Here is a 115,343-nt window from a genome sequence, read left to right on the forward strand (position 1 = left end):
GGGAGAAAGAGTAACCAAGTTTCCTAATCGAACGCCAACCAAAGAAGAAATCAAAATTTTTGCGCCTTTGCTTGATTGGGAAATCGCTGTTTGCCAACCTGAACTAATTTTGACACTGGGGAATATTGGGTTGCAACGACTTTTAGGACCAAAGCCAACAATCACTGCAGTGCACGGAACGGTCATTCAGTCGCCCATTCAAACATTTGATGAGCAATCCCAAAACTATCATTGGACGCAGAAAACCTATCAAATCATTCCACTCTTCCATCCAGCGGCTGTCTTTTATAATTATCGTTTAAAAGAAGTCGTGAAAGAAGATTGGCAAGTGGTTCAAAAACAACTGCAACTGCTTAAGAAAGTTTAAAATGAGAAAAATAGAAGGATGGTTGTTTTTTCGAAGAGAGAATGCTACCCTAGAAGTATCAATAAATAGACAGATTATTTAATCGCTGGGTTGAATAATTGAAGGATTCTGATTTTTGCGTAAGCCTTGAAGCAAAAAGAATGAGTCCTTTTTTTGTTAGAAGGAGATTTGGGTATGGAGCAAACACAGCAAAACCATTTTACTGCGTTGTTTTATAAAAATGTTCTGTTAGGAATTTTAAGTATGGCGGCGCAATCAATTTTTATTTTGGCGGACACATTTTTCATTGCAAATGGGATTGGCACCGAGGCGTTGGCGGGGCTTAACATTGTCTTACCACTCGTTAATATTATTAATGGATTAGGTTGGATGTTTGGCGTTGGCGGCGCTACGTTGTTTTCGACCACGGTTGCGCAAAAAGAAATCAAAAAAGCCAATCAGTATTTTAGTTTAACGATTGGGTTAGTTTTCGTTATAGGGAGTCTCTTTACTTTAGTGAGCTTGATTTTTTCCGATCAAATTATTCGGGGACTTCAGGGGACCGGTGTCTTGTTTGGTTTGGCAAAGGAATATTATATGATTTACCTTAGCTGTTCATTATTATTTATTTTAAACAATTGCCTGATTACTTTTTTAAGAAATGACCATAATCCTCGTTTGGCAACGATTGCTTTTGTCAGTGGGGGAATTGTCAATATTATTTTGGATTATGTCTTTATTTATCAATTTGGGTGGGGCATGGCAGGCGCGGCCATTGCAACGGTGATGTCACCGTTAACAAGCTTAATCCTGATTACGTTGCATAAGTGGTCGCCGCAACGAGTTTTACGTTTTGAAAAGTTTAAAGTGAAATTTCAGGATGTTCGAGAAATTATGTCGATTGGTTTTTCTTCCTTTTTAAATGAATTTTCTTCGGCCTTTGTCATGTTTTTATTTAATATTGTTTTGTTAAACTTAGTTGGTCATGTGGCGATTTCAGCTTATGCGATTGTTGCCAATCTCAATATTATTGTGATTGCCATTTTTACAGGGATTGGGCAAGGGGCGCAACCATTACTCAGCCGATACTATGGTTTAGGGGAAACGAAGGTGTTGCGTAAATTTGTTAAACTTAGCTTTATTACGTATTTGGTTGCCGGCTTCCTGTTCTTTTTAATCAGTCAAGTGTTTACGGGACAAATTATTGAGGTCTTTAATAGCGAAGGGAACGACCAGTTGGCGCAAATTGCTAGGACAGCCATCCGCTTATATGCGATTTCTTTCTTGTTTACAGGATTGAATTTTATGGGGATTTATTACTTTTCGGCAGTTCGTAAACCGAAAATGGCGCTAATGATTTCCTCTTTGCGTGGGTTCTTTTTAATTGTGCCAGTTTTATTTATTTTGGTGAAATTACTAGGATTAACCGGTGTTTGGTTAGCCATGCCAGTAGTTGAATTTGTTACGTTTGGACTAATGCTTGTGGGCTACCTTGCATATCGAAACTATTTGAAAAAAAGAGAAGCAGTAACCTGATGTTGGTTACTGCTTCTTTTTTGCTTAGTTTACATAGTTTTCAGTTAAAGTCATGAATTGTTCCACATCTTTTAGTACTTGATCAATGCCAGCTTGCCAGAAATCAGGTTTTGTTAAGTCAACATTTAAATGTTTTTTCGCTAATTCTTCGCTTGTCATCGAAGCAGTGTCTCTTAATAACGCAATGTATTGGTCTTCAAACGAGCTGCCTTGTTGATTGGCATACGCATAGATACCCATGCTGAATAGATAGCCAAAAGTATATGGGAAATTATAGAAAGGCACATCATCAATAAAGAAGTGCAATTTGCTCGCCCAGAAATGAGGATGATAACTGCCAAGACTATCTTTGTAGCTTTCTTTTTGCGCCGCTAACATTAATTCAGTAATATCTTCTTCCGCTACTAAACCTTTTTGGCGCGCTTGATAAAAATTATTTTCAAAGATAAAACGCGCATGAATGTTCATAAACATGGCAATGGCATTTTGCATTTTTGTGTCTAAAAGGTTAATCTTTTCAACGTCTGATTTGGCCTCTTTTAAGGTGGCGTCAGCAACAATCAATTCTGCAAAGGTACTAGCTGTTTCTGCTACGTTCATGGCATACTCTCGATTCAATGAAGGTAAATCCCACATCACGCTACTATGGAAAGCGTGACCTAATTCATGGGCTAAAGTAGCTACTTCGTTGATTGAATTGCCAAAGGTCATGAAAATCCGCGACTCTTGTGTTTCAGGTAATTCTGTACAATAACCCCCAGGACGTTTGCCTGGACGATCTTCAGCTTCAATCCAACTTTTTTCAAAAGCCATTTGGGCAAAATCGGCCATTTTCGGACTGAATTTACGGAAATTTTCTAAAATAAAGGCAGCGGCTTGATCAAAGGAATACGTTTTTTCTTCTAAATCACCTAAAATAATTGGCGCATCTTGGTCTTGCCAATCCATTTTTTCTTTGCCGAATAATTGTGCTTTGCGCGTTAGAAAGTCGACGAATGGTTGTTTATTTTTTTGGATGGTTTCCCACATAACTGTTAATGTTTCTTGACTCATTCGATTATAGTTTAAGGGATTTTCTAAATAATCTGTAGTGCCATGCAATTTGTAATCAGATAAACGGAACCCATCTAAGTGATTTAGGGTGTCTGCTAAAATTGAAGCTTTGCTACTCCAAGCTTTCTCCCAGGCTGTAAACAAACGTTGACGAACCTCTTTGTCAGGATCTCCCATCATGCGGTTAAAGGCTTGGCCTGCAGATAGTTCTGTCACAGAGCCATCTTTTTCTTCAAAAGGAATCACGATGGAAGCAACAATCGTATCGTAATGTGTACTCCAAGCATTTAATCCATCTAGAGAAAGCGTATTGATGATATTTTCTTCTTGTTCGGAAAGCAGTTTTTTTCCATCACGGCGTAATTCATTTAAGCGAAAAGCCATTGTTTTGAACGGTTCTTCGGCTAACAGGGCTTGCCAATGTTCTGCTGAAATCTCGGTGATTTTTTTAGTAAAAATGGTTTCAGCTAATTGAATCGCTGGCAACAGATTGTATAAATCGCCTGATAAAATTTTGGCCTTGGTATCATTAGTATTAGCAGAAATTAAAGCAGTTAAAAAACTATTACATTGTGAAAAGCCATTTGAGATTTTCCCTTGTAACGTTAAGATTTCAGCAAATTGTTCTTTGCCTTGGGCACTTTCTGGTGTCCATTCTGTGATTAATTGATGGTACTCTTTTGTCTGTTCGGTTAATTGAGTCATTCGTTGGCTAAGTTCTTTGGACTCGCTCCCATTGGGGAAAATACTGTCTAAATCCCATGTAATAGAATAGGTCATATCCAATCCTTCTTTCATTTTTTTCTTTTCAGTATATCATAAGACCTAAGAGAAGTTGTTTCTTTTTCCCTCGAAACCGACTATAATAAAAAAGAATTTTCCGTGGCAGGCACGGGGCAACTTGAAACCAAGAAAAGAGGATTATATGAAAAATTATTTGAAAGATAGTAATTTATATTTAGTCATTGCGTTTGTTATTATGGCCATTTTATTTTTCAGTTCATCACAGACATATGAACAGCAATCACAAGTTGGTCTTTTAGATAAACTTCTGAGCAGTCATCCTTTTGAAGAACAATTAAAAAACATTTCTTTTCAATATGCTGGCAGTGAAGTAAGCATTCAAGCTAGTGGTTATAGTAAATTTGTTGAATTTTTTATTCGTAAGGGAGCCCATTTTGGTACGTATTTTCTATTAGGTGGTAGTTGGTTTATTGGATTAGTGCCAAGAATCAAAGGCCTGTTTTTAACAGCTGTTGTTTCCTGGCTAGCTGCTACTGGCTATGCAGGTTTAGATGAATTTCATCAAATGATCACGGGCGGAAGGACCCCTCTTTTTCAAGATGTTATGTTGGATGCCATGGGTGCTTTGACAGCCATCGTTATTTGTTTGGTGGTTCATGGTTTGAAGAAAAATAAAAAAAGAAGACGCTAATTTAGAAGAGCTTCGTTTATTCGTCAGAACGGTGGGTAAGCGAGGGTCTTTTTTTGGTAGCGCTTGTTCCTAACTGAAAAGAAGAGTAGAATAAAGGAGAATAGTAACGAAAAGTCAGGAGGAATCAAGGATGTCAGGACACAGCAAATGGAGCAACATTCAAGGGCGTAAAAATGCGCAAGATGCCAAACGTGGGAAAATTTTCCAAAAAGTTTCAAGAGAAATCTATATGGCGGCAAAAGCAGGTGGCCCTGACCCCGCAATGAATCCTGCTTTACGTTTAGCAGTCGATAAAGCTAAGTCAGCGAATATGCCCAATGATAATATTGCGCGCGCCATAAAAAAAGCCAGTAGTGCTGGTGAAGGGGAACATTATGACGAGGTAACTTATGAAGGATACGGGCCAGGTGGCGTGGCAGTTTTAGTTCATGCACTAACAGATAACCGCAACCGAACGGCCACCAATGTTCGCGTCGCGTTTACTCGAAATGGTGGCTCTTTAGGTGAAACGGGTTCGGTGAATTATATGTTTGATCGTAAAGGCTATATTGTCATTAAGAGAGAAGATCATGCAATTGAGGAAGACGACATGCTAGAAGTCGTTTTGGAAGCAGGCGGCGAGGATTTAGAAACATCACCAGAAGTATTTGAAATTTACACAGCACCAGAAGATTTTACAGCGGTTCGCGATGCTTTAGAACAAGCAGGTTATTCATTAGCACAAGCTGAATTAACAATGGTTCCGCAAACCTTACTAACCTTGAACGATGAACAAAAAGCGCAATTAGAGCGTTTGGTTGACAAGTTAGAAGACGATGATGATGTGTCAGAAGTATTTACCTCTGCAGAAAATCTATAAAATAAAGGGATGCTTGGCATCCTTTTATTCATAAAATGAAAGCGGATACAGAATGGAGGGCATTTTGAAAAAGAGAATTTGTTTACAAGCAATCAGGGAAGAAGCGGAAGCCTATTATCGTAACGGTGATTTTTATTGCTCGGAAGCGATTGTGGCGACCATTCGGCAACACTTCGATGCGGAGATTCCCATTGAAGCTGTGGCCATGGCTTCTGGGTTTCCTGTAGGTGTTGGAGGAGCGAAGTGTATTTGTGGTGCTCTTTCAGGCGGGGTTATGTGTCTGGGCTACTTTTTTGGTCGGACAGAAGCCAAAGGAGAACAAGTAAATAAAACGATGGCTTTAGCCAACGAATTGCATCAAAGTTTTCGACAAAAGCATCGAGTGGTTTGCTGCAGTATTTTGACAAGTAAAATGACGATGGGTTCACCTGAGCATATGGAACAATGCATTGGCTTTACTGGAGAAATCGCTGAAACAACCGCAAAAATTATTGCACGAGAACTTGCTTACGAATTAGTCTAGTAAAAAATGAGAGAGGAGCAACCAGATTCATTCACCTGAATCTGGTTGCTCCTCTCTCATTTAATGCGTAATCAATTAACCAAGTACTTTTTCATAAGCTTCCACTTGAGATAAGACACGTTGGAGCTGTAATTCATTTTCAATATAGTTGATTGAATTACCTAAATCTTCTTGGCGGTTTGTTTCTAAACGATCGACTTCTTTTTTTGCTTCGTTCAATAAGTGTAGAACTTCTTCCTTAGATAACATGTACTCACCTCCTTGCGCAGTTCATCTACTATTAGTGTACTCCTTTTTTTCAAAAAAGGGCAATAATAGGATATTAAAAAACAAAAATAGCGGTCCTAACCGCTATTTTTGTTTACTCATGGCGTTGTTGTGCTAAAATCGCTTCGATTCGTTCTCTTTGATCTGCCAAAAAGTGAGGCAAATAAAGGGGGATTTCATCAAAGTTTGAGCTTTGATTTTCATAGGCTTCGGCATCTAGCAGGCCTTTTTGTGTGGCTACTTCAAATAACAAGTGGTTCGGTTCTCTAAAATACAATGATTTGAAAAATTCGCGGTCTTTAACTCCTGAGTTTGTAAAATTCTTTTCCTCTAACAGGCTATCAACTTGCGTTAATTCTTGCGTATCTTCCACCCCAAAGGCGACGTGATGAACGCCACCAATTCCTTCAATGGCAAGCGGATTGGTACGGTCATCAATGATGTGCACCTCTTGATAAAACTGTGGATGATGATTTTCCAGAACGGTTACTTCATGCGCAGTTTCAAAAAAAGGTACTGTTTCTTTTTCATGCCAATGTAAATAATCCACTAAAGGTTGTTTGGTAGCTGCGGCATATTGGACGCGTAATTGAATTGCATCAATGCCTAAAATTGCATGTTCTACTGGAATTTCAGAATGCTCAGCTGGAAAATAATCTTCCGCATTTTCAAATTCACGTAACGGAACAAGCGCCATTTGCGTATTATCGGGCGCTTCAAAACGCAAAATTGGGTGTTGGTTAAATGTTTCCACACCATAGTGGCAGATACCCGCTTGCTCAAGACGTTCTGCCCAAAAATCCAAAGAGGCGCGCGTTGGTACTTTTAAAATAGTTCGTTCAATTGTATTTGTCCCAAAGGATTGATCTTGGCCATCATTCAATTCAAAAAAAGTTAATTCGGTACCTGTTCGTTGCTCATTATCTGAGAAAAACAAGTGATACATGGTGTGGTCATCTTGGTTGATCGTTTTCATTAGTAATTTTAATCCCAGTGTATTATGATAGAAGTCAAATGTAGGCTTTATCAATCGATTTAAAATAGAGATGTGATGAATTTGTGCATACATAGTAAAATTCCTTTCTTGGAGGTTTATTAAATGAAACAATTTTTTCAAAAAGGGTCGAAACCTAATCAATTAGTTGTCGCTTTCCATGGTACTGGTGGCAATGAATATCAATTATTAACGACCATCGCAACCCTTTATCCAGAAGCGAGTATTCTAAGTTACTTAGGGACAGAAGGTGTAGGCGAACAGCGACGCTTTTTTGCGCCATTAGTCAATGGAGCATTACCTCGTGCTAACTTTGATGAGCGAGTGACTGCGTTTCTAGAAGAAGTTTGGCAACCGCAAAAGTTATACGATGAAGTTATTTTTATAGGGTACTCTAACGGTGCCAATTTTATTTTAGGCCTGTTAGAAAAGAACCCGACTATTGCTAACACTGTTATTTTACTGCATCCAAGCAATTTAGGCTATCAATATGTATCTGGTGAGTTTGCGACAAAAGTGATTGTCACAACAGGGGCTCAGGATGAGTTGAGTATTCCGGGACAAGTTCTTTCTTTAGCTAATCAATTAAAGAAACATTTTCCAGTCGACTTTTTACTAGTGGATGGCGGTCATGGGTTATCGGAAGAAGAAGTAACGAAATTAAAAGAAGTTCTTTAAAAAACAAGCTGCAACCTTTGCTGATAAGTGGTTGCAGCTTGTTTTTTCATGTGTGTTTAAATGATTTAGTTCTTTTTATTAATGAAAGCTTCCGCAAGGGCAAAGTCTCCTGCGTAAGGTTCATCTACGCCGTTTACTTTTTGATAAAGGTCGGCGCCTTTACCAGCTAAGACAATCGCATCATCAGCCGTTGTGCTTAAAGATAATGCGTGAGCAATTGCTTCGCCACGATCTAAAACGGTGTAAACAGGCATTTCTTTGGTAATATGGGCTTGAATTTCTTGGCAAATTTTTGCTGGATCTTCACTGGCTGGGTCATCGGTTGTTAGGACTGCAACATCAGCCAATTCAGAAAGAACCCTACCAAAGTCTTTGCGGCGAGAAATCGCTTTGTCTCCCGTGCTACCGACAAGAACAATTAAGCGGCCGTCAGGATGTTCTTCACGGACAAAGGTTAAAAGATTCTTCAAACTGTCATAGTTATGAGCGTAATCAACATAGACGGTTGCACCATTGGTATTCGTTAAAGATTCCATCCGGCCAGGGACGGTGGTTGCTGCGATCCCTTGTTGACACTCTTCTTTTGAAGCTCCCACAAGGACACTAGCAATCGCCGCACTTAACGCATTACCTTTGTTAAAATCACCACCTAAACGAAGGTGATAAGAGCCGGCCAATCCTAACGCATCTGCAGGACTTTCAACGATAAAACGTAAGGAATCCTCTGAAGAAACAGCGAATGAATAGTCAACTTCTGAAGCTGGCTGACTGCCATAGACAATGGCAGGGACTTTTTGCTGTTGTGCAGTTTCTTTAAGTAATGGAAAATAATCAGCTTCGTGATTCAACACAATGACTTTAGAATGTGTAATCAATTGACGTTTGCAATAAAAGTAATCGTCAAAGGTTGGATGTTCAATTGGACTGATATGGTCGGGGGTAATGTTTAAAAAAATGCCGACATCAAAAAATAACTTGTAGACACGATTAGTTTTGTAGGCTTGGGAAGAAACTTCCATAATAAAATGAGTCATCCCGTTAGCAACAGCGGTTGCCATCATTCGATACAAGTCCAAAGATTCGGGTGTAGTCAAGGCAGATTTAAAGAATGTTTTGCCATCTAATGTCGAATTCATGGTAGAAAGCAAGGCTGTTTTTTGTTGTGTAGCAACATCTAAAATATATTTGGTGAAATAAGCCGCTGTTGTTTTACCTTTGGTTCCAGTAAAGCCAATCAGTTTTAATTTATTTTGTGGATAATCATAAAAAGCCATGCTTAACACAGCCATTGCTTTTTTTATGTCAGTCACGATAATTCCTAGTTGCGCTGGAACCTCATAAGGCACCTCAGAAACATAGATTTCTAGGCCGTCTTTTACAGCATTTTCTAAATAGATTTCTTTAAAGTTTAATCCTTTACAAAAAAAGAGTGTTTCTGCTGTTACGTCTCTCGAATCGTAAGAAAGAGCCGTTACTTCTCGTTGACCTAACGTGTCGGAAAGGGTCAAGTGCCAGCCTTCTGGTGAAATAAATTCTTTTAATAAATCTTCTTTTTCTAAGCAATCGCGAATTGCGAATAATGAAATCGTCACTTTTTTTGCCTCCAAACGTTTCAACGAAATTTCAAAACTGATGTCATTATAGCATTATTTTTCTTTTAAAAAAACCATCTCGTTAGCGTGAGAAAATCCATGAGAAATGTTAAAATAGGATAATTCTTCGAGAAAGTCGTTGCATATCCCAAGATGAACAATTAAAATAAAGAAAGCATACTCAAAGAATATTGGAGGACAAAATGATCAATCAACCAAATTCAGTTGATCAACCAATCCTGACGAACCAAGAAAAAATGGTCAAAGGCTCAGCTTGGATGACAGCTAGTAATATTATCTCCCGCATGTTAGGGGCGATTTACATCATCCCTTGGTACGCTTGGATGGGCGAGCACGGAAACGAAGCGAACAGTTTGTTTTCAATGGGGTATACGATTTATGCCTTATTCCTAATGATCTCTACCGCCGGAATTCCAGGTGCGATTGCCAAGCAGACCTCGCATTATAATTCATTGAACGAATATAAAATTAGTCGACAGCTCTTTTATCGTGCCTTACAACTAATGGGTGGTTTAGGTGTGGTTTTTGCTATTGTGATGTATTTGGCATCTCCGGCATTAGCAGCTTTGTCTGGCGGAGGTCCTGAATTAGTTCCAACGATGCGTTCATTAAGTTTAGCCGTTTTAGTTTTCCCAAGCATGAGTGTCATTCGCGGTTATTTCCAAGGAAATCAAGAAATGATGCCCTTTGCTTTATCACAAATTGTTGAACAAGTAGCACGAGTGTTTTACATGTTATTAACCGCTTTTATTATCATGAAAGTCTTTGAAGGTAATTACGTTACAGCGGTGACCCAAGCCACTTTTGCGGCATTTATTGGGATGCTCGCAAGTTTTGCGGTTTTAGGTTATTACATGTACAAACAAAAACCATTATTTGATTATTTAGAAGAACACAGCGCCAATGAACATGAAATTGCTCCAAAAGAGTTATTGATTGAAACTTTTAAAGAGGCGATTCCTTTTATCGTAGTTGGCTCAGGAGTGACTGTCTTTAAACTTGTCGATCAGTTTACTTTCTCAAACTTTATGCGTTTGTTTACGGATTATTCAGATACCCAATTACGAGAGCTTTTCGGTATTTTTAATGCCAATCCGGACAAATTAACCATGATTGTCGTGGCTTTAGCGACTTCGATTTCGGCTACTGGATTACCGTTAATTACAGAAGCGGTCACCTTAAAAAATCACCGTGAGTTAGCGCGTTTGATTAGTAATAATTTACAACTTTTTGTGTTTGTAATGTTGCCAGCAACGTTCGGTATGATTGTTTTAGCGCAACCACTATACACTGTTTTTTACATGCCAGATGCTTTAGGCACTTCTTTATTAGTGCAAGCTTGTTATGCTAGTTTATTCTTGGGCTTGTATATGTTAGTGTCAAATATGTTAATGGGGATGTATGAAAATCGTGACGCAATGCGTTATTTAGGAATTGGTTTAGCTGTGAAATTAATCGTGCAATTCCCCGCAATCCGTTTATTTGAAGTTTACGGTCCGTTATTAGCAACGATGATTGGCTTTACGGTTTCTTGCGTATTGATTCTAAGAAGAATTCGTCAAGTGACACGTTTTAATTACAAATTAACCTTACGGCGAACATTGTTAATGTTCTGTATTACAGTCATCATGATGATTATCGCTTTGATTTTCCGTCAGTTCCTGTATCTATTTTTAGATCCAACTAGACGTTTCCAAGCCTTCATTATCGTTGTAATTGTGGCTGCTGCAGGAGGCGCTTTTTATGGCTATTCGGTCTTGAAGATTCGCTTAGCTGATCGTTTATTAGGGAAAAATGCCGCAAAATTACGTGCAAAATTCAATATTAAATAATAGCTGATTGAACTCCTTTCAGCAGATTCTCTTAAGAGACAAGGCTTGAGACATCGATCGATTCGATTTATGTCCCAAGCTATTTTTTTAAAGGAAAGAGGAATGACGATGCGTTTAGATAAATTTTTAGCCGATGTTGGTATCGGTAGTCGTAAAGAAATCAAACAATTGTTAAAGAAAAAAGTCGTTACGGTGAATGGTGACGTCGTAAAAGAAGCCAAAACACAAGTAAATGAAGAAACAGATCAAATTGCCTTGATGGGAGAAATTCTTACGTATCAGAAATTCTTTTATTACATGTTGCATAAACCACAAGGTGTCATTTCTGCGACGGAAGATCAGCGAGATGAAACGGTAATTGACTTGTTAACTGATCAGGATTACCGTGCCGACTTGTTCCCAGTTGGTCGCTTGGATAAAGATACCGAAGGCTTGCTTCTATTAACAAATGATGGCCAGTTAGCGCATCAATTATTATCGCCTAAAAAGCATGTGGATAAAGAATATTTAGCTGAAGTTGAGGGACTTGTGACAGCGGAAGATTGTCAACTGTTTGCGCAAGGATTTGCCTTGAAAGATGGAGAAATGGTTAAACCAAGTCGCTTAGTCATTGAGACAATCAATGAGGAAGAAGGGACTTCCGTAGTCCGTTTAGTGATTCAAGAGGGAAAATTCCATCAAGTCAAACGGATGTTAGCCACTGTAGGCAAACCTGTGACGTATTTAAAACGATTACGAATGGGCGAACTATGGTTGGATGAAACGTTAGAACTAGGGGAATATCGGCCCTTAACAGAAGCCGAATTGCAACAACTACAACCTAAACAATCATACCTCAATTAAAATAAACAAAAACCCAGCCCTTTCTGCGGAAAAGATAAAAAATTTCTCGAAAAATAGTGTCGGGTTTCTTTCTTTTTCTGCATAAAATGGTATGATTGACTATGTAGAACTTTATGAATAGGAGTGACAACAAATGACAATTGATTGGACAAAAGAAGTCGAAGCACGTAAAGACGACTTATTAGAAGATTTACAAAACTTATTACGGATCAACAGTGAACGTGATGATGCACAAGCAACACCTGAAGCGCCCTTTGGACCTGGGCCAGTTGCTGGCTTAAAACACATGTTAGCGTATGGTGAACGTGATGGCTTTACGGTGAAAAATGTCGACAATTACGCTGGACATATTGAATATGGTGAAGGCGACGAAACATTAGGAATTTTTGGTCATATGGACGTTGTTCCTGCTGGTGATGGTTGGGAAACAGATCCTTATGAACCAGTCATTAAAGATGGCAAAATTTATGCACGTGGCGCAAGCGATGATAAAGGCCCAAGTATGGCTGCTTATTACGCAATGAAAATTATCAAAGAATTAGGCTTACCCGTGTCTAAAAAAATTCGTTTCGTAGTAGGAAGTGACGAAGAAAGCGGCTGGGGCGATATGGATTACTATTTCCAACATGAAGAAGCGCCAGACTTTGGTTTCTCACCAGATGCTGAGTTCCCAATTATTAATGGGGAAAAAGGAAATGTGACTATTCGTTTAACTTTCCGAGGCGGTAACGGCGCTGATTATAAATTAGAAAGCTTCAAATCTGGCTTACGTGAAAACATGGTTCCGGGAACAGCAGATGCTGTTGTAACGGCTGCTTCAGCAGACGAAGCGGCTTCACTAGCTGCTAGCTTTGAAACATTCATCAAACAAGAAGCAAAAATTTCAGGTAACGCAGAACTTTCAGATAAAACAGTGACTTTCCATGTAGTTGGTAAAGGTGCTCACGGTGCTAGCCCACAATCTGGAATTAACGCAGCGACTTTCTTGGCAACTTTCTTAAATGATTACAGCTTTGCAGAAGGCGCATATAGCTTTATTAATACCATTGCTGAATTTATCCATGAAGATTTTTATGGTGAAAAATTAGGCGTGGCTTTTGAAGACGAAAAAATGGGTAAATTGACAATGAACGCTGGGATTGTTAACTTTGATCCAGAAAACCCTGAAAATAGCTTAGTAACATTAAACTTCCGCTATCCAAAAGGAACTTCAGCAGAAGAATTACAAGCAAAAGTTCAAGCAACAGTCGGTGAAACGGTCACTGCAACACAAGGAGATCGCAACCAAGAACCGCATTATGTACCAGTTGATGATCCATTGGTGGCAACGTTACTACAAGTTTACGAAGACCATACAGGCGAAAAAGGCCAAGAACAAATCATTGGTGGCGGTACTTATGGCCGCTTATTAAAACGTGGTGTTGCCTATGGCGCAATGTTCCCTGGCTACACAGACACAATGCACCAAGCCAACGAATTTATGGAATTAGATGACTTATTCCGAGCAGCTGCTATTTATGCAGATGCGATTTATCGTTTAGCGAAGTAAATTAAAAAAGCTGTTTTCGATTTTCGAAAACAGCTTTTTTTTGCAATTTTTGCCTTTTAAAAACCCAAAATCAGAACTGTCAATTTACTGAAAATTTCTTGCAAATCAAGGGATCCCACGATACGATAAATAGGAGAAAACGCAATGAGTGAAACACTTATTGTTAACTATTTAATCAAAGGACGTGTGAAGATGAACGTAGAAGAATTAGTTCAAAAAGCAAAAGATTTAATTGGAGAAGGCAACGTGGAACATGCGCAACAATTCATTGAAGAACATAAAGATGAATTAGGCGAACACTATCATAAAATTACAGCGCTGTTAGCTGATACAACGACCGATGGTTTGTTTGATAAAATTAAAGGATTGTTTCAATAGTTGAAAAAAATCTGAGATAAAAGTGTTTAGCTCCAAAAACCAAGTAGGTACGATGATTTCATCTGTTCATGCTTCACAGTGAAACATTGCAACTTTCGCCGTTTAACAGTTTTTGAGCGTGGAGCAAAAATCCAAAGTGATTTTTGTCCCACGCTCTTCTTTTTTTATTTAACTTTTAACCATTGTTTTGGCAACACATACGCAATTGGATTAAAAAGATAATCCGCTCCGCGTTTCACCACAGGCATATTCGTAATAGCTAAAATGAAGAGGGCTAAGAAGAAAAGTGCCAGGATTCGGAAAGTAAACCATTCTTTAAAGAGTGTGTCTAATTGTAAACCACTTTCCAACAGAATAATTAAGGGCATATGCAAGAGATAAGGGTAGAGGGTATCTTTTCCTAGGGCGCTTAAAGGTAACTTTCGTTTCGGCAATAATGCAAACCAAGAAAGAGACACCAATGCTGCAGCAACGTAAAAGAACAGCTGAATGAAACTACTGTATTCAAAGGCCGGACTAATTTCAGCGTAGGAAGCCCAACCAGTTAAGAAGCCCCAAAATTTCGTTGCCAATGACCATTGACTATTTACAAATAAAAAGGAGCTTAAAATTACACCTATCGCTGCCCATTTGACTTTGCGATGATCTAAAAAGGTTTGCAGCTTTTGAATATCCATTAAGTAGCCACAATAAAAGAAAGGGAAGAAGCCCAGAGTCCGTCCTAAAGACAAGAAACCTTCCACAGGTAAATAGCCTGAGGCGCAGCCGATAACAATGATGATTGGCAACATGATTTTCGGCTGAACGCGCTGAAGAAAGATGGTAATTAAGTAGAAACTTGCTAAGGAAAGTAAGTACCAAGGAACGCCTGTTTCGTTCAGTAAATCAAAATTCATTTTATTTGCAAAGGCGAAATTAGCAAGCGTAATCAACAACTTCGCTAAGAGATAAAGCCAAACAAAGGAAAGTAAGCGTAGATATTTTCGTTGTTTAATGGCATGTTTACTAAAGAGTCCAGAGACAAAAATAAAGGCTGGCATATGGAATGAATAGATCCAAAAGTTGATCGTTTCCATGAGTCGTGAAGGAGAAGCTTCACGATCTAAAATATGCCCAAGAATCACTAAGAAAATTAAAAAAAGTTTCACGTTGTCCCATTTATAAATTCGCTTGTCGTTTTCCATAACGATCACTCCTTTTAGTAGAAAACAGTTCACTTTTGTTTAAGGCAGAAGAGGACAATTTTTCCATTCATTGAGTAGATAATTGTAGATACGAACCGGCAGCCGTTAAATGAGCCCCACATACTTGCGCTTAAAACAAAAAATTAGGCAGGATGTTAGTCTTAAATTATACTGAAAGAGTGACGATCCTCCAAAGATTTTGTTTATTAAGAAGTGAAAGATGCGGTGAAAATAAATGATAAAATTTCAAAATGTTTCAAAAGTATATCAAGAAAATGCTGTTTTGTCCGATGTGAATTTAACAATCCAACAAGGCGAATTTTTTGTATTAGTAGGGCCGAGTGGTAGTGGAAAAACGACGACTTTGAAAATGATTAATCGGCTCATTGAGCCAACGACAGGTGAAGTGGCTCTCAATGAACAAGCGGTAACCAATTATCCTTTACGTGAATTACGACTAAAAATTGGCTATGTTCTTCAGCAAATTGCCTTATTTCCTAACTTAACCGTGGCGGAAAATATTGAGTTGATTCCTGAAATGAAAAAATGGCCCAAAGAGCAACGCAGAGAGCGAACCATTGAACTATTGAAAAAAGTTCAGCTGGATCCTGAGGAATATCTGCATCGTAAGCCAGCAGCGCTTTCAGGAGGCGAACAACAACGTATCGGAATTTTACGCGCCATTGCAGCTGAACCAGAAGTGATTTTAATGGATGAACCTTTTAGCGCGCTAGATCCAATTTCAAGACATCATCTTCAACGTTTGGTGAAAGAACTTCATCAGGAATTAGCGAGTACCATTGTTTTTGTAACCCATGATATGAATGAAGCTTTATTGTTAGGTGAGCGCATCTGTATTATGGACGCTGGCAAAATTATTCAAGTCGATACGCCAGAAGCCATTCAAAAACATCCGAAAAATAATTTTGTCGGTCAATTTTTCAAACAATCTTCGCCAGAACTAGCGAACTATTGTGGCGCTGACTTGACTGCATTTTTAGAAGCCGCAGATGAGACGATTGAGCCAGTGCCGACTGTTTTCATGGAAACCAATTTAAAAGAGATTGTCCAACTCATTAATGCGCAAGAGAAAGCAAATTTAGTAGAAAAACAACAAGTTTTAGGGTGTATCACCTCAAAAACGATTACTCGTTTTATGGAACAACTGTTGGAAAGCGAGGGACAGTAGATGCAAGCACTGATTGAAACTTTTTTCGCTCGAAAAGAAGAATATCTGCAAGCGTTAATCGAGCATATGCAATTGTCCTTTATTTCGTTATTATTCGCTGCATTGATTGCCATTCCTTTAGCCATTTATTTAACGAGTCATCGCAAGTTAGCGGAAAGTCTGTTACAAGTGACTGGGATTTTCCAAACCATCCCTTCTTTAGCTTTGCTAGGCTTATTGATTCCGTTAATTGGTATTGGTCGACCACCGGCAATTGTTGCGCTAGTGATTTATGCCTTATTCCCAATTTTACAAAATACCTATACTGGTTTGACGGAAATTGATCCTTCGTTAGAAGAAGCCGCAGAAGCATTTGGTATGAGTAAAAAAGAAAAACTGTTTAAGTTTGAGTTACAAATGGCGTTACCATTTATTATTTCTGGGATTCGAACGGCTACCGTTTTAATTATTGGTACGGCCACGTTGGCGGCGTTAATTGGAGCAGGTGGTCTAGGGACCTTCATTTTATTAGGAATTGATCGAAATAATTTATCGTTGATTTTTATTGGAGCCCTTTCATCGGCTGCACTAGCAGTCTTGTTTAATTATGGAATTCATTGGTTGGAAAAAGCGAATGGGCGGCGACTAATCATTGGCGGTACTATTTTAGGCCTTTTGTTAGGTGGTTCATTTTTCTGGAATCAACAAACTTCTTCAAAGGAAAAACAGCTGACAATTGCTGGCAAATTAGGAGCGGAACCAGATATTATTATTAATATGTATAAAGCCTTAATTGAAGAAAATAGCGACATTCAGGTGACGTTAAAGCCAAACTTTGGCAAGACTACTTTTTTATATAATGCCTTGAAATCAGATGAAATCGATCTTTATCCGGAATTTACAGGAACAGTGATCGAAACCTTTTTAAAAAATCCTCCTCAGCTAGACAATCAACCTCAAGTAGTCTATGAAGCGGCACGCGCTGGCTTGAAAAAACAAGAAAACCTTACTTTGCTGAAACCGATGCGCTATGAAAATACGTATGCCGTCGCAGTTAAGCGCTCATTTGCAAAAGCGCATCAATTAAAAACGATTAGTGATTTACAGAAAATTAGCAATCAGTTGAAAGCAGGTTTTACGTTAGAATTTATTGATCGGCAAGATGGTTATAAGGGATTACAAGAAAAATATCATTTAAATCTGAATGTCCAATCGATGGAACCGGCATTACGCTATCAAGCGATTAATAATGGTGAGGTAAATGTGATTGATGCCTATTCAACGGATAGTGAATTGAGACAATACGATTTAGTAACGTTAGAAGATGATCAAGCACTATTTCCGCCTTATCAAGGAGCACCACTTATTAAAACAGCAACGTTGGAAAAATATCCAGAATTAGCAGAAATATTGAATAAATTGGCAGGAAAAATTAGCGAAGAAGAAATGAGTGAAATGAATTATCAAGTCAATGTGGAGGGGCAAGATCCTAGCATAGTGGCGAAAGACTATTTAAAAGAAAAGAATCTTCTTAAATAAGTATTTTTTACTGAAAAAGACTGGTATATAAACATTTATCCAGTCTTTTTCAGATAAATAAAGAGTTTAATGTGAAAAGTACCTGTATTTTTACTCATTTTTGGATATAATAAAAGAAATGAATGGAGAGGAGTGGTCTATATGAAAAAAGCAGAACGTCAACGTTTGATTAAACAATTAATTATGCAACAAGAAATTGAAACACAAGATGAATTAATCACTCGTTTGGAAGAACTTGGCGTCCGAGCCACTCAAGCGACTGTTTCAAGAGATATCCGTGAAATGAGTATTGTTAAAACACATGGTGCAGATGGTCGTGTCAAATATGCAATTTTTTCTCAAGCACAAGGCACAAGCAGTGAAGAGAAATTACGAGAATCAGTGAAAGATTCAGTTGTTCGAATGGAGCGAGTACAATTTATTGTCATCTTGCATACAGAGATGGGAAATGCCGATGTGGTGAGTAACTTTTTAGATGAAGTAGCTTATCCGGAAGTGGCGGGTACAGTGGCTGGTGCGGATACGATTATTGTGATTACACGTTCAGAAGAGGATGCGGAACACTTTATCGAACGCATCGAAAATATGATTTTTTAAAATTGAAAGTATCAATAGAAGGGAGTTTTTTTCTTGGTAGAATTGAAAGCGCTACAAAATGGTTCGGATATTCGGGGAATTGCTTTGGATACGGAAGAGCAAACTGCAACATTAACCGCAACAGCAGTAGCCGAGATTGCGGTGGGCGTGGTTCGTTGGTTACAGGATAAAAAACAGCTGCCACGAAAGGCACAACAGCGCCTGACAATTGCAATCGGACATGATAGTCGTCTAACGGCGGAGCCGATTAAGCAAGCATTAGTAGATACGTTTCTTTCATTAGGTATTCAGGTGATTGACGTTGGTTTAGCTACGACGCCTGCTATGTTTATGGCTACTCAATTTCCAACGCTTCAATGTGATGCAGCGATTATGATTACAGCTAGCCATTTGCCTTACTATTTTAATGGCTTGAAGTTCTTCACAGCAGAAGGTGGAGCAGAAAAAGAAGATATTCGGTATATTTTATCTCATACTGATCCGCTGACAGCCAATGAAAATGGCACACTGATGAAGCAAGAGTTACTGCCAATTTATGCGGAGCATTTGGTGGAAAAAATCCGCCAAGGAATTCATTCGCTAGAAGAGAAACCTTTACAGGGCTTTCGAATTATCGTTGATGCGGGTAATGGGGCTGGGGGCTTCTTTGCGGAGCAGGTTCTTCAAGTTTTGGGCGCTGATACGACGGGATCACAGTTTTTAGAACCAGATGGGCATTTTCCTAATCATGTACCTAATCCAGATAATTCTGAAGCAATGAAAAGTATTCAAACAGCTGTTTTAGCTAATCAGGCAGATTTGGGCATTATTTTTGATACAGATGTAGATCGTTCGGCTGTGGTGGACCAATCAGGTGAGGTACTAAACCGAAATAATTTAATTGCTGTTTTAGCGGCAATCGTTTTAAAAGAAGCGCCTGGTAGTTATATTGTGACAAATTCGCCAACCTCAAGTCATTTAAAAACATTTATTGAAGAAAAAGGCGGCCAACAGATTCGTTATATTTCTGGTTACCGAAATGTCATTAATAAAATGATTGAATTGAATCATGGGGGCTTTCAGACACCGTTAGCCATTGAAACCAGTGGTCATGCAGCGTTTCAAGAAAACTACAATCTGGATGATGGTGCATATGTCGTGGCGAAAATTTTAATGTTGTTACCAGAATTGAAACAAAACAATCAAACGTTAGGAGATCTGATTGCTACATTGAAGCAACCGGCAGAAACCAACGAATTTCGCTTCAAAATTACTGCGGAGGATGTTACTTGTTATGGGCAACAAGTCTTGCGAGACTTTGAATTGTTTGTAGAAAATCAAGCAGACTTTGCTGTGGACCGTGAAAACCAAGAAGGTGTTCGGGGAAACGTGTCTGGTCAATATGGCAGTGGGTGGTTTTTGCTACGCTTAAGTCTGCATGAACCGTTGCTTGTTCTTCAGGTAGAGAATGACCAAAGCGATAAAAATGCGTGTGTCATCGAAAAAATTGCCACTTTTTTACAAAAATACGAGGAAATAGATAGTCAGCAAATAGAAAAATAATCTAGGAATTAAAGGTGTTCTTATGGAAAATGTCTTAAAAGGAAAACACGTTGGCTTTTCTCATTTTAGAGAAGAATATATCGAACATATTGCAAAACAGCAATGGGATAATGAATTGCTTCGGCATTTGAGCTGGGATGCTTTACATCCGTGGGGGCTTGAAGAATGGAAAGATTTCACAATTAATAAAGGAGAAGATGATCGATTTCTATTTGCTATTTTAGAAAATACGACAGAGGAATTTATTGGTTGGGTTTCGTTGTCTGATGTACAGTTGAAAAATAGAGGGGCCAATTTAGGGATTGCTATTTTACAAAAAGAGCAACGTGGTCAAGGATATGGCTTTGAGGCGGTGTCTTTAATTTGTAAATTTGCTTTTTATGAATTGGGCTTGCACAAAATCAGATTAGCTGTCAATAGTAACAATCAAAAAGCGATTCATGTTTATGAAAAAGTAGGCTTCAAAAAAGAAGAAATTGATAGAGAAGCGTTATTTCAAGATGGCCAATGGCTGGATATCTACAATTACGGAATTTTACAAAAAGAGTGGCTACAAATGATTAAGGCTGAGAGTTAGCTCAGGAACTGTTTAACACCAAGACACTGAGCAAACGCAGATATGCCGTTCTCAGCAATGAATGTGCGGTAAAATAAAAAAGCAGAAGAAATCGGCGGTTACCGTCCGATTTCTTCTATTTTTTTACCATAGGCCAGGCGCTGCAGTCACAACGATTTGTTTTTTTGTAAACGGATGGAGTAAATGAAGTTGTGAAGCATGGAGCATTAAACGAGCTGCCTGCGATTTTGGGTTGTATAACGGATCACCAATAATTGGATGCCCTTCGCTAGCTAAATGGACCCGAATTTGGTGCGTCCGACCTGTTTCTAAAACACAGGTAACTGCGGTTTGATTGTTAGAAAGAGCTTGGACCACTTGGACATGTGTAATCGCTGAATCCCCTTTTTGAGGATCAATCCGTCGTTTCCGGCGATCATGTCGATCTCGACCAATCGGCTGATTGATTGTCTGCTCTTTTTGGTTAAAGTGACCAGCCACAATCGCTTGATATTGGCGGTAAATTTGTTTTGTTTCTAATAAACGCCCTAAAATAGGTAAGACAAAAGGATTTTTAGCAAAGACAATCGCACCACTGGTTTCTTTATCTAATCGATGAACGACATAAGGGACCTGATTTTTCTCGGCTAAATAGGCAGCAACATGATTTAACAAGGTGTCTGTTTCCTGTGGCTGATTTGGATGGGTTTTAATGCCATAAGGTTTATTTACAATCATTAAATGTTCATCTTCATATAAAACCTTCACATGCGTTGCTTCCCCCAAATGAATAGTGGGACGTACATAATCGGTTTCTTCAAACGTTAAGGTGACACAATCGCCAGCTTGGACTGGAAAATGAAAAGCAGCTGTTTCTCCATTGATTTTGACATTTTTTCGCGTGCGTAAAAAATGGCGCACTTTTCGAGGGACTAGCCACTCATTTTCTAATAGTTCTTTTACAGTCATTGTTGAAAAATTTTCAGGTAATCTCATTGAATATTCCACCAAATCCCACCTTTCACTGATTTGCTATTTAGTGTAACAAAGCTACTCAAAAGGTCAAGTCAGAACGGAAAAAAAGCTGAAATTTGTTAGAAAGGCAGTTCCTTGAGAGATTCTTAAACAAATTTACATAAAAAACGAAGAAAAGCATGATAGAATAGAGGCTAAATAAAGACTCGTTTCTAAACGTAAGCAATTATTTACCTCTAGTGAAGGCCATATTTCCTTTGCTACAGCGAAAAGACCATTGAAATTGTTTTTCAAGAATTTTTCATGCTTTAGGCCTAGGTCGTACCCGCAAGAATATGGTAGACTTAGCCAAGAAACGTAAACAGAGGGAGTACTATGGACAATCTTAAACAATTTTTTAGTAAAGTCAGTGTCGGATTACGTCATTTTTGGACGTGGATAAAGCCTTATTTAATACAATTCCATCAAGCCAGAAAGCGGATTTGGAAAAAGTATCAAATCAATAAAATTTTCTTGTTAATTGGTTTGGTAGTCGCTTTAGGTGCCAGTATTTATTTATTTTACTTAGCCAAGTCCGCAAACGTTGAGACCCTAAAATCGGGGCTAAGTGAATCAACACGTGTTTATGATGAATCAGGAGAGGAAGTCGGAAAATTATTCGGGCAAAAAGGAACTTTTGTGGAACTGGATAATATTTCTCCTTATATTCAAGACGCGGTTATTTCAACTGAAGATCGCGGATTTTATCAACATAAAGGGTATTCCATCAAAGGGATTGCTCGTGCGGTTGTTGGAAAATTGACCTTCGGGAAAATCGGTGGCGGTGGTGGCGGAAGTACAATTACGCAGCAATTAGCCAAAAATGCTTACTTAACGCAAGAGCAAACGTTAGATAGGAAAGCCAGAGAATTATTCTTAGCGATTGAAATCGAAAAGAAATATTCGAAAAAAGATATCTTAGCAATGTATTTAAATAATTCTTATTTTGGTAATGGTGTCTGGGGCGTGCAAGATGCAGCTCGTAAATACTTTGGCGTGGATGCGTCCCAAGTTACAGTGGGGGAAGCCGCAACGCTAGCGGGCATGTTAAAAGGGCCAGGAATCTATAACCCAATTGATTACATTGACAATGCCACAGCGCGACGGAATACCGTTTTACAACTTATGGTCGACAATAAAAAACTGTCTCAAGAAGAAGCCAATCAAGAAGCGAGTGTTAACTTAGCGAGTCTATTAAATGACACCTATGTTGGCGACGAAAATAGTTACAAATATCCATATTATTTTGATGCGGTAATTGATGAAGCGGTCAATCGTTATAAATTTAAAGAAGAAGATATTTTAAATAAAGGCTACAAGATTTACACTTCTTTAAATCAGGGGTATCAAGATGCGATGGATGCAACTTATAAAAATGATGCACTATTTCCACCCAATGCAGAAGATGGTGCCATGGTTCAGAGTGGTTCTGTAGCCATTGATCCGAAAACCGGCGGCGTGCAAGCACTGGTGGGCGGTCGAGGGGAACACGTTTATCGAGGCTTTAACTTTGCAACGCAAACAAAACGTTCACCAGGCTCGTCCTTAAAACCAATTTCTGTCTATACACCAGCTTTAGAGGCTGGCTATAAACCAGACTCTGTTTTAGAAGATAAACCACAAGATTATTATCCAGCGCAAAACTATAGCCGCACGTACAGTGGAGAAGTTCCTATGTACCAAGCCTTAGGAGAAAGCTTAAATTTACCAGCGGTATGGTTATTACATCAAATTGGTTTAGATAAAGGCTATGAAAAAACAGAGAAATTTGGCATTCCATTATCAGAAAAAGATCGGTACTATGGTTTAGCCCTTGGGGGATTACAAACGGGTGTTTCGCCACTAACTATGGCGGGAGCTTATAGTGCCTTTGCCAATGAAGGCTATAAAACTGAAACGCATTTAATTACAAAAATCGTCGACTCAACTGGCGCAATTGTAGTTGATAATACTAAAGTCAAGAAAGAACAAGTCATTACCAAAGATGTTGCAGACGGGATTACAAGTATGCTGCTAGGGGTCTTTAGTTCTGGGAGCGGGGTCAACGCACAACCAGCAGGCTACGTAATGGCTGGTAAAACAGGTACGACAGAAACCAACTTCGATAGTAGTAAAACGAACGATCAGTGGGTGATTGGTTATACACCAGAAGTTGTCATTGCTACTTGGCTAGGCTTCCAAGAAACCAGTAAAACCCATTATCTGGAAGGTAGTAGCGCCACATATGCTTCTCAGGTGTTCAACAGTCAAGCCAGTGGCATCTTGCCACAAGTCAAACAAGCACAATTTCCTGTCGCGGATGCTTATGCCACAGGTGGGAAAGTTGTTGATAGCAACGATAGTTTAACTGGTGGTGCCAATTCTAATTGGCGGGATAACTTAAAAGACTTTGGAAATTCTGTTCAAGACGGCGCTAGCAATTTCGGAGATACATTGAATGAAGTTGGGGGACAAATTAAAGACGGCGCAAAAAAAGTCAAAGACAAGATTGAAGGAATTTTCGGAGGCTTATTAGGAAATTAGTTGGGAAAACCTAAGAGAAATGGTACAATAAAGATGAAACTATTGAGAAAAGAGGGATTCCATTGAGTAACATTTATGATACAGCCAATCAGATTGAACGTGAACTACGTGAGTTAGACGAATTTAAAGCATTACAAGCAGCGTATGAAGAAGTAAAAGCAGACGAAGCAGCTTACACATTGTTTAAAGAATTCCAAGGATTCCAACAAGGACTACAAGAAAAACAAATGCGCGGCGAAGAATTCACGGATGAAGATGCTGAAAAAGCACAAAGCATTGCAACGAAAGTGCAAGAAACAGCAGTTATCAACGAATTAATGCAAAAAGAACAAGCGTTTAGCTTAGTTGTCAATGATTTAAACCGAATTATCATGACTCCTGTGCGTGATATGTATAACGATTAATTTACGTAATTGAACTCTGACAAGTTGTCTATAAGACAATTTGTCAGAGTTTTTCTTTTACTGAAAATAAAAAAACGAACAAATTTTCGTATGTTTTTACTGACCAAGCTGGCAGAAAATGATATGATAAAGGAAGGAGAAAAGGAGGGGAAACGATGAAACTATTGCATACAGCTGATTTACACATGGATCGGTCTTTTGAAGGGTTAACTGGGATCCCGACAGCCTTAGCGAAGCGCTTAAGAGAAGCTAATCAACAATTGTTAATGAATATCGTAACAGTTGCTATTCGAGAAGCGGTGGACTTGGTTATTTTTGCAGGAGATACGTTTCATCAAAGTCAGACCTCTATTTCAATGCAAGCCCAATTGATGGCCGCATTAGAACAGTTGAAACAAGCAGAAATCCCCGTGATTCTAACATTTGGGAATCATGATTACTATAAAAAAGACCGCTATTGGTTTTCTTTTCCAGACAATGTCTTTTTATTTGAAAAAGAAATGGTTGAGACACTGTATTTTGAAACGAAAGCGGGCGAACAAGTGGCTGTTTCAGGGTTTAGTTATGAGCATCCCTGGATTGATGAAAATAAAGCACTAGAATTTCCTATCAAACAAGCAGAATCTGACATTCATATTGGAATTTATCATGGAGACACCAGTCGGAAAGCGCAACAAAATTATGCTCCGTTTACATGGAAGGATTTAAAAGCCACTGGCTATAATTATTGGGCATTGGGCCACATTCATCAGCCGCAAATTGTTAGTGAACAACCGCTAATTGTTTATCCTGGAACACCTCAAGGACACACGAAAAAAGAACAGTCTTTACAAGGGGTTGCAGTGGTCACACTTTCCCAAAATCAAGCGACTGTTCAATTTGAAAAAGTCGCAGAAATAGATTGGACGAATGAAGAAGTATCTCTTGCGCAATGCCGTGACACCCAAAGCGTTTTGTCTTATCTTGAAACCAGTTTGCTGACGAAGTGGCATGCGCATCAGCAACAGCAATTGATGGCGTTGACACTGAAAGAAACGCAACATTTGGATGTGACCGTGGTGCAAGCCATTGTCAATGGTGAACTATTAAGCTACTTACAGCAGCAGCTTTTACAAAAAACGCAAGGTGATTTTTTTGTTTATCGCCTAATACTGCAAGCAGAGGAACCAACGAAAGAACCGATCTATTTAGCCGCTAGTCCCAACTTATTAACGGCATTAGAAAAAACATACTTAGATCCAGTTATTTTTGAAGATACCACCAAGGAATTGTTACGTTATCCAGAATTTGCTGGAATTTTTTCAATGGATGAGCAGTGGCGATTAGAGAGCTTGCGCCTAGCACATGAGCAAATTAATGAAGACTTTACTATTCAGGAGGACCCACTATGAAATTACTCGCAGTAGAGATTGTGGGCTTTGGAAAATGGCAACAACAGAAAATTACATTTGAATCTGGTAATCAATTGCTGTACGGCGCAAATGAAGTTGGCAAGTCCACATTGTATCAATTCATTCAAGCAATGCTGTTTGGGTTTCCCACAAAGGGTAAAAGAAAGCGCGATTACGCACCTAAAAATGGTGGCTCGTATGGTGGTCGTTTGTGGTTGGCACATCCTGTGTTTGGGGAAGTTCAAGTCGAGCGTTTTAAAGAAAAAAATAAAGGGCAAGCAATCATTTATTATCAACAACAAATGGGGGATGAAAAAACCTTACAGCAAATGTTACATCCGCTAACGAAAAAGTTATTTCAAGAGGTTTTTACTTTCCAACAAGAACAATTAATTACGAGTGACAAGTTGACAGAAGAGGAACTGCAAACATCCTTGTTAGCCATTGGTGTTTCTGGTAGTCAACAACTTTTGACTTACCGAAATGCGTACTTTAAAGAAGCACAAAAAATCTTTAAAGGCAAAGGGCAGCAGCCATTACTCAATCAGAAGTTGGCGGCTTATCAAGAACTAAAAGAGCAAATTCAAGAGAAAGAAGCGCAGCAACAAACTTTTCAACAATTAGAAGAAACGATTCGCGAAACAGAACAACAGCGAGTGACACTGCAACAGCAATTAAAAGAAACGCAACAGGACTTGTTACAGGTTGCGGAACAGCAACGTCACTTTCCCTTGTACGAAGAATGGCAGTCGCTACCTGAAGAAACAGAGAACGTTGTTTTAGTAAAAGAAGACCAAGTTCAATTAGAAGAAACCTTTCAAGAATATATGTACCTAGACAAAGAACGACAACGTTTGACCAAAGAGTTATCTCTTCAGTCAGAAGCGCTCGATGTTCCAGAAGGCTATGCTTTTTACCTAGAACAAGAAGCATTGATTCAACAATTGTTGAATCAACGCTATGATATGCAACAATTGATGACGGAATCGGAATGGATGACCCAAACCTTTGAGCAAAATCGTCAAGAAATGGTCCTTTTAGAGAACGAATGGTCATGGTCGCCTGAACGACCACCACAGCTTTTTTATGACAACGAAACCGTTCAAAAGTGGCGCCAACAACAAGTTGCGTATACGCAAGCTCTTCAAAAAGGCCAAGAACAGAAAGCATTCTTGGCTTCTCAAATTGAAAATCTGGAAGACCAGTTAACGGATTTTGAAAAAGCGCATGCCGCATTTTTTGGTGAAGCGACGCGTGCCCAAAAAGCGCAGAAAACAAGTCAGCCACTATGGTTATTGCTAGGAAGTATCCTTGCATTACTGGGTTTCTTTTTGCCAAGCCCTTTAAAATGGGGCCTAGTTCTCGTGGGAGTTAGTTTTATCGCGAAAGAAGTGCTTAGCTACGCCACTAGAAAAGAAGCTTCCTCTGATGAAGTGAAAGAAGAATGGCAGACGAAACTTTCGCAACTAGATTATTTAAATGAACAGTTCCAACAAGCGCTGAATCAAGAACGTGAGGCACAACTGAAAGTGGAACAACTTGAACAAGCAGTAGCGGAGCAAGCCCAACTTCATCAGTTAGGAAAAATGAATCAAATTGATACTTTAATGAATCAGCGAGAATTGATTACGCGCTATTTATTGCTTGTTCAAACAAATGAAGAACTCATGAGTCAATTGAAGGAAAATCAACAAAAACGCCAAGGATTTGAAGAACAAGTCTTTCCATTGATGACGCATTTACCCTTGCAAGGAAAGAGCCTTTCCGAAAAGTTACACTTTTTAGAAGGATTTGCTGAAGAAATGGAGAAAGTTCGCTTTGCTCAAGAGTATCAAGCAGATGGCTATCTCAAACAGCAGTTACGAGAGTTGAAAACTAAACAGCAAGAAGCGTTAACACGAATTCAGCCTTTACTAATTCGTTATCGGATTCTATCAATCGCTGATGTTCCAATGAGGATTCAACAGCTGACCACTCAGCAAGCTCAAGTTGGTCGTGGGCAAGAATTAGCGACACAATTAGGCAATCTGTTTCCAGAAGCGGTAACAGAGGCAACGTTAAAAGACCGTTCTTTACAACTGGCGCAGCAACAAGCACTGGAAGAAAGCAAGTTAGATAAAATACAAGAACAGTATCAAGCGCTGATTTATGAAAAACAACAATTAATGACGGATGGTACCTTAGATGAGTTGTATCAACGCCAAGCAATTTTAAAAGCGGAAATCAAAGAACTAGCTCAACGTTGGTCTGGGTATCAACTGGCGGGGCAACTGTTAATGGACTTATTAACAGAGCTTTCGGAACAACAATTGCCCAGCTTATTACAGTATGCATCAAGCTACTTTGCACTTTTAACAAATCAGCGTTATCAATCAATCCAAGTAGCCGAAGGTCAACTAGTTGCGGTGACGAAAGAACAAGAAATGTTTTATTTACATGAATTATCAACTGGCACTAAAGATCAATTGATGATGGCTGTTCGTTTTGCCTTTTTAGCAGTCCAAGGCGAGCAACTGATTTGTCCAATTATCATTGATGATGGCTGGTTACACTATGATCATCAAAGAAAAGCCCAATTAGCTGAATTATTTACTAAGTTTGGTCAAAAACAGCAAGTCATTTGTTTTTCTTCTGACCAAGAAATGGTAAGCTATTATCAGGACTTACAACAAAGAGTAATTGCGTTAGAAGGAGGAAGCGTCAAGTGAAAAAATTACGTGAATTAACAGTAGAAGAACTTTTTGAATCATTTGTTCTAATTAAAAATGCCGATGTACGTGTAGCTAAAAATGGGAAAAAGTTTATTGCCTTTACCTTTCAAGACACATCTGGCACGATTGACGGAAAATATTGGGACGCCTCTGAGGATGAAATTACACGATTTACTGCGGGAAACGTTGTTTTACTGAATGGGAAACGAGAAGTTTATCAAAATAAACCCCAAGTAAAAATTTTACACATGCGTTTAGCGACAGCAGAGGAACCAAGCCAGCCAAGTTTATATATGGAACGAGCGCCTTTGAAAAAAGAAGAGATGGTTGAGGAAATCAATCAAGTGATTTTTGAAATTACCAATGCTCATTGGAATCGTATTGTGCGCTATCTCATGACGAAATACCAACAAGAATTTTATGAATTTCCTGCAGCCAAACGGAACCATCATGCTTTTGCGAATGGCTTAGCTTACCATACTGTCTCAATGTTGCGCCTAGGCAAAGCAATTGCTAAGGAATATCCTGAAATTAACACGTCACTATTATATGCGGGGATTATTTTACATGACTTAGGAAAAGTTTTAGAGTTATCTGGCGCTATTACGACAGAATATACGGTGGCAGGGAACTTAATTGGTCATTTAGTTTTGGTGGATGAGGAAATTACCAAGGCGTGTTTGGCTTTGAAAATTGATGATCGAGAAGAAGACGTTGTCGTTCTTCGGCACATGGTCTTAGCCCACCATGGACTGTTGGAATATGGCTCACCTGTGCGACCAAGAATTATGGAAGCGGAAATCTTACATCAAATTGATACCATGGATGCGTCCATTCAAATGATGCTAGGGGCCATTCGTCAAACACAGCCTGGGGAGTATACGGAACGAATCTTTGGTTTAGATAACCGCAGTTTCTATGTTCCAAAAGATAAATAAAAAAAGGGAGTGGTCAATCGACCACTCTCTTTTTTATGCTTATTTAGAAGAAGATTCTGTTGTTTTGCTTGAAGAATCTGTTGCTTTTTCAGAGTCGCTTGTTTTGGTATCGCTTGTTTTAGAATCACTTGATTTTGATTCTTTTTTCTCTGAAGAAGCGCTTGAAGATTCAGTTTGCATGTAGCCTGCTAAAGCGTTCTTGAAGGCATCATCTTTAATTTTCACATTGGCCGCTTTTAATTCGTCACTAATGACTTTCGAAACAAATGTTTGATCGGCTAATTTTGTTTCTTCAGCAATTTTCTTGATCTCTTTTTCATAAGGTTTCATGTCATTGCCTTTTGCTTTGTTTTTCGTCATTTTCACTACATAGTAGGTTGTTTGGTAGGTTTGCATATTTGTTGCAGCAATTGGTTCTGACACTTCGCCATCTTTTAATTTGAAGGCAGCTTCTTTAACTTCGGCAGGAACAGTTGTTGCTTGTGAATCAAATTTAATTTTACCGCCATCTTTTTTCGTAGCAGCATCTGTTGATTTTTCTTTAGCAATTTTTGTGAAATCGCCGCCGTCAGTGATTTCTTTCTTGACAGCTTTGGCATCATCTTCTGAAGCAACTTGGATAATTTGTGCTTCTACTTCTGGATGGAAACTTGCCCAAGCTGTTTTTAAGTCTTCATCTGTAATTTTTAAGTGGGCTTTTAGACCTGCATCATAGGCTGCTCTTTGTTTTAACTGTTTCTTGAATGTTTTTTCAGTTAAACCAGCTTGTTTTAATGCATCAGAGAACTTTCCGCCTTGTGCTTCTACTTGTTCTTTGGCTTCGTCAAAGTTTTTTTGAATATCTTTGTCAGTTACTTTGTCGCCATATTTTTCTTCAAAGACTTTATAAATAACCATTTGGCTAAACGCTTGTTGGCTAGTGCTTTGTTCTTTAATTTGGTTATAAAAATCATCAACAGTAATTGTTGAACCTTTCATTGTTGCGATATCTTTTGAACCGCTTGAACACGCTGCTAAACTAAAAACGGCCATTGCGCCCGCTGCAGCTAAGATTAGTTTTTTCTTCATTCTCTTATGCACTCCTGTTTTTTTTAGTTTTATTTCTGTTATAACTATACCATACCTTATTTTGAAAAAGAAAGAGTCTCAGGCATAGTTTCAAACAAAATTCGTATTTACGTCACACTTTTTATTTTTTTAATAACAAAAGAAATAATTAACATAAAAGACTTTACTTTTGCTTGTTGGTTTGTGTGTCAGGTAATTCAGCCGTGATTTTGGCAATTTGTTCTTTAATTTGAGCAATCCGAGGTTCCGCTTGGAATTTGAAATCAGTGATTTCTTGTTGCAGGTCTTTTGAAAATTCAGTTGCCAGAGGAACGTTTTCTTCGACAACTGCCAAATTTCGTTGCACCTGATCCCAGTCATTCGTGACTTGATTTTTCAGTGAACGATAGTCCTCTAGCTCATTGATTAAATGTTGGCGTGTTTCTTTCCCGCTTCTTGGAGCAGCCAACAAGCCGCCAATGGTACCAGCAGCTGCACCAAAAAAGAGACCTTTAATAAATTTTTTCATTTAGTTCACCTGCTTTGCAATGGTCTCAGCAATTTCTTGCATCGCTTCGGCGGAATAGTCCTCTTGATGGTTGCCAAAATGAATAGAGAAATCATCTTCTTTTGAATAACGGGGAATCAAATGAACGTGGGAATGGAAAACGGATTGATAAGCCACTTCCTTATTGTTATTTAAAATGTTTAATCCTTCCATTTCTGGAAAAGCTTTTTCTAATGCTCGTGCTACTTTAGGAATACGAGCAAAGACGTCGCTTGCTAAAACGTCATTATATTCAAAAATATCAGCAACGTGTTGTTTTGGAATCATTAAGGTATGCCCTTTGGTCACTTGTGTAATGTCTAAAAACGCGTAGACTTTCTCGTCTTCATAGACTTTATAACTTGGGATTTCGCCGTTGATAATTTTACAAAAAATACAATCATTCATGAAAAATTCCTCTTTTCTCTAGGTTCTTTCCTTTACTTTACCACAAGTTGATTTCTCTGTGGATGAAAAAGTACGTGAGTTCGCTAAAAAGTTCGTTTCATTTCGTGTATAATAAGAGAAAGAAAAAAATCCATTTAATTAAGGGAGTAATTTTTGAATTCTTGGTTCGCTTAGGGTTTAATAATGGTAGAGAGAAAAGGTTGGAGGCAAAAGAAATGAGCTTAACAATTGAACATTTAACAGGAGGTTACGGCCATATTCCTGTCTTAAAAGATATTAATTTTGATGTCAAGTCTGGTGAAATGGTTGGTTTAATCGGCTTGAATGGTGCGGGGAAAAGTACCACCATCAAAAATATTATTGGGTTACTTACGCCGCAAAAAGGCAAAATTATGATTGACGGGGAAACATTGCAACAAGCCCCTGAAGAATATCGTAAAAAAATCGGGTATATTCCGGAAACACCTTCTTTATATGAAGAATTAACATTGAAAGAGCATATCGAAGTAACGGCCTTGGCTTATGATATTCCATTAGAAGAAGCGTTCAAACGAGCAGAACCATTACTAAAAACGTTCCGTTTAGACAATAAATTGGAATGGTTTCCTGCTAATTTTTCAAAAGGCATGAAACAAAAAGTCATGGTACTTTGTGCATTCTTAATTGAACCGAGTTTATATATTATTGATGAACCTTTTCTAGGCTTAGATCCTTTAGCAATTCATGCTTTATTAGAATTAATGGATACGATGCGTAAGCAAGGGGCAGCGATTTTAATGTCCACGCATATTTTAGCAACAGCTGAAAAATATTGTGATCGCTTTGTGGTGCTACACGAAGGGAAATTACGGGCAAACGGTACAATGGCTGAATTACGTGCAGAATTTAATTTACCAGAGTCTTCTTTAGATGATATTTATCTTGCCTTGACGAAGGAAGAAAAGGTGGGGTAACATGGGCGAATTTTTTAGTCAACGTTTGTCACGGCATTTCAAAAAAATGTCCAAGTACTTGCGCTATATTTTAAATGATCATTTTGTTTTAGTCTGTATGTTTTTGTTAGGCGGATTAGGTCTGTACTATTCCCAGTTGTTAAAAGAATTACCTCGTGATTTTGTTTGGGGCAGACCGTTAATTCTATTGGGCTGGCTGCTACTCATTCAAGTTGGTAAGTTGGCTACTCTGACAGAAGAGCCAGACAAGGTTTTTTTATTACCAAAAGAAAAACAATTCGCTGCTTATCTGAAACGAGCGCTGCGCTACTCTTTACTTTTACCGATTGTGGTCAGCTTTCTAGGAAGTGGCCTATTGATGCCGTTGATTGTAGTCACAACAGGTTGGTCGTTTCAAACCTTCTTTTTATTTTTGGTCATGCTAGTTTGTATGATTTATACACATCTTAGTTTACAAAGCTATGGGCTCTATCATCTTTCGTCAACCACTTACCGTAGTTGGTGGTTCGTTTGGTTGATCAGTAGTCTCTTGATTATGACGGGAGCCATTTACTGGACGCCTTGGGTTGGTGTGATTGGTGGCATCATTCTGGCCGTTTGTTTATCGAGCATTTGGCAAAACAAGATGAAACAGAGTTTCTTGGATTGGGAAAAAATGATCCAAAAAGAACAAAACAGAATGCATAGAATTTATAAATTCATTCAGCTGTTTACAGATATTCCTGAAGTGAGTAGTACAGTGAAACGTCGTAAATACTTAGATCCTCTCCTCGGAGTAGTCAAAAAAACATCTGAGAACACGTATGCTTACTTATTCATTCGGAGCTTTTTACGAGGTAGCGAATATAGCGGCTTATTGTTTCGTTTGATTTTGGTTGGTGGCGTGCTACTCTTCTTTTTACAAGAATTCTGGATTGCGTTGGTAGTTGCTTTATTGTTTGTCTATTTAATCGGGTTCCAGTTGATTCCCATGTACACGCAATTTGATTATATGGTGATGACACAGCTATATCCAATTTCAATAGAAAAAAAACAAGCAGCAATTCGCCGGTTAATTGGCGGCGCATTGTCTGTTGCGGCCATTATTTTTGGTGGGATTGTCTGCCTTCGTTTAGGCAATTTGCAAAATAGCTTGATCATTCTGGGTGCCTTAATTGTAGAAGTTGTGATTTTCACTAAAATGTATGTTCCAATGCGCTTGAATAAGTTATAAAGATGAGAAAACCCAGCAAAATTTACAAAAGAACCACATAGAAGCTTGACGAAGCAAGGTTTGGCGACTAAAATGGTAATTGCTGTAAAAATTGCAATAAAATTGTGTTGAGATAGGAGATAATTTCCATGGAATTTCAGTTGGATAAAGACTGGCGTCTGCAGCCGATAAAGGGCGCAACTGGTCAAACATACATGGGAATAAAAGAAACAGAGAAAGTGTTCATTAAACGAAACACTTCTCCACTTCTTGCAGCATTGTCTAAAGAAGGGTTAGCCCCGAAGATGATTTGGACAAAGCGGACAGCGAATGGCGACGTACTAACAGCCCAAGAATGGCTGGAAGGACGTTTATTACATGCGGACGAAATTGGCAAACGCAATGACGTGATTGACGTGTTATACCAATTGCATCATTCCAATTTGCTGAAAGACATGTTGAAAAAAATTGGTGGCGAAGTTTGTACCCCGCTAACAATGTTGAAAGAGTATAAGCGTCAACTACCTAAAGAATTAAAACGAAACAGTTATTTAAAAGAAGTAATCACTTATTTATATAATCATTTACCAGAATATCCAGAGACTAGTTATGTAGCTGTCCACGGCGATGTGAATCATCGGAATTGGTTAGTCTCGAATAATTATCTCTATTTAGTAGATTGGGATTCTGTGATGGTCGCGGACCCAGCGGTAGATTTAGGAATGATTTTGAGTCATTATGTGCCTCGTTCCGGTTGGAATCAATGGTTACTATCTTATGGTTTAATCCCAAATGAAAGTACAGTTCAACGAATTTATTGGTATGGTTTATTTAGCTTTTTACAAGAGATTGTTCGTCATCACCAAGAAGGCGAAAGAAGAGCAATGACTGCAGAAATTTTACAATTAAAACGAATGTTTAGTAGTTAAACTAATTCATTTAACATCCACACAGGCTGGCGAATTTCACCAGTCTGTTTTTAAAAGAAAGGAATTTTAAATATGCGTGTAAGAAATAGACCCGGAGCAGCAGAATATATGGCAAAATATCCACAATATGTGGTAGAAGGTCCTGAAAAATGGCAAGGGAAATGGCAAGAACGTTTTGGCAATAATCATCCCATCCACATTGAAATTGGTTCAGGTAAAGGTCGTTTTATTTATGAAATGGCTAAAGCACATCCTGAAATTAATTATATTGGTATCGATATGCAATTAAGTATTTTATCGATTGCATTAGATAAGCTAGTGGCCGATCCGTTACCTAATCTACAGTTATTGCGAGTAGACGGCGAAGCATTAACAGAATATTTTGCTGAAAATGAAGTAGATTTAATCTATTTAAATTTTTCAGATCCTTGGCCAAAGAAAAAACATGAAAAACGTCGTTTAACGTATAAAAACTTTTTAGCAACAGATGAAATTATTTTAAAACCAAATGGAGAAATTCATTTTAAAACGGATAATCAAGGGCTCTTCGAATACTCATTAAGTAGCTTTTCTAAATATGGCATGATTATTGAACGTGTATGGCTAGATTTGCATAATAGCGAGTTTGAAGGCAACATTATGACAGAATACGAAGAAAAATTTTCTAGTCGTGGTCAACGAATTTATCGAGTAGAAGCACGTTTTGTTGCAAAATAAAAACAAGCATTCCTTTATTTTAAGTGAAGGAATGCTTGTTTTTTATTATTTAAGAAAGCCTAAGTTGTCGTTCTTAAAGCATAGGCGTCCAATAAAATTCTGGCCAGAATGGATAATGGTAACCGTGAACGCACTTCATAATCGGGGAAAAAGGAGCCTTCTGATTTGAAGCCTACGAACGGAATTTCAATGTATTTCATTAAACTAGAGTGTTTGCTTGCAGTTAAAAGGATAGTCCCAATTTCTGAGTCGTAACAGTTTTTACCAGCGACAACTAATTCTTGGGTTTCTCCGTTTAAAGAAACAAAAAGAGCCACATCTTTTTTTGATAACTTTTTACTAATATTTTTAATAATTTCTGGGTCCGTATGCAGTTCACAGTATTTGCCAGCCAATTGAAACTTAACCATCATTTCCTGAGCAATTAATTCTGAAAAACCTCTAGCAAAGATAATAATCCGTCGAGAAGCTTTGATTTTTTGGATTGCATCTTCGATATTACCAATTTCAATCATGTTAATCGTGCGAGTTACTTCTTCTTCATTTTTTAAAATGGCCGTCCGAATTCCTCGGTCTACTTTTTCTAATGCTGAAAAATTTATATTTTGGTTTTCTTTATCTTTCAAGTGATGCTTGAAGGATGTGAAACCTTCATAGCCTTTCTTTTTCATGGTTCTTACAATCGTCGCAGTTGATACGTTGGCTCGTTCGCTTAATTTTACAATGGAATAATCAGGGATTTCTAAAATATGTGTTTCGATAAAATGCCAGAGATATTGCTCTGACTCACTCAATTTTTGTTCCATAATGGCCAGCCCTTCTTTCTTTCGCTAAAAAACATTTATAAGCCTATTTTTAATGAAAAAAAATAAAAAAGCTAGATAAATTATGAAATTGTAAATGTTTTCTATATTTTTGCGAAAGAATGAAAACCTTTACATGGTATTTTGAGACATAATAAAGAGGAGAAAGGAGGAACTACAGTGACTATTTATACATGTACATTAAATTTAGCCATTGATTTATTTATCGAAACAGAAGTGCTAGTTCCTTTTGTCGTGAATCGCACGAAGGAAGATGATATTCAAGCAAACGGGAAAGGAGTCAATGTTTCCCTAATTTTAAAGATGTTAGGGATTGATAATACCGCTTTGGGAGTCAAAGCTGGTTTCACTGGGAACTATGTCGAGGATTATTTAAAAGAAAAAGAGATAACCACTGATTTTATCGAAGTCGCTGGCACAACGAGAATCAATGTGTTTACAAAAGTTACCCAAGATCAAAAGGAATACAAATTAGTCAATAAGGGACCAAAATTATCTGAAGAACATGTACAACGTTTTTTGAAAAAAATTTCAGAGTTACGTAAAGGGGATTATTTGTGCGTATCAGGAAGTTTACCACAAGGGGTTTCGCCAAGTATTTTGATTGAAATTAGCCGAATTTGTTTTGAAAAGCAGGTGTTCTTAATTTTAGACAGTAGTTATGAAGAAATTTTAGATTGTTTGCCTTATCAACCATTTTTATTGAAACCAAATGAAGAAGAACTTCAAGAGTGGTTTCATACAGAAGTGCAGACTAAGGACGATTACATTTTTTACGGACAAAAATTACTGAAGCGGGGAGCCAAAAATATTTTACTTTCTTTAGGTAGTGAAGGGGCTTTATTTATGAATAATGAAAAGGTTCTTTCAGGTAATTCACCAACTGGAATGGTTGTGAATACAGCTTGTTCAGGGGATGCAATGTTAGGTACCTTTTTAGCTGGCTGGCATCAAGGACTTTCATTGGAAAAAAATTTAAAAAGAAGTATTGCAGCAGGTAGTTCAACAGCATTTCGCAAAGGATTGACAGATTTTTCAGATGTTCAGGAGTTAGAGCAACAAATAAAGATTCAAGAGGAGGAATAAACAGATGGCTACGTATCAATTAATAGCTGCTACAGGTTGTCCGACGGGAATAGCGCACACGTATATGGCACAGGAGGCATTGGAACAAGCTGCGAAACGTAAAGGTATTACGATTAAGGTTGAAACACATGGTCAGATTGGCATAGAAAACGAGTTAACACCTGCAGAAATCCAAGGAGCGGAGGCAGTCATTATTGCCGCCGACAAAGACGTTCAAGCAGAACGTTTTGCTGGGAAACGAATCATTGATGTCCCTGTCAGTGTGGGGATTAAAGAAGCAGATCGCTTAATTGAAGAAGCGCTCGCAGGCAAAGGATCGATTGCGGCCGAAAACCAAGCAGTGGACGAACTTGAACAGGAGACACAAATTTCTTCAGGAAATGTTGGACATAGTATTTATAAAAACTTAATGAATGGCGTCTCTCACATGTTGCCGTTTGTAGTAGCAGGCGGCGTTTTAATTGCTCTTTCTTTTGCTATTTGGGGCATTTATTCATTTGATCCAGAAAGTAGTCAGTATAATGCTACCGCTGCTATGTTAAAAAGTATTGGTGATGCCTCAATGGGCATGATGGTGCCAATCTTATCTGCGTATATCGCAGAGGGGATTGCCAAACGACCTGGTTTGGTTGTGGGCTTTGTCGGTGGTTTGATTGCTAACACTGGTGGTACTGGCTTTTTAGGAGGGATATTATCTGGTTTCCTTGCTGGGTATTTCATTCTTTTATTACAGAGAGTATTTAAAGGTTTGCCTAAATCATTAGATGGTTTAAAAGCAATTTTCCTTTATCCAGTCATTGGCGTTGCAGTTATTGGTATCACTATGTCTTTACTAGCAGATCCGATGAAAGCTGTTAACGAAGGAATGATGAGCTTTTTAGCTAGTTTCCAAAACTCCAGTCCGTTGGTTTTAGGAATTATTGTGGGTTGTATGTGTGCCTTTGATATGGGAGGTCCAGTTAATAAAGCGGCCTATGTTACTGGGACGGCACTCTTAGCTCAAGGAAATACTTCTTTTATGGCAGGAGTTTCTGCTGCTTGCATAGCGCCACCTTTAATTACAGGCTTTGCTACATTATTCTTTGGAAAATACTTTGACACAAATGAACGCAATGCGGGGCTAGTGAACTTTATTTTAGGCTCCACACATATTACAGAAGGCGCTATTCCGTTTGCGGCAAAAGACCCATTAAAGGTTTTACCAATTATGATGCTCGGATCTTCAATTGCGGCAGTCCTAACGTATATGTTTGGGGTACAAGTGCCAGCACCTCATGGAGGATTTCTTGTTTTACCGGTTGTTACTCACGCTGTTCAATGGGTTTTGGCAATTTTAGCTGGTTCATTGGTAGGCGGTTTATTGCTAGGTTTTGTACAAAAAAGTAGAATCGCCAAACAAGAGCAATCGTTATCAAAAAAATGAAATAACAGGAATTAGGAGTGGATGGAATGGCTTTTATTAAAGAAAATCATATTTTTTTAAATCAACAGTTACAAACGCAAGAGGATGTTTTTCACTTTTTAGCAAAAAAATCAACAGAATTGGAAGTTGCTCAGGACGCACAGGAAGTTTTCAATAAGCTGAACGAGCGAGAACAAGAAGGAACAACGGGGATGATGAATGGGTTTGCGATACCTCATGCAAAAGCAGTAACGATTCAACAAGCGGCCATTATCATCGTTACCTTGGACCAAGGTGTTGAGTGGCAGAGCCTTGACAACCAATTAACGGAGTTTGTGATTGCGCTGTTTATTCCAGATGCCGAAGCTGGCACGACACATTTGAAATTACTCTCTTCCGTTGCGCGCCTCCTATTAAGAGAAGAAGTTACTTCTGGACTGAAACAAGCAAGTTCGCCAGCTGAAATTGCTACGTTACTAAATAATCAATTAAGTGAGGGAACAGAATGAAAAAAATTAGTGAACAAAAACGTAAACATTTAGAAAATCTGGTAGATGATCAAGGGATTATTGGCGCACTAGCCATTGATCAACGTGGGGCCTTAAAACGCATGATGGGAAAATACAAAGAGGTGACTGCGCAAGAAATCAGTGACTTTAAAGTATTAGTATCTCGTTGCTTAACACCAGAGACTTCAGCAATTTTGTTGGATCCAGAATATGGCCTAGCTGCTGCTGAAAATCGAGCACAGACTTCAGGTTTGTTACTTGCGTATGAAAAAACGGGCTACGATGCTTCGACAGCAGGACGGTTACCCGATAGTCTTGATGTTTGGTCGGTTAAGCGTTTAAAAGAAGCGGGCGCAGACGCGTGTAAATTTTTACTTTATTACGATGTTGACGAAAGTGAAGCAATCAATGAACGAAAGAAAGCTTATATAGAACGGATTGGTTCAGAGTGTTTAGCCGAAGAAATTCCATTCTTTTTAGAAATTGTCTCTTATGATGCAAACAATTCGGATAGTGCTTCAAAAGAATACGCTAAAGTAAAACCGCACAAAGTAATTGAAGCGATGAAGGAATTTTCAAAGGATCGCTATAATGTTGATGTTTTAAAAGTAGAAGTCCCTGTGAATATGAATTTTGTAGAAGGTTTTGGCACTGAAAGTCTTTATAGCCAAGATGAAGCGCAGGCTTTTTTCAACATGCAAAGTGAAGCAACACAACTTCCATTTATTTTCTTGAGTGCAGGGGTTAGTGCTACGATGTTTCAGGAAACATTGAAATTTGCAAAAAAAGCAGGTTCCTCGTTTAATGGAGTCTTATGTGGTCGCGCAACTTGGGCAGACGGCGTGCTTCCATTTGTTCAACAAGGTGCTGAAGCAGCCGTTGCGTGGCTTGAAACAACTGGTAAAACAAATGTTGACGAATTAAATCAGGTTTTAAGAGAGAGCGCAGTATCAGTCTTTGAAAAAATCCAGTAATTAAGCTGAAAATACTTACTGAATTTGAACTAATTGGTCATCTGAATTAAATTTTTTCAGAAATCGTCTTCTTTAAGTGAACTCAATGTACGCAAACTCAAAAGATATGATATAATTATTTCGATATCGATGTATGAACACCCAAAAAGTAACAGTGCTTTACTTTATTTGGGGAAAGTTGGGGTATTATGGGAATTCCTAAAGAAGGCGAGTTTGTAACCATTCAGAGTTATAAACATGACGGACATTTACATCGAACGTGGCGTGATACGATGGTACTAAAAACGAGCGAGTATTCTTTAATTGGTGTGAACGATCACACGTTAGTAACGGAATCCGACGGACGTCGGTGGGTGACTCGTGAACCAGCCATTGTTTATTTTCACAAGAAATATTGGTTCAATATAATAGCAATGATTAGAGAAAAGGGGGTTTCGTATTACTGCAATCTGGCTTCGCCATATGTTTTAGATGACGAAGCGTTGAAGTATATTGATTATGATTTAGATATCAAGGTTTTTCCAGATGGTGAAAAACGTTTACTAGACGTTGATGAATATGAATTTCATAGCAAACTAATGGATTATCCAGAAGATATTGACTTCATTTTAAAAGAAAATGTCAAGACTTTAGTGGATTGGATTAATAACGAAAAAGGCCCCTTCTCGCCCGAATATGTAGATATCTGGTATCAACGTTATCAACAGCTATCAAAAAAATAGCCGATGTAAACAGCCCACAAAAGGAGCTTGGAGCATTAGCCAAAATGGCTAATGCTCCAAGCTCTAAATTTTCCGATTTAATTGGTGTTATAGTTCTTTATTCATTTCGTAGTGTTCAATGCCAGCATCCATAAAAGGTGCGCCTGTTTTTTGATAACCTAAACGTTCATAGAAGCCTACAGCGGTGACTTGTGCTCCTAGAGTAATCTTGTGGTAGCCTTGTTCTTTGGCAAAATTTTCCGCCGCTTCCATAATCACTCGTCCATAGTCGGCGCCACGGTAAGCTTTTTCAACGGCCATTCGTTGTAATTTCATAACGCCATTTTCTAGTGGAAGCAAGCGACAAGTTGCGACAGCTACATGATCCGTGTACAAAACAAAGTGAATACAATGTGCTTCATATTCATCGATTTCCATCTCTTCTGGTACCCCTTGTTCCGCTACGAATACGCGTTGACGAAGCCGGACAGCATCTAAATAAAGATCACTCATGGTATCTTTTGTTTGAGCTACATGCATAGAAAAACCCCCAAGTTCAGAATCTGTTTCTATTTTATTATACCACGAAAAAGTTCTAGCAATGAAGTATTCTCAATGACTGAGGGGGGAAGGTGTGATAAAATAAAACAGCAACAATTGAATAAAAATAAAGGAGGAGCCGCTGTGATTAATCGATTTAAAGAATCGAAATTATTTTTCTGGTCAGTTGAATTACTTGTCGTGGCCATGCTATTATTTATTGCTTCGAAAATTAATTTCTTATTTGCACCGATTGGGACATTCTTTTCAACGTTGTTTGCCCCAGTCTTAGTAGCAGGCTTTTTGTATTATTTACTAAATCCTGTGGTCAATCTACTAATGAAGACGAAAATGAAACGAATTTATGCCGTCTTACTGGTATTTTTATTACTAATCATCGCATTAGTTCTGATCTTATTAACAATTATCCCTAAGTTGGCAGATCAGCTAGCTAGTTTAGCATCAAGTATGCCGGATTTCTTTAAACAAGTGGAGACCTGGATTTATGAGATTGCGGAGTTACCTATTTTTAAACAAATTGATTTAACAAGCTATATTGAAAAAATGGATATTTCTTATGCAAATATTATCCAACAATTTTTAAGTAGTTTATCAAGTAGCTTAGGTTCAATCGTATCAACGGTGGCGTCAACCACTATTGTTTTGGTTACTGCGCCATTTATTTTATTTTATATGTTAAAAGATGGAGATAAGCTAGTACCAGCGATCCAACGCTTTTTACCTGAGAAAAGAAAAGATGATATTGTGGATCTTTTAGGACAATTGAACCAAACCTTATCCAGTTATATTAGTGGACAAGCGATTGAATGTTTATTTGTCGGTACATTTACGATTATTGGGTATTCATTGCTTGGCGTTCGTTATGCCTTTTTATTTGGTGTCATTGCCGGCTTTACGAATTTAATTCCCTATCTAGGCCCTTATCTAGGATTAGCGCCCGCTGTCTTAGTGACCATCTTTAATGAACCCGTCAAAGCAGCCTTATGTTGTTTAGTGGTGCTAGTGGTTCAACAATTGGACGGAAATATTATTTATCCAAACGTTATCGGAAAATCTCTAAAAATCCATCCATTAACGATTATTTTAATTTTATTGGTAGCAGGAAATTTAGCAGGTTTGCTAGGTATTTTCCTCGGCGTCCCATTTTACGCAATCTGCCGGACCATTATCTACTATGTTATTGATATGGTCAAAGCGGGTCGTAGTGAAAAAGTTACCAATGCCGTTCTTTTAGGGAATGAAACAAATACGAAAGAAAATAACGGTTAATGATTGAATCCGCTAATCTTTCGTGCTATGATTTTATGGATTAGGATAGAAAATAACCTGTCATAATACTGATTGTGTCTGTTTCTAAGCCTAACCATAAAAAGAGGAAGAACGTTAAAAGAGTACGAAAGTACAGCCTCGGAATTATCAACAATTAAGGAGAGAGAGAACATTATGAATAATGCTGACCCTGAGAGTCAGTCGCTAATTGCGCAACTTCTATTATTAGTCGTGTTGACGTTTATCAATGCCTTTTTGGCAGCGGCGGAAATTGCAGTCGTATCTGTTAACAAGAATCGTGTGGAACAAAAAGCGGAAGACGGCGACGCAAAAGCTCAAAAATTGCTTAAGGTATTGCAAGACCCCAATAACTTTTTATCCACAATCCAAGTAGGGATTACTTTGGTTAATATCCTATCTGGTGCTTCATTAGCAGAGACTTTATCTAGTCGTTTGGCCCCTGTATTAGGTGGCGGCGCCGCAGCTAAGAGTCTTGCCAGTATCATTATCTTAGCGTTGTTAACGTACGTTTCTATTGTATTTGGTGAATTATACCCTAAACGAATTGCCATGAATAAATCAGAAGAAGTCGCTCAATTGACTTCTGGTGCAGTCCGCTTTTTAGGAGTTATCGCGCGTCCCTTCGTTTGGTTGCTATCGGCTTCGACCGATTTATTATCCAAAATCACACCAATGACTTTCGATGATGCCGATTCGAAGATGACACGAGATGAAATGCGCTACATGCTTGAAACAGAAGGTGTTTTGGAAAACGAAGAACTAGAAATGCTACAAGGTGTCTTTTCATTAGATACAAAAGTGGCACGAGAAGTAATGGTTCCTCGGACAGACGCATTCATGGTTGACATCCAAGATGATGTCCAAGAAAACATCAATTTAATTTTAGGAGAAAATTATTCTCGGATTCCTGTTTATAGTGAAGACAAAGATAAAATTGTTGGTATTTTACATACCAAAACGTTACTAAAAGCTGCACGTAATTTAGGCTTTGAAAACATTGAATTAGGCGCGATTATCCAAGAACCATTATTTGTCCCAGAAACCATTTTTATTGATGATTTACTTTATGAGTTAAAACGAACACAAAACCAAATGGCGATTTTACTAGATGAATATGGCGGTGTTGTCGGTTTAGCAACACTGGAAGATTTACTAGAAGAAATCGTTGGTGAAATTGACGATGAAACAGATGAAGTAGAAAATTTATATACACAAGTGGCTGACAATGAATATTTGGTTCAAGGACGCATGTTAATTGACGAATTTAATGAAGTATTTGAAACAGATTTACACATGAGCGATGTTGATACAATGGCAGGTTACTTAATTACAGCATTAGGAACCATTCCTGATGAAGGGGAAAAACCTTCTTTTGAAGTGGGCAATATTAAGTTAACTGCTGAAGAAATGGAAGGCACACGTTTGCTAGTCTTACGCGTTCATTTCTACGATGAAGAAACTGTCGATGAAGAACCAGAAGAAAATCGTCGTTTTTTCCGTAAAGAAATGGAAGATGACGAACCAAGACGTTAAAAATAACCTGTGACATCAGTCGTTTTGACTAATGTCGCAGGTTTTCCTTTTAAAAAACAGCTAACAGCAGCTCTTTATTCTCAAGGTTTGACATGATATACTAGCAAAGGTTAATCAAAAATTATGCTGAAGAAAATAAATAAATAAATAAACATCACAAGTGATAAGGAGATTTTTATGACGATCAATCAAAAAGAAGCAGTCGATAGTCGCCGTACGTTTGCGATTATTTCCCATCCGGATGCTGGGAAAACAACGATTACTGAACAATTACTATTATTTGGGGGCGCCATCCGCCAAGCTGGAACCGTCAAAGGGAAAAAAACAGGGAACTTTGCCAAATCTGACTGGATGGAAATTGAAAAACAACGGGGAATTTCGGTAACGAGTTCTGTGATGCAATTTGACTATCAAGATAAACGGATTAATATCTTGGACACCCCAGGGCATGAGGATTTCTCAGAGGATACGTATCGGACATTGATGGCCGTAGATAGTGCTGTGATGGTTATTGACAGTGCCAAAGGGATTGAAGCACAAACGAAAAAACTTTTCCAAGTTGTTAAAAAACGTGGTATTCCAATTTTTACTTTTATTAACAAATTGGACCGTGACGGACGGGAACCATTGGAACTTTTAGAAGAATTGGAAGAACTATTGGATATTGAATCTTATCCAATGAACTGGCCAATTGGTATGGGAAAAGGTCTAGAAGGTCTATACGATATTTATAATGAACGCGTGGAATTATATCGTCCAGAAAATAATGGCGGGGAGCGTTTTATTCCTTTAAAAGATGGCGATATCCCAAGCGATTTACCATTGCACAATAACAGCGTTTATCAACAAGTGTTGGAAGATGTTGAGTTATTGGTAGAAGCAGGCGATGAATTTAGCGAGGAAAAAATCGCTCGTGGTGATCAAACGCCAGTCTTCTTCGGTTCTGCTTTGACAAACTTTGGGGTTCAAACATTTTTAGAAACCTTCTTACAATTTGCGCCTGCGCCACATGCGCATAAAACAGAAGAGGGTGGCGAAGTAAGTCCTTATGAAAAAGAATTTTCAGGCTTTGTCTTTAAAATTCAAGCGAATATGAACCCAGCCCATCGTGATCGAATTGCCTTTGTTCGAATTTGTTCAGGTGTTTTTGAAAGAGGCATGGACGTGACTTTAGGTAGAACAGGCAAAAAAGTCAAATTAAGTAACGTGACACAATTTATGGCGGATGCCCGCGAAAACGTCACAGAAGCTGTTGCAGGCGATATTATCGGCGTGTATGACACAGGAAATTACCAAATTGGCGATACTTTGTATGAAGGGAAAATGAATGTTCAATACGAAGAGTTGCCGTCATTTACCCCTGAATTATTCATGAAAGTGACTGCCAAAAACGTAATGAAACAAAAATCTTTCCATAAAGGAATTTACCAACTGGTTCAAGAAGGAGCCATTCAATTATACAAAACATATTTAACGGAAGAATATATCATTGGCGCCGTAGGTCAATTGCAGTTTGAAGTTTTCCAATACCGAATGTCTAATGAATACAATGCTGAAGTGGTAATGACGCCAATGGGTTCTAAAATTGCCCGCTGGATTAACCCAGAAGATTTAGATGAACGCATGAGCTCTAGCCGAAACATTTTGGCACGGGACCGTTTCGATCAACCATTGTTCTTATTTGAAAACCAATTTGCGGAACGCTGGTTTGCGGATAAATATCCAGATGTTGAACTGAAAAGTTTGATGTAAAATTAATTTGTAATCAATCAGTAGCTGAATCTTTAGAAGATTGAAGCTCGGCGCAATCATTCTCAAGATGATTGCGCTGAGCTTTTTCTTCTTATAAGGTATTAAAGCAGGCGTGATTGTTTTTTTTGAGATAGAATACTTACTATAACGAACCTATCAAGGAGTGGACAAGAACATGAATTTTTATGGCATCGAGTATTTAAAAAGCCAATCTAATTTAAATGATTACTTAAAGTATTTTTTTATTTTTGCTTTGTTAATCGGGCTAGTCATTGTGTTTAGTTTTTATGTGCGACATCAAATTCAAACGAAATATCGTGAATTAAGTATTATTATTTTTTTATCATTATTATTTGTTTTAGGGGTTCAATATTCCAATTATCAACTGAACCAAAATCAGCATTCACAATCTTCACAAATGGTACATTTTGTCGAACAAGTGGCACAGGAAAAAAAGGTTTCTCCAGAAAAAGTTTATGTCAATGGTACACAATTGGCTGACGGAACCATAGTTAAAATTGACGAAGTCTTTTACAAAATGAGTTTAAGTACGGATCAGCAGTCTTATACGTTACAAGAAACGTATTTATTAACACCAACGATTGAAATCATAAAGTAAAGTGAGGGAAAATTAATGCAGTTTTATAGTCCAATTATTATTAAATTTGCTTTAGGTATTATTTGTTTAATTGTCCAAATTAATTTGATGGGAAAAGGCAATTTGGCGCCCACATCGGCCATGGACCAAGTGCAAAACTATGTATTGGGGGGCATTATTGGTGGTGTTATTTATAATGATTCAATTACGGTGCTCCAATTTGTATTAGTGTTAATTTTGTGGACATTATTAGTCTTAATTTTAAAATTTGCAAAAGAACACAATCGCTATGTGAAGCAAATTGTGGATGGTAAACCCATTACTTTAATCAAGGATGGACAGGTTGTGGTGAAGGAATGTTTGAAAAATGGTATTTCTGCAAATGATCTGATGTTTAAATTACGAGCAAATGGTATTTATGAAGTCCAGCTTGTTAAACGGGCGGTTTTAGAACAAAATGGTCAATTAACAATCGTCGAATATGGCGATGAAAGTATTCGTTATCCGATTATTGTGGACGGTCAAGCCAACATGGATGTCCTAGAGTTAATCAAAAAAGATGAGCACTGGCTGTTAACGCAAATCCAAGAACAAGGCTTCCAAAGATTACAGGAAATCTATCTAGGTGAGTATTTATCTGGACAGTTAAGTTTATCGCCATATGAAGAAAAAACGATTTCTTAGCTATACTTTTCATCCTACTTATATTAAAATTAAATGGTAATTCAATGAGTTTTAAAAGGAGGAAAAATGAAAACTAAAAAGATAGTTGTCGGGTTATTTTGTTCAATGATTATTTTAATGGGGTGCCAACCAGATCAACGAACTGAAAAAATGAAAGAAAGTACTGAAGCAGAAGCAGTCCAAGTAACGAGTGGTGCCTCGGCAGCCACTAATGCCACTTCTGTAAAGCAGGAGGAGCAGACAAACACGAATGATCAACCGAATGAGAGTGCTGCCAAAGTGAGTTATGAGCGTAATGGACATACCTTTGAAGTTGATGCTGTTTCTGGCGCTACAGTAGAAGCTAATAATGGACAATCAGGAATTAGTCCAGAAGAAAAAGCCCAGAAGATGTATTGGTCAGGTCGTCCAGAAATCGGAGAAGTTCAAGGGGATTATTATCATCATGAAGTCGTGTTTGATGGCGGCTATACGGCTTTAATTGATGTCGTTGTTAAGGATCAACAAATTCAGTTAGTGGAATTTGATGAACGTGGACCTAAAAACTATTATTCTGAAGAATGGGCAGGAGTGACAAAACGTTTATCCGGCTATGCAAATTTTCAAGCGAACAACGCCCGAACTGATCAATCGTTAGTGACCGTTGTTAATACGATGACTTTTCTAGAAAATCAAATGGTTGCTGAAAATCGCCTAGATGGCGCATTCCAGACAGCCAAAGGTCAATCCAATAGCGCTAATAATGGTTATCTTCCTGCTGCTAGGGCTTTAGCCAAGGAAATCAAAGAACCTTCAAAAGAACATTATACAAGTCTAACAGAAGATTTTGGAGAGGGGCTTTCTGGACGTTTAACGGTTATTACGTTAAAAGATTCAGGGAAAATAACCGATCTTCGTTATGATGAATATTTTGCAGATACAGAAGAAGAGATTAAAGATGCGAAACTGAAGGCTTATTCTCGCCAATCAAAATATTTTTCTAAAGATTATGCTCAAAAATCGGGGGAAAATTTCAAAAAAGAAGTAGATGACTTAAGAAAAAAAGCAATTGAGGAAAATAAATTAGTCAGTCCGACAAATGAGGAAGCCTGGTCGGAAAATTATCAAAGGCTTGTAAAAAAAATAACGTCACAATAAATTAAAAAAACTGCCGAAGTGGGGAAACTTCGGCAGTTTTTTTAGTTTTCCATGAGGGAAACTTTTAATGGAACAGACACTTCGGTCACATGGTTTAACTCAATGATAGAAATTTCATCTGGGTCATAAGCCTCTTTAGGTAATCGTTTTAACAGTTTTGCTAAAATTTCTTTTACTTCTGTCGGACGAATGCGACGATTTTTATTCATAATCAGAACTTCCACATGGTGAGCTGCTTCTGAATAGACAGCGGTCGTGTTTCCTGCTGAGTAGACTTTTACAAAGTAAGCATCCGTGTTTTCCAATTGTTTATTTACTAATTGTTTGTAGCTATTGGTCACATTCACTAATTTCATTTTATCACCTCATTATAGTTGTGTGCTGCAAAAGAGCGTTTCCAATTATGTACAGGAGTTCCAGATTGAATTTTTTCTATGAGGAACAAGTATACGAATATCTTTCTTCTATTATAGTTTTTTTTGATGAAAATAAAAAGTGAAAAGCATAAAAAAATCCGCACGCATTGTTATTAATGCGTGTGGATTTTTGATTATTCTGCTTGGTCAGATGTTGAAGTTTCTGTTTTAGTCACTTCTTGTGCGCCAGTTACGATAATTTTACCTTCGTTATCTAACGCTGCGACTAATTGATGATTTTCAGGATGATCTAGATAGTATTCAGCAATGCCGTCTTCAATTTGTTCTTGAATTGTTCGACGTAAAGGACGAGCGCCCATTGCAGGATCATAACCTAAATCAACGAGTTTCTCTTTGACTTCTGTTGGAACCTCAATGTGTAATTTTTGTTTAGCTAATAAGCCATTTACTTCTTCTAACATCAAGCTGACAATGTTCATCAGGTTTTCTTTGCTTAATGCTTTGAATTCGATAATACCATCGAAACGGTTAAGGAATTCGGGGGTGAAGAAGTTGTTCAATTGACCTAAAACAGATTTAGTCACACCTTCACGGGCAGCGCCAAAGCCAACGTTGGCTTCCACAGCTCCTGTTCCAGCATTACTTGTCATGATAATGATGGTGTCTTTAAAGCTGACCGTACGACCTTGTGCATCTGTTAAACGACCATCGTCGAGAATTTGTAAAAACATGTGTAAAACATCAGGATGCGCTTTTTCAATTTCATCCAATAAAATTAAACTATAAGGATTACGACGGACTTTTTCTGTGAGTTGTCCAGCTTCGTCATAACCAACATAGCCTGGAGGAGAACCAATCAGTTTAGAAACACTGTGTTTTTCCATATACTCACTCATATCAAAACGAACCATCGAATCTTCTGAACCGAATAGCTCAAAGGCTAATTGTTTTGCTAATTCTGTTTTACCAACGCCTGTTGGCCCTACAAATAAGAAGGAACCAATTGGGCGGTTTTGTTTGCCTAGGCCTACACGATTGCGACGAATCGCTTTAGCTACTTTATCGACGGCATCATCTTGTCCGACAACATGAGCTTTTAAGTCAACAGCTAAATTTTTCAATTGGGTTTGTTCTTTTTCTTTTAAGTCACCGACAGGAATGCCAGTTTTTTGTTCCACAATGGCTTCAATATCTTTTTCAGTGATGACGGGTGTTTCTTCATCGCTGATTTGTTTTTCTTTCATTGCTTGTAATTTATTGATTTGATCACGATAATAAGCCGCTTTTTCAAAATCTTCTTCTGCGGAAGCTTGTTGTTTTTGTTGTTCCGCTTCTGCTAATTTTTTATCAATTGTTTTTGGATCGACGAGTTGGATAGTTAGATTCATTTTTGAACCAGATTCATCTAACAAGTCAATCGCTTTATCTGGTAAAAAGCGATCTTGAATGTAACGATTGGATAAGTTTGCTGCTGCGTTAATCGCTTCATCTGTATATTTAACATGATGATAATCTTCATAACGTTTTTGCAAACCATGTAAAATCGTTATGGTTTCGTCAACGGTTGGCTCATCTACTTGGACTGGTTGCATCCGACGTTCTAAGGCAGCATCTTTTTCAATAATACGGTACTCATTTAAAGTTGTGGCACCGACTAATTGTAATTCACCACGTGCTAAGGCTGGTTTTAAAATATTGCCAGCATCCATATTGCCATCACCAGCAGCACCAGCACCCACAATTTCATGGACTTCATCAATAAATAAAATGACATTTTCAGCTTCAGTGATTTCTTCAATCAATTTTTGCATCCGTTCTTCAAATTGTCCGCGAATACCAGTTCCTTGAACAAGTGAAACCACATCTAAACGAATGACTTCTTTGTCCAATAATTTTTGGGGCACATCGCCATCGACAATTTTTTGGGCTAAACCTTCGACAACGGCTGTTTTACCAACACCTGGTTCACCGATTAAAACGGGGTTGTTTTTTGTGCGGCGATTTAAGATTTCAATGACACGCTTAATTTCTTGGTCACGTCCTACCACAGGATCGATATCTCCTTGGCGTGCCGCTTCGGTGATGTTAATCCCATACTCGCCTAGTAAACCTTGACCAGCGCCAGCGCCTCCGCGAGGGGGTTGACCGCCATTACCACCATCACCAAATTGAGTGGGTGGTGTTTGTTGTTCATAAGGATTACCTTGTTGCATTTGGCGAGAAAGAGAACGATATAAATCGTCTAAACTCCCAAAGCCAAAAGGGTCTTGTCCCATATTTTGAGGGGAATTATTTGCTTGATTTTTTAATTTTTGATAGCAGCTTTGGCAATAGTCCAGTTGTTTTCTTTGACCATTCACATTTGCATATAAATGAATTGTTGCTTCATTTTGTTGACAATTTTGACAAATCATTGAATGAAACACATCCTTTCAAAATAACTGAGGCCAGAAAAATAGCTGTTTGCTCTATTATTTCTAGTAAACAGACCATTTTTCCTCAAACCAGCCAAGTACTAGATAGCAGGAATAAATTCTGTCTATAAAACCACTTGACCATTTTTGACCTTTGAGGTTATTATAGCATTTTTTGTAAGAGAATCAAGTAAAAGACCTTGTTTAAAAAAAGGCAAAGATTCGATTTTTTTACAGACAATTGCGCCATTTTCAAGTAAACTATAAGAGTTGATATTTAAGAGAAAGAGTGGTGAAATCAATGGCTGAAAATCCTTTTGTAGAAAAAATTGCTTCATTAAAAGCTGGAGAAATCTCTGAATTAATCGTGGAGCAAAATGAATTTTTCCAATTTCGTGATGCTTGGATTTCTTTGCCTGACCGCGCGGAAATTGTTGGAGAAGCGGGGTTAAATGGACGAATCATTTATCGTTACCAAAAAGAGGAAGAATAGTCAGTGCAAAACATCACGAAATTTAAGCAAAAAGTGTTGTGTAAGATAGAAAAAAATGGTAATCTTAGAAACTGAAAGGGTCTTTTTTCGAGTAGACGTTTGATTTTAGCGTATCAAGAAAGGAAAACCCTAACATAAAAATTTTTTATTTACGAAGGAGACCGATTTATATGGAAAAGAAAGAATTTCACATTGTAGCAGAAACAGGAATTCACGCACGTCCAGCTACTTTATTAGTACAAACTGCAAGCAAATTTAACTCAGATATTAACTTAGAATACAAAGGTAAATCTGTTAACTTAAAATCAATCATGGGCGTTATGTCTTTAGGCGTTGGTCAAGGTTCTGACGTAACAATCACTGTTGATGGTGCTGACGAAGCTGAAGGAATGGCAGCAATCGTTGAAACATTACAAAAAGAAGGATTGGCTGAATAATGTCTGAGATGCTAAAAGGGATTGCCGCAAGTGATGGCGTTGCTGTTGCTAAAGCTTACCTGCTAGTTCAACCTGACTTGTCTTTCAACAAAACTTCCGTAGAAGATACTGATGCAGAAGCAACTCGCTTAGACGATGCTTTAGCAAAATCTACTGAAGAGTTGCAAGCAATTCGCGACAAAGCAGCTCAAAGCCTTGGTGAAGCAGAAGCGCAAGTTTTCGATGCTCATTTAATGGTTTTATCTGACCCAGAAATGGTTGGTCAAATCAAACAAAATATCCAAGACAACAAAGTCAATGCAGAAGCTGCCTTGAAAGAAGTTACGGATATGTATATTGGTATGTTTGAAGCAATGGACGACAATGCTTACATGCAAGAGCGTGCAGCAGATATTCGTGACGTTGCCAAACGTATCTTAGCACATTTATTAGGTGTGACTCTTCCAAATCCTTCAATGATTAACGAAGAAGTCATCGTGGTTGCCCATGACTTAACACCTAGTGATACTGCACAATTAGACCGTACGTATGTTAAAGCCTTTGTTACAGACATCGGCGGACGTACTTCTCACTCAGCAATCATGGCTCGTTCGTTAGAAATCCCTGCAATCGTTGGTACAAAAGAAATTACTGACAAAGTAAAAGCAGGCGATATTTTAGCAGTGAACGGAATCATTGGGGATGTTATTATTGACCCAACAGATGCTGAAAAATCTGAATTTGAAGCAGAAGCAAAAGCTTATGCAGATCAAAAAGCAGAATGGGATAAACTAAAAAATGCAGAAACAGTGACAGCTGACGGCAAACATGTTGAGTTAGCTGCAAACATTGGTACACCAAAAGATTTAGAAGGCGTACACAAAAACGGCGGCGAAGCTGTTGGTTTATATCGTACAGAATTCTTATACATGGATTCATCTGACTTTCCAACTGAAGAGGACCAATACCAAGCGTATAAAGCAGTTCTTGAAGGAATGGAAGGAAAACCCGTTGTGGTTCGTACAATGGATATTGGTGGGGACAAAGAGCTTCCTTACCTAACATTACCACACGAAATGAACCCATTCTTAGGTTACCGTGCATTACGTATTAGCTTATCAGAACTAGGTGACGGCATGTTCCGTACACAAATGCGTGCATTATTACGTGCGTCTGTTCATGGTAACTTACGTATCATGTTCCCAATGGTTGCTACTTTGAAAGAATTTAGAGCAGCGAAAGCAATCTTTGAAGACGAAAAACAAAAATTAGTCAACGAAGGTGTTGAAGTTTCAAACGATATCCAAGTAGGTATTATGATTGAAATTCCAGCAGCTGCCGTATTAGCTGATAAATTTGCCAAAGAAGTTGACTTCTTTAGTGTTGGAACCAACGACTTAATCCAATACACAATGGCGGCAGACCGTATGAACGAACGCGTTTCTTACTTATACCAACCATACAACCCATCAATCTTACGTTTAATTAAAAATGTAATTGATGCAGCACACGCTGAAGGTAAATGGGCTGGTATGTGTGGTGAAATGGCGGGCGATCAAACAGCTGTTCCATTACTATTGGGTATGGGCTTAGATGAGTTCTCAATGAGTGCTACATCTATCCTTAAAACACGTAGCTTGATGAAACGTCTAGACACAACTAAAATGGCTGAACTTGCTGACCGCGCATTAAAAGAATGCGACACGATGGAAGAAGTCGTTGCATTAGTTGAAGAATATACAAAATAATTAAGCGATTATGAAAGCACATCGACAATTTGAACTGACCCAATAAACTGAGACAAAATAAAAAAGCACCTCTTGTTGAATTCACGTTAAAATGAATTTAACTAGGAGGTGCTTTTTCAATGGGAAATCGAGTGTCTTATCCGATTCACATCAAAGAAATGGCTATACAGATGAAAAAAGAGAATATTCCTGTAAAAATGATTATGGAAGAATTAGGCATTAAAAACAAAACACAAATTGAAACATGGTGGCGTTGGTACCGTAATGGCGAGAATCATCGTCTGGTTCAACCCGTTGGAAAACAATATGCTTATGGAAAAGGTCCAGAAATTCTATCAAATGAACAACAGCTTAGAAATGAAAATAACTATTTAAAAATGCATATTGAGGTGCTAAAAAAGTACAAAGAATTGGAAAGGACGTGGAGCCAGAAATATTTGTAGAATTAGTTAAAAAAATGAAAGGAAAAATAACCATTACTGTATTGTGTCAACTTTTCGGCGTTTCGCGAGCTACTTATTATCGTTGGACTCATCGAAAAGACTTGGGAAAGTTAACACCTCTTGAAGAAGCCGTTCGTCGACTTTGCTTCCAGCATAAGTTTCGATATGGCTATCGAAAGATTACTGCGTTGATTAATCAGGAATACAAAGTAAACAAAAACACCGTACAAAAGATTATGCAGAAATATCATTGGAATTGTCGCGTGAAAATGAAGAAACGCAGTAAAGTGGGACAACCTTACACGGTTGTCGAGAACAAGCTAAATAGACAATTTTCTTCAGACGCTCCTTTAAAGAAATTGGTAACAGATATTACTTATCTGCCTTTTGGTCAAAAGCAATTGTATTTGTCTTCAATTATGGATTTATACAATGGTGAAATTATCGCCTATACCATCGGTGATAAGCAAGATACGGCTTTTGTTCTGGATACACTTGATCAATTGCCCCAAACAACGGATTGTCTATTGCATAGTGATCAGGGCTCTGTTTATACTTCTTTTGACTACCAGAATCAAATAAAAACAAAAGGCATTACCATGAGTATGTCCCGCAAAGGGACACCTTCAGATAATGCCTGCATCGAATCGTTTCATGCCTCACTAAAGTCTGAAACGTTCTACTTAGATGGGCTCACAAATGAACCTACATCTATTGTAATAGAAATTGTAAAAAAATACATTACTTATTATAATGAAAGTCGAATTCAACAAAAACTAGACTACCAATCGCCGATAGATTATCGGAAATCAGCAGTCTAGGAAAATGCTTTTTTATTCCTGTCTCACAATCTTAGGTCAGTTCCAATTGTCGATGTGCTTTTTTATTGTTGCGCTTCACGTATTTTTTTCTTGAAATAATAAATCGTGCTTCCCAAAATGAATAGAAAAACCAGCGTGATGCTACTCACTAGTTTCCAAGGGAAATTGGTGTGTTTTTCAGGTGGGAGGTTGACGGCGGTAGCATTGTATTTTTTAGCTTCTTTTTCTTGGATGACTAAGTGTTTTTCCCACGAATAGTCTTGATAGCCATCGTTTACTTTGATTTTTACAGTATAATTTCCAGGAACAAAAGGTTGTTCCTTTAAGTCAATCCGATAATTAAAATTTGTATTAGGGGCCATTGTTAACGACTCTTGGTGATTTTCGTAGCGAGGTTTAGCTTCTTTTTCATAATATAAAGAGGCATCGACTTGTAATTTTTTAATCATAGCCGCTTGTTTGTTTTGGAGATTCATTAATACGCGGTTACGACCGTTAGCTTGATCGGTTTTTACTTCATTTAAAGATAATTCTGGCTGAACAGGTTCATCTGTTTCACTAAGTAAGACGCCGACTACATAAGAAAAACGATTATTGATGGCCACGCCGTTTTCTGAGTGAGCAGGTTGTTCATCTGACTTTTGTTCAAAGTAGAGTCCTCCTAAAACGTACCCATTAAATGGTTTTTCCGGTAAAGTAAGCTGACATTCAACAGTCTTGGTTGAGTGTTTAGGTAGGTGGATTTCTTTTGGTAATTGCGCAATCTCATTAAAAGTAAAAGGTGCAGATGGATCTTTTTTTGTTTCAGCATGAGAATAATCTGCCAAGCCATTATCATTAGTAATCGCTGCATTGGCTGAAGCTAGCACGGTAATGTCGTTGGCTGTTTGATTCGTTAGTTCGATTTGTAGCTTTTGTGTTTGGTTTGGAGCGACACGTAAATCAAAATAACTTGTTTCTTTGGTTCGTTGATTGTCGGGTAAAATGGCTTTTACAGAAAAAGTCATTTCGCTTGCTTCTACAGAATAAGAGCCAATAAAAAATAAAAAAATGATGACGCTAATAGCATGGAGCCATTTATAAAGCTGCTGATTCATAGTGTGCACTCCTTTTTGATAATTTTTTATAAGAAGGTATTGCATGAAGTTGTTTCATGCAATACCTTGTTTGTTTTCTTTTAAAGTGGTGTATCATCCAAAATCCAAGTAAGCGTTGTTTTATATTGTTTAGCTGCAACTTTTTTCGTTGTCGCAGGAACAGTTAATTGAATGCCTTGAGCAGCGGTCGCTCCGCTACCAAAAGCTAATGTCCAAGTGCCCATTCCTGTTGAAAGAGCGGCAGTCGCCACAGGAGAAGTAGCGGCACCAGTTGGATCCAAGGTTACTGGGACCGTTAATGGCGCCAAAGAAAGTAACTGTGTTGAATTGGGTGTTGCTGCTAAAAAGGTCAAGGAAGCATTATCCAAAACAGCGGGTGTTGAATCACTTGTAGCAAATTGCGCACTCTGTTTAACTGATAATTTCCAGCCAAGATTTAGACCACGTTTGTCAGTTACTTGGACATAGTTTGGCACGCTAATTAAATCGCCAGTACTATTTTGCACTTGGTCTAGTTGTGCCGAATAGATTGCTGTACCGGCTTGAATTTGTTTTGATCCAAAATGGATATTTGAAACATAGTCAATACTAAGGGGTCCGGCTGTACCAGGTTGATGAGGATCAGCAGGATTAGGTGTCACAGGCTGAGAAGGGTTCGTCGGATTGACAGGTGGCGTGACAGTATTATCAAGAGCAAACGTAATATCAGCGTTGGATTGAATAGAAGCGACTTGGGCTGCTTCAACTTTTGGACTATTTAAAAGCATAAGAGGCGTAGCAACGAACAAAATGCTTGAAATGCGCACGATCTTTTTCATTTTTTATTCCTTCTTTCTTGTTTATTTTTAACTTTTAAAAAAGCTAAATCCTAATTAGAGGGGTGTATCAGAAAGAATCCATTGTAATTCGGCAGTGTAAGATTCTTTGACCGTTAAGTTAAGGTCAGGAGCAACGCTTAAAAAAAGTCCATTTTGTTGGTTCCAAGGAATTTCTACATTGTTATCGTCCGTTGCGGTGTATTGATAAACTTCGGTTGCTAAAGAGGAGATAGGAAAATCACTGCCATTTTTTCGATAAATGAAAGCTTGCTGGATCGTTTTATTTGTAGAAGTTGAATGCATGGGCTGACTCTCTCTTACCAACAAATGCCATGGTGTTTTTGCAACACGACCATCGGCAATGAGGAAAGGAGCGCTAATGGTCGATGGTGAGTAGAGGGTTCGTTTGCTGGGAAAAGGTAAATTTTTAAAGGAAACTGTAGTTGGCATCTGCACAAAACGGAGGGTACCGTTTTTGATAGGTAAAGACTGTTCCTTAGTGATTGGCGTAATTGGCGTTCCGCCACCATCATTGCCAGTAACCGTGCTAGAAAATAAAAGAAATTGGTTTATCCATTCTTCTGTAACCGTTGCTGTATATTGTAAGGTGAATTGTGTATTGGCTTCCGTAAAATTATCTGCTGGCAGCGAATTATGATAACTCCAATACGGCAAACCAGTGGAACTATCAGTTAAAAGTTGAAGCCCAGCTATTGGCGTACTTAAACCTGCTGCTGATTGTTTTGTTAATGTAGCAGCTGAAAGTTGGGACAGTCCTTTAGGCACCGTTGCTCGTAATTGCTGATTCATCCACGTTGCTGGTTGATTGGTTAAACGTGTGGTTAACGTAAAACGAATGATTTGACCACTTACGACAGAGTTTGCAGCTTCCCAGAGCCCTTGTGCATTTTTCTGCTCAATGATTTGCGTGACCGTTAGTTGAGGCACAGGATAAGCAACTGTTTGAGAAACAGTAGAACTGGTTAGCAAAGGCAGGCCAGTGCGATTGCTGAGCCCTTGGACCCACAAGCTGACCGTTTCTCCTCCTTGGAAAGTGGGTAAATTAGCAAATTGAAAATGGCCATTGGAATCTAAGGACGTTGTGTAAATAGAACCACCATTTATTTGTACTTTAACTTGATAGGTTCCGTTAGATGCTTGAGAAGCTTTACCTGAAAGTTGAGTTGAGCCGGCATTAGCGACTACGTTTGTGACTGGTTGGATTGACCAATTGACACTTTGGTCAGCTGAGGGGCTGCTTTGAATATAGTCGGTTGACGTTTTTGAACGAGCAAAGACAATTGTAGAGAGCGTGTCGCCATATTCTAATGGTGAAGCTAAAGATGTCGAGAAATTTCCGGCTGCATCGACAGAAATCCCTTTCACCACAATGGGGGTAGTGGTGCCATCATGGCGGTTCAAGGTTAATTGAACAGAGTAGTTATAGTTTGGGTCTTGTACTTGTTGAATGGTCCCTGTTACAGTAGTGTCCAGATGATTTGGTTGAGTTAGTTTGGCTGGTGTGACTTGAGGAACGGGATAATTACCTAAACTAAGTTGAGCTTTGCTAATTATGCCTGTTTTTGTATTATTCCCAATAATAATATTAATTGCGCCTAATCCAGTGCCGACATCTGTAAAGGTTCCTCGAATCGGATAGTCTTTGCCGTTAAGAGCAGGAGGGATTGAAATTCCTCGTTTATAAAGTGCACCGACATCAAACGAAATGGCGGCAGACCATTTGGTTCCGGGAAGTAACACCAAGGTGCTACTTGGAAAAGTCAGATAAACAGAATGATAAGTGTTACTATAAGAGAGACTGACGCCGTTAGTTGAACTGTGAATATCTTGAGTGGCTGTTCCTGGATAACTGACAGTCCCTGTTAAAAGAGTCAGAAAATCTTGTTGCTTTAGAGTGTCGTTATCTAACTGGCTTGAAATTTCTGTAGGAAGTTGAATAGCAATAATCGGTCGATCATTAATTGCTAAGCCTATAAGTGTCACACTGTATTCATACGAAAGTGTGATAATATCTTGGTTATACGTTCCCGTGCTTAAGGTACTTTTCAAAGTGCTATTACCAACAGAAACACTAGCTGGCGTAGGTGCCATAGGTTCATCTTTTTCAGAGGAAGCATGGGTTTGCTCGGTTTCTTGTTCCACGATATCGGTTGCTTGAGTTGTTTGTTGTTCTGTTGAAACTGAGGTAAATGTTTCACTAAAAGTAGAGGCGTGAGTTGTAGGGTTCAGTGTTTCAGAATGAGCTATCAAAGGTTGAGTCAGCGATAAAAAAAGCCATGATATGATGCAAGAAAAGATTCCCCAGACGAACTTATTCAAAACCATCCTCTCCTTTTTTGATATTATATGTATAATGACGAAAATATATAATGCGTAAATATTGAGTACATACATTCTATAATGGGCCATTCATAAAGTAAAGCGATTACATCCGATTGTGAACAAGATATTTTAATCACAATCTTTTAGTGTTTTAAGAAGGAAATTTCTCGAAATTCTATGCTTTTTTAATCCGAAAAAATTAAAAAACTGATAGTTTGCTAAAAATCGAGTCTTTCTTTCACTTCTTAGCACTTAAAATATTTACATTTTCCTAGGGATAGTGTACTATTTAAAGGTATGCATAAATAAAGTTTGATGTATAAAATTAAATGTTATTCGGAGGGAAACAAATGTCTGCGAAATGGGAAAAAAAAGGCACTAATGATGGTGTATTAACTTTTTCAATCGAACAAGCAGTAATCGAAAAAGGATTAACGCAAGCGTTCAATAAAGTGAAAAAAAACTTAAACGTACCTGGTTTCCGTAAAGGAAAAGTATCACGTACTGTTTTTAACCGTATGTATGGAGAAGAAGCGTTATACGAAGATGCGTTAAACGCTGTTTTACCAGAAGCATATGAAGCGGCTGTATTAGAAGCAGGAATTGAACCAGTAGCACAACCAAAAATTGATGTTGAAAGCATGAATAAAGGGGAAGACTGGGTTATCACTGCTGAAGTAACTGTAAAACCTGAAGTAAAATTAGGCGAATACAAAAACTTAACAGTGTCTAAACAAGACCGTGAAGTAACAGATGAAGACGTGGAAGCACGTTTGAAACGCGAACAAGAATCTCAAGCTGAATTAGTAATCAAAGAAGATGCCGCTGCTGAAAATGGCGACACTGTAGTTATCGACTTTGAAGGCTTCTTAGGCGACGAAGCATTTGAAGGCGGCAAAGGCGAAAATTACTCATTAGAACTAGGTTCTAATTCATTTATTCCAGGCTTTGAAGACCAATTAGTTGGCAAAAAAGCTGGCGAAGAAGTAGAAGTAAACGTTACTTTCCCTGAAGATTACCAAGCAGAAGATTTAGCTGGTAAAGAAGCAGTCTTCAAAGTAACTGTTCATGAAGTAAAAGCAAAAGAATTACCAGAATTGGATGATGAATTTGCAAAAGACGTTGACGATTCAGTAGAATCATTAGACGAATTAAAAGAAAAATTCCGTAAAGAATTGACAGAAGCAAAAGAAGCAGCAGCTGAAGAAGCAAAAGACGAAGAAGCAATTCGTTTAGCTGTTGAAAATGCTGAAATCGTTGAATTACCACACGTAATGGTTCACGACGAAGTTCACCGTTCAATGGATGAATTCTTAAACAACATGCAACGCCAAGGAATTTCTCCTGAAATGTACTACCAATTAACTGGTTCTACAGAAGAAGATTTACACAAACAATTTGAAGGCGAAGCAGAAACACGCACAAAAACAAACTTAGTGATTGAAGCAGTTGCCAAAGCTGAAAACATCGAAGTAACACAAGAAGACATCGATGCTGAAGTGAAAGATTTAGCAGAACAATACAACATGCCTGAAGCGCAAGTACGTAAAGTATTAAACAACGACATGTTAGAACACGATATTCGTATGAAACGTGCTGTTGAAACAATTACTGAAACAGCTGTTGAAAAATAAACATTTTTAATAAGCTCTTCATTCGATAGAGTTTTCTAAAACTGTAGATGGAAGGTGTCTTTCATCTACAGTTTTTTTCATATAAAATAACTTTTGAAAGGGTGTGTCAAAATGGATAAAAATTATTCGAAAATTAAATATGGATTAGTGGTGTTTGGCATCTTATGCTTGACGTACAATCTCTGGGAATTTTTTACGGCTAAGTATTCAACAAAACAAGGTGTGACGTTTGTTATCGAATGTTTACTTGGAATTGGTCTAATCTTTTTACCGGATCTTGTCAATAAATTTTTAAAAATTATTATGCCACCGACTATCGTTTATTTTTACTGGTTTTTCTTATTTATTTCAGTATTCCTAGGAACCTCGTTGCATATGATTTCAATCATTTCGTTCTGGGATAAAATTTTACACTTTGTTAGTCCGATGCTGTTAACTGCTGTGGGTTATGGTATTGCTGGTTTCCTATTGAAGAAAACGAAGTACGCCGATGTTTCCCCGTGGTTGTTTTTATTATTTGGGTTTGCATTTGCAGGGCTTTGTGGCATCTTCTGGGAATTCTGGGAATTTATCTGCGATTCACTAGGGAACATGAACTTACAACGCTATAATATGTCCAACGGCCAACCATTTATTGGGCGTGCTGCTTTAATGGATACGATGGGGGATTTATTTACCAATACCCTTGGGGCCTTTGTGATGGGCGTGTACACGTATATCAGAAGCAAAGGAAATCCTGAGTATTTAGAAAATTATGCGATAAAGAGAAAATAATATAGGGCAGTAAAAAAACAAGTTCTTTTAAAAGAGCTTGTTTTTTTGTATTAAATTATTAAGAATATGCGAATTTGCATTTTTAACTAATAAAATAGTTTGGTAAAATTAGAATATAATGGTTATTTAATGATTTTTTTATGTGGATGCACCCCAGTGATATGTTCTAAATACTTATCAAAAGAACAAGTAACTAGAAAGATCAATACTTTGATGACTTATTATTCTTTAATACTATAAAATTGGAAGGGAGGAAGATTAGGGAAAATAACTGCCAAAGACAACGCAACGGGGAAGTGATAAAAAAACAAAATTGGTGTATTTAAGAAAGTGAAAAAAGCAGCGTCTTATGAAAAATTGTATCTTAAAAATAATCTATTTGATTACATATACTTTTAATTTTTCAATGAGATACTTTACGAAAAAAAGAAGTGGAGTGTAGGTTGTATATGAAAGAAACTGTGAAAAAAGCAAAACAAGAAATGAAAGATAGAAGTAGACCGTATCAGATGTATGGGTTTTATTTAGCAATTCCAATAATCCTTATGGTCATTTTTATTTTTGGATTTTTAGGAGTTGAAACCAATAAATCGTGGGGCTCGGTCTTATTTGTTACTACACTTATTGCGAACATGGGAGTGAGCAAGTTAGAAAAATTACCTAAAAGAAAATATGTTGCACCTGTACTAGTCTATGTAACGGAGGCAATAGCTGTATTCCTTTTACTTGTTTTCTTTGGTGCAATTATAGCTGGAGGGGCAAATTTTGTGATAATTGAATTAATTTTGTATGTTGTATTAGTATTAAGGATTATTACAATCATTTTTTTCTTTATTACTGCTAATGATATAAGAAAAGTTTATCCAACCATGAAACAAGAGGCCAAAGATTCACGAGCAGAATATCTAAGAGTAAAGAAGTTAGCTCAAAAAAGAATATAGTATAGTTAGTAATTCTATAATAAAAAAGCGATTCAACAATGGTTGAATCGCTTTTTTGCTGTTTTTTTTAAGCAGGTACTTCGACAGGTTTTTTCAAAAGTCCGTAGACAATTCCTGAAATAATCGCCCCAATTAAGATGAACAATAGATATAGTAATGGATTACTTAATAGGAAGACGACGAAGATTCCTCCATGTGGTGCCAATAATTTGATACCAAACGCACCAACCAACGCACCAGTAAAGGCAGAACCTACCACGAAACTTGGAATCACACGTAATGGGTCAGCTGCTGCAAAAGGAATTGCCCCTTCAGTGACAAAAGAAAGGCCCATTACAATATTGGTTAAGCCGGCATCTTGTTGATCTTTTGTAAATTTATTTTTAAATAAACGAGTTGCTACGAAAATTGCTAATGGAGGAACCATTCCGCCAGCCATTACAGAAGCCATGACCACGCTGCCACCTTCTGCAACAGTACTTGCTAGCGTAGCTGTACCGAAAACATAAGCAGCTTTGTTAACTGGTCCACCTAAGTCGATGGCCATCATACCAGCTAATAAGGCACCAAGTAAAGCTGCATTTGTGCCATCTAAGCCAAGTAGGAAATGATTTAACGCATCATTAATTGCTTTCATTGGGATGTTAATGACTAACATTAATAAGCCTGTAATAATCAAACCAAAAACTGGATAGAATAAAATGGTTTTAATTCCATCTAATGATTTTGGCAAGCCTTTGAAAACTTTACGTAAAAGAACCACTACATAACCAGCTAAGAAACCACCGATTAGGGCCCCAAGGAACCCAGCGCCTCCAGCGTTTGCTAACGCACCAGCGGCGAAACCAGCAACTAAGCCTGGACGATCCCCAATACTAGAAGCAATAAAACCAGCTAAGACAGGTAACATAAAGCCAAATGCTGCGCCACCAATTTGGTTAAACCAGCTAGCTACGTCATTGTAATTCCCTAAATTGGCTAATTGATCTTGAGGAACCCCGATAAATTGATCAATCATAAAGGAAAGAGCAATGGCAATTCCGCCACCAATAACGAAAGGTAACATATGAGAAACACCATTCATTAAATCTTTATAGATACGAGAACCGATTGAACCTTCCGCTGAATCCTCTTGGTCGCTTGCAGCCGAGTCACTGCCATGGAAAGTAGGAGCTTCACCACTAATGGCTAAGTTAATTAGTTCTTCGGTTTTACGAATTCCATCACTGACGGGACGATTGACTAATTTTTTACCATCAAAACGATTCATTTCTACTTTTTTATCGGCTGCGACAATCACGCCATCAGCACGAGCAATATCTTCAGCAGTTAAACGATTTTTAATTCCTTCTGAACCGTTTGTTTCTACTTTAATGTCTACGCCCATTTCTTTTGCTTTTTTCTTCAGTGCATCTTCAGCCATGTAAGTGTGAGCAATTCCTGTAGGACAAGCAGTCACAGCAATAATATATTTACGATTGCTTTCTGGTGCTGGCGTTGTTTGTTCTTGTTCTGCTTTTTCTTCCGCTTCTTTTTGATCTTCTGCTGCTTTGAAAAGAGCTTGGACTGCTTCTGGAGTTTCCGCTTCTTTCAATTTGCCAACAAAGTCTGGATCGATAAGTAATCGAGAAAGGGCCGCAAGCGCTTGGAGATGTGTATCATTGGCGCCTTCTGGAGCAGCAATCATGAAGAATAGATAAGTAGGTTGTCCATCTAGTGCTTCATAATCAACACCTTTTTTACTTTTAGCGAAAAGAACTGTCGGTTCTTTTACGGCACTATTTTTTGCGTGAGGCATAGCGATGCCGTCGCCTAAACCAGTCGATGTTTGTGCTTCGCGTTTTAAAATTCCCTCTTTGTAAGTGTCAATGTCAGAGATGCGGCCACCATCGTATAATTTTTGGACCATTTCATCAATCGCGCCTTTTTTATCAGTAGCTTGTAAATCCATAATCATGACATCTTTTATTAATAAATCATTAATGTTCACTCTATTTTCCTCCCTTAGTGGATTTATTCTGAAATTTTTTCAATTGTTACTTCGTGAATAAGTTCTTGGATAAAATCTTCTGAGGCTAAATCATCAGAAAATGCGGTCGCGCTACCGCAAGCGACACCCCATTTGAAAGCCTCTAAAGGATCTTGTGTTTTTGAAAAGTTGCCAATAAAACCAGCAATCATTGAGTCGCCAGCGCCGACAGAATTTTTCAGTGGACGTTTTAAAACGTTGGAACGATAAACACCTTCTGTTGTGAAAAGTAATGCACCATCACCAGCCATTGAGATAATTACGTGTTGCGCTCCTTCTTCTAGTAACCGATGTCCATAAGGTAAAATGTCTTCAACACTTGTAAAGGTTGTATGATATAATTCTGCCAACTCATGATTATTTGGCTTGACCAATAAAGGCTTTTGTGACAAAGCGTTCATTAAATCTTCACCTGTTGTATCAATAACAAATTCTGCGCCTTTTTCCTTCACAATTTGGATTAACTCTTCGTAAAATCCTTTGCGTAGAGAAGCAGGTGTACTTCCTGAAAGAACAACAATATCACCAGCCTGAACACGACTAACTGCTTGTTTTAGTTCTTGAATTTCTTCGTTTGTTAGAGCAGGTCCTAAGCCGTTAATTTCTGTTTCAGTATCTGATTTCAATTTAATGTTGATTCGTGTATCAGCAGACACGGGAGTGAAATTCGTTTGGATTTCTTCTTTTTTCAACCAATCGGCAATGAATGAGCCTGTAAAACCACCTAAAAAACCTAAGGCAGTGGATTCTGTCTCCATACGTTTTAAAATACGTGAAACGTTGATTCCTTTGCCGCCAGGTAATTTAAAATCATTCGTCATCCGATTTAAATCACCAATTTGTAGATGATCGACATGAACGATAAAGTCGATAGAAGGGTTTAAAGTCACTGTGTAAATCATTTGTTTGCCTCCATTAAAATAGTTTTTTGCTGGAATCCTTGAAGCGATTCAGCAGGGCAGTAGTCAGTTAGTAAAGTAACTGACTCTAATTCTTCCACTTTGGTAAACGTTACTTCATTAAATTTTGTATGATCCAGTAAAACATAGGCTGTTTCTGCTTGATGAATAGCCAAGGCTTTTAGCGCTGCTTCTTCGGGATCAGGCGTCGTTAAACCAAACTCTAAATGTGCGCCGTTAGTTCCTAAAAAAGCTTTGTTAAAACGAAAATGTTGTAGCTGTTCCATACTAGTGGCACCAATGATTGCTTTAGTGGAGAGCTTCAAAGTACCACCAAGCATAATAGTGGGAATTTCCATATCGCTAAGTTTTGCAGCATGATGTACGGAATTCGTCACTACATGGATTTGTTTCCCAACTAAAAAAGGGATCATTTCTAACGTGGTTGAACCAGCATCTAAATAGATCATATCGCCATCTTGTACACAACTAGCGGCTAAAGAAGCAATCTTTTGCTTTTCGTGCGTGTTTTTGATTGATTTTTCCGTCATGTTTTGTTCAAAGCCTAAATTAAGAATACGCTTAGCGCCGCCGTGAATGCGTTCTAACAAATTGGCGTCTTCTAATTCTTGTAAATCGCGGCGGATTGTGGATTCTGAAGCATTGAACAAGCTAGCAAGTTCTTGCGATTTGACGACTGATTTTTGATCTAACAATTGTAAAATTTTTTGATGTCGTTCTTCCGTAAGCATTTTCATCCCTCATTTCATGGATATAATAGCACAAATGAAAACGCTAATCAATCTAAAACGGTCAAAAACATTCAAAAAAATTAAAAAACAGTCATAAAAAAAGAAAGCTGCTGAACTCAGGTTCAGCGGCTTTCTTTAATTCACTAAATCATTCGGTAAAGTTTTTTGATAAATCTCTTTTTTGACTTGGTAAGCGAGTTTTTCATCGGTCAAAATAATGAGCACATCGCCAACATGCATAACAGTATCACCATGTGTTAAAATTTCCGATTCGCCACGGCGAATGGAAGTGAGCAACATTTGTTTAGGCCAGACAAAATCACGTACCATCGTATCATCTAAGGAACTTTCTGCAGTGATAGGGAATTCAATAATCGTTTTGTGGCCACGAATATTACTTACTTTAGAAGGAACCAAACGTTCTAATAAGCTTTCATAAATTGGCTTGCCGCCAAGACTATCGATGGTAATATAACTAACTAAAGCGACAACCCCTAAAGACATTAAATGAGAAAAATTGCCGACCATTTCTGTTACTAAAATAATTGCTGTTAACGGTGCTTTACCAATCGCAGTAAAATAACCAGCCATGGCAAAAATTAAAAAGTTTTTCACAAAAATTGGATCCATCCCTACGTATTGGACAAGTAGACTGCCATACAATGTTCCGATAATGGCACCTAAAGTTAGAATAGGCAAGAAAATACCACCAGGTAGATTCGAACCGTAAGAAACCATTGAAAAAACAAAACGTAAAACCAGTAAGCCGACTAAAGCCCAAATCGTAGTCGGTTGATTGCCTAAAGCTAAAACAATTTGATTCCCACCGCCAAGTAAATGTGGAAAGAAATAACCAATCGGTAAAATCAAAATAAAAGAAACAAAACCATAATAATTAGAAGAAAGGCCTTTGATTTTTCCATATACTTTTGGTAAGGACAACAATGTTTTTTGATATATCCAACCTAATAATCCTAGCAAAACGCCCAGCAGTACTAATGTCCAATAGTACTCTAAAGGCAAAGATTTAACCGGACCAATATAAAGAACTGGCTGCAATCCGAAGAAATGCAAAGAAACAAAGTTAGCGGAAATGGCCGCAGAAAAAGAGGTTAACCAAACTAAAGGTGAAAAGGAATGGTGAACCTCTTCTAGAACAAATAAAAGTCCTGCGATTGGTGCATTAAAAGCGGCGGCTAAACCAGCACTGGCACCACTACTGATTAAAATTTTTTCTTCAGACTTGGTGCTTTGCCGCCATTGACTATAGCCTTGTCCAACCACTGCACCTAGTTGAATTGAAGGACCTTCACGTCCCAAAAATAGCCCAGGACTAATCGCTAAGATCCCACCGATAAATTTTTTCCAAAGCACTGGAAACCAGTGAATTTCTAATTGACCTTGAAGTTGTCCTTCCACTTGGGGGATGCCACTGCCTTTAATTGCTGGTTCGCTCTTAATCAGTCGTCCTAATAAATAAGCAAGTACGAGAGAAAATAAGAACCAAGGAATCATCCAAAAGGGTTTTTCGTGAAACGTTTGATACAGATGCACGACTTGTTCGCCAATTTTTTCAATGCCTAAGCGAAATAAGCTGACAACAAAGCCGACCAGGATTCCGACGACGATGCCTTTAAGGATAAAGCCGATTCGGGTACCATCTAATTGTTTAATTTCATGTACATCATTATTCATTTCATTTTTAGCCTCCATCACTACTTACTAATGTACTGCGGTTTGACTTGATTTACAAGAAAATTTCATATAAAAAGAAAAAGATTTTTTGTTCTTTTCTAAAGAACTTCAAAGGGATTTTTGGTATACTGTATAAGATTGAAAAAAGAGAGAGGACGTTTAATATGACACAAAAACATGCCTTGGTTCAGGGAATGAATCCTCGACAAGAAGAAGCCGTTTTGCATACAGAAGGACCACTGTTAGTCATGGCTGGTGCTGGTAGTGGAAAAACGCGGGTTTTAACACATCGAATTGCCTATCTAATTGAGGAAAAAGAAGTAAATCCATGGAATATTTTGGCGATTACGTTTACCAATAAAGCTGCTAAAGAAATGAAAGAGCGTGTAAATAAATTACTGGAAACGGGTGGCGAAGATGTATGGGTCTCCACTTTTCACTCCATGTGTGTAAGAATTTTACGTCGTGATGTGGATCAGATTGGTTACAACCGTAATTTTACAATCATTGACCCATCGGAACAAAAAACATTAATGAAACGCATCTTAAACGACTTAAATATTGATTCAAAAAAATATGATCCTCGCTCAATTTTAGGTACGATTAGCAATGCTAAAAATGAATTACAAACGCCTGAAAAAGTTGCTGAAATGCAAGGTTCCTTATATGAAGAAATTGTCGCAAAATGCTATGAAGCCTATCAAAAAGAATTACGCAAAAACCAATGTATGGATTTTGATGATTTGATTATGAATACGATTCGTTTATTCAATGAACAACCAGATACGTTAGCTTTCTACCAAAATAAATTTCACTATATTCATGTGGATGAATACCAAGATACCAATCATGCACAATATACCTTAGTCAATTTATTGGCTGCACGTTTCAAAAATCTGTGTGTCGTAGGTGATGCCGACCAAAGTATCTATGGTTGGCGCGGGGCGGATATGCAAAATATCTTGGATTTTGAAAAAGATTATCCAGATGCCAGTGTAATTTTGCTAGAACAAAATTATCGATCCACCAAAAACATTTTGGCGGCTGCGAATGATGTCATCAAAAATAACCGTAACCGCCGCGAGAAAGAACTGTGGACAGAAAATATAGACGGTGAAAAGATTGTCTATTATCGTGGAGACACAGAACGGGATGAAACACAATTTATTGTGAGCCAAATCCAAAAAGAAATGCGGGAAAATGACCGAATTTATGGTGATTTTGCGGTATTATATCGGACCAATGCCCAATCCCGTGTAGTGGAAGAAATGCTCTTGAAATCTAATATTCCGTATACCATGGTGGGCGGACATAAATTCTACGACCGTAAAGAAATTAAAGATATTTTGGCTTATTTAAGTTTGATTGCCAATCCAGATGATTCGATTAGTTTTGAACGAATTGTCAATGAACCAAAACGAGGAATCGGTAAAAGTTCAATTGAAAAATTACGACTATTTGCGGATACGCATGGTTGGGCTTTGCTGGAAGCTGCCCAAAATGTTGATTTGGCAAATATTTCAGGAAAAGCGGGTAAAGAGCTTGGTAATTTTGGCATGATGATTCAAGACTTAACGAAAACAGTGCCCTATTTAACGATTACAGAATTGGTGAAAGAAACTTTACAACGTAGTGGTTATCGGGAAGCTTTGATGGCGCAAAATAATTTAGAGTCTCAAGCTCGCTTAGAAAACTTGGACGAATTTTTATCTGTGACACAAGAATTTGATAAACGTTTTGAAGCGCAAAACAACGACGATCCAAATGGCGAAGAAACAAAATTGGCGGATTTTTTAACAGATTTAGCCTTGGTTTCTGATTTAGATAATTTAGAAGAGAGCTCTTCGCAGGTAACCTTAATGACGTTGCATGCGGCCAAAGGGCTGGAATTTCCAGTGGTCTTTTTAATGGGCTTAGAAGAAGGGGTTTTCCCATTATCACGTGCCATGCTAGAAGAAAGTGAACTGGAAGAAGAACGGCGCTTGGCTTATGTTGGTATCACCCGAGCGGAAGAAGCCCTGTTTTTAACGAATGCTTATTCGAGAACATTATATGGTCGCACGCAATATAATCGACCAAGTCGCTTTTTAGAAGAAATTGAGGCGGAGCGTTTAATGAAACAAGGGGCGGCGGCCAATTTACAGAAAGCTCCAGCGCGCACCTTTGATCCTAAAGTATTCAAGCCCAGCGCAAGTAAACCAGCTTATACACAGCCAGCTACAAAATCAGTTAGCAACAAAGTGGCAAGTGGTGGCGAAAAAGTTTCTTGGCAAGCAGGTGATAAGGTCCAACATAAAGCATGGGGCGTTGGTACAGTCGTTCGTGTAGGCGGTTCGGCCAAAGACTTAGAGTTGGACATTGCTTTCCCAGAAAAAGGCATAAAACGGTTGTTAGCGGCATTTGCACCAATTGAAAAAATTTAACATGCAAAATAGGTCAGTGATTTAATGAGAAATCATCATTAGATAAATTCTTTTTATTTTCTATCTTAGTGTAAATGTGTTAAAAAGACGATAAGAGCATTACACTTATGAGGAGGAGTTCTACGATGGAACAACAACCATTAACATTAACGGCGGCGACAACTCGTGCGCAAGAATTAAGAAAACAACTCAATCAATATTCCCATGAATATTATGTCAAAGATCAACCATCCGTAGAAGATTATGTTTACGATCGTTTGTATAAAGAGTTAGTCGATATTGAAACGGAGTTTCCTGATTTAATCACGCCAGATTCGCCGACACAACGTGTAGGTGGCAAAGTTTTATCTGGTTTTGAAAAAGCTCCGCATGACATTCCAATGTATAGTTTAAATGATGGGTTTAGCAAGGAAGACATTTTTGCTTTTGATGAACGTGTTCGTAAGGCGGTTGGTAAACCCGTTGCTTACTGTTGCGAGTTAAAAATTGATGGGTTAGCAATTTCATTACGTTATGAAAACGGGGTGTTTGTACGCGGAGCAACACGAGGCGATGGAACGGTTGGTGAAAACATTACAGAGAACTTACGAACGGTTCGCTCTGTACCGATGCGTTTAACGGAGCCCATTTCAGTGGAAGTTCGTGGCGAGTGCTACATGCCTAAACAATCCTTTGTCGCATTGAATGAAGAACGTGAAGAAAATGGCCAAGATATTTTTGCCAATCCTCGGAATGCAGCGGCGGGAAGCTTGCGCCAATTAGATACAAAAATTGTGGCGAAACGGAACTTAAATACGTTTTTATACACAGTTGCTGACTTTGGACCAATGAAAGCGAAGACGCAGTTTGAGGCATTAGAAGAGCTTTCTGCAATTGGTTTTAGAACCAATCCTGAACGTCAATTATGTCAGTCAATCGATGAAGTTTGGGCCTACATTGAAGAATACCATGAAAAGCGGAGCACTTTGCCATACGAAATCGATGGAATTGTGATTAAAGTGAACGAATTTGCGTTGCAAGATGAATTAGGTTTCACTGTCAAAGCACCTCGCTGGGCGATTGCCTACAAATTTCCACCAGAAGAAGCAGAAACAGTAGTGGAAGATATTGAATGGACAATTGGGCGCACGGGGGTGGTCACTCCTACTGCGGTCATGGCTCCTGTACGAGTCGCGGGAACCACGGTTAGTCGGGCAAGTTTGCATAATGCAGATTTTATTCAAATGAAAGATATCCGTTTAAATGATCATGTTATTATTTACAAAGCCGGCGATATTATCCCAGAAGTAGCGCAAGTCCTAGTTGAAAAACGTGCAGCCGATAGTCAGCCTTATGAAATGCCGACACATTGTCCAATTTGTCATAGTGAGTTGGTGCATTTAGATGAGGAAGTGGCGTTACGTTGTATTAATCCAAAATGCCCTGCGCAAATTAAAGAAGGGCTGAATCACTTTGTCTCACGAAACGCAATGAACATTGATGGCTTGGGGCCAAGAGTGTTAGCACAAATGTATGACAAAGGATTAGTGAAAGACGTAGCGGATCTGTATTTCTTAACAGAAGAACAATTAATGACTTTGGATAAAATCAAAGAAAAATCAGCAAACAACATTTATACTGCCATTCAAGGGAGTAAAGAAAACTCTGTAGAGCGTTTGATTTTTGGCTTAGGGATTCGCCATGTGGGTGCGAAAGCGGCGAAAATTTTAGCGGAGCATTTTGGTGATTTATCAACCTTAAGTCGAGCAACTGCGGAAGAAATTGTGGCTTTGGATTCAATTGGCGAAACAATCGCAGACAGCGTTGTGACGTATTTTGAAAATGAGGAAGTTCATGAATTAATGGCTGAACTGGAAAAAGCCCAAGTGAACTTGACATATAAAGGTCTCCGGACAGAACAATTAGCAGAAGTGGAGTCACCTTTCAAAGACAAAACAGTTGTTTTAACAGGAAAATTAACGCAGTACACTCGCGAAGAAGCCAAAGAAAAAATTGAAAATCTTGGTGGAAAAGTTACAGGGAGTGTTTCGAAAAAAACTGACATTGTGGTTGCTGGCGAAGATGCTGGCAGTAAATTAACCAAAGCTGAAAGCTTAGGCGTGACCGTTTGGAATGAACAAGAAATGGTCGATGCGTTAGATGCAAGTCATTTTTAAGAAGAAAAATTAACGTTGTCAGATTTTATGTAGTAATTTGATGGTATGCTTATTTTAGTCATAAAAGTTATATGAACGAGGACTTTCTGAGTTGAGAAAGGAGGTTGATGCTTATGCGCAATTCTTCTTACTTTAACGAAAGGAGCAATGTTTTTGTCCGTTGAAGCAGCGCTAGGACTGATGATTGGTTTTGCAACACTTGTTGTGACCATTATCTTCGGTATCTTAGCGCTTGTCTTAGACAACAAAAATAACCGTTCATAAGCTTTGAGGAGCTGAACGGTTAAGCGTTTGAAATAAAACCAATAACTCAGTAAGCCGCTAGTTCTTATAACTAGTAGTGGCTACTAGAGAGGTATGTTCCTGCATATCTCTCTTTTCATTTTCATAATAACATGTTTCCATCATTTTTGCGAGCGACAAATTATCAATGAAATTCAAGGTTTCATCTAAAATATCCGACCATTTTATGGTAGAATAGGAACAGAGTGAACAGCTGTGCTAAGCTGTTTAAAGAAATACAATCCAATTGATTAATCTGAAAATGAAAATTTCAGTAAATGATAGAAAGAAGGGTATCTATGGCAATTACAGAAGAACAAGTCAAACATGTCGCTAAATTATCAAAATTATCTTTCTCCGAAGAAGAATTAGCGGACTTTACCAATCAACTAGATAAAATTATTGATATGGTGGAATTACTAGAAGAAGTAGATACAACAGGGGTTCCTTTTACTTCAAATGTGAATGAATCAATCAATGTCATGCGTGAAGACGTAGCGACACCAGGAATGGACCGTAAAGAATTAATGCGGAATGTTCCGGAATCAGAGAATGGTTACATTAAAGTGCCTGCAATTATGGATAACGGGGAGGCAGGAGCCTAATGGAAAAATTATACGACAAATCGTTAACAGAGTTACATGATTTATTGGTTTCAAAAGAAATCACAGCAGTTGATTTAACCGAAGAAACATTAAATCGTATTCAAGATACAGAAGAACAACTAGGTTCTTTTATCACAGTTAGTGAAGAAAAAGCAATGGCATTAGCCAAAGCGATTGACTTAAAAGGCATCACTGAAAGTAATCCATTAGCTGGGATTCCAATTGGGATTAAAGACAACATTGTCACAAAAGATATTTTAACAACAGCTGGCTCAAAAATGTTACACAATTTTGACCCAATTTATGATGCGACCGTGATGGATAAAGTCTATCAAGCAGATATGATTCCAGTCGGAAAATTGAACATGGATGAATTTGCCATGGGCGGAAGTACGGAAACGTCTTACTTCAAGAAAACAAAAAATGCTTGGGATCAAACCAAAGTTCCTGGCGGTTCTTCTGGTGGTTCAGCTTCTGCTGTCGCAGCCGGACAAGTCCCAGTTTCTTTAGGGAGCGATACAGGTGGTAGTATCCGCCAACCAGCCGCATTCAATGGTATTGTGGGCTTGAAACCAACGTATGGACGTGTGTCTCGTTTTGGTTTGATTGCTTTTGCTTCAAGTTTAGACCAAATTGGTCCATTGACACGAAATGTTAAAGACAATGCCTTAGCTTTAAATGCAATTAGTGGTTATGACGAAAAAGACGGCACTTCTGCAGGCGTTTCTGTTCCTGATTTTACGGCAGATTTAACTGGCGACATCAAAGGCATGAAAATTGCTTTACCAAAAGAATACTTAGGTGAAGGGGTACAACCTGATGTTCGTGAAGCGGTATTAAAAGCAGCAGAAACATTTAAATCTTTAGGAGCAACGGTGGAAGAAGTTAGTTTGCCACATTCTAAGTACGGCGTAGCGGTTTATTATATTATTGCCTCTTCAGAAGCAAGTTCAAACTTACAACGCTTTGATGGCATTCGTTATGGTTACCGTTCCGAAAATGTCCAAAATCTAGAAGATGTCTATGTTAATTCACGTTCTGAAGGTTTCGGAACAGAAGTTAAACGTCGGATTATGTTAGGAACATTCTCTTTAAGTGCTGGTTATTATGATGCGCACTTTAAAAAGGCTGGTCAAGTCCGTACACTAATCAAACAAGATTTTGAGAATGTCTTTGCGGATTATGACTTAATCATTGGCCCATCCACACCAACAGTTGCCTTTGGTCTAGGGGAAAACATCAATGATCCAATCACAATGTATATGAATGATATTTTAACCATTCCTGTCAACTTAGCAGGACTACCAGGCATGTCCATTCCAGCAGGATTCTCAGAAGGCTTGCCAGTTGGTTTACAAATTATTGGAAAACATTTTGACGAACATACAATGTATAAAGCAGCCTATGCTTTTGAACAAGCGACAGATTTCCATACGAAAAAACCAGTCATTTTAGGGGGGAACGATTAATGAACTTTGAAACTGTCATTGGATTAGAAGTCCACGTAGAATTGAAAACCAACTCTAAAATTTTCTCCTCTGCGCCAGCGCATTTCGGAGCAGAACCAAACAGCAACACAAATGTGGTTGACTGGAGTTACCCAGGTGTTTTGCCTGTCATGAATAAAGGTGCCTTAGAATTTGGCATGAAAGCAGCTCTTGCTTTGAACTGTGAAATTTCAAAAGAAACTCATTTTGATCGTAAAAACTATTTTTACCCAGATAACCCGAAAGCATACCAAATTTCTCAATTTGATCAACCAATCGGACATGATGGTTGGATTGAAATTGAAGTCGAAGGCAAAAAGAAAAAAATTCGCATTGAACGTGTACATTTAGAAGAAGATGCTGGGAAAAATATTCACGGCACAGATGGCTATTCTTATGTAGACTTGAATCGTCAAGGCACGCCTTTAATTGAAATCGTTTCTGAAGCAGACATGCGTTCACCAGAAGAAGCGTATGCTTATTTAGAAGCGTTGCGTTCAATTATCCAATTTACAGAAGTTTCTGATGTGAAAATGGAAGAAGGTTCTATGCGTTGTGATGCCAATATTTCTTTACGTCCGTATGGTCAAGAAGAATTTGGTACTAAAGCGGAATTAAAGAACTTGAACTCTATGAACTTTGTAAAAAAAGGTTTAGCTTATGAAGAAAAACGCCAAGCCAAAGTCCTATTATCTGGTGGCGAAATTCAACAAGAAACACGCCGCTTTGATGAAGCAACTAGTACAACGTTGCTTATGCGTGTTAAAGAAGGCTCAAGTGACTACCGTTACTTCCCAGAGCCAGATGTTCCTCGTTTTTCAATTGATGATGAATGGATTGAAAAAGTTCGCGCTAGTTTGCCAGAAATGCCAGCCTCACGTCGTGCCCGTTATATCAGTGAATTAGGGTTACCTGAATACGACGCAATGGTCTTGACTTTAACGAAAGAAATGTCAGATTTCTTTGAAGCAACCTTAGCAAACGGGGCAGATGCGAAACAAGCATCAAACTGGTTAATGGGCGAAGTTTCTGCTTACTTAAACAGTGAAAAAGTTGAATTAGCCGATACTAAACTAACACCAGAAAATCTAGCGGGTATGATTACTTTGATTAACGATGGCACAATCAGCTCGAAAATTGCGAAGAAAGTGTTCAAAGAGTTAATTGAAAACGGTGGAGACGCTAAAGAAGTTGTCGAAGCAAAAGGCCTTGTTCAATTATCTGATCCAGCGCAATTATTACCAATGATTAACGAAGTTTTAGACAACAACCAACAATCAATTGATGACTTTAAAAACGGAAAAGACCGTGCAGTTGGTTTCCTTGTTGGACAAATTATGAAAGCAACTCGTGGACAAGCAAACCCAGGTGTGGTTAACAAGTTATTGCAAGAAGAGCTTTCAAAACGATAAGAAAGTAGCAGGCAAACCATGAAAAAAGCTAGAGTGATTTATAATCCAACGTCAGGAAAAGAGTTAGTTAAAAAGAACTTAGCCGATATTTTATCTATTTTAGAAGAATGTGGTTATGAAGCCAGTGCATTTGCGACCACACCAGAAGAAAATTCAGCACGCAATGAAGCACATCGTGCTGCGCGTGCAGGATTTGATTTACTAGTAGCAGCAGGTGGAGATGGGACCATTAATGAAGTCGTGAATGGGATTGCTCCGTTGAAGCGGCGCCCTAAAATGGCCATTATTCCTGCTGGAACGACGAATGACTATGCACGGGCCTTGAAGATTCCTCGTGATAATATCGTTAAGGCAGCAGAAGTGATTAAAAAAAATCAAACTGTCAAAATGGATATTGGTCAAGCCGGCAAAAATTATTTTATCAATATTGCGGCGGGTGGTCATTTAACGGAACTGACTTATGAAGTTCCGTCAGAGTTGAAAAGTATTTTTGGTTACTTAGCGTACTTAGCCAAAGGAGCCGAAATGTTGCCGCGAGTGAAGCCGATTAAAATGCGCATGACGTATGATGAAGGTGTGTACGAAGGCAACGCATCAATGTTTTTCCTAGGGCTGACTAACTCGGTGGGTGGTTTCGAGCAAATCGTACCAGATGCTAAATTAGATGATGGTAAGTTTTCATTAATCATTGTAAAAACAGCCAATATTTTTGAGATTCTTCATTTAGTTGCGTTAATGTTAAATGGTGGAAAGCATGTTGAAGATCATCGACTAATCTATACAAAGACCAGCTATTTACATGCAGAAACGTTAGAAAAGAACAATAAAATGATGATTAATTTAGATGGTGAATATGGAGGCGATGCTCCAATGACCTTTAAAAATATGCATCAACACATTGAAATTTTTGCAAATGGTGATGCACTGCCGTCCAATGCAATTATGGGTTCTGTCTTAACTGGTAGCGATGAGATTGTCGTAGAATCAGAAGACGAAGAGGAAGAAGCATATAACGAAGCTAGCAAAGAATTTGTCAAAGAAGTTGAACGACTAACAGACGAAGATATTGATGGCGATGGAAAGATTGCCGAAAAAGAAAAGCACTAGGTAGTCCGTGAATAGCTAATGAAAGATTTAGTTGATAAGATCTTTCATTGGCTATTTTTTGACTAAGGGAAAGGGTCTCATTCTTTTATTTACCTAAAAAGTTCAAACGGAATTGCTAAATCGCCATGAAAATTCGTTGTTGCTTTTCTTAGGTATTTTCATTAGAATGAGTGAAGTGTATAAAAAGAAGGAGCGACTTATGAAAAATTATCCAGTAAAGAAAAATGACGTCATTGAAGTAGAAATCATTGACTTGACGCATGAAGGTTTAGGCGTGGCAAAAGTGGACCATTATCCATTGTTTATTGAAAATGCCTTACCAGGTGAAAAACTTGAAATCAAAGTCTTAAAAACAGGCAAAAGTTTTGGTTATGGGAAAGTATTGACTGTCCTAAAAAGCAGTGAACAGCGTGTTCCCGTGAAAGATGAAAACTTTACAAAAGTCGGGATTAGTCCGTTGCAACATTTAGCGTACGGCGCCCAACTATCATTTAAAACGCAACAAGTCGAAAATGTTATGCAACGTGTCGCTAAATTGCCAGAAGTCCCTGTTTTACCAACAATTGGGATGAACGATCCGTGGCATTACCGGAACAAAGCACAAATTCCCGTGCGTAAAATTGACAACCAACTACAAACAGGTTTTTTCCGGAAAAATAGCCATGATTTAATTCCAATGGAACATTTTTATATTCAAGACCCAGAAATTGATACAGCAATTGTTAAAATCCGTGACATTATGCGTAAATATAGCGTAAAACCTTATAACGAATCTGATAATACAGGGAACTTACGCCATATTGTCGTTCGTCGTGGCTACCATACTGGGGAGATGATGGTTGTTCTAATTACGAGAACACCGAAATTATTCCCAATTAGTAAAATTGTGCCAGATATTTTGGAAGCTATTCCGGAAGTAGTCAGCATTGTACAAAATGTAAATCCAAAACGAACCAATGTCATTTTTGGCGACGAAACCATCTTATTACATGGGTCTGAAAAAATTACAGATACTATTTTTGATTTGAAATTTGAAATTTCCGCGCGTTCATTTTATCAAGTAAATCCACAACAAACAGAAGTGATGTATCAAAAAGTTAAAGAGTATGCGGCTTTAACAGGCAATGAAATTGTGGTGGATGCCTATTGCGGGATTGGAACGATTGGCTTAACTTTAGCCCAAGATGCAAAGCAAGTTTACGGTATTGAAGTAATTGAAGAAGCGGTCAAAGATGCAGAAAATAATGCTAAATTAAACAACATTGAGAATGCCACTTTCACGGCTGGTTTAGCGGAAGAATTATTGCCAAAATTAGTTGAAAATGGCTTGCAACCAGATGTTGTGGTGGTGGATCCACCACGGAAAGGGTTAGACGGTCAATTAGTAAACACATTAATTGAAACGCAACCTGAACGAATTGTTTATGTCAGCTGTAATCCAGCCACACTCGCTCGCGACATTGCATTATTAACAGAAGGTGGCTATAAAGCAAAAGAAATTCAACCAGTGGATAATTTCCCACAAACGACCCACATTGAATCTGTCACGTTATTAACAAAGGCGGTGGATTAAATGAATGAAAAAGAAAAAATGTTAGAATTAATTAAAAAGAAACAAGGTGGTGGCCGTTCTAAAAAAATGGAAACTCCCAAAAATGATCGTAAAAACATGCGCAAAGGGCCTAAAATTTTTAATAAATAAGCGGTTATCAGTAAAAAGTTGAGGTCGGGACAGAAGCGTTTAACTCCGAGAAATAAGAAGGAATTTCCGAAAATTGTTCTGTAATTTTTGGAGAATTCCGGCTTATTTCCGAAGGAGTTGCTTTTGTTCCCGCCGTTTATCAGTTTTTGAGCGTGGAGCAAAAATCCAAAGTGATTTTTGTCCCACGCTCAACTTTTTTGTTAAAGCATTCCTAGCCAAACAAATAAGTTGTTATTTTGCTAGTAAATCTGTTATTTTAGACAAAAGACAAGGAGGGCTATTCAGTGGAATATGTAACAACATTAGAAGAATTAGAAGAAAAAATTACAGACAATCGTCTACAAGCCGTCTTTTTGACAGCAAAAAATTGTAGTGTTTGTACAGTTGATAAACCGATTGTCGAAAAAATTGCAACAAAATATGAATTTCCTACATACATTGCAGAAGCTGATAAAAGTCCAGAAATAATTGGACAATTAAATGCTTTTTCTGCACCGACCATTATCTTATACTATGAAGGAAAAGAAATTCATCGCCAAGCCAAAATTATTAACTTTCAAGAAATTGAAAAGCGAGTTCGACAAGTACAAGAAAATAGTTAATCAAAAAGGAAGCCACCGATCACGGAGAGGCTTCCTTTTTAATTATCTCGCTAAATGTTCAGTTTGTTGTTGAGAAAAAAGTTGATAACTGACAAAAACTTCTGCTCTTTTGTTTACTTCTAATTTAACGAAAATATTGTGGATATGTGTTTTTACTGTTCCGATTGATAGGAATAGTTCGTTGGCTATATCTTGATTTGTTTTGCACTCTAAAAGTAACGAAAGCACTTCTCGTTCTCGCTGCGTTAATTGATAGGCATCACAAAAAGGCGCCAAAAGTACGGGTTCATCTGATTGATTTTCTTCCAATTTAGCAGCGTCTTTTTCAAGAACCGACAGAGGAAAATCACGATTACAGAAGTAGATAATGGCGATCGAGAGAATGATTGTATAAATATCTTCAGAAACGTTTCGGTTGTTAATTTTAAAGACAATATCAGAATATTGGTCAATGTTAAAAATAACGAAGGTATCTTCCAAAAGAATCGCCACACCGAAACCAATGCTTAGCCAACCAATAAAACGAAGATATTTTTTCGCAAGGGCTGATAAAGGATCTATTCGTAATTGATAGAGCGCATAGCATCCAAGGTAAATTAAAAATAGCTGATTGGGTAAATAGTACAACCAAACTTTTAAGGCGGAATTTTGTGAAAATGGAATAGCTAGCATCCATAAACCAATTAAAAATAACCAGACAAATTGATAATTTTTAAAAGGACGACCACTAATAGTATTGATAATAGCCAGATAGGCAAAATTACAACAAATAAAAATGATGGTCTTTAAAAAAGGTGCGGTCATAAAGGTCTGATTATATTCGGTTGCAAACGAATTAATGAACTCAGTCATATAAACAATCACATTGTCACAAATAAAAATAACCATTAAAAAGAGAAGCAATAAAAAAATCGGTTGTTTATTTTTCAAGTAAAGATTTAAGGTAAAGGTTGAAGTAAACGAATATAAAATAATCAACAAGATGTTATAAATAAAAACAAATGTCACGATTGGAAACCCCTTTCATCTTTTATTTTAAGTGAATGATTTTTCAAAATAATTATACCATTTTCAAATCTATGATTGGTCAGAAATTAGAGAGAAATCCGCCTAAACTTTTATAAACCCCTGGTGTACCAACGGTTTATAACCATAAATAAACTTTTTTTAATGAAAAATCACGCCAAAAAAGAAAGCGTTTTCTAACTTTTGGCGGATAGTAAACTCTTCGCTAAACTTGGTAAAGTCAATGTGTAAACAAAAACAACTTTAGGAGGAACACATCATGAAAAGAGATTACGTTACAACAGAAACATATACGAAAGAGGAAATGCATTACTTAGTCGATTTATCATTAAAAATTAAAGAAGCGATTAAAAATGGGTATTATCCGCAACTGTTAAAAAACAAATCTTTAGGAATGATTTTCCAACAATCTTCAACTCGAACACGAGTATCTTTTGAAACTGCAATGGAACAATTAGGTGGACATGGCGAATATTTAGCACCTGGTCAAATTCAATTAGGGGGACATGAAACGATTGAAGATACCAGCCGCGTATTGTCACGTTTAGTAGATATTTTGATGGCTCGTGTGGAACGTCACCATAGTATTGTTGATTTAGCTAATTGTGCTACCATCCCAGTCATTAACGGTATGTCTGATTACAATCATCCAACCCAAGAATTAGGTGATTTGTGTACCATGGTTGAGCATTTACCAGAAGGCAAAAAATTAGAAGATTGTAAAGTTGTCTTTGTCGGAGATGCGACACAAGTTTGTTTTTCTTTAGGATTAATCACAACAAAAATGGGCATGAATTTTGTTCACTTCGGTCCAGAAGGCTTCCAATTAAATGAAGAGCATCAAGCGAAATTAGCAAAAAATTGTGAAGTTTCAGGCGGTAGCTTTTTGGTCACAGATGATGCAAGTTCTGTTGAAGGCGCTGATTTCTTGTACACGGATGTTTGGTATGGCTTGTACGAAGCGGAATTATCTGAAGAAGAACGTATGAAGGTTTTCTATCCAAAATATCAAGTGAATCAAGAAATGATGGATCGGGCAGGTGCCAATTGTAAATTCATGCACTGTTTACCAGCAACACGTGGGGAAGAAGTAACTGATGAAGTGATTGACGGTAAAAATTCTATTTGTTTCGATGAAGCAGAAAACCGTTTAACATCTATTCGTGGCTTATTAGTATATCTTATGAATGATTATGAAGCAAAAAATCCTTATGATTTAATCAAGCAAGCAGAAGCGAAAAAAGAACTAGAAGTTTTCTTAGACACTCAAAGCATTTAACGGCCAACTGTCCACTGATTGAAAAAATGAATCAGTGGACAGTTTATAAAGAGAGGAAGAGTCTTCATGGAGGGGAAAAAGAAATTTAGTTTAACGAGTGCCATTTTATCAGTCATCTGTGTGGTTTTCGTTGCTGAAGCAGCGGCGCCTGTTGCTGCAATTGGTAATTCTCAGTTTTTTTGGTGGATTTTCTTATTAATTGCATTCCTATTGCCATATGGGTTAATTTCATCAGAATTAGGAACAACTTATATTGGTGAAGGGGGCATCTATGATTGGGTGACCAAAGCATATGGTCATCGTTGGGGTGCCAGAGTTTCTTGGTATTATTGGATTAATTATCCATTGTGGCTAGCTTCATTAGCCGTTATGACGCCAGAACTATTAACGACAATTACAGGTATTAAGTTTTCAACACCGATGATGATTATTGTTGAATTAATTTTTACTTGGATTGTGGTTTGGATTAGTTTTTATCCAGTCAGCGACAGTATCTGGATTCTAAATGGAGCCGCCGTAATCAAGATGGTTTTAGCAGTCTTAATTGGTGGGCTAGGATTGTATGTAGCCTTGACGAAAGGTGTTGCTAATGAATTTACCTTGAAATCAATGCTGCCAACGTTTGACTTAAGGAGTTTATCTTTTATTTCTGTAATCATTTTTAATTTGTTAGGGTTTGAAGTCATCTGTACGTTTGCAGATGATATGGAAAATCCTAAGAAGCAAATTCCACAAGCTATTGTAGCAGCGGGGTTAGTCATTGCGGCCATTTATATTTTTTCAGCCTTTGGAATTGGGGTAGCGATTCCCACCGATCAAATTAGTACCGGCAGTGGTATGATGGATAGCTTTAAACTATTGACAGGCTCGACAGAAGGTTGGTTCATTATGTTGATGGCTTTCCTATTCCTTCTTACGTTGTTCGGCAACATGATTTCTTGGTCATTAGGAGTCAATAATACAGCTTGTTATGCTGCTGAAAATGGTGACATGCCTAAATTTTTTGAAAAACGTAGTAAGAAAAATGACATGCCAATTGGGGCTGCTTTGATGAATGGCATTGTGGCATCGGTGGTCATTGTATTAGCACCAATTTTACCTAATCAAGATTTATTCTGGGCCTTTTTCTCCTTGAATGTCGTCCTATTCTTGTTATCGTATATCCCAGTTTTCCCAGCTTTTTATAAGCTTAGAAAAATTGATCCCGATACACCACGTCCGTTTAAAGTTAACGGAAAACCAGGATTTTTAAAAGTTTTAGTGGTTTTGCCAATGATTATGATTATTATTTCACTGATTTTCACAGCAGTGCCTTTAGATTTTAGTCCCGCATCATTAAATGAAAAATTACCAATCACAATTGGGGCAATCATTTTTATTCTGTTTGGTGAAGTAATTATTTACGTAAAAAAAATTAAGAAGGGAACGAAAGAAAATGGCTAAACGAATTGTAGGAAGTACCCCTAAACAAGATGGCTTTAGAATGCCAGGAGAATTTGAACCACAAGAGAAAGTTTGGATGATTTGGCCAGAAAGACCGGATAATTGGCGTGATGGTGGTAAACCTGTCCAAGAAGCTTTTACTAATGTGGCCAAAGCAATTAGTCAATTTACACCGATGAATGTGGTGGTTTCTCAACAACAATTTCAAAATTGCCGTCGCCAATTGCCGCCAGAAATTACGGTTTACGAAATGTCAAACAATGATGCCTGGGTCCGTGATTGTGGACCATCATTTGTCATTAACGACCATGGAGAAATCCGTGGTGTGGATTGGACATTCAATGCTTGGGGGGGATTAGTAGATGGTTTATATTTCCCTTGGGACCAAGACGATTTGGTTGCACAAAAAATTTGTGAAATTGAGCATGTAGATTCTTATCGTACAGATGATTTTGTTTTAGAAGGCGGTTCATTCCACGTAGATGGACAAGGAACAGTCTTGACTACAGAAATGTGCTTATTAAGTGAAGGTCGAAATCCACAACTTTCAAAAGAAGCAATCGAACAAAAATTATGCGACTATTTAAATGTTGAAAAAGTTCTTTGGCTAGGTGATGGAATTGACCCAGAAGAAACCAATGGTCACGTGGATGATGTAGCTTGTTTTATTGCACCTGGTGAAGTGGCTTGTATTTACACCGAAGATCAAAATAGCCCATTTTATGAAGCGGCACAAGATGCGTATCAACGTTTGCTTAAAATGACTGATGCTAAAGGACGCCAATTAAAAGTCCACAAATTATGCTGTCCTGTCAAAAATGTAACCATTCAAGGCTCCTTCAAAATTGATTTCGTGGAAGGAACCATGCCACGAGAAGACGGCGATATTTGTATCGCATCCTATATGAACTTTTTAATTACAAATGATGGCGTGATTGTGCCACAGTATGGTGATGAAAATGATCGTTTGGCTTTAGAGCAAGTTCAAACGATGTTCCCAGATAAAAAAATTGTCGGCGTTAATACGGTAGAAGTTGTTTATGGGGGCGGCAATATACACTGTATCACACAACAAGAACCAAAGCGCTAGGAGGGAAACAGATGTCAAAAATAGTGATTGCATTAGGTGGAAATGCGTTAGGAAATTCTTCGAAAGAACAATTGGCAAAAGCACAAACCGCTGCAAAATCCATTGTTGATTTAATTGAACAAGGCCATCAAGTGGTGATTGCTCATGGCAACGGGCCACAAGTTGGCAAAATTCGCTTAGCTTTTGAGGAAACGAGTCAATCTCCAGAAGATGTCGTGCCGTTTCCTGAATGCACAGCAATGAGCCAAGGCTATATTGGCTATCATTTACAACAAGCAATTGATGAAGAACTAGTAACCAGAAATTTAGGGGAACAACCAGTTGTTACGTTAATTACACAAGTCGTGGTGGATCCAAAAGACCCAGCGTTTACAAAACCAACAAAACCAATTGGTGGTTATTATGACGAAGAAACAGCCAAACAGTTGATGGCGGAAACTGGGAACGTCTATCAAGAAGATGCGGGTCGAGGCTGGCGACGGGTAGTTCCTTCACCAAAACCAATTGATATTTACGAAAAAGTTAGCTTGCGAACACTTGTTGATGCAGGACAAATCGTAATTGCTTGTGGTGGTGGCGGGGTTCCTATTGCCTATGATGGTCCAGTCTATCATGGTGTAGATGCAGTCATTGATAAAGACTTTGCGGCAGCAAAAATGGCTGAACTCATTGAAGCAGATGTTTTTGTGGTATTAACTGCAGTAGAACATGTTTTTGTTAACTTTGGTCAAGCAAATCAACAAGCTTTGACCGATGTTACGGTTACGGCAATGCAACAATATATAGAAGAAAATCAATTTGCGCCAGGTAGTATGTTACCTAAGGTGGAAGCGGCCATCAGTTTTGCAGAAAGTAAACCAAACCGCCAGGCGATTATCGGGCTTTTAGAATTAGCTTCGGAAGCAATCAAAGGAGAAAGTGGTACACGAATTACACAATAAATTCTCAATATTTAACTTTCACAAAAGATTAAAACAAACGCATTTAGCAGACTATCTTAATCGTTAGAGAGTAGGACATCGGTCGTTTTGACGGATGTCCTACTCTCTATTTTGTCTTTTTAACGAACAAAACTGTTAGTTGTCATGCAAAAATAAACATAGTAAGATAATCTTTAAATGGTATAGGAGGATAAAAATGTCTAAATTTTTAAAAGTAATCGGAATAATTGCTGTTTTGTTAGTCATAATAGGCGCTGCAGCGTATTGGTTTATACTCAAAAAGTTCACTCCTGAGGCAGAAACCCCAGCAATGTACAATCAAGAGAGAATCGTTAAAACGATTGAAGACCAATTAAAAGAAACAGATGTACAAAAAGCTCGGACCAAAGCACCGTTGATTATTGAAAAAAATATCACTGAATTACAGCAAGCGATTGCCAACGGAACATTGACCTATGAAGAACTTACGGCGTTTTATTTGGACCGTATTTTACAGTTCGATCAAATAGATAATGGTATGAACAGCATCTCTGAAATCAATCCGCAAGCAATTAAGGAAGCAAAGGCATTTGACCAGCAAACCTCTCAAACACCGAAGAAGCCTTTGTATGGTATTCCTGTGACTTTGAAAGAAAATATAAATACGACCAACATGATTTCAAGTGCAGGAGCTTATGCCTTACGTACGTTCAAGCCTAAGGAAGATGCGGAAGTAGTTAAGAAGTTAACAGAGGCGCAAGCTTTGATTTTAGGAAAAGTAAACTTATCTGAACTAGCGAATTATATGTCAATGAAAGCACCAAGTGGCTATAGTTCCAAACATGGACAAACACTTAATCCTTATGGGCCACTCAAAATAACACCTTCAGGTTCAAGTTCTGGGAGTGCGGCTAGTGTGACGATGAATATCGGCGCCTTCTCTTTAGGCACTGAGACGATGGGATCGATTGTTTCCCCCGCTTCTCATCAATCAGTGGTTGGTTTTAAACCGACCCACAGTTCAGTAAGTGGCGAAGGTGTTTTACCATTGGCACCATCATTAGATACAGTTGGCCCGATTGCCCGAAGTGTCGTTGATGCTGCACAAGGCTATAATGCGTTTAAGAAAGACACGGTTCCGAGCATTGATTCAACGAAATTTACTAAAAATAACTTACAAGGTCAACGCATTGGGTTGCTAGAAATGCCAAGTGCTGAAGAAGAATTTGCGACTGCTAAAAAGGCCCTCCAAAAAGCTGGAGCAGAAGTGATTCCGGTAACGCCAGACATGGAAGGGATTGATGGCGGGGCAGTTATTTCCAATGAATTTAAGTTTGCATTGGAAGAATTTGCGAAACGTTATGACTTACCATTTAAAACACTGGAGGAACTAATTGCGTATAATCAACAAGATAAAAAGGTTCGTGCCAAGTATGGGCAAGATTTATTAGAAGCAGATGTTAAAAAGAAACAACCAGATAAAGAAATCATTCAAACAACCATTAAAAAAGCACAACAAACGTTTGATGCGTTGCTAAAAAAACAACAATTAGACGGATATGCCTTTATTGATTCTGAAGGTACGGGTTTAAGTGCCGTGGCAGGATATCCTGAATTGACGGTTCCTTTGGCGAAAAACAGTGAAGGACAACCTTATGGGCTGACTTTTACACAAACTGCCAATAAAGAGCAAACGTTATTTGAGCAAGCTTACAGCTTTGAACAAAGTACCAAAGGACGGATAGTACTTTCAGACAACGAGCTGTTGGCAAACAGTAAAAAAATAAATAGAGATGAGCAGTAAAGGGAAACTAGGAATGGCGAAACATCCGTATCAAACCTAATAAAGATAATCGACCTACAAATGAAAGGAATTGTTTGTAGGTCGATTATTTAGGTTAGTCATTTTTTTTGCTTTTTTAGGCGAATGTTTTCATGTAATAAGTTAATAAGTGGCCAGATTCGAGAAATACGGCCATCAATTTTTAAGCATTTCAATAAAAAGAGTGAACGATGGCTGTGTTTGAAGCATGAATATGTGTGGTTGCTTCCGCTTTCGCAACATTAATTTGGAGCGCTACCGTCGTAAAGGGTTCTGCCGCAGGAATCATTAGATGGAAACAAATCCATGAATACATAGAAGATTAAAGCAAGATGAAGAAAATATTGTGGCAATAAAGGATATCAGAATGCTTGTAGAATGACTATATGTAGTGTCTTTTTGTTTTTTTAATCAATATATAGTATTAAAATCTTCTTTTTATTCCGAAATCTGATTGACTTGTTTTTTAAAACGGAGTACTCTTATTGAGACGTCAACAGAGAAAAGTTTGGTTTTAGGAAGGTCGGAAATTTGTCGTGAATAAGAATTTTTTGGTGAATGATTTTAAAGGTTGGGAAACGAGAAGTTACTTGTTTTTAGCTTTGATGGTGGGGGTACAGTTGATTGCATTTGCTATCAATCCATCGAATTGGATTACGTTAGTAGGTGGTTTAGCCGGCATCATTTGTGTGAATTTAATTGCCCAAGGAAAAGTCAGCAATTACATTTTTGGCTTAATCAGTGCAGTGATTATTGGCTATTTTGGGTTAGTAACACGGGTATATGCGGAAGTTCTTTTACAAAGCTTCTATATTATTATGGACATTACAGGGCTTTATGCTTGGCTTCGGGCTAGCGAAGATGGCTCGGGTCAAGTAACCGAAGTAAAAGTTTTAAAAGGTATTCAGTGGTTGTATGCCTTTTTCACGTGGCTGCTCATTGGCGTAGCTGCATATATTTTGTTAGGCTTTGTAAATGATGCGCAACAAACATTAGATGCAATCACGTTCAGTGTTTCAGCGACAGGGATGTTATTGATGATTAAACGTTATCAATCGCAATTCGTGTTTTGGCTACTAGGAAATATTTTTTCAATTTTGTTATGGTTCCGAGCAGGGACGCACGCTGGTGGTGATTATGCGATATTTGTTATGTATTGTATGTATACTTTTAACTCAATTTTTGGTATGTTTAATTGGTTGAAGATAAAAAATAAAATGGAAAAAAATAGGTAGGGAGTTCGATGGCAGTGATTGTTTTAGCAGGTACGATTGGCGCTGGTAAATCTAGTTTAACAGCTTTAATTGCAAACCGTTTAGGTTCAGAAGCCTTTTACGAATCAGTTGATGATAATGAGGTATTACCTTTATTTTATGCGGAACCGGAAAAGTACGCATTTTTATTACAAATTTATTTTTTAAATAAACGTTTTGATAGTATTAAACAAGCATTAACGCATGAAAATAATGTATTGGATCGCTCGATTTATGAAGATTCATTACTTTTTCATTTAAATGCAGATTTAGGTCGTGCCAACGAAACAGAGGTCAAAGTGTACGATGACTTATTACAAAACATGCTCCAAGAATTGCCTTATGCTGCGCATAAAAAAAGACCTGATTTGTTAGTTCACATTCGTATTTCATTTCCCAAAATGTTAGAACGCATCAAAAAACGTGGCCGTCCTTATGAACAAATTGAGACAGATCCAACGTTGTATGATTACTATCAAATGTTGAACGAGCGTTATGATCAATGGTACGAAGACTATGATGAAAGTCCTAAAATTCAAATTGATGGCGATAAATATGATTTTGTCGAAGATCCTGAAGCGTGTCAATATGTCTTGGCATTAATTGAGAAGAAAATTGAAGAATTAGAAAGATAAATAAAAAGAAGCAAGTCCGGACTTGCTTCTTTTTGACTTAAAATGTGGATAGATAGGCTAAAGTTGCTACTAAATAAAGGAGTGTAGTGCTAAATTATAGAATCGGATTTTAACCTTCCCCTAAGTTAAAATCGGATAATCTATCTATCGACAGTTTAAGTTTGTATAAAATAGCGGTAGCTATTATCAACGAAGTCATTCATCGGTTGACCTGACTTCTCTAGAAGTATACCATCGAAAATAACCGACAGTTGTTCAAAATTTGGACTTAGTAAGTGTAAATTTTGATTGAAAGTTTCTGTAAATCAATCATTTATTCAAAAAATAATGCTCGAAAGAAGGAAGATAAATGAGCCAAATTTGGTTTGAACGCATTCTACGTTGGCGCAAAAAAGCGCAACGATTTTTACAAGGACGTTATGCCCGGTTCGATGAATTGAATCGAACGCTGTTGCTAACAAGTGTCGTGCTGGCGCTTATCAATATTTTTACTGGCTATCTTTGGGTTCGGTTATTGATTTTAATCACAGTCGCCTACGTGTATTATCGCTTTTTTTCAAAACATATTCACCCGCGATTGAATGAAAATCAACGGTTTATTCTTCGAAAACAACGCCTAATGCAAAAGGTTCATGCTTTTCGCAAGCGACACATGACTCAGAAAGGATATCGTTATTTTAAATGTCCAAAATGTCAGCAGTCATTACGTGCGCCGAAAGGACGAGGAACAATCAAAGTCACTTGTTCAAACTGCCAAAATCAATTTATCAAAAAAGTCTGATCTTCTGTGTTTTTTGGTCTAGGCAACTTTTGGACTTGTGGTATACTTGAGAAAAGAAACCATTGGATATTCTAAAAGGGGAATATCTTGTTAAAAAAGGAGAGAAAAAACAATGGAAATTAAACGCCAACAAGAAATTGTTGAAGCGTATCACTATGATATGCGAGTACCTGATTCAGAAGTAGAGACAGATTTACGTGTCAGTTTTTCACCAATTGAAGTAGAAGAAGAAAATTATCCAGAAAATAGCTCAGCACTTGTTGCTCGCTTAGAATTTCGAATTGTCTTTGACGAATTTGTTTTATCAGGGGCGATTAGCCAAATTAATCACATTATTGATCGTAAAATTGAAAAACAAGAAGATATTTCGCAAGAAGAAGTCGATGAACTTGTGCGTCCTTTATTTAGCATCGTCGAACGTTTATCTTATGAAGTAACTGAAATTGCTCTGGATCGTCCAGGTGTTCAATTGAATTTTCAACAATCAGAAGAAGCTTAAACTTTAAAAACAGCGTTTATAACGGATTCCGTTACAAACGCTGTTTTTATTCTTGTGAAGATTTAGCAACCAAAGCTTTTTTAAACTGTTCATAATTTTTTGTAGCGATATCCACATAAGCAATCGGCTGACCAACTTTGGTGATTTTTTCGGGAAGATAGGGAGCGAGCATTTCATTGTACAAAATGAACGCAGCTTCTGGTACTTCCTCTGAAAGAACATCATAACTGATAAAGTCAATTTCATAGGTTGGTTGAAAAAAGGCTTTGATGTTTTGCTGCTCTTTATTTGAAAAGAGCCAAGGACCCGCATTTGCAGGGCTTCCCACAAATAACGTCGCTCCATCACGGTTGACAGAAAGGATCCAACAAATTTTTTGCATACGCTTACACCTCCTAGAACTAAGTATACCACGTCAGCTTAAAAGAAAGAGGACAAAAAACAAATTATTTTTACAGTGACTAGTAAAACAACACTTGGTGATAGTTTTAAACTATCACAACGGTTATTTTCTATCAAAAAGTAAGCAAATTATCCCACTATTTGTTATAAAATAAGGTACAATAGAACTATCACTGGAAACAGTTTGCTGTTTTCAGGGTATTTACTGGAGAGTGAGTACCGGGAACCTTTACTTCCTTTGATGTACTTGTCATTAAAAACATAGGGAGGAACTAAAATGACAACATTCATCACTGTATTAGTGATCCTTGCATTTATTGCTGTGTTATTCGGTTTCTACCAAATGCAAAAGAAACATTTAAAATTCTCAACACGTGTCTTTTCAGCATTGGGCGTGGGGATTGTTTTAGGTGCAATTATTCAATTTGCTTTTGGTACAGACAGTAAAATTACTACGCAATCAATGGAATGGATCGGGATTGTAGGTAATGGTTATGTAGCGTTTCTACAAATGCTCGTAATTCCGTTAGTATTTGTATCTATCGTAGGTGCATTTACAAAAATGAAAGAATCCAATAAATTAGGAAAAATTAGCTTTAATGTGTTAGCCACCTTACTAGGAACAACAGCAGTAGCTGCCTTGGTGGGGATTGGAACAACCTTAGCGTTTGGTCTTCAAGGGGCAAAATTCACGCAAGGTGCTGCAGAAACGTCAAGAATTGCCGAGTTAGCGACGCGTCAAGATGCGATTCAAGATTTGACGATTCCACAACAAATCGTTTCATTTATTCCTAAAAATGTCTTTGCTGACTTTGCGGGAACACGACCAATGAGTACCATTGGGGTGGTAATCTTTGCTGCGTTTGTTGGTGTCGCTTATTTAGGCGTTCGTCGTAAAGCGCCAAAAGAAGCTGAATTTTTTGCAAATTTAATTGATAGTTTATATAAAATTACCATGCGAATTGTTACCTTAGTTTTACGCTTAACCCCTTATGGCGTGTTAGCGTTAATGATTAATGTTGTAGCAACAAGTGATTTTGTTGCGATTATTAACTTAGGTAAATTTGTGTTGGCATCGTATGTGGCCTTAATTATTGTTTTTGCCATTCATATGTTGATTTTAATTACTTTAAAAGTCAATCCAGTTACGTATCTAAAAAAAGTTTTTCCAGTCTTGAGCTTTGCTTTTACTTCTCGTTCAAGTGCAGGAGCTTTACCATTAAATATTGAAACACAAACCAAAGCACTAGGTGTCGATGATGCCACAGCAAACTTTGCTGGTAGTTTCGGTTTATCTATTGGACAAAATGGTTGTGCCGGCGTTTATCCAGCTATGTTAGCAACCATCGTTGCACCAACTGTTGGAATTGATGTCTTTAGTTTACAATTTATTTTAATGTTAGTAGCAGTTGTCACAATCAGTTCATTTGGCGTAGCCGGTGTCGGCGGCGGAGCAACCTTTGCTTCTCTAATCGTTTTAGGCGCAATGAACTTGCCGGTTGCAATTGTTGGTTTAGTAATTTCGGTTGAACCACTTATTGACATGGCGCGGACAGCTGTTAACGTTAACGATAGTATGGTTGCAGGCGTGTTAACAAGTGCTCGTATTCATGAATTAGATCGTGATGTCTTAAATGATCGCGATGTTGTCTTAGATGCAAATATCTAAATCAATAAAACGAAAAGTGTTTGAGCAATGTCTTGCTCAAACACTTTTATTTTGATTTTAAGCGAAAGTGCAGTAATTATTTAAAAGAACGTATATAATAAGTTGTTAACTAAATTCAAAAGGACGTGAAGGAATGTTTTCAAACCAAGTAAAGATTATGTTATATGTGAATAATGTTGAGGAATCTAGTCAATTTTGGCAAACGTTTGGCTTTGTTGAAAAGGAAAGAGAGGAAGTTGACGGCACATTGGTGGTAGAAATTGCGCCAAGTGAATCAGCAGAGACGATTATTGTTTTATATGATTTGGCCTTTATTCAAAAACATTCACCAGAAGTGGCGGGGAATACCCCTTCTCTAATGTTTGCTAGCGATGATATCATTGGTCTCTATAAAAAAATGCAAGAGGCTGGGGTTACTGTTGGTGAAATGGTTCAATTGCCAACAGGCTTAGTTTTTAATTTTGCAGATAACGATGATAATTACTTTGCTGTGATGGGGCAAGAAAGTAAATAAAAAACAGCTTGGCACCAGAATCTAGATTGATTCTGGTGCCAAGCTGTTTTTTATAAAAGTTGAAAGTTTTATAAATTTTACTAAAAACTGTAATTTTCATGAAAATATAGCGTATGATAATGCTGTTAATAGAATAGGCGGAGGTAAGCGGTATGCGTAAACGACATGCAAAGAAAAGACATGGAGGAGTGAATTGGCTTTTTATAGTATGTTTGTTGGTGGTGATTGGTGGTAGTGGTTATTTAATAAAAACGTTCTTTTTCACTAGAGATTCACAAGTTAGTCAAGAATCGAAAGTGGTCTTGGAAGAAGATCGCCGAAGTGATAATTATGCGAATTTAACGAAAGAAATAGTTGCACCAGATAGTGGCGAACTTGATCAAAAAATTCAAGAAACAAATTATATTGGTTCGGCTTTGATCATTAAAGATGATCAGGTTTTAGTAAATAAAGGATATGGCTTTGCCAATTTTGAAAAGCAACAAGCCAACACGCCAAACACAAGGTTTCAGATTGGTTCAATTCAAAAATCTTTTACCACAACCTTGATCTTAAAAGCGATTGAAGAAGGTAAACTTACATTAGATACAAAACTCGCTACGTTTTATCCGCAAGTACAAGGTGCTGAGGACATTACGATTAGCGATATGTTGAATATGACAAGCGGTTTAAAGTTATCAGCAATGCCTAATGATATCGTTACCGATGAAGAAATTATTCAATTTGTTAAACAAAATACCATTCAAGTCAATAAAGGAAAATACAATTATTCCCCAGTAAATTTTGTCCTTTTAGCAGGAATGTTAGAGAAAATGTATCAACGTACCTATCAAGAATTATTTAATAAATTTTATCACAAAACGGCTGGTTTAAAGAATTTTGGCTTCTATGAAACCTTATTGGAACAGCCCAATAATTCAACAAGTTATAAATGGACAGAAGATAATTCATATAACCAAGTGCTCTCGATTCCTGCAGCTAGTTTTGCCCATGAATTTGGGACTGGGAATGTGGATATGACGACAGGTGATTTGTATTGGTACTTACATCAATTAATGAGTGGACATTTAGTTTCCACCGCACTTTTGCAAAAATTATGGACGTCTTCTCAGCAAAGTTCTTATCATGGCGGCATCTATGTTCATGATAACTATTTACGCTTACACGGCGTTGAAGCGGGTCAACAAGCCCTGGTTTTATTTTCAAAAGATATGAAAACCGGGGTCATATTGCTAACTAATTGTGTGAATCCAGCGAAATACAAAGAATTAATTGGTTCGTTGTTCCATGATGTAACCAATTTAACTGTTAAATTTTAAAGCAGAAGCAACAACGATCACTCCAAAGCCTTTTTAGGTTTCTTCTGAGAGACTTTATATTAAAATAAAGGGAAGAACGATCAAAGGGAGTGACGAAGATGAAGCGATCAAAAAATAAACAAGTTGTTATTGGTGAATCAACGGAAAAAAACATTTATCTTCAAGATATAGAACAGGAAACGCAAGCTTTTATTCTCCAAAACAATCCACAATTGACAGCTGAATCGATGATTACATTGGCGGAGTTACTTAATTATCGTTTGGATTACATGAAACAATTGGTCGCAAATGATTCTGAAAAAATCCAACAACTGAATGAATTGGTGGTTCAACATATCAAAGAAGATAAGCTGATTTCCAATAATATGAATGAAAAGATGGAAAAGAAATTAACCTTTGGCCAACGAGCAGCGGATACCATTGCTAAATTTGGCGGTAGCTGGGTGTTTATTGGCTTCTTTTGCTTCGTGTTGATTGCTTGGATCGTGATTAACTCTACCACTTTATTGGGACAACCATTTGACAAATATCCTTATATTTTGCTAAATCTCGCCTTATCTTGTTTAGCAGCTATCCAAGCACCGATTATTATGATGAGTCAAAACAGACAAGAAGCCCGTGATAGAGAACAAGCGAATAATGATTATAAAATTAACTTAAAAGCAGAAGTAGAAATTAATTTATTACATGAGAAAATGGATTATATTATCAATAATCAACTAGAAAATTTGGTAAAAATCCAAAATATTCAAATTGAACTTTTAGGTGAATTGCAAGAACAACTCGCCGCGACTTCTGAAAAGGAGTAGTATATAGAAGAGGTCAGGACAGAACCGTTTAGCTCCGAGAACCAAGTAGGTACTGTTCAACATCTATTTGCTTTGCAAATAGTGTTTCTCAGCAATAAGAAGAAATTTCCGAAAATTGTCATAAAACACAACGAGGTACGAGTTGATGTTGCATGATACCTACCCGGTGCTCTTTAATTTTTGGAGACCAAGTAGGTATTGTTCATCATCGAATCACTACGTTCTTCGTGATTCTCAACAATTTCGGCTTATTTCCGAAGGACCTTCACCAAGTAGGTACGATGATTTCATCTGTTCATGCTTCACAGTGAAACATCGCAACTCTTAGAGCTGTAGCTCTTTTGAAGGCTGTACTGTGACGAGACGCATGTCGAGAAAACACCTTAGAAGTTGTTGAGATCGGAGCAACGCGTAGTGTTGGTTCTGTTCCCGCCGTTTATCAGGCTTTTTTTATTGTGTGTAAATACACAAGCAAAATAATCGCTTTCCCTTTTTTATTCACCGTATAATGGGATAGAATGACTTTATACAAAAGGGGAAAACAAGATGAAATACCAAGTATTACTTTATTACAAATATACAACAATTGAAGATCCAGAAGCTTTTGCGAAAGAGCATCTAGCTTTTTGCAAATCATTAAATTTAAAAGGCCGTATTTTAGTAGCGACAGAAGGGATTAACGGAACGTTATCTGGTACTGTCGAAGAAACAGAAAAGTACATGGAAGCAATGCAAGCAGATGAGCGCTTTAAGGATACATTCTTTAAAATTGATCCAGCAGAAGAAATGGCCTTCCGCAAAATGTTTGTTCGCCCACGTTCTGAATTAGTGGCGTTGAACTTAGAAGAAGACGTTGATCCATTAGAAACGACGGGGAAATATTTGGAACCTGCAGAATTTAAAGAAGCCTTATTAGACGAAGACACTGTTGTAATCGATGCTCGTAACGATTATGAATATGATTTAGGTCATTTCCGTGGTGCCGTGCGCCCAGATATCCGTAGCTTCCGTGAGTTACCACAATGGATTCGCGAGAACAAAGAACAATTTATGGATAAAAAAATTGTTACCTATTGTACTGGCGGGATTCGCTGTGAAAAATTTTCTGGCTGGTTATTAAAAGAAGGATTTGAAGATGTTGCTCAATTGCATGGTGGTATTGCCAATTATGGGAAAAATCCAGAAACACGTGGCGAACTTTGGGACGGCAAAATGTATGTCTTTGATGACCGAATCAGTGTCGAAATTAATCACGTTGATAAAAAAGTTATTGGGAAAGATTGGTTTGATGGAACACCTTGCGAACGCTACATTAACTGTGCAAACCCAGAATGTAATCGTCAAATCTTAACTTCAGAAGAAAATGAACATAAACATTTAGGTGGCTGCTCATTAGAGTGTAGCCAGCATCCTGCCAATCGTTATGTAAAAAAACATAATTTAACAGAAGCAGAAGTTGCTGAACGTTTGGCTTTGTTAGAAGCGGTTGAAGTATAAAAATAATAAAAAAATAAACAAAAAAACTTCGAAAATTATTTTTTGAAGTTTTTTTGTTTATTTTTTTGTCTTTAAAAGTGTTGATTTTAAAGCTTTCTTAGCTGAAACCATTTTATTTTTTAAAAGCGTCTGAAAAAAATAAAAAAATCTAATAAATATTTCTTTTATATAATGTTTATTGGCTGGGCCAGTCAATGTTGAAAATGGGGAAGGAGGAATTCAGATGAAAATCATAAAAAGGTTTAGTTTGGTATGTTTAGGGCTATTGATCATTGGGTTGCAAACAAAAAGCGTTATGGCTGAAGAAAATAATTATGAATCAAATGGTCAAGCGAGCTTCTATGGTACCTACGTTTATGAGAATGAAAAAGAGTCAAATGACGTAGCGTATACCCAACAATCAGAAGAACAGGGAAGAAACAATTTAGCTGCTTCTGGACAAGCAGTTTTACCTAAAACAGGCGAGTCTGAAAATCCACTGTATTCCTTGATAGGAGTTAGTTTGTTAGGGGTAGTCATTTATTTAATTAATAAAATGAAACGAGAGAAGGAGCTTATTTAATGAAAAAAACTGTTTTACTTACATCGGCAACCATACTTTTAGGCGTAGGGTTTCAAGCAATAAACGCATCAGCAGCAGAAACTTTTCCGAAAGAATACAATACGGAAGGCACAATTACTTTTGAAGCAGGCGATAACGAAATCACACCGCCAGTTGATCCAGAAAATCCCGATCCTACTGATCCAGTAGACCCAATTGATCCTCCAGGGCCAGGAACGGGTGGTGCCTTATCAATTGATTATGGGTCAAAATTTAAATTTGGTACACAAAAGATTTCTACGGCAGATCAAACGTATTATGCTGCGCCAGATGAAATGAAAGATGGTTCAAAAAAACCAACCTATGTACAAGTAACTGATAAAAGAGGAACGTTAGCAGGATGGAAACTAACGCTTTCCCAACCTGAACAATTTAAAACAGCTACTGGAGAGGAACTAGTCGGCGCTCAATTAACGTTTACAAAGGCAGAAGCTGCCTCAATGGTGGATGAAAAATATAAACCTACTGAAGTCAGTAGTACTATTTCCTTAACACCTGGTGTAAATAATAATCTAGCGATGAACGCTAAAAAAGAAACAGGTGTTGGGACTTGGGTTTATCGCTTTGGTTCAAATGAAGCAACAAATAAAGAAGCTGTCCAATTATTCGTTCCCGGAAAATCTGTAAAGCTTGCACAACAATATTCAACGAAGTTAGTTTGGGCATTAGAAGATACTCCCGTTAATAATTAAATAAAGGAGAAAAGCAATGAAAAAACAATTCACAGGAATCGTTCTATGCAGTACATTTGCAGTTGCTGGTTGGTCCTTACAAGCGAAGGCAGAGGAGCCAAAAGAGTATCGTTCGAATGGTTTAGTAGAATTTATTCCGAACGTAGATCCGACAGAGCCGGTTGATCCAGAAAATCCCGATCCAGAAAAGCCAGTCAAACCAATTGATCCAACAGACCCAGAAGGTCCCAATCCTGGTACCCAAGGACCACTGTCTATTGATTATGCTTCAAGTTTTGACTTTGGGAAAAATCGTATTTCGAATAAAGACCAAGTATATTTTGCAAGAGCACAGCAATATCAAGAAAATCAAAAAGATACACCAAATTTTGTGCAAATTTCTGATAATAGAGGAACCAATAGTGGTTGGTCTTTAACGGTTACGCAAAAGGAGCAATTTAAAGCAACAAAGGCTACTTTAAATAGTCAGTTGACAGGTGCGCAAATTTCTTTAACTAACCCGACTGTTAATAGTAATGCGCAAAATGTTGTGAAACCAGAGGCAACAAATAAGATTGCCCTTGTTCCAGGGACCGCATCGCTAGTGGCAGCTGCGAAGCAAGGAACTGGTGCGGGAACTTGGGCTACTTATTGGGGCAAAGTAGAAGTGGTTGCAGAACGCGATGAAACCAATACGGTACACAATGTTAATGTTACAAAAGATGTCGCGCTATCAGTACCAGGGTCAACCCCTAAAGATGCCGTGAAATATCAAACAAAATTATTGTGGACGTTGACGGATGTACCAGGAATTTAAAAAGTAGAGGTGAAGAGAGATGCGAAACAAACAAAGCCTAGTCTTTTTGGCAAGTAGTTTATTCTTACTACTCCTTGCGCCTATTACTAGCGAAGCGATTAGTAATCCTTCGACAAATATCAACGAAGTCAATCGGGAAATAGTGGAGGAATCGGCCAATGATCAGGCAACTAGCGCTCCTTCTCACTCGGAAACATTAGAGCAAGAACCTTCCCTAGAAACGACAACAACAACCGATAATCATCCAGCAGAAACAGACCAATCAACGGCTACTTTAGAACCTAGCAAACAACAAAAGGATGACGATAACAGTGTAACGGAATCGGCGATAGTTGAACCACAGCCGCGCATGTTGGCTGCGCCATACGCTACTTCATTGCCTGATGATCCTAATATCATTCCAATCGACAAGGTATTTCAAGAGCCAATTGGAAATGCAACAAGTATTTTAGAAGGTGGGAAGTTATTACAACTAAACCCAGCTGTTAAATCACAAAAAGGAGCTATTTGGTCAAAAAAACCAATCAGTTTATTGTCGGATTTTACCTTTAAAAGTTATTTGTATTTAGGAAACGAGTATGCAAATGCTGGTGATGGTATGACCTTTACCTTAACGAATGATCCTAGAATGTCCACAACGCCTCAAGAAGTCATTGGTTCACCTGGGATGGGAATCGGTGCATACTCCACGAAAGCTGGTCAACCTTATGTTAGAAATGCCTTATCGATTGAGTTTGATACCTATAAAAATACTGGTAGTTCCAACCGAATGGACCGAGAAATTTCACAAGATAAGGGAAATGGGCATTTAGCTTTTGTCACTCCGAAAGCTAATAACAACAGCTATACAGGGGAGCATTCAGGTGTCACCGTTGCGCCAACCTATCTATCTAATGGAACCTGGCGCATGTTGACTGTTCATTGGAATGCCGCAACCAAAGCATTAACATATGATTTAGAAGGTGTGGGCACGAATACGTATGTAGTTTCAGATTTAAATGCACAATTTGGCGCAACAACGGTTTATTGGGGCTTTACATCCTCTACAGGTGGCAAATACCAAGAGAATGCTTTAGCAATGACACAAATTCCTACCAACGTTACGTCACAAGCAGCCCTTAGCGTGAATGGTCAGGAGTTTAGCTCAGCTGTTGAAGCAGTGAAAAATGATCAGGTGAGACTACGGAATACGTTGAATATTGACAATGACTTTATCGAAGATCGTCAACCGCAAGTAAGCATTGACTTACCTGATGAATTAGCATATGAAGAAAATTCATTAACGATTGATGGTAAAAAGGTAGCAGCCAAAGATCTGACACAAACAGGGAATCACTTAACAATTACTTTAAATGACTACCTAGTTTTAAAGAAGGACATGATTATTGAATTAAAAACAACCCTTCAAGATAATACGCCCGAAAAAGTTTTAACTATGAACTTTGACTATTATGAAGAAGGAACCTTACTGCAAAAGTCAAATAATGTAACGATTACTATTCCTAAACCAACAGAAAAAACAGTAACCGTTTTTTATAAAGACGCGGAAGGTAAAGATATTGCTCCACCTAAAAGTGTAACAGAGAAAATTGGTACACCCTATCAAGAAAAACCCCTAGATATTTCTGGCTATGTTTTTACAAAAGACTCGGGCAATGCGGAAGGAACAATGACAGAGGAAACAAAAGATATTTATTTTTACTATCGTTTAGGGGAACTATATTTTAAAGAGGCACCAAAACAGATTACTTTTGGTACGGAAAAGATACGTAATCAACCACTAATTAAACTTGGGCATCCCACCGAAGGACTCAAAGTCGTGGATGAACGTAACGCAAATAATTGGCGCTTGCAACTAAAGCAAACGCAACCGTTAACAAATGATTCAATTGTAATGCCAGATGTTTTTTCTTTCGTTTCAACTGTTGGAAGCTCTCAGATTACAAATGAGGCAATTACGCTTTTAGAAAGTAATCAGAAAGGTGAAACAGATTTAACAGCATTACTTGATGAATCAAAACAACAAGGAATTCAAATCAATGTTCCTGTAGCTTATCAAAGAGTTGGAACATTTAAAGCTCGTTTATCTTGGGCGTTAGAAGACGTACCAGGAAATTAAAGAAAAGAATGGAGAAAAGAAAATGAAAAAAGTAACAACAGTATGTTTATCCACATTTATTTTAGGGAGCTTAGGCATGACTTCTCAAGCCTTTGCAGAAGATGGCGGTAGTTATACATCTAATGGTATCGTAGAATTTACACCAAGTGAAGATCCAACTAATCCGGTTGACCCAACGGATCCAACTAATCCAGTTGATCCTATTGACCCAACAGATCCTGAAGGTCCTAATCCAGGAACAAACGGTCCGTTGTCAATTGATTATGCGTCAAGTCTAGACTTCGGTGTTCAAAAAATCACGTCGAAGGATCAGACTTATTTTGCTGCTACCCAAAAATACAAGACGGTAGGCGCAACCGATGAAGTCAAAGAAGGGCCTAACTATGTCCAAGTAACAGATAACCGTGGAACCGAAGCTGGCTGGTCATTAAAAGTGAAACAAGAAGGACAATTTAAATCAACTTCTGGTAAAGAATTGACTGGGGCAGCTATCACGTTTAAAAACGGAAATGTAGTGACTGCTTCAGATTCAGGTAAACCAACAGGCCCAGCCACAATCACGTTGAATTCAGATGGTAGTCAATCAGATGTAATGAGTGCAGCAAAAGGAAACGGTGCAGGAACTTATTTATTTGATTGGGGAACAGATGCAACTACAGCTGCTAAAAGTATTGAGTTAACTGTTCCAGGTTCTACAACCAAATACGCTGAAAAATACGCCACAAAATTAACATGGACGTTGACAGACGCTCCAGGAAATTAAACGAATTTTAAAAAGAAGAATAGCGGGGAACATGGTTACCTGCTATTCACTACATATAGAAAAGGAGTAAATAATTTGAACAGAAAAAAACAACGATTTCTTTTTTTTCCGATACTACTAATTCTTTTAGCGTTAGTACCTAGCAATGGTTTTGCCAGTGAATTTAATTTTGCGGTTACGCCTATTCCATCAGAAAAACAAGTAGATAAAGAAAAAACTTACTTTGATTTATTACTAGAACCAAATGAAGAAACTGAGTTGAAAGTGAACTTACGCAATGATACAGATAAAGAAGTAAAGGTAGGTATTTCGATCAATAGTGCCATTACCAATTCAAATGTAATCGTGGAGTATGGTGAAAATAAGGGAAAAAAAGATCAAAGTTTAGCGTTTGATATAAAAGACTATGTTCAATACCCTAGCTCAGTTCGTTTAAAACCGAAAAGTGAACAAACGGTTTCTATTAACGTCAAAATGCCTAATACACCCTTTGATGGAGTGTTAGCTAGTGGTATCACTTTTAAAGAAGAAATGTCGGATGAAGGCAAACGTCAAGACGATAAAAGTCAGGGGTTATCCATTAAAAATGAGTATTCGTATGTCGTCGCATTATTGATGCAACAAAACAAAAAAAAGGTTGAGCCAAATTTACTTTTGAAAAAAGTCTCACCAGGACAGATTAATGCTAGAAATGTGATTTTAGTCAATCTACAAAATGATCAAAAAACATATATTAACCAAGTTGCCTTTTCGGCAGAGATTACCAAAAAGGGGCATGAAGAAGTTTTATATAAAGAGGAAAAAGCAAACATGCAAATTGCGCCAAATACCAATTTTTCTGTTCCTATTGCGCTAAAAGGGCAACCACTTAAGCCAGGAGATTACCATTTGTCTATGACCGTTGTTGGGAATAAAGATGCTGCAGGCTCATTTAAAAAATCAATAAACAATGAATCGATATCTTTTAGAAATCAATGGCAATTTGAAAAAGACTTTACAATTAATGGTGAAGTTGCCAAAGAATTAAATGAAAAAGATGTCACCTTAAAAGAAAATCATTCGAATTTATATTTGATGATTGGCTTACTACTATTATTGATAGTGATTTTAATCATTGCTTGGTTGATTTGGCGAAAAAAGAAACAGGAAAAAAACGAAAGAGAAATATAAAGAGTAGTTAATTTTTGATTTGATCATCGGCAACGTTTTTGTTTGTTTTTACTTATCAAACATGCAGTTTATTCAACAAACCTAACTCAAAAAAAGAAATAATAAGAAGGAGTATTGTTAAATATCGTCTGATACCACTTTACTAGTTATATTTTTTGTTTTGTTATGTAGCTAAAGTATTTGGCAATATATGTGAGAAAAATGGATAAATACAAACATTTACTATTATGGAGTACATTGTTACTCTCGTTTTTTCAAGTAACCACTGTGCAAGCAGCAGAAGAACGGAATCCAATTTATAATCCGACCAATCCAACAGAAGAAATTTATCCGATTGAGAATACTGGCACACCAGAAAAAATGGAAGAAACAAATGAAAGTACTATTACTAGCGAAACGCAAACGGAAGAAAGTAGCGAAGACGTTAGTAAAAAAGAAGTGACAACCAATAATCCAAAAACAAATGAAGAAAGGCCTTCTTCCAAGAAAAGTCAGCATCAAGTATTTTTCACGGATGAATTATTTGATGCTAGCCATATCACCATTGTACCAAATAGCACAGGCGGTGCTGGAACGGAGGGGCAAAACACTTTTTACTTGAATTTCATACGGGAATTAGTAGGAACGGCTATTTATGGGAGAAAGAACTGATAAATGATGAATTATGAAATTTTTTTAAATAAAGAAGATCAACGAAGTTATTCCTTGCTAAGGCATTTAGAAGAAAGTCCCACGCTATCAGGTACTTTTATTGCACTTCGCGAAGAATTATCAATGTCGAATTTTTTAGTCAAAAAAACATTAGAAAAATTAAAAGCAGATATTGACAATCTAAAGTTAAGCGACAGCTTAACTTTAGTCGTTTCTGATGTAGATGTTACACTTGAAATTGATGGAAACTATTCAAGTAAACTTTTGCTCACGAAATACTTAACAGAATCGCTCTCTTTTAAATTAGTGTTGTCTTACTTTAGAGGAAATTATAGTTTGACAAAGTTTGCTGAATGTAATCATGTCAGCACCTCTGTGGCGTATAGTACCTTACAGCGGCTAAAAAAAGCCTTAAAGGAGTATCAGATCTATTTTAGTAAGCGGGAAATTGTCGGCAATCAAAAAGCAATTTCATTTTTTTTGTATAAATTGTTCACGCTTTCCAATCAACCAATTTCCGAACTATATTCGGTAAAAGTTTATAATGAAGCGAAACGTGTATTACAGTCTGTTGAGTTAAACTATACTTTCACCACCTATGAGCGACGCAATTTTTTCCATTATTTAGCTATTATGATTAACAACGAAGGACGTGCGGTGGAAGGGATCGATACGCGTGCACTGAATACATTTTCAGAGGAACTAATAAAAAAATCGCAAGTGGCATGGGCATTGGCCTCAAAATCATTAACGTATACGATTGTTTTTTTCTTGTATTTGCATGGCAAACTAGAGAAAAAATATGTCATTCATGAAGATCCTACGATTGAAAGCCTAACTCGTGTTTTCATTGGAAGTTTTGAAAAAGCATTTAATTGTTTAGAGGAGTCAACAAGGAATACTCTAGAAGAAGGGTTAGCAATTATTCATTTCAATGTTATTTACTTTCCGATTAATATGTTTGACGATTTTGAAATGGATTTACAGTTTTTTAAGCAAACATATCCGGAATTTTATTTTTATTTAATTGAATATATTCGTTGGTTAACAGCAAAACATAAAAAAATTGCGAAAGCCAATCACTGTTTGTTTTTTAACTATCTATTGTTGCTAATTAATCATGTTCCGGTTCATTTAATTGCAGAGCCAGCCAAGGTCCTAATTGATTTTTCTTATGGAAAAGAGTATAACCAATTCATCAAAAAAAATTTATCCGTCTATGTGAATTTGAATGTAGAAATTATTGACCCGTTATCAGATACCTTACCAGATGTGGTGATTACCAATTTAAATAACTTGTATCAAGAAGAACAGAGTAAAGTTATGGTTTGGCTGGATCCACCTCGTTCGATTGATTGGGTCAATTTAACGCAATCATTATTGACTATTCAAGAAGAAAAATATCAACAACAAAAAGAATCGACAAAGACAAGCGGTGATCCTATCGAATAGAATCATCGCTTGTCTTTGTGTTTAAGTCTTTACAAAACCACCCAAGTGTTTTATAATATGAATATACATTCATATGAATAGAAAAACATTAATGAGGAGGCGCATAACAATGTCAAAACAAACAGGTGCACACACACATGAAGAAAAAGGTAAAAACGTTCCAGTTATTCTCTTTTTTACAGGATTGGCTCTTTTCTTTATCGGTTTATTTTTAGGGAACATGCTCTTAATGAAAAATATTCTTTTCTCGTTAGCTGCTATTTTAGCTGGTTATCATATTATTTGGGAAGGCTTTGGAGATACGTATCGGGATACGAAAAACAATCGAAAGTTTTCGCCTAATATTCATTTGTTAATGACCTTATCTGCAGTTGGTTCAGCATTAATGGGAAGTTTTGAAGAATCAGCATTGTTGATTTTGATTTTTGCGGCGGCGCATTTCCTTGAAGATTATGCCCAAGGCAAAAGCCAACGTGAAATTACAAAACTATTAAATTTAAATCCAACAGAAGCTCGCCTGATAACAGACGACGGCTCAATTCAAACTGTGTCAGTTGAACAATTGAAGATTGGTGACCGCGTGCAAGTCCTCAATGGTGCGCAAATTCCGACAGATGGCGTCGTGATTGAAGGAAGTACCGCTGTGGATGAATCATCTATTAATGGGGAAAGTATTCCCAAAGAAAAAAATAGTGGGGACCCAGTTTTTGGTAGTACTATGAACGGTTCAGGCACAATTGTTGTTGAAGTAACGAAAGATAGTTCAGAAACAGTTTTTGCAAAAATCGTACAGCTCGTGAACCAATCACAAGAAAATCAATCAGAAATTGCAAGCAAAATTAAACGATTTGAACCGAAATATGTCACACTAGTTTTAGCAGTTTTTCCACTAATTGTTTTAGGTGGCGCATTACTTTTCCAATTGACTTGGGCTGAAAGTTTTTACAGAGGCTTGGTCTTCTTAATTGCTGCCTCCCCTTGTGCTTTAGCAGCGAGTGCCGTTCCGGCAACTTTATCAGGAATTTCCAATTTAGCAAAACAAGGCGTTTTGTTTAAAGGTGGCTCATTCTTATCAAATTTAGCTGAAGTGAAAGCACTCGCTTTTGATAAAACAGGAACCCTAACAAAAGGCAAACCTGAAGTCACAGATTATCTTTTTGTTGATGGCTTAGAAGATCGCCAAGAAGAATTAGTAGCTGTTTTAACAAATATGGAGAAAAAATCCAATCATCCATTGGCGACGGCGATTGTTAATCGCTTTGAAGCAGAAACAACGGCTTTAAATTTAGAAGTAGAAAATATTGTTGGGGTGGGTTTAGTAACGACCATTGCAGACACAACTTTTAGAATTGGTAAACCATCTAGTTTCGAACAAGTGCCAACAATCATTGAGAAACAAACAACGAAATTAGCGAGTGAAGGCAAAACGGTAGTGTACTTTGCCGAAAATGAACAAGTGATTGGTTTAGTGGCATTGATGGATGTTCCTAATGAAGAAGCAATGAACGCCATTCACTATTTCAAGTCACAGAATATTGAAACAACAATGATTACAGGAGATGCAAAACTTACGGGTGAAGCAGTTGGCCGCTTAGTAGGCGTGGACCAAGTTTTTGCTAATGTTTTACCTGAGGAAAAATCAGCGATTGTTGATCAATTAAAACGCGAAGTAGGAATGACTGGGATGGTTGGTGATGGCATTAACGATGCGCCCGCTTTAGTGAATGCTGATATCGGAGTGGCGATGGGGGATGGTACAGACATTGCTATCGATGTTGCAGACGTGGTAGTGATGAAAAATGATCTTTCTAAATTAGGCTATGCTCACCGTGTCTCAAAACGCTTGAATAAAATTGTGCAGCAAAATATTATTTTTTCAATGTTAGTGGTAGCAACGTTGATTATCTTGAACTTTTTAGGTATTGCGAATATCGCATTTAGCGTACTTATTCATGAAGGAAGTACCTTAGTGGTCATTTTTAATGGCTTGCGTTTATTAGTTAATACAAAATAAGCCAAATAGTCATTTGCAAGAAAGGAGAGAAAGCGATGAATTCTTTAAAAATGATTGAACTTTCTCTCACCGACGTTGTCATTCGGATGGCTCTAGCCGTGGTTTTTGGAGCTTTGATTGGGTTAGAAAGAAGTATTAAAAGAAAAGGCTTCGGTATCAGTAGTAATGCCATTTTATGTTTGGCCTCCTGTACGATTTCCATTTTACAGATTCAATCGGTGGATATTTTAGTCGATGTGGTGAAACAAAATAGCGCCTTGGCGTCCATTATTTCTATGGATATTACACGATATGGCGCCCAAGTGATTAGTGGTGTAGGCTTTCTCGGTGCGGGGATTATCGTTTTTAGAGAAAGGAAAGTCTCTGGGTTAACGACAGCAGTAATGATGTGGAATGTTACTATTATTGGTTTAGTCATTGGGATGGGCTTTTTAACCATTGCGTTTATCAATCTCGTGGCAACTTTGCTAGTATTAGCTCTGGCCCATTTTAAACGAAAAACTCCTTTAAAACGATTGCAGCTTATCGTAAAAATGAAGGAACCCATGATTAAAGAAAGCCGACTGCATGAACAACTTCAAGCTTCTTTAGAAAAAGGGGAGCGCTTAGTAGAATTGACTTTGGAATCCGAACAAGAGGCAGTGACAGCAAAGATTTCTTATGTAGGCAAAGAAGATTTCTGGCATTCCAACTTGCACCATCTCTTGAAAGAAAAAGGGCACGTTCAATCTGTCTCTGTTACGGAAACAATTTAACCATAAAATAAAGCACTTGGGCGCTAGCGCGCGCCAAGTGCTTTTGTTTAAATATTTAATACTTTATCTAAGAAATCTTTTGTTCGAGGGTTTTGAGGATTTTCAAAGACTTGCTCTGGCGAACCATCTTCTAGGAAGTTACCGCCATCAATGAACATTACTCGGTTAGCCACTTCTTTTGCAAAGCCCATTTCGTGAGTAACTATGACCATTGTCATTCCTTGTTTTGCTAAATCTTTCATTACACCAAGAACATCGCCAACCATTTCTGGATCAAGAGCTGATGTTGGCTCATCGAAAAGCATAATATCAGGATTCATCGCTAACGCACGTGCAATTGCGACACGTTGTTTTTGACCACCAGATAAAGAATCAGGATAGGCATCTTTTTTATCTGCCAATCCAACACGATCTAAAAGTTCTAACGCTTTTTTCTCCGCTTCGTCTTTTGACAAGCGACCTAAATCGGTTGGTGCTAAAACAATATTTTCTAAAATAGATAAATGTGGAAACAAATTGAAATGTTGGAAAACCATGCCGATATGTTGACGGACTTGGTTGATGTCCGTATTTTTATCTGTCAAGTTCGCACCATCAATAATAATGTCTCCGCTAGAAGCTTCTTCTAATTGATTCAAGCAACGTAAAAAAGTACTTTTACCAGAACCAGAAGGACCGATGACGCAGACTACGTCGCCTTCGTTAATAGAAACATTAATGTCGTTTAAGACCGTGTTGTCACCATATTTTTTTACTAAATGTTCAACTAAGATTTTTTCAGTCATATTAGTTCACCTTCTTTTCAAGGTTTTTCGCTAATTTAGTTAAGCTAGTAATTAAAATTAAGTAGATTAACGCAATAACGAAGTAAACCATTGTACTTTGTAATGTCCGAGCAACAATAATTTTTCCTGTTTGTAGTAGTTCGATTAAGCCAATTGCTGAAAGGATAGTTGTATCTTTCAATGAAATAACAAATTGGTTAATGAATGAAGGAATCATAATGCGAATCGCTTGTGGTAAAATAATTTTTTGCATTGTCCGATTATAGGAAAGACCTAAACTTCTTGAAGCTTCCATTTGGCCAACTGGAACAGCTTTGATTCCGCCGCGCACAATTTCAGAAATATAGGCACTGGCATTTAAAGTTAATGTGATAATCCCAGCAATGAAGACCGGGATATTAAAGCCAAGCACACCAGGTAATCCGAAATAGATGAAGAACGCTAAGACCATTAAAGGAATTCCGCGAATTAAATCAACATAAATGGTTGAAAGTACACGTAATGCTTTGATTGGTGAAACGCTGAATAATCCGAAAATAACGCCGACAATTAAAGCAAGTACGAAGGAAATCAACGTTAATAGAATCGTCATCCATAAACCGTGTAACAATTGTTTCCAGTTGTTTTGCATGAAGCCAACAAACGTAGATTCGTCAGCTGTTTCTTCTTTGGCTTCGTTGCCATCTTTTACGTAAGTGCCGATAATTTTATCGTATTCACCTGTACGTTTCATTTCTTTTAAGCCTTCGTTAAACATTTCAAGTAGTTCAGGATTTTGCCCTTTTTTGACAGCAAAACCGTAAGAACCACCTTTTTCACGAGGAATTGGTGTCGCTAGTGGTTGATTTTGCGCAACCCCGTAGCCAATGACAGGATAATCATCCATCATGGCATCAACTTCGCCAATTTCTAACGCACTGTATAATGCATCAGTTGTGTCTAAATACTTAATTGAGTAATCATATTTCTTTTTATTTTTTTCTAAGAAATCAGCACTTTCAGTACCAATTTTTACGCCGACTTTTTTGCCTTTTAAATCATCATACGATTTAATTTTGTCATTGCCTTTTTTGACCGCAATTTGAATACCGCTATCAAAGTAAGGAACAGAGAAGTCGAAGGCTTTTTTACGATCATCCGTAATCGTCATGCCTGCAACCATCCCATCTGCTTGACCAGATTCAACAGCTTGGACAGCAGAACTAAAACCAATAAATTTAAATTCAACAGTAAAACCTTGCAATTCAGCTGCACGTTTGACTAAATCTACATCAATTCCGACATAATCGCCTTGGGCATTTTGAAACTCAAACGGAGCAAATGTAGAATCACTAGCAATCACATATTTCTCTTTTTTAGGAGTGATTTTTTTCATCTGTTCGCCAGCGTCTTGTGTGTTTGTTTCATCGCCTGTCGCTAAGTAGTTGTTTAAAATTTTATCATAAGTACCATTGTCTTTAAGATTTTTCAAACCAGCGTTGAACTTTTTGATTAATTCAGGGTTTTGACCTTTTTTCACTGCGAAACCATAAGAACTGCCTGTTTCTTTATCGCCAACTAATTGTAATTTTTGACCATTTTTCACTGCGTAGCCCAATACAGGATAATCATCAACGATTGCATCCGCTTCGCCGTTTTCTAAGGCTTTATAAAGACCCGTTGCATCGTCAAAATTTTTGATGGTGTAGTCATATTTCTCTTTATTTTTTTCAAGGAAATTGGCACTTTCAGTTCCAACTTTAGCCGCAACCGTTTTGCCTTTTAAATCATCATATGATTTAATTTTGTCGTTTCCTTTTTTTACCGCTAATTGTAAACCGCTATCGAAGTATGGATCTGAAAAATCAAAGGATTTTTTTCGCTCATCCGTAATACTCATTCCAGCAATCATGCCATCAATTTGTTTAGATTGAATCGCTTGGACTGCACTATCGAAGCCTAATGGTTTTAAATCCACTTCAAAACCTTGATCTTTGGCAATCGCATCTAATAAATCAACGTCAATACCAATGTATTTTCCTTTTGAGTCTTGGAATTCAAAAGGGGCGAATGTTAAATCCGTTCCAATTGTATATTTCTTTCCTTCTGCATGTGCTGAAGTGCCACTAATGAATGTTAGCAGAGTTACCATCATCACAAAGAAAGAAAGTAAAAAGTGTTTCCTTTTCATAAAATACCTCCTAGTTTTGCATATTGAACAATTATATAGTAAGAAATAGGAAGCTGACAAGTATTTGAACGCTAAAAAGAGAAAAAAACTCTAATTTCCTTACATTTCATGTTATAAAACATGACATAGAAAATAAGAACAAAAGATTAAGATCAGTTGAAGTCCGAAACAGCAAAAGTGGCGAAAATATGTTCGGTATGTTAAACTAATAAGTGGACATTCTGCCAGAATGGGCCGATAATTTAAGAGAAATTAGACACTTTGAGGGGGAGTTATAAATGATCGAAAGAGAAACTTCCAATACCTTTCATTTGGCTTCTAAATATGAGCCTGCCGGAGATCAGCCAGCCGCTATTGCTGAACTAGTTGACGGTGTCAAAGGTGGAGAAAAAGCTCAAATTTTACTTGGAGCGACCGGAACAGGTAAAACATTTACAATCTCTAATGTGATTCAAGAAGTGAACAAACCAACATTAGTGATTGCACATAATAAAACACTAGCTGGACAATTATACGGGGAATTTAAAGAATTTTTCCCAGATAATGCGGTCGAGTATTTTGTCAGTTACTATGATTATTATCAACCAGAAGCATATGTACCCTCAAGTGATACATATATTGAAAAAGATTCCAGTATTAATGATGAAATTGATAAACTACGCCATTCAGCGACAAGTTCTTTATTGGAACGAAACGATGTCATCGTGGTAGCGTCAGTTTCTTGTATTTTTGGTTTAGGGGATCCGCGGGAATACAGTCAACAAGTTGTTTCATTACGTGTGGGAATGGAAATGGATCGTAATGAGTTACTAAAAAGCTTAGTCGATATTCAATTCGAACGAAATGATATTGATTTTCAACGGGGGCGTTTTCGTGTCCGCGGTGATGTGGTTGAGATATTCCCAGCTTCACGGGATGAGCATGCGCTACGTGTTGAATTTTTCGGAGACGAAATTGATCGAATTCGTGAAGTAGATGCGTTAACTGGTGAAATTGTCGGCGAAACAGAGCATGTCGCTATTTTTCCGGCAACACACTTTGTGACGAACGAAGAACATATGGAACATGCCATATCGCAGATCCAAGAAGAATTAGAGGCACGTTTGAAAGTGCTTCGCAGTGAAAACAAATTATTGGAAGCTCAACGTTTGGAACAGCGAACTAACTATGATATTGAGATGATGAGAGAGATGGGCTATACGTCAGGGATTGAGAATTACTCTCGACATATGGATGGTCGCCAAGAAGGAGAGCCGCCATATACGCTGTTGGACTTTTTCCCAGATGACTTCTTACTTGTAATCGATGAGTCTCATGTAACAATGCCGCAAATTAGAGGAATGTATAATGGCGACCGAGCACGGAAACAAATGTTAGTGGACTATGGTTTCCGTTTACCAAGTGCACTTGATAACCGACCGCTTCGTTTAGAAGAATTTGAACAACATGTAAACCAAATTGTTTATGTATCGGCAACACCAGGCCCTTATGAAATGGAACAAACAGAGACTGTTGTTCAACAAATCATTCGACCAACAGGTTTACTAGATCCAGAAGTAGAAATCCGCCCAATTATGGGTCAAATTGATGACTTGGTGGGCGAAATTCATGAACGGATCGAAAAAGATCAGCGGGTGTTTGTCACAACCTTAACGAAGAAAATGGCCGAAGATTTAACCGACTATTTCAAAGAATTAGGCTTAAAAGTTAAATATTTGCATAGTGATATAAAAACACTGGAAAGAACGGAGATCATTCGCGATTTACGATTAGGCGAATTTGATATTCTAATAGGTATTAACTTATTACGTGAAGGAATCGATGTGCCAGAAGTTTCCTTAATTGCGATTCTAGATGCGGATAAAGAAGGCTTCTTACGTAGTGAACGCTCGTTAGTGCAAACGATGGGACGGGCTGCCCGGAACGCCGAAGGAAAAGTCATTATGTATGCAGATAAAATCACCGATTCGATGCAACGAGCTATGGATGAAACGGCACGACGTCGGGCAATCCAAGAAGCATATAATGAAGAACATGGCATTGAACCAAAAACAATTATTAAAGAAATTCGTGATTTGATTTCTATTTCCAAAACAGCTGATAAAGATGAAACAGTGGTTCAATTGGATAAATCATATGAAGATTTATCAAGACAAGAAAAAGCTGATTTATTAATGAAACTTGAAAGAGAAATGAAAGATGCAGCCAAAGCATTAGACTTCGAAACTGCAGCCACATTACGAGATACCATTCTTGAATTGAAAGCTGCCAAATAAGTCAACCAACGGATTAAGTAAAAGATACGATGAACCATCGTGTCTTTTACTAATCTTTTCTCTATAGAATGACTTGAAATGATTTGACGTAAGAGATTTAGTAAAAGGAGAACATATATGGCAAATGATAAAATTGTGATTCATGGTGCACGCGCCCATAACTTAAAAAATATTGATGTCACGATTCCTCGTGACAAAATGGTTGTTGTAACTGGACTATCTGGTTCTGGTAAAAGTTCATTAGCATTTGATACGCTTTACGCAGAAGGGCAACGACGTTATGTAGAGAGTCTCTCTGCTTATGCGCGACAATTTTTGGGACAGATGGATAAACCAGATGTTGACAGCATCGATGGTTTAAGTCCAGCTATTTCAATTGATCAAAAGACGACAAGTAAAAACCCACGCTCAACAGTAGGGACGGTCACAGAAATCAATGATTATTTACGATTGTTATTTGCTCGGGTAGGTCATCCAATTTGTCCTAACGATCATATTGAAATTACCAGTCAGTCTGTTGAACAGATGGTTGATAAAGTCTTAGAGCTACCAGAGCGAACAAAAATTCAAATTTTGGCGCCTGTTGTGGTCAAGAAAAAAGGCCAACATAAAAAAGTGTTTGAAATGATCCAACGTGAAGGGTATGTCAGAATGCGGGTGGATGGTGAAACCTATGATGTTAGTGAGGCACCAGAACTTGAAAAAAATAAAAAACATGATATTGCGATTGTGATTGACCGTATCGTTGTGAAAGAAGGCATTCGCTCTCGCTTGTTTGATTCGTTTGAAGCGGCTTTGCGTTTAGCTGAAGGTTACGCAATTGTTGATGTGATTGGTCAAGAAGAAATGTTGTTTAGTGAACATTATGCTTGTCCTTATTGTGGGTTCACAGTCGGTGAATTGGAACCGCGCTTGTTTTCATTTAATGCACCATTTGGCGCTTGTCCCGATTGTGATGGTTTAGGTGTTAAATTAGAAGTGGACAAAGACTTAGTGATTCCAGATCCCACTAAAACCTTGAGAGAAGGAGCCATTGTTCCGTGGAACCCTATTAGTTCCCAATATTATCCACAAATGTTGGAACAAGCAGCCACCAGTTTTGGGATTGATATGGATACGCCGTTTGAAGAATTACCTGCAGACCAACAAGAAATTATTTTAAATGGTTCTGGCGAGAAAAACTTTCATTTTCATTATGAAAATGACTTTGGTGGTGTTCGTGATGTGGAAGTGCCATTTGAAGGGATTTTAAAAAATATTAAACGACGTTATCATGAAACAAATAGCGATTTTACACGAGATCAAATGCGGTTATACATGACAGAATTGACTTGTCGAAGCTGTCAAGGGTATCGTTTGAATCCGCAAGCTTTAGCTGTGAAAATCAATGGCACGCACATTGGTGAAGTCAGTGAATTAGCAATAAAAAATGCGGTCCAATTTTTTGAAGGTGTGTCTTTATCTGAACAAGAAACAACGATTGCTCGGCCAATTTTAAAAGAAGTCGAAGATCGGTTAACCTTCTTAAAAAATGTCGGGTTAGATTACTTAACCTTAAGTCGAGCTGCTGGTACACTTTCTGGCGGAGAAGCACAAAGAATTCGCTTAGCAACACAAATTGGCTCAAACTTATCAGGCGTCCTTTACATTTTAGATGAACCATCAATTGGTTTGCATCAACGAGATAACGACCGCTTGATTGACTCATTGAAAAAAATGCGGGACTTAGGCAATACATTAATTGTGGTGGAACACGATGAAGATACAATGATGGCTTCGGATTACTTGATTGATGTGGGACCTGGCGCTGGACATCTGGGCGGTGAAATTGTAGCCGCTGGTACGCCGGAAGAGGTTGCTAAAAATCCGCATTCATTGACCGGACAATATCTTTCTGGGAAAAAAGTGATTCCTGTACCAAAAGAACGTCGCAAAGGTAATGGCAAAGCGATCAAAGTCACTGGTGCCAGTGAAAATAATTTAAAAAATGTCAGTGTTGAATTTCCGCTGGGTGAATTTGTTGCTGTCACAGGCGTTTCAGGTTCAGGGAAAAGTACTTTAGTCAATCAAATTTTGAAAAAAGCGCTGGCCCAAAAATTAAATCGTAATTCCAATAAACCTGGGAAACACAAAAGCATCACTGGTTATGAAGCCATTGAAAAGATTGTTGACATTGACCAAAGTCCAATTGGTCGAACACCAAGAAGTAATCCAGCGACTTATACTAGTGTTTTTGATGACATTCGCGATTTGTTTGCCCAAACAAATGAAGCCAAGGTTCGTGGCTATAAAAAAGGTCGCTTTAGTTTTAACGTCAAAGGTGGCCGTTGTGAAGCTTGTCGCGGGGATGGTAT

Annotated in this window: 104 protein-coding genes (2 of these 104 only partly in view); 78 read left to right on the top strand and 26 right to left on the bottom strand. The window is 37.8% G+C overall.

Annotation, left to right across the window (positions count from 1 at the left end):
- A protein-coding gene (locus IGL17_RS01970) for a uracil-DNA glycosylase (protein WP_002361229.1) crosses the window boundary here: on the top strand, positions 1-367 show its 3' portion. It extends 284 nt beyond the left edge of the window; 367 of the gene's 651 nt are visible here — the last part of the coding sequence; the start codon falls outside the window, past its left edge; it ends in the stop codon at positions 365-367.
- Positions 368-541: 174 nt separating this feature from the next.
- Entirely contained in the window at positions 542-1,882 is a 1,341-nt protein-coding gene (locus IGL17_RS01975; protein ID WP_002366141.1) for an MATE family efflux transporter, read from the top strand.
- 24 nt (positions 1,883-1,906) lie between these two features.
- Here IGL17_RS01975 and IGL17_RS01980 read toward each other — a convergent pair whose 3' ends face one another.
- Positions 1,907-3,733: a M3 family oligoendopeptidase gene (locus IGL17_RS01980; RefSeq protein WP_016614127.1), complete on the bottom strand. Its 1,827-nt coding sequence runs from the start codon at positions 3,731-3,733 to the stop codon at positions 1,907-1,909.
- A 127-nt stretch (positions 3,734-3,860) separates the two neighbouring features.
- Here IGL17_RS01980 and IGL17_RS01985 point away from each other — a divergent pair, with 127 nt between their 5' ends.
- The 3 genes from IGL17_RS01985 (at position 3,861) to IGL17_RS01995 (ending at position 5,752) form a co-directional block, all read left to right on the top strand.
- On the top strand, positions 3,861-4,370 hold the full coding sequence (locus tag IGL17_RS01985) for a VanZ family protein (protein ID WP_002366143.1): 510 nt from the start codon (positions 3,861-3,863) through the stop codon (positions 4,368-4,370).
- A gap of 130 nt (positions 4,371-4,500) precedes the next feature.
- The gene (locus IGL17_RS01990; RefSeq protein ID WP_002361233.1) at positions 4,501-5,229 is read left to right on the top strand and encodes a YebC/PmpR family DNA-binding transcriptional regulator; all 729 of its coding nucleotides are present in this window, start codon (positions 4,501-4,503) and stop codon (positions 5,227-5,229) included.
- A gap of 52 nt (positions 5,230-5,281) precedes the next feature.
- The gene (locus IGL17_RS01995) at positions 5,282-5,752 is read left to right on the top strand and encodes a C-GCAxxG-C-C family protein (RefSeq protein WP_002384891.1); all 471 of its coding nucleotides are present in this window, start codon (positions 5,282-5,284) and stop codon (positions 5,750-5,752) included.
- Positions 5,753-5,827: 75 nt separating this feature from the next.
- Here the strand turns inward: IGL17_RS01995 and IGL17_RS02000 are convergent, their stop codons facing one another.
- Complete coding sequence (locus tag IGL17_RS02000) at positions 5,828-6,001, bottom strand: hypothetical protein (RefSeq protein WP_002355495.1); 174 nt, start codon at positions 5,999-6,001, stop codon at positions 5,828-5,830.
- A 112-nt stretch (positions 6,002-6,113) separates the two neighbouring features.
- The gene (locus IGL17_RS02005) at positions 6,114-7,088 is read right to left on the bottom strand and encodes a ring-cleaving dioxygenase (protein ID WP_010713910.1); all 975 of its coding nucleotides are present in this window, start codon (positions 7,086-7,088) and stop codon (positions 6,114-6,116) included.
- A gap of 30 nt (positions 7,089-7,118) precedes the next feature.
- On the opposite strand from IGL17_RS02005, the gene IGL17_RS02010 reads away from it, so the two are divergent.
- Positions 7,119-7,691, top strand: coding sequence for an alpha/beta hydrolase (locus IGL17_RS02010; protein ID WP_016618144.1), 573 nt, complete (start codon positions 7,119-7,121; stop codon positions 7,689-7,691).
- A 65-nt stretch (positions 7,692-7,756) separates the two neighbouring features.
- Here IGL17_RS02010 and IGL17_RS02015 read toward each other — a convergent pair whose 3' ends face one another.
- A complete protein-coding gene (locus IGL17_RS02015) occupies positions 7,757-9,283 on the bottom strand; it encodes a UDP-N-acetylmuramoyl-L-alanyl-D-glutamate--L-lysine ligase (protein WP_002373306.1) in 1,527 nt (508 codons plus the stop codon).
- Positions 9,284-9,486: 203 nt separating this feature from the next.
- Between IGL17_RS02015 and IGL17_RS02020 the strand changes: the two genes are divergently transcribed.
- The 4 genes from IGL17_RS02020 to IGL17_RS02035 all read left to right on the top strand — a co-directional run bounded on the left by IGL17_RS02020 (position 9,487) and on the right by IGL17_RS02035 (position 13,906).
- Entirely contained in the window at positions 9,487-11,136 is a 1,650-nt protein-coding gene (locus IGL17_RS02020; protein WP_002364837.1) for a putative polysaccharide biosynthesis protein, read from the top strand.
- Positions 11,137-11,244: 108 nt separating this feature from the next.
- Positions 11,245-11,979 carry a pseudouridine synthase gene (locus IGL17_RS02025; RefSeq protein ID WP_002355501.1) on the top strand — a complete coding sequence of 245 codons (735 nt, stop codon included), beginning with the start codon at positions 11,245-11,247 and terminating at the stop codon, positions 11,977-11,979.
- Positions 11,980-12,112: 133 nt separating this feature from the next.
- Positions 12,113-13,528: a dipeptidase PepV gene (gene pepV / locus IGL17_RS02030; RefSeq protein WP_002358655.1), complete on the top strand. Its 1,416-nt coding sequence runs from the start codon at positions 12,113-12,115 to the stop codon at positions 13,526-13,528.
- 144 nt (positions 13,529-13,672) lie between these two features.
- Positions 13,673-13,906 carry a hypothetical protein gene (locus tag IGL17_RS02035; RefSeq protein WP_002373309.1) on the top strand — a complete coding sequence of 78 codons (234 nt, stop codon included), beginning with the start codon at positions 13,673-13,675 and terminating at the stop codon, positions 13,904-13,906.
- Between the two features lie 164 nt (positions 13,907-14,070).
- On the opposite strand, the gene IGL17_RS02040 is transcribed toward IGL17_RS02035, so the two are convergent.
- A complete protein-coding gene (locus tag IGL17_RS02040) occupies positions 14,071-15,090 on the bottom strand; it encodes an acyltransferase family protein (protein WP_016618146.1) in 1,020 nt (339 codons plus the stop codon).
- Between the two features lie 235 nt (positions 15,091-15,325).
- On the opposite strand from IGL17_RS02040, the gene IGL17_RS02045 reads away from it, so the two are divergent.
- From IGL17_RS02045 to IGL17_RS02065, 5 genes are all read left to right on the top strand, one after another.
- Positions 15,326-16,279 carry an ABC transporter ATP-binding protein gene (locus IGL17_RS02045; protein ID WP_002363150.1) on the top strand — a complete coding sequence of 318 codons (954 nt, stop codon included), beginning with the start codon at positions 15,326-15,328 and terminating at the stop codon, positions 16,277-16,279.
- Positions 16,280-17,797 carry an ABC transporter permease/substrate-binding protein gene (locus IGL17_RS02050; RefSeq protein WP_002355507.1) on the top strand — a complete coding sequence of 506 codons (1,518 nt, stop codon included), beginning with the start codon at positions 16,280-16,282 and terminating at the stop codon, positions 17,795-17,797.
- A gap of 141 nt (positions 17,798-17,938) precedes the next feature.
- Positions 17,939-18,394, top strand: a complete 456-nt coding sequence (gene argR, locus IGL17_RS02055) for an arginine repressor (RefSeq protein WP_002355509.1) — start codon at positions 17,939-17,941, stop codon at positions 18,392-18,394.
- A 33-nt stretch (positions 18,395-18,427) separates the two neighbouring features.
- Positions 18,428-19,936, top strand: a complete 1,509-nt coding sequence (locus IGL17_RS02060) for a phosphoglucomutase (RefSeq protein ID WP_002375919.1) — start codon at positions 18,428-18,430, stop codon at positions 19,934-19,936.
- A gap of 22 nt (positions 19,937-19,958) precedes the next feature.
- Complete coding sequence (locus IGL17_RS02065; protein ID WP_016618147.1) at positions 19,959-20,513, top strand: GNAT family N-acetyltransferase; 555 nt, start codon at positions 19,959-19,961, stop codon at positions 20,511-20,513.
- Between the two features lie 123 nt (positions 20,514-20,636).
- Here IGL17_RS02065 and IGL17_RS02070 read toward each other — a convergent pair whose 3' ends face one another.
- Positions 20,637-21,500, bottom strand: a complete 864-nt coding sequence (locus IGL17_RS02070) for an RluA family pseudouridine synthase (RefSeq protein WP_002378018.1) — start codon at positions 21,498-21,500, stop codon at positions 20,637-20,639.
- Positions 21,501-21,842: 342 nt separating this feature from the next.
- Between IGL17_RS02070 and IGL17_RS02075 the strand changes: the two genes are divergently transcribed.
- From IGL17_RS02075 to IGL17_RS02095, 5 genes are all read left to right on the top strand, one after another.
- Entirely contained in the window at positions 21,843-24,029 is a 2,187-nt protein-coding gene (locus tag IGL17_RS02075) for a PBP1A family penicillin-binding protein (RefSeq protein ID WP_016618149.1), read from the top strand.
- Between the two features lie 62 nt (positions 24,030-24,091).
- Positions 24,092-24,433 carry a YlbF family regulator gene (locus tag IGL17_RS02080; RefSeq protein ID WP_002355518.1) on the top strand — a complete coding sequence of 114 codons (342 nt, stop codon included), beginning with the start codon at positions 24,092-24,094 and terminating at the stop codon, positions 24,431-24,433.
- Between the two features lie 155 nt (positions 24,434-24,588).
- A complete protein-coding gene (locus IGL17_RS02085; protein ID WP_002355519.1) occupies positions 24,589-25,824 on the top strand; it encodes a DNA repair exonuclease in 1,236 nt (411 codons plus the stop codon).
- A complete protein-coding gene (locus IGL17_RS02090; protein ID WP_016618150.1) occupies positions 25,821-28,532 on the top strand; it encodes an ATP-binding protein in 2,712 nt (903 codons plus the stop codon). The genes IGL17_RS02085 and IGL17_RS02090 overlap by 4 nt, the downstream gene beginning before the upstream one ends.
- Positions 28,529-29,473, top strand: coding sequence for a 3'-5' exoribonuclease YhaM family protein (locus IGL17_RS02095; protein ID WP_002355522.1), 945 nt, complete (start codon positions 28,529-28,531; stop codon positions 29,471-29,473). The genes IGL17_RS02090 and IGL17_RS02095 overlap by 4 nt, the downstream gene beginning before the upstream one ends.
- 39 nt (positions 29,474-29,512) lie before the next feature.
- Here the strand turns inward: IGL17_RS02095 and IGL17_RS02100 are convergent, their stop codons facing one another.
- From IGL17_RS02100 to IGL17_RS02110, 3 genes are all read right to left on the bottom strand, one after another.
- Positions 29,513-30,541, bottom strand: coding sequence for a peptidylprolyl isomerase (locus tag IGL17_RS02100; protein WP_002355524.1), 1,029 nt, complete (start codon positions 30,539-30,541; stop codon positions 29,513-29,515).
- A 163-nt stretch (positions 30,542-30,704) separates the two neighbouring features.
- Positions 30,705-31,049, bottom strand: a complete 345-nt coding sequence (locus IGL17_RS02105) for a YtxH domain-containing protein (protein ID WP_002355526.1) — start codon at positions 31,047-31,049, stop codon at positions 30,705-30,707.
- Complete coding sequence (locus tag IGL17_RS02110) at positions 31,050-31,475, bottom strand: HIT family protein (protein WP_002355527.1); 426 nt, start codon at positions 31,473-31,475, stop codon at positions 31,050-31,052.
- Positions 31,476-31,690: 215 nt separating this feature from the next.
- On the opposite strand from IGL17_RS02110, the gene IGL17_RS02115 reads away from it, so the two are divergent.
- The 4 genes from IGL17_RS02115 to trmB all read left to right on the top strand — a co-directional run bounded on the left by IGL17_RS02115 (position 31,691) and on the right by trmB (position 35,266).
- On the top strand, positions 31,691-32,428 hold the full coding sequence (locus IGL17_RS02115; RefSeq protein WP_002363160.1) for an ABC transporter ATP-binding protein: 738 nt from the start codon (positions 31,691-31,693) through the stop codon (positions 32,426-32,428).
- A 1-nt stretch (position 32,429) separates the two neighbouring features.
- On the top strand, positions 32,430-33,641 hold the full coding sequence (locus tag IGL17_RS02120) for an ABC transporter permease (protein WP_033624308.1): 1,212 nt from the start codon (positions 32,430-32,432) through the stop codon (positions 33,639-33,641).
- Between the two features lie 128 nt (positions 33,642-33,769).
- Positions 33,770-34,549 carry a phosphotransferase family protein gene (locus IGL17_RS02125; RefSeq protein ID WP_002355531.1) on the top strand — a complete coding sequence of 260 codons (780 nt, stop codon included), beginning with the start codon at positions 33,770-33,772 and terminating at the stop codon, positions 34,547-34,549.
- Between the two features lie 72 nt (positions 34,550-34,621).
- The gene (trmB, locus tag IGL17_RS02130; RefSeq protein WP_002371476.1) at positions 34,622-35,266 is read left to right on the top strand and encodes a tRNA (guanosine(46)-N7)-methyltransferase TrmB; all 645 of its coding nucleotides are present in this window, start codon (positions 34,622-34,624) and stop codon (positions 35,264-35,266) included.
- 59 nt (positions 35,267-35,325) lie between these two features.
- On the opposite strand, the gene IGL17_RS02135 is transcribed toward trmB, so the two are convergent.
- Complete coding sequence (locus tag IGL17_RS02135) at positions 35,326-36,072, bottom strand: MurR/RpiR family transcriptional regulator (protein WP_002363162.1); 747 nt, start codon at positions 36,070-36,072, stop codon at positions 35,326-35,328.
- 177 nt (positions 36,073-36,249) lie between these two features.
- On the opposite strand from IGL17_RS02135, the gene pfkB (IGL17_RS02140) reads away from it, so the two are divergent.
- The 5 genes from pfkB (IGL17_RS02140) (at position 36,250) to bph (ending at position 40,783) form a co-directional block, all read left to right on the top strand.
- On the top strand, positions 36,250-37,176 hold the full coding sequence (gene pfkB, locus IGL17_RS02140) for a 1-phosphofructokinase (protein WP_025193396.1): 927 nt from the start codon (positions 36,250-36,252) through the stop codon (positions 37,174-37,176).
- A gap of 4 nt (positions 37,177-37,180) precedes the next feature.
- The gene (locus IGL17_RS02145) at positions 37,181-38,599 is read left to right on the top strand and encodes a PTS fructose transporter subunit IIC (protein WP_002355535.1); all 1,419 of its coding nucleotides are present in this window, start codon (positions 37,181-37,183) and stop codon (positions 38,597-38,599) included.
- Between the two features lie 26 nt (positions 38,600-38,625).
- Positions 38,626-39,087 carry a fructose PTS transporter subunit IIA gene (locus tag IGL17_RS02150; RefSeq protein WP_016618154.1) on the top strand — a complete coding sequence of 154 codons (462 nt, stop codon included), beginning with the start codon at positions 38,626-38,628 and terminating at the stop codon, positions 39,085-39,087.
- Positions 39,084-40,061, top strand: a complete 978-nt coding sequence (gene lacD / locus IGL17_RS02155; protein WP_016618155.1) for a tagatose-bisphosphate aldolase — start codon at positions 39,084-39,086, stop codon at positions 40,059-40,061. The genes IGL17_RS02150 and lacD overlap by 4 nt, the downstream gene beginning before the upstream one ends.
- A 188-nt stretch (positions 40,062-40,249) precedes the next feature.
- Positions 40,250-40,783, top strand: a complete 534-nt coding sequence (gene bph, locus IGL17_RS02160) for a biofilm phosphatase Bph (protein WP_002355538.1) — start codon at positions 40,250-40,252, stop codon at positions 40,781-40,783.
- Between the two features lie 87 nt (positions 40,784-40,870).
- Here the strand turns inward: bph and IGL17_RS02165 are convergent, their stop codons facing one another.
- Positions 40,871-41,302 (bottom strand): GNAT family N-acetyltransferase, encoded by a 432-nt coding sequence (locus IGL17_RS02165; RefSeq protein ID WP_002373345.1) that lies wholly within the window; start codon positions 41,300-41,302, stop codon positions 40,871-40,873.
- Between the two features lie 75 nt (positions 41,303-41,377).
- Here IGL17_RS02165 and IGL17_RS02170 point away from each other — a divergent pair, with 75 nt between their 5' ends.
- The 6 genes from IGL17_RS02170 to IGL17_RS02195 all read left to right on the top strand — a co-directional run bounded on the left by IGL17_RS02170 (position 41,378) and on the right by IGL17_RS02195 (position 48,317).
- Positions 41,378-42,592: an AI-2E family transporter gene (locus IGL17_RS02170; protein ID WP_002384914.1), complete on the top strand. Its 1,215-nt coding sequence runs from the start codon at positions 41,378-41,380 to the stop codon at positions 42,590-42,592.
- A 174-nt stretch (positions 42,593-42,766) separates the two neighbouring features.
- Positions 42,767-44,146: a hemolysin family protein gene (locus tag IGL17_RS02175; protein WP_002363168.1), complete on the top strand. Its 1,380-nt coding sequence runs from the start codon at positions 42,767-42,769 to the stop codon at positions 44,144-44,146.
- 177 nt (positions 44,147-44,323) lie between these two features.
- Complete coding sequence (locus IGL17_RS02180) at positions 44,324-45,898, top strand: peptide chain release factor 3 (protein ID WP_002355543.1); 1,575 nt, start codon at positions 44,324-44,326, stop codon at positions 45,896-45,898.
- A 175-nt stretch (positions 45,899-46,073) separates the two neighbouring features.
- Positions 46,074-46,517 carry a DUF3290 domain-containing protein gene (locus IGL17_RS02185; RefSeq protein WP_002355544.1) on the top strand — a complete coding sequence of 148 codons (444 nt, stop codon included), beginning with the start codon at positions 46,074-46,076 and terminating at the stop codon, positions 46,515-46,517.
- A gap of 15 nt (positions 46,518-46,532) precedes the next feature.
- Positions 46,533-47,180 carry a DUF421 domain-containing protein gene (locus IGL17_RS02190; RefSeq protein WP_002355545.1) on the top strand — a complete coding sequence of 216 codons (648 nt, stop codon included), beginning with the start codon at positions 46,533-46,535 and terminating at the stop codon, positions 47,178-47,180.
- A 66-nt stretch (positions 47,181-47,246) separates the two neighbouring features.
- On the top strand, positions 47,247-48,317 hold the full coding sequence (locus tag IGL17_RS02195; protein WP_016618156.1) for a hypothetical protein: 1,071 nt from the start codon (positions 47,247-47,249) through the stop codon (positions 48,315-48,317).
- A 41-nt stretch (positions 48,318-48,358) separates the two neighbouring features.
- Here the strand turns inward: IGL17_RS02195 and IGL17_RS02200 are convergent, their stop codons facing one another.
- The gene (locus IGL17_RS02200) at positions 48,359-48,673 is read right to left on the bottom strand and encodes a DUF1827 family protein (protein ID WP_002355547.1); all 315 of its coding nucleotides are present in this window, start codon (positions 48,671-48,673) and stop codon (positions 48,359-48,361) included.
- 194 nt (positions 48,674-48,867) lie between these two features.
- A complete protein-coding gene (locus IGL17_RS02205; RefSeq protein WP_002375936.1) occupies positions 48,868-51,108 on the bottom strand; it encodes an ATP-dependent Clp protease ATP-binding subunit in 2,241 nt (746 codons plus the stop codon).
- A gap of 301 nt (positions 51,109-51,409) precedes the next feature.
- Here IGL17_RS02205 and IGL17_RS02210 point away from each other — a divergent pair, with 301 nt between their 5' ends.
- The 4 genes from IGL17_RS02210 (at position 51,410) to IGL17_RS02225 (ending at position 55,029) form a co-directional block, all read left to right on the top strand.
- The gene (locus IGL17_RS02210) at positions 51,410-51,601 is read left to right on the top strand and encodes a hypothetical protein (protein ID WP_002366170.1); all 192 of its coding nucleotides are present in this window, start codon (positions 51,410-51,412) and stop codon (positions 51,599-51,601) included.
- A 170-nt stretch (positions 51,602-51,771) separates the two neighbouring features.
- Positions 51,772-52,038 (top strand): phosphocarrier protein HPr, encoded by a 267-nt coding sequence (locus tag IGL17_RS02215; RefSeq protein ID WP_002355551.1) that lies wholly within the window; start codon positions 51,772-51,774, stop codon positions 52,036-52,038.
- Positions 52,038-53,765 (top strand): phosphoenolpyruvate--protein phosphotransferase, encoded by a 1,728-nt coding sequence (gene ptsP / locus IGL17_RS02220; RefSeq protein WP_002361251.1) that lies wholly within the window; start codon positions 52,038-52,040, stop codon positions 53,763-53,765. The genes IGL17_RS02215 and ptsP overlap by 1 nt, the downstream gene beginning before the upstream one ends.
- A gap of 119 nt (positions 53,766-53,884) precedes the next feature.
- A protein-coding gene (locus tag IGL17_RS02225; protein ID WP_202255328.1) for an IS3 family transposase occupies positions 53,885-55,029 on the top strand; the annotation gives its coding sequence in 2 pieces (ribosomal slippage) (positions 53,885-54,158 and positions 54,158-55,029; 1,146 coding nt in all).
- Positions 55,030-55,091: 62 nt separating this feature from the next.
- On the opposite strand, the gene IGL17_RS02230 is transcribed toward IGL17_RS02225, so the two are convergent.
- From IGL17_RS02230 to IGL17_RS02240, 3 genes are read right to left on the bottom strand one after another with little or no spacing between them, the layout of a single operon-like run.
- Positions 55,092-56,171, bottom strand: coding sequence for a DUF916 and DUF3324 domain-containing protein (locus IGL17_RS02230; RefSeq protein WP_016618247.1), 1,080 nt, complete (start codon positions 56,169-56,171; stop codon positions 55,092-55,094).
- A 35-nt stretch (positions 56,172-56,206) separates the two neighbouring features.
- The gene (locus IGL17_RS02235; protein ID WP_002358689.1) at positions 56,207-56,944 is read right to left on the bottom strand and encodes a WxL domain-containing protein; all 738 of its coding nucleotides are present in this window, start codon (positions 56,942-56,944) and stop codon (positions 56,207-56,209) included.
- 54 nt (positions 56,945-56,998) lie between these two features.
- A complete protein-coding gene (locus IGL17_RS02240) occupies positions 56,999-59,374 on the bottom strand; it encodes a hypothetical protein (RefSeq protein ID WP_016618248.1) in 2,376 nt (791 codons plus the stop codon).
- Positions 59,375-59,637: 263 nt separating this feature from the next.
- On the opposite strand from IGL17_RS02240, the gene tig reads away from it, so the two are divergent.
- The 3 genes from tig to IGL17_RS02255 all read left to right on the top strand — a co-directional run bounded on the left by tig (position 59,638) and on the right by IGL17_RS02255 (position 62,636).
- Positions 59,638-60,921, top strand: coding sequence for a trigger factor (gene tig / locus IGL17_RS02245; protein WP_002355556.1), 1,284 nt, complete (start codon positions 59,638-59,640; stop codon positions 60,919-60,921).
- A 111-nt stretch (positions 60,922-61,032) separates the two neighbouring features.
- Positions 61,033-61,695 (top strand): hypothetical protein, encoded by a 663-nt coding sequence (locus IGL17_RS02250; protein ID WP_016618250.1) that lies wholly within the window; start codon positions 61,033-61,035, stop codon positions 61,693-61,695.
- A gap of 449 nt (positions 61,696-62,144) precedes the next feature.
- On the top strand, positions 62,145-62,636 hold the full coding sequence (locus IGL17_RS02255) for a hypothetical protein (protein WP_025191303.1): 492 nt from the start codon (positions 62,145-62,147) through the stop codon (positions 62,634-62,636).
- A 67-nt stretch (positions 62,637-62,703) separates the two neighbouring features.
- On the opposite strand, the gene IGL17_RS02260 is transcribed toward IGL17_RS02255, so the two are convergent.
- The 4 genes from IGL17_RS02260 to IGL17_RS02275 form a co-directional block, all read right to left on the bottom strand.
- On the bottom strand, positions 62,704-64,626 hold the full coding sequence (locus IGL17_RS02260; protein WP_002373391.1) for a PTS fructose transporter subunit IIABC: 1,923 nt from the start codon (positions 64,624-64,626) through the stop codon (positions 62,704-62,706).
- 23 nt (positions 64,627-64,649) lie between these two features.
- Positions 64,650-65,567 (bottom strand): 1-phosphofructokinase, encoded by a 918-nt coding sequence (gene pfkB / locus IGL17_RS02265; protein ID WP_002363177.1) that lies wholly within the window; start codon positions 65,565-65,567, stop codon positions 64,650-64,652.
- The gene (locus IGL17_RS02270; RefSeq protein ID WP_002381250.1) at positions 65,564-66,316 is read right to left on the bottom strand and encodes a DeoR/GlpR family DNA-binding transcription regulator; all 753 of its coding nucleotides are present in this window, start codon (positions 66,314-66,316) and stop codon (positions 65,564-65,566) included. Before IGL17_RS02270 ends, pfkB (IGL17_RS02265) begins: the two co-directional genes overlap by 4 nt.
- Before the next feature lie 135 nt (positions 66,317-66,451).
- A complete protein-coding gene (locus tag IGL17_RS02275; protein WP_033624258.1) occupies positions 66,452-68,011 on the bottom strand; it encodes a ClC family H(+)/Cl(-) exchange transporter in 1,560 nt (519 codons plus the stop codon).
- A 164-nt stretch (positions 68,012-68,175) separates the two neighbouring features.
- On the opposite strand from IGL17_RS02275, the gene pcrA reads away from it, so the two are divergent.
- A complete protein-coding gene (gene pcrA / locus IGL17_RS02280) occupies positions 68,176-70,434 on the top strand; it encodes a DNA helicase PcrA (RefSeq protein ID WP_002363179.1) in 2,259 nt (752 codons plus the stop codon).
- Between the two features lie 125 nt (positions 70,435-70,559).
- The gene (gene ligA, locus IGL17_RS02285; protein ID WP_016618253.1) at positions 70,560-72,590 is read left to right on the top strand and encodes an NAD-dependent DNA ligase LigA; all 2,031 of its coding nucleotides are present in this window, start codon (positions 70,560-70,562) and stop codon (positions 72,588-72,590) included.
- On the opposite strand, the gene IGL17_RS02290 is transcribed toward ligA, so the two are convergent.
- Entirely contained in the window at positions 72,587-72,802 is a 216-nt protein-coding gene (locus tag IGL17_RS02290; RefSeq protein ID WP_002382998.1) for a hypothetical protein, read from the bottom strand. The genes ligA and IGL17_RS02290 overlap by 4 nt on opposite strands.
- On the opposite strand from IGL17_RS02290, the gene IGL17_RS02295 reads away from it, so the two are divergent.
- From IGL17_RS02295 to IGL17_RS02330, 8 genes are all read left to right on the top strand, one after another.
- Positions 72,768-72,854 (top strand): hypothetical protein, encoded by an 87-nt coding sequence (locus IGL17_RS02295; RefSeq protein WP_306173767.1) that lies wholly within the window; start codon positions 72,768-72,770, stop codon positions 72,852-72,854. The two genes, IGL17_RS02290 and IGL17_RS02295, sit on opposite strands and share 35 nt — an antisense overlap.
- 317 nt (positions 72,855-73,171) lie before the next feature.
- The gene (gatC, locus tag IGL17_RS02300; protein ID WP_002355569.1) at positions 73,172-73,477 is read left to right on the top strand and encodes an Asp-tRNA(Asn)/Glu-tRNA(Gln) amidotransferase subunit GatC; all 306 of its coding nucleotides are present in this window, start codon (positions 73,172-73,174) and stop codon (positions 73,475-73,477) included.
- Entirely contained in the window at positions 73,477-74,946 is a 1,470-nt protein-coding gene (gatA, locus tag IGL17_RS02305) for an Asp-tRNA(Asn)/Glu-tRNA(Gln) amidotransferase subunit GatA (RefSeq protein ID WP_002368026.1), read from the top strand. Before gatC ends, gatA begins: the two co-directional genes overlap by 1 nt.
- Entirely contained in the window at positions 74,946-76,376 is a 1,431-nt protein-coding gene (gene gatB / locus IGL17_RS02310) for an Asp-tRNA(Asn)/Glu-tRNA(Gln) amidotransferase subunit GatB (protein ID WP_002358703.1), read from the top strand. The genes gatA and gatB overlap by 1 nt, the downstream gene beginning before the upstream one ends.
- An 18-nt stretch (positions 76,377-76,394) precedes the next feature.
- Positions 76,395-77,483, top strand: a complete 1,089-nt coding sequence (locus IGL17_RS02315) for a diacylglycerol kinase (RefSeq protein ID WP_002383001.1) — start codon at positions 76,395-76,397, stop codon at positions 77,481-77,483.
- 199 nt (positions 77,484-77,682) lie between these two features.
- Positions 77,683-79,056 carry a 23S rRNA (uracil(1939)-C(5))-methyltransferase RlmD gene (rlmD, locus tag IGL17_RS02320; RefSeq protein WP_033624259.1) on the top strand — a complete coding sequence of 458 codons (1,374 nt, stop codon included), beginning with the start codon at positions 77,683-77,685 and terminating at the stop codon, positions 79,054-79,056.
- The gene (locus tag IGL17_RS02325) at positions 79,057-79,185 is read left to right on the top strand and encodes a hypothetical protein (RefSeq protein ID WP_002355577.1); all 129 of its coding nucleotides are present in this window, start codon (positions 79,057-79,059) and stop codon (positions 79,183-79,185) included.
- A gap of 284 nt (positions 79,186-79,469) precedes the next feature.
- A complete protein-coding gene (locus IGL17_RS02330; RefSeq protein ID WP_002355583.1) occupies positions 79,470-79,787 on the top strand; it encodes a thioredoxin family protein in 318 nt (105 codons plus the stop codon).
- 42 nt (positions 79,788-79,829) lie between these two features.
- Here IGL17_RS02330 and IGL17_RS02335 read toward each other — a convergent pair whose 3' ends face one another.
- The gene (locus IGL17_RS02335; protein WP_002392183.1) at positions 79,830-80,675 is read right to left on the bottom strand and encodes a helix-turn-helix domain-containing protein; all 846 of its coding nucleotides are present in this window, start codon (positions 80,673-80,675) and stop codon (positions 79,830-79,832) included.
- A gap of 397 nt (positions 80,676-81,072) precedes the next feature.
- On the opposite strand from IGL17_RS02335, the gene ptcA reads away from it, so the two are divergent.
- From ptcA to IGL17_RS02360, 5 genes are all read left to right on the top strand, one after another.
- On the top strand, positions 81,073-82,092 hold the full coding sequence (ptcA, locus tag IGL17_RS02340; protein WP_002355587.1) for a putrescine carbamoyltransferase: 1,020 nt from the start codon (positions 81,073-81,075) through the stop codon (positions 82,090-82,092).
- A 66-nt stretch (positions 82,093-82,158) separates the two neighbouring features.
- Positions 82,159-83,535, top strand: coding sequence for an APC family permease (locus tag IGL17_RS02345; protein WP_438759919.1), 1,377 nt, complete (start codon positions 82,159-82,161; stop codon positions 83,533-83,535).
- Positions 83,528-84,625, top strand: a complete 1,098-nt coding sequence (aguA, locus tag IGL17_RS02350) for an agmatine deiminase (protein ID WP_002383005.1) — start codon at positions 83,528-83,530, stop codon at positions 84,623-84,625. Before IGL17_RS02345 ends, aguA begins: the two co-directional genes overlap by 8 nt.
- An 11-nt stretch (positions 84,626-84,636) precedes the next feature.
- Complete coding sequence (arcC, locus tag IGL17_RS02355) at positions 84,637-85,566, top strand: carbamate kinase (protein ID WP_016618255.1); 930 nt, start codon at positions 84,637-84,639, stop codon at positions 85,564-85,566.
- 196 nt (positions 85,567-85,762) lie between these two features.
- A complete protein-coding gene (locus tag IGL17_RS02360) occupies positions 85,763-87,349 on the top strand; it encodes an amidase family protein (protein WP_016618256.1) in 1,587 nt (528 codons plus the stop codon).
- A gap of 190 nt (positions 87,350-87,539) precedes the next feature.
- Here the strand turns inward: IGL17_RS02360 and IGL17_RS02365 are convergent, their stop codons facing one another.
- Positions 87,540-87,683, bottom strand: a complete 144-nt coding sequence (locus IGL17_RS02365; RefSeq protein ID WP_024041607.1) for a hypothetical protein — start codon at positions 87,681-87,683, stop codon at positions 87,540-87,542.
- Between the two features lie 220 nt (positions 87,684-87,903).
- Between IGL17_RS02365 and pnuC the strand changes: the two genes are divergently transcribed.
- The 4 genes from pnuC to IGL17_RS02385 all read left to right on the top strand — a co-directional run bounded on the left by pnuC (position 87,904) and on the right by IGL17_RS02385 (position 90,535).
- Entirely contained in the window at positions 87,904-88,602 is a 699-nt protein-coding gene (pnuC, locus tag IGL17_RS02370) for a nicotinamide riboside transporter PnuC (protein WP_002355593.1), read from the top strand.
- A gap of 8 nt (positions 88,603-88,610) precedes the next feature.
- A complete protein-coding gene (locus tag IGL17_RS02375; RefSeq protein ID WP_002355594.1) occupies positions 88,611-89,255 on the top strand; it encodes a deoxynucleoside kinase in 645 nt (214 codons plus the stop codon).
- Between the two features lie 349 nt (positions 89,256-89,604).
- Positions 89,605-90,036, top strand: a complete 432-nt coding sequence (locus tag IGL17_RS02380) for a hypothetical protein (RefSeq protein ID WP_016618259.1) — start codon at positions 89,605-89,607, stop codon at positions 90,034-90,036.
- A gap of 112 nt (positions 90,037-90,148) precedes the next feature.
- A complete protein-coding gene (locus tag IGL17_RS02385; RefSeq protein ID WP_002358717.1) occupies positions 90,149-90,535 on the top strand; it encodes a DUF1149 family protein in 387 nt (128 codons plus the stop codon).
- Positions 90,536-90,581: 46 nt separating this feature from the next.
- Here IGL17_RS02385 and IGL17_RS02390 read toward each other — a convergent pair whose 3' ends face one another.
- Positions 90,582-90,917: a hypothetical protein gene (locus IGL17_RS02390; RefSeq protein ID WP_002366186.1), complete on the bottom strand. Its 336-nt coding sequence runs from the start codon at positions 90,915-90,917 to the stop codon at positions 90,582-90,584.
- A 297-nt stretch (positions 90,918-91,214) separates the two neighbouring features.
- Here IGL17_RS02390 and IGL17_RS02395 point away from each other — a divergent pair, with 297 nt between their 5' ends.
- The 15 genes from IGL17_RS02395 (at position 91,215) to IGL17_RS02465 (ending at position 107,758) form a co-directional block, all read left to right on the top strand.
- Positions 91,215-92,606, top strand: a complete 1,392-nt coding sequence (locus tag IGL17_RS02395) for an L-cystine transporter (RefSeq protein WP_002355598.1) — start codon at positions 91,215-91,217, stop codon at positions 92,604-92,606.
- A gap of 133 nt (positions 92,607-92,739) precedes the next feature.
- Positions 92,740-93,120, top strand: a complete 381-nt coding sequence (locus IGL17_RS02400; protein ID WP_002363195.1) for a VOC family protein — start codon at positions 92,740-92,742, stop codon at positions 93,118-93,120.
- Positions 93,121-93,272: 152 nt separating this feature from the next.
- On the top strand, positions 93,273-94,439 hold the full coding sequence (locus tag IGL17_RS02405) for a serine hydrolase domain-containing protein (protein ID WP_010713877.1): 1,167 nt from the start codon (positions 93,273-93,275) through the stop codon (positions 94,437-94,439).
- A 98-nt stretch (positions 94,440-94,537) separates the two neighbouring features.
- Positions 94,538-95,248, top strand: coding sequence for a DUF1003 domain-containing protein (locus IGL17_RS02410; RefSeq protein WP_010775623.1), 711 nt, complete (start codon positions 94,538-94,540; stop codon positions 95,246-95,248).
- A gap of 546 nt (positions 95,249-95,794) precedes the next feature.
- Entirely contained in the window at positions 95,795-96,745 is a 951-nt protein-coding gene (gene trhO / locus IGL17_RS02415; RefSeq protein ID WP_002355603.1) for an oxygen-dependent tRNA uridine(34) hydroxylase TrhO, read from the top strand.
- Positions 96,746-96,923: 178 nt separating this feature from the next.
- Positions 96,924-97,307: an LPXTG cell wall anchor domain-containing protein gene (locus IGL17_RS02420; protein WP_002355604.1), complete on the top strand. Its 384-nt coding sequence runs from the start codon at positions 96,924-96,926 to the stop codon at positions 97,305-97,307.
- Positions 97,307-98,038: a WxL domain-containing protein gene (locus IGL17_RS02425; protein WP_010713875.1), complete on the top strand. Its 732-nt coding sequence runs from the start codon at positions 97,307-97,309 to the stop codon at positions 98,036-98,038. Before IGL17_RS02420 ends, IGL17_RS02425 begins: the two co-directional genes overlap by 1 nt.
- Before the next feature lie 16 nt (positions 98,039-98,054).
- The gene (locus tag IGL17_RS02430) at positions 98,055-98,834 is read left to right on the top strand and encodes a WxL domain-containing protein (RefSeq protein ID WP_010713874.1); all 780 of its coding nucleotides are present in this window, start codon (positions 98,055-98,057) and stop codon (positions 98,832-98,834) included.
- Positions 98,835-98,853: 19 nt separating this feature from the next.
- Complete coding sequence (locus IGL17_RS02435; protein WP_016618260.1) at positions 98,854-100,953, top strand: lectin-like domain-containing protein; 2,100 nt, start codon at positions 98,854-98,856, stop codon at positions 100,951-100,953.
- A 22-nt stretch (positions 100,954-100,975) separates the two neighbouring features.
- The gene (locus tag IGL17_RS02440; RefSeq protein WP_002375974.1) at positions 100,976-101,716 is read left to right on the top strand and encodes a WxL domain-containing protein; all 741 of its coding nucleotides are present in this window, start codon (positions 100,976-100,978) and stop codon (positions 101,714-101,716) included.
- Between the two features lie 75 nt (positions 101,717-101,791).
- Entirely contained in the window at positions 101,792-102,886 is a 1,095-nt protein-coding gene (locus tag IGL17_RS02445) for a DUF916 and DUF3324 domain-containing protein (RefSeq protein WP_010713872.1), read from the top strand.
- Positions 102,887-103,087: 201 nt separating this feature from the next.
- Positions 103,088-103,537: a hypothetical protein gene (locus tag IGL17_RS02450; protein WP_016618261.1), complete on the top strand. Its 450-nt coding sequence runs from the start codon at positions 103,088-103,090 to the stop codon at positions 103,535-103,537.
- A 3-nt stretch (positions 103,538-103,540) separates the two neighbouring features.
- Positions 103,541-104,989 carry a helix-turn-helix domain-containing protein gene (locus IGL17_RS02455; protein WP_002358731.1) on the top strand — a complete coding sequence of 483 codons (1,449 nt, stop codon included), beginning with the start codon at positions 103,541-103,543 and terminating at the stop codon, positions 104,987-104,989.
- Between the two features lie 109 nt (positions 104,990-105,098).
- The gene (locus tag IGL17_RS02460) at positions 105,099-107,003 is read left to right on the top strand and encodes a heavy metal translocating P-type ATPase (protein WP_016618262.1); all 1,905 of its coding nucleotides are present in this window, start codon (positions 105,099-105,101) and stop codon (positions 107,001-107,003) included.
- Positions 107,004-107,038: 35 nt separating this feature from the next.
- On the top strand, positions 107,039-107,758 hold the full coding sequence (locus IGL17_RS02465; RefSeq protein WP_002361276.1) for an MgtC/SapB family protein: 720 nt from the start codon (positions 107,039-107,041) through the stop codon (positions 107,756-107,758).
- 47 nt (positions 107,759-107,805) lie between these two features.
- Here IGL17_RS02465 and IGL17_RS02470 read toward each other — a convergent pair whose 3' ends face one another.
- A complete protein-coding gene (locus IGL17_RS02470) occupies positions 107,806-108,543 on the bottom strand; it encodes an amino acid ABC transporter ATP-binding protein (RefSeq protein WP_016618263.1) in 738 nt (245 codons plus the stop codon).
- Between the two features lies 1 nt (position 108,544).
- Positions 108,545-110,713: an amino acid ABC transporter substrate-binding protein/permease gene (locus tag IGL17_RS02475; protein WP_002355617.1), complete on the bottom strand. Its 2,169-nt coding sequence runs from the start codon at positions 110,711-110,713 to the stop codon at positions 108,545-108,547.
- 278 nt (positions 110,714-110,991) lie between these two features.
- On the opposite strand from IGL17_RS02475, the gene uvrB reads away from it, so the two are divergent.
- The gene (uvrB, locus tag IGL17_RS02480; protein ID WP_002355618.1) at positions 110,992-112,989 is read left to right on the top strand and encodes an excinuclease ABC subunit UvrB; all 1,998 of its coding nucleotides are present in this window, start codon (positions 110,992-110,994) and stop codon (positions 112,987-112,989) included.
- A 117-nt stretch (positions 112,990-113,106) separates the two neighbouring features.
- A protein-coding gene (gene uvrA / locus IGL17_RS02485; RefSeq protein WP_002361280.1) for an excinuclease ABC subunit UvrA crosses the window boundary here: on the top strand, positions 113,107-115,343 show its 5' portion. 583 nt of this gene lie beyond the right edge of the window; 2,237 of the gene's 2,820 nt are visible here — the first part of the coding sequence; its start codon is at positions 113,107-113,109; the stop codon falls past the right edge of the window.

This window comes from Enterococcus sp. AZ088 (assembly GCF_051714845.1).
Taxonomy (GTDB): domain Bacteria; phylum Bacillota; class Bacilli; order Lactobacillales; family Enterococcaceae; genus Enterococcus; species Enterococcus faecalis.

Coding starts and splice junctions, on each gene's coding strand:
- IGL17_RS01975 (WP_002366141.1), top strand. CDS start 542: ATGGAGCAAACACAGCAAAACCATTTTACTGCGTTGTTTTATAAAAAT.
- IGL17_RS01980 (WP_016614127.1), bottom strand. CDS start 3,733: ATGAAAGAAGGATTGGATATGACCTATTCTATTACATGGGATTTAGAC.
- IGL17_RS01985 (WP_002366143.1), top strand. CDS start 3,861: ATGAAAAATTATTTGAAAGATAGTAATTTATATTTAGTCATTGCGTTT.
- IGL17_RS01990 (WP_002361233.1), top strand. CDS start 4,501: ATGTCAGGACACAGCAAATGGAGCAACATTCAAGGGCGTAAAAATGCG.
- IGL17_RS01995 (WP_002384891.1), top strand. CDS start 5,282: ATGGAGGGCATTTTGAAAAAGAGAATTTGTTTACAAGCAATCAGGGAA.
- IGL17_RS02000 (WP_002355495.1), bottom strand. CDS start 6,001: ATGTTATCTAAGGAAGAAGTTCTACACTTATTGAACGAAGCAAAAAAA.
- IGL17_RS02005 (WP_010713910.1), bottom strand. CDS start 7,088: ATGTATGCACAAATTCATCACATCTCTATTTTAAATCGATTGATAAAG.
- IGL17_RS02010 (WP_016618144.1), top strand. CDS start 7,119: ATGAAACAATTTTTTCAAAAAGGGTCGAAACCTAATCAATTAGTTGTC.
- IGL17_RS02020 (WP_002364837.1), top strand. CDS start 9,487: ATGATCAATCAACCAAATTCAGTTGATCAACCAATCCTGACGAACCAA.
- IGL17_RS02025 (WP_002355501.1), top strand. CDS start 11,245: ATGCGTTTAGATAAATTTTTAGCCGATGTTGGTATCGGTAGTCGTAAA.
- pepV (WP_002358655.1), top strand. CDS start 12,113: ATGACAATTGATTGGACAAAAGAAGTCGAAGCACGTAAAGACGACTTA.
- IGL17_RS02035 (WP_002373309.1), top strand. CDS start 13,673: ATGAGTGAAACACTTATTGTTAACTATTTAATCAAAGGACGTGTGAAG.
- IGL17_RS02040 (WP_016618146.1), bottom strand. CDS start 15,090: ATGGAAAACGACAAGCGAATTTATAAATGGGACAACGTGAAACTTTTT.
- IGL17_RS02045 (WP_002363150.1), top strand. CDS start 15,326: ATGATAAAATTTCAAAATGTTTCAAAAGTATATCAAGAAAATGCTGTT.
- IGL17_RS02050 (WP_002355507.1), top strand. CDS start 16,280: ATGCAAGCACTGATTGAAACTTTTTTCGCTCGAAAAGAAGAATATCTG.
- argR (WP_002355509.1), top strand. CDS start 17,939: ATGAAAAAAGCAGAACGTCAACGTTTGATTAAACAATTAATTATGCAA.
- IGL17_RS02065 (WP_016618147.1), top strand. CDS start 19,959: ATGGAAAATGTCTTAAAAGGAAAACACGTTGGCTTTTCTCATTTTAGA.
- IGL17_RS02075 (WP_016618149.1), top strand. CDS start 21,843: ATGGACAATCTTAAACAATTTTTTAGTAAAGTCAGTGTCGGATTACGT.
- IGL17_RS02085 (WP_002355519.1), top strand. CDS start 24,589: ATGAAACTATTGCATACAGCTGATTTACACATGGATCGGTCTTTTGAA.
- IGL17_RS02090 (WP_016618150.1), top strand. CDS start 25,821: ATGAAATTACTCGCAGTAGAGATTGTGGGCTTTGGAAAATGGCAACAA.
- IGL17_RS02100 (WP_002355524.1), bottom strand. CDS start 30,541: ATGAAGAAAAAACTAATCTTAGCTGCAGCGGGCGCAATGGCCGTTTTT.
- IGL17_RS02105 (WP_002355526.1), bottom strand. CDS start 31,049: ATGAAAAAATTTATTAAAGGTCTCTTTTTTGGTGCAGCTGCTGGTACC.
- IGL17_RS02110 (WP_002355527.1), bottom strand. CDS start 31,475: ATGAATGATTGTATTTTTTGTAAAATTATCAACGGCGAAATCCCAAGT.
- IGL17_RS02115 (WP_002363160.1), top strand. CDS start 31,691: ATGAGCTTAACAATTGAACATTTAACAGGAGGTTACGGCCATATTCCT.
- IGL17_RS02120 (WP_033624308.1), top strand. CDS start 32,430: ATGGGCGAATTTTTTAGTCAACGTTTGTCACGGCATTTCAAAAAAATG.
- IGL17_RS02125 (WP_002355531.1), top strand. CDS start 33,770: ATGGAATTTCAGTTGGATAAAGACTGGCGTCTGCAGCCGATAAAGGGC.
- trmB (WP_002371476.1), top strand. CDS start 34,622: ATGCGTGTAAGAAATAGACCCGGAGCAGCAGAATATATGGCAAAATAT.
- IGL17_RS02135 (WP_002363162.1), bottom strand. CDS start 36,072: ATGGAACAAAAATTGAGTGAGTCAGAGCAATATCTCTGGCATTTTATC.
- IGL17_RS02145 (WP_002355535.1), top strand. CDS start 37,181: ATGGCTACGTATCAATTAATAGCTGCTACAGGTTGTCCGACGGGAATA.
- IGL17_RS02150 (WP_016618154.1), top strand. CDS start 38,626: ATGGCTTTTATTAAAGAAAATCATATTTTTTTAAATCAACAGTTACAA.
- lacD (WP_016618155.1), top strand. CDS start 39,084: ATGAAAAAAATTAGTGAACAAAAACGTAAACATTTAGAAAATCTGGTA.
- bph (WP_002355538.1), top strand. CDS start 40,250: ATGGGAATTCCTAAAGAAGGCGAGTTTGTAACCATTCAGAGTTATAAA.
- IGL17_RS02165 (WP_002373345.1), bottom strand. CDS start 41,302: ATGCATGTAGCTCAAACAAAAGATACCATGAGTGATCTTTATTTAGAT.
- IGL17_RS02170 (WP_002384914.1), top strand. CDS start 41,378: ATGACTGAGGGGGGAAGGTGTGATAAAATAAAACAGCAACAATTGAAT.
- IGL17_RS02175 (WP_002363168.1), top strand. CDS start 42,767: ATGAATAATGCTGACCCTGAGAGTCAGTCGCTAATTGCGCAACTTCTA.
- IGL17_RS02180 (WP_002355543.1), top strand. CDS start 44,324: ATGACGATCAATCAAAAAGAAGCAGTCGATAGTCGCCGTACGTTTGCG.
- IGL17_RS02185 (WP_002355544.1), top strand. CDS start 46,074: ATGAATTTTTATGGCATCGAGTATTTAAAAAGCCAATCTAATTTAAAT.
- IGL17_RS02190 (WP_002355545.1), top strand. CDS start 46,533: ATGCAGTTTTATAGTCCAATTATTATTAAATTTGCTTTAGGTATTATT.
- IGL17_RS02195 (WP_016618156.1), top strand. CDS start 47,247: ATGAAAACTAAAAAGATAGTTGTCGGGTTATTTTGTTCAATGATTATT.
- IGL17_RS02200 (WP_002355547.1), bottom strand. CDS start 48,673: ATGAAATTAGTGAATGTGACCAATAGCTACAAACAATTAGTAAATAAA.
- IGL17_RS02205 (WP_002375936.1), bottom strand. CDS start 51,108: ATGATTTGTCAAAATTGTCAACAAAATGAAGCAACAATTCATTTATAT.
- IGL17_RS02210 (WP_002366170.1), top strand. CDS start 51,410: ATGGCTGAAAATCCTTTTGTAGAAAAAATTGCTTCATTAAAAGCTGGA.
- IGL17_RS02215 (WP_002355551.1), top strand. CDS start 51,772: ATGGAAAAGAAAGAATTTCACATTGTAGCAGAAACAGGAATTCACGCA.
- ptsP (WP_002361251.1), top strand. CDS start 52,038: ATGTCTGAGATGCTAAAAGGGATTGCCGCAAGTGATGGCGTTGCTGTT.
- IGL17_RS02230 (WP_016618247.1), bottom strand. CDS start 56,171: ATGCAATACCTTCTTATAAAAAATTATCAAAAAGGAGTGCACACTATG.
- IGL17_RS02235 (WP_002358689.1), bottom strand. CDS start 56,944: ATGAAAAAGATCGTGCGCATTTCAAGCATTTTGTTCGTTGCTACGCCT.
- IGL17_RS02240 (WP_016618248.1), bottom strand. CDS start 59,374: ATGGCCCATTATAGAATGTATGTACTCAATATTTACGCATTATATATT.
- tig (WP_002355556.1), top strand. CDS start 59,638: ATGTCTGCGAAATGGGAAAAAAAAGGCACTAATGATGGTGTATTAACT.
- IGL17_RS02250 (WP_016618250.1), top strand. CDS start 61,033: ATGGATAAAAATTATTCGAAAATTAAATATGGATTAGTGGTGTTTGGC.
- IGL17_RS02255 (WP_025191303.1), top strand. CDS start 62,145: ATGAAAGAAACTGTGAAAAAAGCAAAACAAGAAATGAAAGATAGAAGT.
- pfkB (WP_002363177.1), bottom strand. CDS start 65,567: ATGATTTACACAGTGACTTTAAACCCTTCTATCGACTTTATCGTTCAT.
- IGL17_RS02270 (WP_002381250.1), bottom strand. CDS start 66,316: ATGCTTACGGAAGAACGACATCAAAAAATTTTACAATTGTTAGATCAA.
- IGL17_RS02275 (WP_033624258.1), bottom strand. CDS start 68,011: ATGAATAATGATGTACATGAAATTAAACAATTAGATGGTACCCGAATC.
- pcrA (WP_002363179.1), top strand. CDS start 68,176: ATGACACAAAAACATGCCTTGGTTCAGGGAATGAATCCTCGACAAGAA.
- ligA (WP_016618253.1), top strand. CDS start 70,560: ATGGAACAACAACCATTAACATTAACGGCGGCGACAACTCGTGCGCAA.
- IGL17_RS02290 (WP_002382998.1), bottom strand. CDS start 72,802: ATGGTCACAACAAGTGTTGCAAAACCAATCATCAGTCCTAGCGCTGCT.
- gatC (WP_002355569.1), top strand. CDS start 73,172: ATGGCAATTACAGAAGAACAAGTCAAACATGTCGCTAAATTATCAAAA.
- gatA (WP_002368026.1), top strand. CDS start 73,477: ATGGAAAAATTATACGACAAATCGTTAACAGAGTTACATGATTTATTG.
- gatB (WP_002358703.1), top strand. CDS start 74,946: ATGAACTTTGAAACTGTCATTGGATTAGAAGTCCACGTAGAATTGAAA.
- IGL17_RS02315 (WP_002383001.1), top strand. CDS start 76,395: ATGAAAAAAGCTAGAGTGATTTATAATCCAACGTCAGGAAAAGAGTTA.
- rlmD (WP_033624259.1), top strand. CDS start 77,683: ATGAAAAATTATCCAGTAAAGAAAAATGACGTCATTGAAGTAGAAATC.
- IGL17_RS02325 (WP_002355577.1), top strand. CDS start 79,057: ATGAATGAAAAAGAAAAAATGTTAGAATTAATTAAAAAGAAACAAGGT.
- IGL17_RS02335 (WP_002392183.1), bottom strand. CDS start 80,675: ATGGTTATTTTTATTTGTGACAATGTGATTGTTTATATGACTGAGTTC.
- ptcA (WP_002355587.1), top strand. CDS start 81,073: ATGAAAAGAGATTACGTTACAACAGAAACATATACGAAAGAGGAAATG.
- IGL17_RS02345 (WP_438759919.1), top strand. CDS start 82,159: ATGGAGGGGAAAAAGAAATTTAGTTTAACGAGTGCCATTTTATCAGTC.
- aguA (WP_002383005.1), top strand. CDS start 83,528: ATGGCTAAACGAATTGTAGGAAGTACCCCTAAACAAGATGGCTTTAGA.
- arcC (WP_016618255.1), top strand. CDS start 84,637: ATGTCAAAAATAGTGATTGCATTAGGTGGAAATGCGTTAGGAAATTCT.
- IGL17_RS02360 (WP_016618256.1), top strand. CDS start 85,763: ATGTCTAAATTTTTAAAAGTAATCGGAATAATTGCTGTTTTGTTAGTC.
- IGL17_RS02365 (WP_024041607.1), bottom strand. CDS start 87,683: ATGTATTCATGGATTTGTTTCCATCTAATGATTCCTGCGGCAGAACCC.
- IGL17_RS02375 (WP_002355594.1), top strand. CDS start 88,611: ATGGCAGTGATTGTTTTAGCAGGTACGATTGGCGCTGGTAAATCTAGT.
- IGL17_RS02380 (WP_016618259.1), top strand. CDS start 89,605: ATGAGCCAAATTTGGTTTGAACGCATTCTACGTTGGCGCAAAAAAGCG.
- IGL17_RS02385 (WP_002358717.1), top strand. CDS start 90,149: ATGGAAATTAAACGCCAACAAGAAATTGTTGAAGCGTATCACTATGAT.
- IGL17_RS02390 (WP_002366186.1), bottom strand. CDS start 90,917: ATGCAAAAAATTTGTTGGATCCTTTCTGTCAACCGTGATGGAGCGACG.
- IGL17_RS02395 (WP_002355598.1), top strand. CDS start 91,215: ATGACAACATTCATCACTGTATTAGTGATCCTTGCATTTATTGCTGTG.
- IGL17_RS02400 (WP_002363195.1), top strand. CDS start 92,740: ATGTTTTCAAACCAAGTAAAGATTATGTTATATGTGAATAATGTTGAG.
- IGL17_RS02405 (WP_010713877.1), top strand. CDS start 93,273: ATGCGTAAACGACATGCAAAGAAAAGACATGGAGGAGTGAATTGGCTT.
- IGL17_RS02410 (WP_010775623.1), top strand. CDS start 94,538: ATGAAGCGATCAAAAAATAAACAAGTTGTTATTGGTGAATCAACGGAA.
- trhO (WP_002355603.1), top strand. CDS start 95,795: ATGAAATACCAAGTATTACTTTATTACAAATATACAACAATTGAAGAT.
- IGL17_RS02425 (WP_010713875.1), top strand. CDS start 97,307: ATGAAAAAAACTGTTTTACTTACATCGGCAACCATACTTTTAGGCGTA.
- IGL17_RS02430 (WP_010713874.1), top strand. CDS start 98,055: ATGAAAAAACAATTCACAGGAATCGTTCTATGCAGTACATTTGCAGTT.
- IGL17_RS02435 (WP_016618260.1), top strand. CDS start 98,854: ATGCGAAACAAACAAAGCCTAGTCTTTTTGGCAAGTAGTTTATTCTTA.
- IGL17_RS02440 (WP_002375974.1), top strand. CDS start 100,976: ATGAAAAAAGTAACAACAGTATGTTTATCCACATTTATTTTAGGGAGC.
- IGL17_RS02450 (WP_016618261.1), top strand. CDS start 103,088: ATGGATAAATACAAACATTTACTATTATGGAGTACATTGTTACTCTCG.
- IGL17_RS02455 (WP_002358731.1), top strand. CDS start 103,541: ATGATGAATTATGAAATTTTTTTAAATAAAGAAGATCAACGAAGTTAT.
- IGL17_RS02460 (WP_016618262.1), top strand. CDS start 105,099: ATGTCAAAACAAACAGGTGCACACACACATGAAGAAAAAGGTAAAAAC.
- IGL17_RS02465 (WP_002361276.1), top strand. CDS start 107,039: ATGAATTCTTTAAAAATGATTGAACTTTCTCTCACCGACGTTGTCATT.
- IGL17_RS02470 (WP_016618263.1), bottom strand. CDS start 108,543: ATGACTGAAAAAATCTTAGTTGAACATTTAGTAAAAAAATATGGTGAC.
- IGL17_RS02475 (WP_002355617.1), bottom strand. CDS start 110,713: ATGAAAAGGAAACACTTTTTACTTTCTTTCTTTGTGATGATGGTAACT.
- uvrB (WP_002355618.1), top strand. CDS start 110,992: ATGATCGAAAGAGAAACTTCCAATACCTTTCATTTGGCTTCTAAATAT.